At 34.7% G+C, this 115,343-nt stretch carries 100 protein-coding genes and 1 pseudogene (1 of these 101 running past the window's edge); 54 read left to right on the forward strand and 47 right to left on the reverse strand.

All coding sequences use genetic code 11. The features are described from left to right. The 4 genes and pseudogenes from WC622_RS00005 to WC622_RS00020 all read left to right on the forward strand — a co-directional run. A pseudogene (locus WC622_RS00005) lies at positions 1–364 on the forward strand (peptidase M28); the annotation flags it as partial. A gap of 320 nt (positions 365–684) precedes the next feature. Then, positions 685–2,685, forward strand: a complete 2,001-nt coding sequence (locus WC622_RS00010) for an AHH domain-containing protein (protein ID WP_372816054.1) — start codon at positions 685–687, stop codon at positions 2,683–2,685. A gap of 2 nt (positions 2,686–2,687) precedes the next feature. Then, positions 2,688–3,515 (forward strand): DUF1963 domain-containing protein, encoded by an 828-nt coding sequence (locus WC622_RS00015; protein ID WP_372816055.1) that lies wholly within the window; start codon positions 2,688–2,690, stop codon positions 3,513–3,515. Between the two features lie 160 nt (positions 3,516–3,675). After that, the gene (locus WC622_RS00020) at positions 3,676–4,068 is read left to right on the forward strand and encodes a hypothetical protein (RefSeq protein WP_372816057.1); all 393 of its coding nucleotides are present in this window, start codon (positions 3,676–3,678) and stop codon (positions 4,066–4,068) included. 476 nt (positions 4,069–4,544) lie between these two features. Here WC622_RS00020 and WC622_RS00025 read toward each other — a convergent pair whose 3' ends face one another. The 3 genes from WC622_RS00025 to WC622_RS00035 are packed head-to-tail and all read right to left on the reverse strand — an operon-like array spanning position 4,545 to position 6,425. Beyond that, a complete protein-coding gene (locus tag WC622_RS00025; protein ID WP_372816059.1) occupies positions 4,545–5,339 on the reverse strand; it encodes an ABC transporter permease in 795 nt (264 codons plus the stop codon). Position 5,340: 1 nt separating this feature from the next. Then, positions 5,341–6,249, reverse strand: coding sequence for an ABC transporter ATP-binding protein (locus WC622_RS00030; protein ID WP_372816061.1), 909 nt, complete (start codon positions 6,247–6,249; stop codon positions 5,341–5,343). 2 nt (positions 6,250–6,251) lie between these two features. Then, entirely contained in the window at positions 6,252–6,425 is a 174-nt protein-coding gene (locus tag WC622_RS00035; protein ID WP_372816063.1) for a hypothetical protein, read from the reverse strand. A 251-nt stretch (positions 6,426–6,676) separates the two neighbouring features. On the opposite strand from WC622_RS00035, the gene WC622_RS00040 reads away from it, so the two are divergent. Continuing rightward, entirely contained in the window at positions 6,677–7,708 is a 1,032-nt protein-coding gene (locus WC622_RS00040) for a sensor histidine kinase (protein ID WP_372816064.1), read from the forward strand. Beyond that, a complete protein-coding gene (locus tag WC622_RS00045) occupies positions 7,705–8,454 on the forward strand; it encodes a LytR/AlgR family response regulator transcription factor (RefSeq protein ID WP_372816065.1) in 750 nt (249 codons plus the stop codon). The genes WC622_RS00040 and WC622_RS00045 overlap by 4 nt, the downstream gene beginning before the upstream one ends. A gap of 1 nt (position 8,455) precedes the next feature. On the opposite strand, the gene WC622_RS00050 is transcribed toward WC622_RS00045, so the two are convergent. Genes WC622_RS00050 through WC622_RS00065 form a run of 4 tightly spaced genes read right to left on the reverse strand, consistent with a single transcriptional unit; the run spans position 8,456 to position 13,095 of the window. After that, positions 8,456–9,334 (reverse strand): TraB/GumN family protein, encoded by an 879-nt coding sequence (locus tag WC622_RS00050; protein ID WP_372816067.1) that lies wholly within the window; start codon positions 9,332–9,334, stop codon positions 8,456–8,458. Further along, the gene (locus tag WC622_RS00055) at positions 9,334–10,077 is read right to left on the reverse strand and encodes a lysophospholipid acyltransferase family protein (protein ID WP_372816068.1); all 744 of its coding nucleotides are present in this window, start codon (positions 10,075–10,077) and stop codon (positions 9,334–9,336) included. Before WC622_RS00055 ends, WC622_RS00050 begins: the two co-directional genes overlap by 1 nt. Positions 10,078–10,083: 6 nt before the next feature. Beyond that, positions 10,084–10,638, reverse strand: a complete 555-nt coding sequence (locus WC622_RS00060) for an NUDIX domain-containing protein (RefSeq protein ID WP_372816069.1) — start codon at positions 10,636–10,638, stop codon at positions 10,084–10,086. Positions 10,639–10,680: 42 nt separating this feature from the next. Beyond that, on the reverse strand, positions 10,681–13,095 hold the full coding sequence (locus WC622_RS00065; protein WP_372816071.1) for an outer membrane beta-barrel protein: 2,415 nt from the start codon (positions 13,093–13,095) through the stop codon (positions 10,681–10,683). Between the two features lie 210 nt (positions 13,096–13,305). Here WC622_RS00065 and WC622_RS00070 point away from each other — a divergent pair, with 210 nt between their 5' ends. After that, complete coding sequence (locus WC622_RS00070) at positions 13,306–13,905, forward strand: thioredoxin family protein (RefSeq protein ID WP_372816073.1); 600 nt, start codon at positions 13,306–13,308, stop codon at positions 13,903–13,905. A gap of 2 nt (positions 13,906–13,907) precedes the next feature. On the opposite strand, the gene WC622_RS00075 is transcribed toward WC622_RS00070, so the two are convergent. Next, positions 13,908–14,189, reverse strand: coding sequence for an ATP-dependent Clp protease adaptor ClpS (locus WC622_RS00075; RefSeq protein WP_372816074.1), 282 nt, complete (start codon positions 14,187–14,189; stop codon positions 13,908–13,910). 106 nt (positions 14,190–14,295) lie between these two features. Here WC622_RS00075 and WC622_RS00080 point away from each other — a divergent pair, with 106 nt between their 5' ends. Both WC622_RS00080 and WC622_RS00085 read left to right on the forward strand, forming a co-directional pair. Next, complete coding sequence (locus tag WC622_RS00080; protein WP_372816075.1) at positions 14,296–15,342, forward strand: 3-oxoacyl-ACP synthase III family protein; 1,047 nt, start codon at positions 14,296–14,298, stop codon at positions 15,340–15,342. Positions 15,343–15,447: 105 nt separating this feature from the next. Then, the gene (locus WC622_RS00085) at positions 15,448–16,392 is read left to right on the forward strand and encodes a Smr/MutS family protein (protein WP_372816077.1); all 945 of its coding nucleotides are present in this window, start codon (positions 15,448–15,450) and stop codon (positions 16,390–16,392) included. Here WC622_RS00085 and WC622_RS00090 read toward each other — a convergent pair. From WC622_RS00090 to dcd, 6 genes are all read right to left on the reverse strand, one after another. After that, complete coding sequence (locus WC622_RS00090; RefSeq protein WP_372816078.1) at positions 16,389–16,832, reverse strand: DUF1569 domain-containing protein; 444 nt, start codon at positions 16,830–16,832, stop codon at positions 16,389–16,391. The genes WC622_RS00085 and WC622_RS00090 overlap by 4 nt on opposite strands. 20 nt (positions 16,833–16,852) lie before the next feature. Further along, positions 16,853–17,728, reverse strand: coding sequence for an SDR family oxidoreductase (locus tag WC622_RS00095; RefSeq protein ID WP_372816080.1), 876 nt, complete (start codon positions 17,726–17,728; stop codon positions 16,853–16,855). A 101-nt stretch (positions 17,729–17,829) separates the two neighbouring features. Beyond that, positions 17,830–18,603 (reverse strand): enoyl-CoA hydratase/isomerase family protein, encoded by a 774-nt coding sequence (locus tag WC622_RS00100; RefSeq protein ID WP_372816081.1) that lies wholly within the window; start codon positions 18,601–18,603, stop codon positions 17,830–17,832. Between the two features lie 8 nt (positions 18,604–18,611). Further along, the gene (locus tag WC622_RS00105; RefSeq protein ID WP_372816082.1) at positions 18,612–21,332 is read right to left on the reverse strand and encodes a TonB-dependent receptor; all 2,721 of its coding nucleotides are present in this window, start codon (positions 21,330–21,332) and stop codon (positions 18,612–18,614) included. Positions 21,333–21,334: 2 nt separating this feature from the next. After that, positions 21,335–24,028, reverse strand: a complete 2,694-nt coding sequence (locus WC622_RS00110; RefSeq protein ID WP_372816084.1) for a TonB-dependent receptor plug domain-containing protein — start codon at positions 24,026–24,028, stop codon at positions 21,335–21,337. Positions 24,029–24,108: 80 nt separating this feature from the next. After that, positions 24,109–24,645 carry a dCTP deaminase gene (gene dcd / locus WC622_RS00115; protein ID WP_173271397.1) on the reverse strand — a complete coding sequence of 179 codons (537 nt, stop codon included), beginning with the start codon at positions 24,643–24,645 and terminating at the stop codon, positions 24,109–24,111. A 69-nt stretch (positions 24,646–24,714) separates the two neighbouring features. Here dcd and WC622_RS00120 point away from each other — a divergent pair, with 69 nt between their 5' ends. The 3 genes from WC622_RS00120 to WC622_RS00130 are packed head-to-tail and all read left to right on the forward strand — an operon-like array spanning position 24,715 to position 26,838. Further along, positions 24,715–25,356, forward strand: coding sequence for a 4'-phosphopantetheinyl transferase superfamily protein (locus WC622_RS00120; protein ID WP_372816086.1), 642 nt, complete (start codon positions 24,715–24,717; stop codon positions 25,354–25,356). Positions 25,357–25,368: 12 nt separating this feature from the next. Further along, positions 25,369–26,088 carry a lipoyl(octanoyl) transferase LipB gene (gene lipB / locus WC622_RS00125; RefSeq protein WP_372816088.1) on the forward strand — a complete coding sequence of 240 codons (720 nt, stop codon included), beginning with the start codon at positions 25,369–25,371 and terminating at the stop codon, positions 26,086–26,088. Positions 26,089–26,130: 42 nt separating this feature from the next. Continuing rightward, entirely contained in the window at positions 26,131–26,838 is a 708-nt protein-coding gene (locus WC622_RS00130; protein WP_372816089.1) for an SGNH/GDSL hydrolase family protein, read from the forward strand. On the opposite strand, the gene WC622_RS00135 is transcribed toward WC622_RS00130, so the two are convergent. After that, on the reverse strand, positions 26,839–27,570 hold the full coding sequence (locus WC622_RS00135; RefSeq protein WP_372816091.1) for an RDD family protein: 732 nt from the start codon (positions 27,568–27,570) through the stop codon (positions 26,839–26,841). A gap of 91 nt (positions 27,571–27,661) precedes the next feature. On the opposite strand from WC622_RS00135, the gene WC622_RS00140 reads away from it, so the two are divergent. Genes WC622_RS00140 through WC622_RS00165 form a run of 6 tightly spaced genes read left to right on the forward strand, consistent with a single transcriptional unit; the run spans position 27,662 to position 33,741 of the window. Continuing rightward, positions 27,662–28,624, forward strand: a complete 963-nt coding sequence (locus WC622_RS00140) for a stage II sporulation protein M (protein ID WP_372816092.1) — start codon at positions 27,662–27,664, stop codon at positions 28,622–28,624. After that, complete coding sequence (locus WC622_RS00145; protein ID WP_372816094.1) at positions 28,611–29,492, forward strand: hypothetical protein; 882 nt, start codon at positions 28,611–28,613, stop codon at positions 29,490–29,492. The genes WC622_RS00140 and WC622_RS00145 overlap by 14 nt, the downstream gene beginning before the upstream one ends. Next, the gene (locus WC622_RS00150; RefSeq protein ID WP_372816095.1) at positions 29,493–30,230 is read left to right on the forward strand and encodes a hypothetical protein; all 738 of its coding nucleotides are present in this window, start codon (positions 29,493–29,495) and stop codon (positions 30,228–30,230) included. It abuts the gene before it with no gap. Beyond that, positions 30,227–31,411, forward strand: coding sequence for a DUF4350 domain-containing protein (locus tag WC622_RS00155; protein WP_372816097.1), 1,185 nt, complete (start codon positions 30,227–30,229; stop codon positions 31,409–31,411). Before WC622_RS00150 ends, WC622_RS00155 begins: the two co-directional genes overlap by 4 nt. A gap of 2 nt (positions 31,412–31,413) precedes the next feature. After that, positions 31,414–32,391, forward strand: coding sequence for an AAA family ATPase (locus tag WC622_RS00160; protein ID WP_372816099.1), 978 nt, complete (start codon positions 31,414–31,416; stop codon positions 32,389–32,391). A 3-nt stretch (positions 32,392–32,394) separates the two neighbouring features. Further along, positions 32,395–33,741 carry a DUF58 domain-containing protein gene (locus tag WC622_RS00165; protein ID WP_372816101.1) on the forward strand — a complete coding sequence of 449 codons (1,347 nt, stop codon included), beginning with the start codon at positions 32,395–32,397 and terminating at the stop codon, positions 33,739–33,741. A 2-nt stretch (positions 33,742–33,743) separates the two neighbouring features. Here WC622_RS00165 and WC622_RS00170 read toward each other — a convergent pair whose 3' ends face one another. Both WC622_RS00170 and WC622_RS00175 read right to left on the reverse strand, forming a co-directional pair. Next, entirely contained in the window at positions 33,744–34,907 is a 1,164-nt protein-coding gene (locus tag WC622_RS00170; RefSeq protein ID WP_372816103.1) for an exo-beta-N-acetylmuramidase NamZ domain-containing protein, read from the reverse strand. Positions 34,908–34,916: 9 nt separating this feature from the next. Next, entirely contained in the window at positions 34,917–36,344 is a 1,428-nt protein-coding gene (locus WC622_RS00175; protein WP_372816105.1) for an L-serine ammonia-lyase, read from the reverse strand. 67 nt (positions 36,345–36,411) lie between these two features. Here WC622_RS00175 and WC622_RS00180 point away from each other — a divergent pair, with 67 nt between their 5' ends. Beyond that, a complete protein-coding gene (locus WC622_RS00180) occupies positions 36,412–37,812 on the forward strand; it encodes an alpha-L-fucosidase (RefSeq protein WP_372816107.1) in 1,401 nt (466 codons plus the stop codon). A 54-nt stretch (positions 37,813–37,866) separates the two neighbouring features. After that, positions 37,867–38,358, forward strand: a complete 492-nt coding sequence (locus WC622_RS00185) for an RDD family protein (protein ID WP_372816109.1) — start codon at positions 37,867–37,869, stop codon at positions 38,356–38,358. Between the two features lie 14 nt (positions 38,359–38,372). On the opposite strand, the gene WC622_RS00190 is transcribed toward WC622_RS00185, so the two are convergent. Further along, positions 38,373–38,780, reverse strand: a complete 408-nt coding sequence (locus tag WC622_RS00190) for a helix-turn-helix domain-containing protein (RefSeq protein WP_372816111.1) — start codon at positions 38,778–38,780, stop codon at positions 38,373–38,375. A 121-nt stretch (positions 38,781–38,901) separates the two neighbouring features. On the opposite strand from WC622_RS00190, the gene WC622_RS00195 reads away from it, so the two are divergent. Beyond that, a complete protein-coding gene (locus tag WC622_RS00195; protein WP_372816113.1) occupies positions 38,902–39,156 on the forward strand; it encodes a hypothetical protein in 255 nt (84 codons plus the stop codon). Here the strand turns inward: WC622_RS00195 and WC622_RS00200 are convergent. From WC622_RS00200 to WC622_RS00255, 12 genes are all read right to left on the reverse strand, one after another. Further along, entirely contained in the window at positions 39,153–39,809 is a 657-nt protein-coding gene (locus WC622_RS00200) for an MgtC/SapB family protein (RefSeq protein WP_372816115.1), read from the reverse strand. The genes WC622_RS00195 and WC622_RS00200 overlap by 4 nt on opposite strands. Positions 39,810–39,873: 64 nt before the next feature. Continuing rightward, positions 39,874–40,902: a PorP/SprF family type IX secretion system membrane protein gene (locus tag WC622_RS00205; RefSeq protein ID WP_372816117.1), complete on the reverse strand. Its 1,029-nt coding sequence runs from the start codon at positions 40,900–40,902 to the stop codon at positions 39,874–39,876. Next, positions 40,899–46,820: a PKD domain-containing protein gene (locus WC622_RS00210; RefSeq protein WP_372816119.1), complete on the reverse strand. Its 5,922-nt coding sequence runs from the start codon at positions 46,818–46,820 to the stop codon at positions 40,899–40,901. Before WC622_RS00210 ends, WC622_RS00205 begins: the two co-directional genes overlap by 4 nt. A 124-nt stretch (positions 46,821–46,944) precedes the next feature. Next, positions 46,945–48,585: a chaperonin GroEL gene (gene groL / locus WC622_RS00215; RefSeq protein ID WP_372816121.1), complete on the reverse strand. Its 1,641-nt coding sequence runs from the start codon at positions 48,583–48,585 to the stop codon at positions 46,945–46,947. 122 nt (positions 48,586–48,707) lie between these two features. After that, positions 48,708–49,001: a co-chaperone GroES gene (groES, locus tag WC622_RS00220; RefSeq protein ID WP_048907794.1), complete on the reverse strand. Its 294-nt coding sequence runs from the start codon at positions 48,999–49,001 to the stop codon at positions 48,708–48,710. A 282-nt stretch (positions 49,002–49,283) separates the two neighbouring features. Beyond that, positions 49,284–49,769 carry a hypothetical protein gene (locus tag WC622_RS00225; RefSeq protein ID WP_372816123.1) on the reverse strand — a complete coding sequence of 162 codons (486 nt, stop codon included), beginning with the start codon at positions 49,767–49,769 and terminating at the stop codon, positions 49,284–49,286. Between the two features lie 5 nt (positions 49,770–49,774). Then, the gene (locus tag WC622_RS00230) at positions 49,775–50,923 is read right to left on the reverse strand and encodes a DUF6973 domain-containing protein (protein WP_372816125.1); all 1,149 of its coding nucleotides are present in this window, start codon (positions 50,921–50,923) and stop codon (positions 49,775–49,777) included. Between the two features lie 153 nt (positions 50,924–51,076). Continuing rightward, positions 51,077–51,442: a preprotein translocase subunit SecG gene (gene secG, locus WC622_RS00235; RefSeq protein WP_372816127.1), complete on the reverse strand. Its 366-nt coding sequence runs from the start codon at positions 51,440–51,442 to the stop codon at positions 51,077–51,079. Between the two features lie 14 nt (positions 51,443–51,456). After that, positions 51,457–52,650: a hypothetical protein gene (locus tag WC622_RS00240; RefSeq protein ID WP_372816129.1), complete on the reverse strand. Its 1,194-nt coding sequence runs from the start codon at positions 52,648–52,650 to the stop codon at positions 51,457–51,459. Between the two features lie 33 nt (positions 52,651–52,683). Continuing rightward, a complete protein-coding gene (locus WC622_RS00245) occupies positions 52,684–53,193 on the reverse strand; it encodes an LptE family protein (RefSeq protein WP_372816131.1) in 510 nt (169 codons plus the stop codon). A gap of 91 nt (positions 53,194–53,284) precedes the next feature. After that, positions 53,285–54,514 (reverse strand): sigma-54 interaction domain-containing protein, encoded by a 1,230-nt coding sequence (locus WC622_RS00250; protein WP_372816133.1) that lies wholly within the window; start codon positions 54,512–54,514, stop codon positions 53,285–53,287. Positions 54,515–54,607: 93 nt separating this feature from the next. Then, positions 54,608–56,152 (reverse strand): MiaB/RimO family radical SAM methylthiotransferase, encoded by a 1,545-nt coding sequence (locus WC622_RS00255; RefSeq protein WP_372816356.1) that lies wholly within the window; start codon positions 56,150–56,152, stop codon positions 54,608–54,610. Between the two features lie 135 nt (positions 56,153–56,287). On the opposite strand from WC622_RS00255, the gene WC622_RS00260 reads away from it, so the two are divergent. Together WC622_RS00260 and WC622_RS00265 are read left to right on the forward strand one after the other, a co-directional pair. Then, positions 56,288–58,051: a hypothetical protein gene (locus WC622_RS00260; protein WP_372816135.1), complete on the forward strand. Its 1,764-nt coding sequence runs from the start codon at positions 56,288–56,290 to the stop codon at positions 58,049–58,051. A 341-nt stretch (positions 58,052–58,392) separates the two neighbouring features. Then, on the forward strand, positions 58,393–60,195 hold the full coding sequence (locus tag WC622_RS00265) for a hypothetical protein (protein ID WP_372816137.1): 1,803 nt from the start codon (positions 58,393–58,395) through the stop codon (positions 60,193–60,195). A gap of 98 nt (positions 60,196–60,293) precedes the next feature. Here the strand turns inward: WC622_RS00265 and WC622_RS00270 are convergent, their stop codons facing one another. The 6 genes from WC622_RS00270 to WC622_RS00295 form a co-directional block, all read right to left on the reverse strand. Then, entirely contained in the window at positions 60,294–61,358 is a 1,065-nt protein-coding gene (locus WC622_RS00270) for a branched-chain amino acid aminotransferase (RefSeq protein WP_372816139.1), read from the reverse strand. A gap of 54 nt (positions 61,359–61,412) precedes the next feature. Continuing rightward, complete coding sequence (locus WC622_RS00275) at positions 61,413–62,378, reverse strand: tryptophan 2,3-dioxygenase family protein (protein WP_372816141.1); 966 nt, start codon at positions 62,376–62,378, stop codon at positions 61,413–61,415. A 320-nt stretch (positions 62,379–62,698) separates the two neighbouring features. Continuing rightward, positions 62,699–62,971, reverse strand: a complete 273-nt coding sequence (locus WC622_RS00280; RefSeq protein WP_372816143.1) for a hypothetical protein — start codon at positions 62,969–62,971, stop codon at positions 62,699–62,701. A gap of 4 nt (positions 62,972–62,975) precedes the next feature. After that, on the reverse strand, positions 62,976–63,188 hold the full coding sequence (locus WC622_RS00285; RefSeq protein ID WP_372816145.1) for a hypothetical protein: 213 nt from the start codon (positions 63,186–63,188) through the stop codon (positions 62,976–62,978). A 121-nt stretch (positions 63,189–63,309) separates the two neighbouring features. Further along, complete coding sequence (locus WC622_RS00290) at positions 63,310–64,608, reverse strand: HAD-IB family phosphatase (RefSeq protein WP_372816147.1); 1,299 nt, start codon at positions 64,606–64,608, stop codon at positions 63,310–63,312. Positions 64,609–64,613: 5 nt separating this feature from the next. Next, positions 64,614–65,576, reverse strand: coding sequence for an NAD-dependent epimerase/dehydratase family protein (locus WC622_RS00295; RefSeq protein ID WP_372816149.1), 963 nt, complete (start codon positions 65,574–65,576; stop codon positions 64,614–64,616). Between the two features lie 76 nt (positions 65,577–65,652). Between WC622_RS00295 and WC622_RS00300 the strand changes: the two genes are divergently transcribed. Beyond that, positions 65,653–66,834: a formimidoylglutamase gene (locus WC622_RS00300; RefSeq protein ID WP_372816358.1), complete on the forward strand. Its 1,182-nt coding sequence runs from the start codon at positions 65,653–65,655 to the stop codon at positions 66,832–66,834. A gap of 77 nt (positions 66,835–66,911) precedes the next feature. Next, entirely contained in the window at positions 66,912–68,078 is a 1,167-nt protein-coding gene (locus WC622_RS00305) for a redoxin domain-containing protein (RefSeq protein ID WP_372816151.1), read from the forward strand. Positions 68,079–68,267: 189 nt separating this feature from the next. On the opposite strand, the gene purD is transcribed toward WC622_RS00305, so the two are convergent. Then, a complete protein-coding gene (gene purD, locus WC622_RS00310) occupies positions 68,268–69,539 on the reverse strand; it encodes a phosphoribosylamine--glycine ligase (protein WP_372816153.1) in 1,272 nt (423 codons plus the stop codon). Positions 69,540–69,661: 122 nt separating this feature from the next. Here purD and WC622_RS00315 point away from each other — a divergent pair, with 122 nt between their 5' ends. From WC622_RS00315 to WC622_RS00360, 10 genes are all read left to right on the forward strand, one after another. Continuing rightward, complete coding sequence (locus tag WC622_RS00315) at positions 69,662–69,964, forward strand: hypothetical protein (protein ID WP_372816155.1); 303 nt, start codon at positions 69,662–69,664, stop codon at positions 69,962–69,964. Positions 69,965–70,115: 151 nt separating this feature from the next. Further along, positions 70,116–73,418, forward strand: coding sequence for a preprotein translocase subunit SecA (secA, locus tag WC622_RS00320; protein WP_372816157.1), 3,303 nt, complete (start codon positions 70,116–70,118; stop codon positions 73,416–73,418). A 104-nt stretch (positions 73,419–73,522) separates the two neighbouring features. Then, entirely contained in the window at positions 73,523–73,963 is a 441-nt protein-coding gene (locus tag WC622_RS00325; protein ID WP_372816159.1) for an SPOR domain-containing protein, read from the forward strand. A 20-nt stretch (positions 73,964–73,983) separates the two neighbouring features. Then, positions 73,984–75,165 (forward strand): M20 family metallopeptidase, encoded by a 1,182-nt coding sequence (locus WC622_RS00330; RefSeq protein ID WP_372816161.1) that lies wholly within the window; start codon positions 73,984–73,986, stop codon positions 75,163–75,165. 61 nt (positions 75,166–75,226) lie between these two features. Beyond that, on the forward strand, positions 75,227–76,171 hold the full coding sequence (locus WC622_RS00335) for a hypothetical protein (RefSeq protein ID WP_372816163.1): 945 nt from the start codon (positions 75,227–75,229) through the stop codon (positions 76,169–76,171). A 101-nt stretch (positions 76,172–76,272) separates the two neighbouring features. Continuing rightward, the gene (locus tag WC622_RS00340; RefSeq protein WP_372816165.1) at positions 76,273–77,841 is read left to right on the forward strand and encodes a serine hydrolase; all 1,569 of its coding nucleotides are present in this window, start codon (positions 76,273–76,275) and stop codon (positions 77,839–77,841) included. Positions 77,842–77,843: 2 nt separating this feature from the next. Beyond that, positions 77,844–78,512 (forward strand): SGNH/GDSL hydrolase family protein, encoded by a 669-nt coding sequence (locus tag WC622_RS00345; RefSeq protein ID WP_372816167.1) that lies wholly within the window; start codon positions 77,844–77,846, stop codon positions 78,510–78,512. A gap of 47 nt (positions 78,513–78,559) precedes the next feature. After that, positions 78,560–80,500, forward strand: coding sequence for a DNA primase (gene dnaG / locus WC622_RS00350; protein WP_372816169.1), 1,941 nt, complete (start codon positions 78,560–78,562; stop codon positions 80,498–80,500). After that, positions 80,500–80,865, forward strand: coding sequence for a YraN family protein (locus tag WC622_RS00355; RefSeq protein WP_372816170.1), 366 nt, complete (start codon positions 80,500–80,502; stop codon positions 80,863–80,865). Before dnaG ends, WC622_RS00355 begins: the two co-directional genes overlap by 1 nt. Beyond that, positions 80,843–81,943: a glutaminyl-peptide cyclotransferase gene (locus WC622_RS00360; RefSeq protein WP_372816172.1), complete on the forward strand. Its 1,101-nt coding sequence runs from the start codon at positions 80,843–80,845 to the stop codon at positions 81,941–81,943. Before WC622_RS00355 ends, WC622_RS00360 begins: the two co-directional genes overlap by 23 nt. Here WC622_RS00360 and WC622_RS00365 read toward each other — a convergent pair. The 7 genes from WC622_RS00365 to pgi form a co-directional block, all read right to left on the reverse strand. Beyond that, on the reverse strand, positions 81,940–82,305 hold the full coding sequence (locus WC622_RS00365; protein ID WP_372816174.1) for a DUF4251 domain-containing protein: 366 nt from the start codon (positions 82,303–82,305) through the stop codon (positions 81,940–81,942). The genes WC622_RS00360 and WC622_RS00365 overlap by 4 nt on opposite strands. 297 nt (positions 82,306–82,602) lie before the next feature. Continuing rightward, positions 82,603–83,067 carry a ubiquinol-cytochrome c reductase iron-sulfur subunit gene (locus WC622_RS00370; protein WP_372816175.1) on the reverse strand — a complete coding sequence of 155 codons (465 nt, stop codon included), beginning with the start codon at positions 83,065–83,067 and terminating at the stop codon, positions 82,603–82,605. A 12-nt stretch (positions 83,068–83,079) separates the two neighbouring features. After that, the gene (locus tag WC622_RS00375) at positions 83,080–84,021 is read right to left on the reverse strand and encodes a DUF5777 family beta-barrel protein (RefSeq protein WP_372816176.1); all 942 of its coding nucleotides are present in this window, start codon (positions 84,019–84,021) and stop codon (positions 83,080–83,082) included. Positions 84,022–84,023: 2 nt separating this feature from the next. Then, a complete protein-coding gene (locus WC622_RS00380) occupies positions 84,024–84,587 on the reverse strand; it encodes a YceI family protein (protein WP_372816178.1) in 564 nt (187 codons plus the stop codon). Further along, on the reverse strand, positions 84,565–85,782 hold the full coding sequence (locus tag WC622_RS00385; protein WP_372816180.1) for an outer membrane beta-barrel protein: 1,218 nt from the start codon (positions 85,780–85,782) through the stop codon (positions 84,565–84,567). Before WC622_RS00385 ends, WC622_RS00380 begins: the two co-directional genes overlap by 23 nt. A 3-nt stretch (positions 85,783–85,785) precedes the next feature. Continuing rightward, positions 85,786–86,250, reverse strand: coding sequence for an RNA polymerase sigma factor (locus WC622_RS00390; RefSeq protein ID WP_372816182.1), 465 nt, complete (start codon positions 86,248–86,250; stop codon positions 85,786–85,788). Between the two features lie 398 nt (positions 86,251–86,648). Next, positions 86,649–88,295 (reverse strand): glucose-6-phosphate isomerase, encoded by a 1,647-nt coding sequence (pgi, locus tag WC622_RS00395; protein WP_372816184.1) that lies wholly within the window; start codon positions 88,293–88,295, stop codon positions 86,649–86,651. Between the two features lie 186 nt (positions 88,296–88,481). On the opposite strand from pgi, the gene WC622_RS00400 reads away from it, so the two are divergent. The 4 genes from WC622_RS00400 to WC622_RS00415 all read left to right on the forward strand — a co-directional run bounded on the left by WC622_RS00400 (position 88,482) and on the right by WC622_RS00415 (position 92,430). After that, positions 88,482–89,687: a hypothetical protein gene (locus tag WC622_RS00400; RefSeq protein ID WP_372816186.1), complete on the forward strand. Its 1,206-nt coding sequence runs from the start codon at positions 88,482–88,484 to the stop codon at positions 89,685–89,687. A gap of 157 nt (positions 89,688–89,844) precedes the next feature. Then, positions 89,845–90,919, forward strand: a protein-coding gene (gene prfB, locus WC622_RS00405; protein WP_372816188.1) for a peptide chain release factor 2 whose coding sequence is annotated in 2 segments (ribosomal slippage) — positions 89,845–89,904 and positions 89,906–90,919 — 1,074 coding nt in all. Because the reading frame shifts where the segments join, the coding sequence is not laid out codon by codon here. 56 nt (positions 90,920–90,975) lie between these two features. Then, the gene (locus tag WC622_RS00410) at positions 90,976–91,890 is read left to right on the forward strand and encodes an alpha/beta hydrolase (protein ID WP_372816190.1); all 915 of its coding nucleotides are present in this window, start codon (positions 90,976–90,978) and stop codon (positions 91,888–91,890) included. 3 nt (positions 91,891–91,893) lie between these two features. Further along, the gene (locus tag WC622_RS00415) at positions 91,894–92,430 is read left to right on the forward strand and encodes an NADPH-dependent FMN reductase (RefSeq protein WP_372816192.1); all 537 of its coding nucleotides are present in this window, start codon (positions 91,894–91,896) and stop codon (positions 92,428–92,430) included. A gap of 1 nt (position 92,431) precedes the next feature. On the opposite strand, the gene WC622_RS00420 is transcribed toward WC622_RS00415, so the two are convergent. Then, positions 92,432–93,289: a transglutaminase-like domain-containing protein gene (locus tag WC622_RS00420; RefSeq protein WP_372816194.1), complete on the reverse strand. Its 858-nt coding sequence runs from the start codon at positions 93,287–93,289 to the stop codon at positions 92,432–92,434. Between the two features lie 44 nt (positions 93,290–93,333). Between WC622_RS00420 and WC622_RS00425 the strand changes: the two genes are divergently transcribed. The 4 genes from WC622_RS00425 (at position 93,334) to WC622_RS00440 (ending at position 98,624) form a co-directional block, all read left to right on the forward strand. Next, positions 93,334–94,116, forward strand: a complete 783-nt coding sequence (locus WC622_RS00425; protein WP_372816196.1) for an O-methyltransferase — start codon at positions 93,334–93,336, stop codon at positions 94,114–94,116. Positions 94,117–94,421: 305 nt separating this feature from the next. Then, on the forward strand, positions 94,422–94,784 hold the full coding sequence (locus tag WC622_RS00430; RefSeq protein ID WP_372816198.1) for a BlaI/MecI/CopY family transcriptional regulator: 363 nt from the start codon (positions 94,422–94,424) through the stop codon (positions 94,782–94,784). Between the two features lie 2 nt (positions 94,785–94,786). Then, positions 94,787–96,427, forward strand: a complete 1,641-nt coding sequence (locus tag WC622_RS00435) for a M56 family metallopeptidase (protein WP_372816200.1) — start codon at positions 94,787–94,789, stop codon at positions 96,425–96,427. 10 nt (positions 96,428–96,437) lie between these two features. Next, entirely contained in the window at positions 96,438–98,624 is a 2,187-nt protein-coding gene (locus WC622_RS00440; protein WP_372816202.1) for an N-acetylmuramoyl-L-alanine amidase, read from the forward strand. Between the two features lie 136 nt (positions 98,625–98,760). Here WC622_RS00440 and WC622_RS00445 read toward each other — a convergent pair whose 3' ends face one another. Continuing rightward, the gene (locus WC622_RS00445) at positions 98,761–100,935 is read right to left on the reverse strand and encodes a penicillin acylase family protein (protein WP_372816204.1); all 2,175 of its coding nucleotides are present in this window, start codon (positions 100,933–100,935) and stop codon (positions 98,761–98,763) included. 164 nt (positions 100,936–101,099) lie between these two features. On the opposite strand from WC622_RS00445, the gene WC622_RS00450 reads away from it, so the two are divergent. Both WC622_RS00450 and WC622_RS00455 read left to right on the forward strand, forming a co-directional pair. Next, positions 101,100–101,966, forward strand: a complete 867-nt coding sequence (locus WC622_RS00450; protein WP_372816206.1) for a DUF3667 domain-containing protein — start codon at positions 101,100–101,102, stop codon at positions 101,964–101,966. A 123-nt stretch (positions 101,967–102,089) separates the two neighbouring features. Then, positions 102,090–102,437 (forward strand): hypothetical protein, encoded by a 348-nt coding sequence (locus WC622_RS00455; RefSeq protein ID WP_372816208.1) that lies wholly within the window; start codon positions 102,090–102,092, stop codon positions 102,435–102,437. A 28-nt stretch (positions 102,438–102,465) separates the two neighbouring features. On the opposite strand, the gene WC622_RS00460 is transcribed toward WC622_RS00455, so the two are convergent. Beyond that, positions 102,466–103,596, reverse strand: a complete 1,131-nt coding sequence (locus tag WC622_RS00460) for a BamA/TamA family outer membrane protein (RefSeq protein ID WP_372816210.1) — start codon at positions 103,594–103,596, stop codon at positions 102,466–102,468. A gap of 319 nt (positions 103,597–103,915) precedes the next feature. Between WC622_RS00460 and WC622_RS00465 the strand changes: the two genes are divergently transcribed. The 9 genes from WC622_RS00465 to WC622_RS00505 form a co-directional block, all read left to right on the forward strand. Next, positions 103,916–104,896, forward strand: a complete 981-nt coding sequence (locus WC622_RS00465) for a deoxyhypusine synthase family protein (RefSeq protein ID WP_372816212.1) — start codon at positions 103,916–103,918, stop codon at positions 104,894–104,896. 568 nt (positions 104,897–105,464) lie between these two features. Continuing rightward, positions 105,465–106,754: a c-type cytochrome gene (locus WC622_RS00470; protein WP_372816214.1), complete on the forward strand. Its 1,290-nt coding sequence runs from the start codon at positions 105,465–105,467 to the stop codon at positions 106,752–106,754. A gap of 48 nt (positions 106,755–106,802) precedes the next feature. Then, complete coding sequence (locus WC622_RS00475; protein WP_372816216.1) at positions 106,803–109,862, forward strand: TAT-variant-translocated molybdopterin oxidoreductase; 3,060 nt, start codon at positions 106,803–106,805, stop codon at positions 109,860–109,862. A 25-nt stretch (positions 109,863–109,887) separates the two neighbouring features. After that, complete coding sequence (gene nrfD, locus WC622_RS00480; RefSeq protein WP_372816218.1) at positions 109,888–111,360, forward strand: NrfD/PsrC family molybdoenzyme membrane anchor subunit; 1,473 nt, start codon at positions 109,888–109,890, stop codon at positions 111,358–111,360. 2 nt (positions 111,361–111,362) lie between these two features. Then, entirely contained in the window at positions 111,363–111,899 is a 537-nt protein-coding gene (locus WC622_RS00485) for a DUF3341 domain-containing protein (RefSeq protein WP_372816220.1), read from the forward strand. Continuing rightward, positions 111,883–112,479, forward strand: a complete 597-nt coding sequence (locus WC622_RS00490; RefSeq protein WP_372816359.1) for a cytochrome c — start codon at positions 111,883–111,885, stop codon at positions 112,477–112,479. The genes WC622_RS00485 and WC622_RS00490 overlap by 17 nt, the downstream gene beginning before the upstream one ends. Positions 112,480–112,494: 15 nt before the next feature. Next, positions 112,495–113,733: a quinol:cytochrome C oxidoreductase gene (locus WC622_RS00495; RefSeq protein ID WP_372816222.1), complete on the forward strand. Its 1,239-nt coding sequence runs from the start codon at positions 112,495–112,497 to the stop codon at positions 113,731–113,733. A gap of 63 nt (positions 113,734–113,796) precedes the next feature. Continuing rightward, entirely contained in the window at positions 113,797–115,029 is a 1,233-nt protein-coding gene (locus tag WC622_RS00500; RefSeq protein WP_372816224.1) for a cytochrome c oxidase subunit II, read from the forward strand. A 21-nt stretch (positions 115,030–115,050) separates the two neighbouring features. Beyond that, on the forward strand, positions 115,051–115,343 hold the 5' portion of the coding sequence (locus WC622_RS00505) for a cbb3-type cytochrome c oxidase subunit I (RefSeq protein ID WP_372816226.1). 1,597 nt of this gene lie beyond the right edge of the window; the window shows 293 of its 1,890 coding nt (coding positions 1–293); it begins with the start codon at positions 115,051–115,053; the stop codon falls past the right edge of the window.

The following is a 115,343-nucleotide window of genomic DNA, read 5'->3' on the forward strand; positions in this document are numbered from 1 at the left end:
ATTTAAATATGGTGACTTACCTGAATATGTAGATTATAATTATCTGCAAAAAGTAACACGAATGAATTTATCAACCATGGCAAATTTAGGTTTATCAACTCAAGAACCTGAAAATGTTATTGTACTTACTTCAGGATTAACGAATAAAACTTCTTTAAAATGGGATGCGCCGAAAGGAAAAACTCCAGCAGGCTATTATGTTTTAATGCGTGAAACGACAAGCCCATTTTGGGAGAAAAAATTCTTTGTAAAAGAAAACTCAGCAGTATTATCGTACTCTAAAGACAACTATTATTTTGGTGTTCAATCTGTAGATGAAAATGGACATGAAAGTTTAGTAATTATTCCAAAAGCAGGGAGATGATATACTTTGACAAACTTATTGGCTCCTTGCAAATAGTTTGTCAAAGTTTTTAAATAAGACTTGCGAAGTTTCTTTTCATCAAGCTATTTAAACTTCGGAAGTTTGAAAGATTAGTTTGTCAAAGTTTATAAAGCAAATAACTTCGATAGAAATGGATTTGAGTTAAGTATTAAATGGATGGGAATGTATAAAATTTAACTCATAATTAATTTTATATAGTAATACTATATTTTCGTGTAGAAAATCGACCTTTCTGCATAGATATTTGCAAATAGGCATTGTTAAGTTTATCTTCATTTTGGAAACTAAAAATTATCAAAATGAAAAACAAAAAACGCTTCTCTATGGCAGAGCTATATCTTAGTTATTCTGCCAGAAAAAACTACCGATTCTTTTTAATTTTATTGCTTATAGGCATAGGCTTTAACTCCTGTAAGAAAGATTTATTAGTGCCTAGAGCATCCCCTATTGATGTCAATAAGAGTAAAATCAAAACCATTTCATACACTGAATTTTTAAGTTCTATTAACCTTAATAACACAGGAACTTTAAAAACTACCTTATCTAATGCCGCCAAGAGCAGTCAAGGAGCTATAATGAATGTTAATTCGGCATTTAATGGTTTTAATATCAATACTGACAGTATAAAAAAACTTACCCTTGGAGATACTATTAGTTATGTGATAAGCTTAAAGCCAGAGACACGACATGCAATTCAGTTTCGTAATTTAACTATTCAAGTTATTAACAATAAAACTACTGCATTCTTAACAACCTACGTACCTACTCAAGAATGGGTAAAAGATTGGAAAAGCAATAAACATTTAGGTTTTAAAGGGGAGATTTATGCAAATAAAATTAATTTGTACAATACCCCTAGTATTAATGGACTAAATAATTCAAGCCAAGGTTCAAAAGGAAGCATAATGTCTCAGAAGAATGCTACCAGCGAAATCTTGATAAACCATAATAAAATTAGTTTGGCACCAGGCGAATGCGAAATTTATGATGTTTATGAATTAGTACCATATACTTGCTCAACAGGAGATTGGCCAGGGCACTGTATTTGGGAAACCAACATAACATCAATGAGTGAGTTAGATCATTTGCCTGGCTATAGAATGGACAGAACCACTGTTATAAATTGCGCAGCTCCATCTTTTCCTGTACCACCAACTGGAGGCGGGGGTGGTGGTGGAGGTACAACTCCTAACCCTCCTGGTGGATATGATCCTTGCGATTGTGATACACCAACACCTGTTTCTGTTGTTGGAGGTAATATAGATGGGCTAAAACTAGCAGTGGTAGCTCCGAATTGTTGTGATGAAGGTGGTGATTTGCCTCCTTTGATAGAGAATGAAATATATTCTTTTAAAATTCAATCATTAATAGATAACCTTAATTTACAAGGTAATAACTTAAATTATGTTATAAATAATCAAGATATTGGATCTCAACTATATGATGTATTAGAAGCTGATGGTTTTTCTTACGAGGGGAAAATAGCATCCAACATGACAATAAGCATGTTGGCGTTAGGCACACTCACTACTTCAGATAATAATTTACTATACAACTCTGTCAGCAGTTATCTTCCAAATGCTCAGAATTACGATCATCAAATGTATGCTGCCTATTGGATTATGCAGTGTGCAATTATAAAAGCAGAACACCCAGAATATGGTGAATGGAGACTTGCTTGGGAGGCATCTAAGGAGATGGTTCATTTAGCTTTAGATGGTTTAGGCTTAGTGCCTGGGGTAGGTGAAGTTGCAGATTTAGCAAATGGATTAATTTATACTATAGAGGGAGATGGTGTTAATGCTACCTTTAGTTATGCATCTGCAGTTCCATTTGTAGGTTGGTTCTCTTTTGGTGCTAAAATGGCTAAGAAAACTCTTAATTTAGCTAATGGGGCAAAAACAACCTTAAAATGGACAAAAAAGGTTGGAGATATTGTCAACTTTGGTGATAGGGCTCAACTACGTAAAGTTTTAAACCTGTTGCCAGGAGACGTAAGGCAAGCTCATCACATTATACCTTGGGATAAACAAACTCATGACATAATTCAAAAAGCAGCAAAGAAAAATGGGACAAATCCTTTTCATATGAATGATGCATTAAATGGTGTGCCTGTTGCTTCATGGCGGAATCAGCCGAATCATAATGTCTATAATAATTTAATAAAAGGTAAGCTTGATGCAATTCCTTCTAATTTGACTCCAGACCAAGCATATTCTCGATTATTAGACATTGTAAATGAAGCGAAACAAGCAATTATCAATAATCCAAATACTCATTTAAATGATTTAATTTTTTAGTTATGTTAAAAGAAGAAATTATCAAATTAATCGACACTCAAAACAGTATAAATAAAGACAAAATTAAGTCATTATTGTTACCCAGTTTAAAATTTAAATTAGATGATTCAGTTCTAGCAAAATTTTCTTCTTCAAAGATTGGAGGCTATCCTCCAATCTTTGAAGAAGGCTATCCTTCATATAACGGAATACCTTTAACATTCTTAGGACAAATTTCGTTAGATCAGATTAGCTCTACAATAAATAGTTTATTACCTAAAAGTGGTTTGCTGTATTTTTTTCTTCTCATAAATCATGTGAATAACAGATATCCCGATAGAAAAAATGAATATAAAGTTTTATATAAAAAAAATGCAGAGAAAGAGAATATTGATAAGAAATTTCCAAAGATTTTAGAATTTCCCATCTCATTTTTTGAACATTATACTTTTCCATCATATCAAGAAAATGTAATAGTTGAAAATAAATTAACTGACGAAGATTTAAATTTTATCGAAGATATTGAATCTGAAATTCAATATATCGAGTCTGAAAATTTCGATGTTGGGCATCAAGTATTAGGGCATCCAAAAGCTATTCAAGGTACATTGCGGTTTTGGTGGGCTGCTAAATATTTAGGATTTGAAAATATCGATACACTTACAAACGAAGAAATAAAAAAAATTAAACAGATAGAAGATAAATTTATACTACTACTTCAGTTAGATTTTAGTGATCCAAAGATAATAATTGATGATTTTGGTAGCAGCATTGCTTATTTTGGAATTCATAAAAAAGATTTGGAAAATGAAGACTTTGACAATGTCATTTTGGTAATGCAAAATACATAAGGCCCTTCACTAGTACATATCCTTATAGTACTCTTTATTGGCGGCGAAAGAGAAAAAAATTATAGGTAACCAGTATAAAGATAGGTTGCATAAGTAGATCAAATATAAATTCAAAAGGAGGCATTGAAAAAATAGAAATTTGGGAACTAAATTAATTTATATGAAACGTTTTTTTCTTGTTGGCTTTTTATTATTGCTTACAAAGTTTTCGGTTGCACAGAAACTTGATAAAAAGCAATGGACTGATTTTTATAAAGAATATGCAACATATAGATGTTTGTGCGAACTTACAGATAACAAATTAGAACAGTATTTATCGAATAAAAAAGATATTTCATTCTCAGTACATTCGGAATTCTTAGGTATATATTTTGAAAAGGCAGATTTGATTGGTCGTAATTTTGCAAAAAGTATGCAACCAATACAGGTGGATAAAGAAAACGATTTATTTGGAATGAATACAAATTTTAAGGGGTGCTTATTATTCTATAAGAGTAAATATCTAGATGGTATTGCTAAAAAATCTTTTCTAGAATTTAGGAAGGAAAGATAGATTACGTATATATAGAATTTTAGTATAACCCTGCTGTTTGAGATGTTCTGTGATGCTCTTCGCTAACATCTTAAATATCTTTGTAGGTCTACAATTGCTCTCTGTAGGTTTACAATAGCCCATTGCTGTTTTACAATAGCCCATTGTTGTTTTACAATGGCTCATTGTTGTTTTACAATAGTCCATTGTTGTTTTACAATAGTCCATTGTTGTTTTACAATAGTCCATTGTTGTTTTACAATGGTTCATTGTTGTTTTACAATGGCTCATTGTTGTTTTACAATAGTCCATTGTTGTTTTACAATAATTCATTGTTGGTTTACAATAGCCCATTGTTGGTTTACAATAGCCCATTGTTGGTTTACAATGCTCTTTGTCGCTCAACAATAGCTATGCTATAAACTAAAAAAGGGTAGCATCCACCACCCTTAACTAAACTAAAAACTAAACTAAATTCTTTCTAAAAACTAAAAACTTTATTTGATATTTCTTTTAGACAAAATGAAATATCCTATGATAAACATTACTGCTGCAAAAATTACACTTACCCAAATTTCTTGCGTAAATATTGGGAAGTCTTCAATTTTTGCGCCTTTTGCTCTAGTAACTCTCAATGCCAAAGTAGGGTCGCTATATGGAATAAGGTAAGCGTGTTTCCAACCTACATTCGCAGTTATAATACCCGCAATAGTGCCAACAAAACCAATCCCCATTGGTTTAAGAAAATCAGACCATATTAAGCTTAAAATAAATTGTAGTGATAAAATACCTAATGATGCTAAAAATAACTTTGTGTAGAATTTAGTTAAAATCAATACAGGGTTATAATCATTAAAAGTATATTTCGGAACTAACACTTGGATTAAATGGCCTGTTGCAAAGGTTAAGGCTGCGAATAAAAAAAGACAAATAAACAATAGCGTTAAAGCATACAGATACTTAGCTGCATAAATAGAAAACTTGTTTAAGGGTTGGGAGAAAAGTGTTTTCCAAGTGTCGTTTTTATGCTCTATGTTGTTTACAGAAAAAGCCATAAACATTACATAAAATGGTAAAATTAGCATTCCCATTACATTTAGCGCAGCACCACTATATTGTGCCCAAAGTGCTAAACCAGGATAATTATATTTTAATACCTTGTCAGATCCAGAATAAAAGCCAAATGCAATAAGGCCGCAGATAAGTATTGGTAAAATGATAGCCGCCCAAAAAGCAAGTGTTTTGCGAGATTTATAAAACTCTGAAAAATAGGAAATGTATAATGAGCGCATATTAATTTTTTGAAGTAATGTCTAAGAATAAATTTTCAAGGTCTTTTCTTTCTTTACCGATAGAAAAAACGGTGACGCCATTTTGAACTAACAACGTATTCATGTTTCCCATATCAGCTTTTGTTTTGAAAGTTACCGATACTGTTTGCTCATCTTGTTGAACAATTTCTGCTCCTGCATTTACTAAAGTAGCAATAGCTTTTTCTTGATTATCAGTTTCAATTTTTACTGAAGGTTTGCTCAGGTCATGCAATTCGCTTATTGTTCCTTGAAATAATAGCTGACCTTTATTGATGATACCAACATGAGTTGCAGTTCTTTCAATCTCAGCTAATAAATGGCTTGATACTAAAATGGTTTTACCATGTTTAGCGGTCAAATCAATCATCAAGTTTCTTATTTCAATAATTCCATTGGGATCTAAACCATTAGTGGGTTCATCTAACAATAATAATTCAGGGTCTGATATTAAAGCCAAAGCTATACCTAAGCGTTGTTTCATTCCTAAAGAATACTTTCCAGCTTTTTTATTAGCAGCATCTGTTAAACCAACTATGTCTAACATTTCGACGTATTTGCTTTTCTTAATTCCTAAAAGGATGCAACGATTAACCAAGTTTTCTTTTCCTGTTAAGTGCCCGTAAATTGCAGGTTGCTCTACTAAAGCACCCATGCGTTTTAAACTCGCAATGCGATTAGCATTAATTTCTTTTCCGAAAATAAATACCTGATCTGCAGGAGATTTTAATAGGTTTAATAAAATTTTTATGGTTGTAGTCTTTCCAGCGCCATTTGGCCCAAGGAAGCCATAAATACTACCTTTTGGCACTTGTAGTGATAAATCTTTAACAACCGCTTGTGAGCCGAAGTTATAGTTTAACCCTACAGTTTCTATAGCAAAATTGCCCATGCTTATTTTAAAATTGCAGTAGTAGCTTTAACAATCGTGTTTGTTGGAGTAGTGTTTTTTAAAGCAACTTCCTCATCTTGGTTAGTAGTTGTGCTTGTTGCAAAAGCTAATACCATCATGATAAATACTGGAAATAATAAAAGTAAGAATGGTGATACGTTTGATAACTTTTTCATGGTTCTTCTATTTTAAGTTGTGTTGTTTCGTTTTGTTGAAACAAATAGAATAATTAAAAAAGTACTGCTAAAATGTTTTAGACCAAGTGCATATTATTCTAGATAAACGGTTAAAATGAATAGTTTTGTAACTGGTTGTTTGATTTAGCCTTTTGGTAGAAAAAAAATGCCAGTTCGTCGAAAGTGATAGCTTAAAATAAAGGAAATATTTACTTTGGATATAAATAGAGCCATATTAAAATAATATACGCATGAGAAGTAAAGGCGCAATAATTGTAAATCTTATTTTTTGGATGCTAATCATTACCATGATTACCTTTGGAATTATAAATAGTTCACACAAAGCAACTTGGTTCGAGTTATTGGTAGAATATGGTTATTATGGTGTTATAAATGTTTCTTTATTTTATATCAATGCTCTTATTTTAATTCCAGATATTATAAAGAAACGCCAAAAAACATGGCTGTATTTATTTTTATTGGTAGGGCTTATTGTTGTTGCTGTGGTTATAAAATTAGGGATTGCAGTAATGTATCCTGAAATTATTTTGGAACACATGGGGCCAAATAAGAAGAAGTCAATGCAATCTTATGATGGTTATCTTATTCAAGCACTTTTCATAACAGGGTTTTTTGTAGTTATAAGTTCTCTATTAAAGTTTGCTACAGATTGGTTTTCTAATGAACGCATACAACGCAATTTAGAAAGTGAGAAAAAAGACATGGAATTGCAGTTCTTAAAATCTCAACTTAATCCACACTTTTTATTTAACTCCTTAAATAATATTTATTCACTAGCGTATCAAAAATCAGAAAAAACAGCAGATGCTATTTTAAAACTATCTGAAATTATGCGCTACATGATTTATGAAAGTAACGATAGCTGGGTAGATTTAAATAAAGAAGTTGAATACGTTAAAAGCTTTGTAGAATTACAAAAATTGCGATTTAAGGATGGCGCTGCGGTAGAAATTACCATCAACGGTGAAATAGATGGGCAGCATATTGTACCCTTAATTTTAATTTCTTTTGTAGAAAATGCATTTAAACATGGTGTTGCAAATGACCATGAAGATCCCATTAAAATAAATATTATTGCAAACCAAAAGATACTTCATTTTAGTGTAAGCAATAAAAAAAGTAAAACCAATAAAGACGCCATGGGTGGTGTTGGATTAAATAATGTAGAACGAAGATTACAATTACTTTATCCCGATAGGTATAAATTAAATATTGTAAATTCGGCTACACATTACACCACAGAATTGATGCTAGACTTATGATATTAAAATGTATTGCTGTTGATGATGAGCCATTAGCGCTCGATATTATTGAAGATTATATATCTAAAGTGCCTTTTTTAGAACTCGTAAAACGCACTGAAAATGCTATTGAAGCATTACAGTTAGTACAGGCAGGAGGTATAGATTTGGTGTTTTTAGACATCCAAATGCCAGATTTAACTGGAATACAGTTTTTGAAAATTGCCAGTGGTAAAGCAAATTATATTTTAACAACTGCGTATTCGCAATATGCTTTAGAAAGTTATGATTTAAATGTGTCAGACTATTTATTAAAGCCAATTGCTTTTGATCGTTTTTATAAAGCTGTAGAAAAAGTTCACAATCAATTATTGAAATCTGAACCTGTTGCAGTTGCTGCTCCAGAACCTGTTGCTCCTCAAAATAACAATCATAATAATGCTCCAATTCAAGATTTTATCTTCGTAAAAACAGAGCATAAAATTCAAAAAATTCAATTGGATGATATTTTGTACATCGAGGGACTAAAAGACTACATTTCTATTTTCACCAAAACTGAACGAATAATTACGCTTCAGAACATGAAAAAAATGGAAGAAACGTTACCTAAAGGAGAATTTATCCGAGTACATAAATCGTACATTATTGCATTAGATAAAATTGAAAGTATTGAACGTAGTCGAATTTTAATTGCAGGTAAAATCATCCCGATAGGAGATACGTACAGAGATGAATTCTTTAAATTAATTGACGGTAAGAATATTTAAATTAATTGGTTGCAATTGGTTTAACCGTATATCCCAAATTTAATAAACCTTTAATTAAGCCATCGTCGCCAACTAAATGCCCTGCGCCCACAGCAATAAATAGAGATTGTTGTTTCATTAATGCTGGTAGTTGGCTAAGCCATCTGTTGTTCCTGTTTTTTAGCAATAGATCCATTTCTTCTGGAGTGAAATCTTTTGAATCTGTAAACATTTTTTCTAATTCCTTTAGGTTTTGAGTAATATAAGAATGATATAGTTTTAAAGTCGCTTTCTTTGTCTTTTCTGCTTCTTTAACACTTTTAACCAACATTTCTTTTTGTCTAACTAAACTACTTCCAAAAAGCACTTTAGCCTGGTCTTCAACTGTTTCTAAACCAAATACTTTCTTTTGGTTTGCTTTTCCATAATCTTGAATATACTGATCAATTGCTGGATTAGTTGCAGTAAAAGTTTTAGGAGCCGTAGTTTGAAGAATTAGGGTTTGTATAACCAATGGCTTTAACTTATTCATTTTGGTAAGGTCATACTTGCCTAATGTTTTCAAATAGCCATCCACTAATTTAAACTCTTTTGGAGTTAACAAACCATCTAAAGTATTGTCCTTCATCATCATGTAAGGCATTAGCTTTATAGCCACATCTTTATCCATTACCAATTCCCCCACAACTGCTTCAGCCAGACTTAATTTCTCATTTAGCACTTTCATTGTATCTATAAAACCTTTGTCTGCAAAATGGTAGGTGCCGAATAAATAAGATGATTTTTTCAAATCTTTACCTGAAATTTCCCATAATAAGGTGTTCTCTGCTTTTTTGGTTTGCGCATTTACGGTAAAACCGATGCTTAAAAAACAGATTAAAAAGTAGTTGATTAATCTCATCAATTTATAGGTTGATTTAACTTTTCTCGTATAGAATTTTCTGCAGCGAAAGTTATTTCTTCTGCATTTTTATCAGTTTGATCTATTGGTTTTAAAACCGTCCATTTAATCGGATTTGCAATACTTAAGGGAAACTTACCAAACCGAACAATTTTCCATGAATTTTCAATAGCAACGGGAACTACTATAGCATTTGACGCTACTTTTAAAAGTGTAGCAATACCGCCAACTTGAAATGTTTTTAACTTCCCATCTTTCGCTCTTGTTCCTTCTGCAAATATTACTGTCGACCAATTATTTTCTTTCATCCTGCGGCCTAATTTTATAATTTCAGAGATAGCTTGTTTGCTGTCTTTTCGATCGATATTTGCGCCACCCCCATATTTTAAATTAAACGAAATAGAAGGAATCCCTTTCGTCAATTCGATTTTCGAAATAAATTTAGGTTGATACTTGCGTAGATACCAGATTAAACCTGGGATATCGTACATGCTTTGATGATTTGCCACAAAAATAATTGGTCTATCTGTAGGCAAATTTTGATGATTAGTAAATTTAACGGAGTTTAATAAAAACCAGTTGCAGTAGGTTAAGAAGAAGTTCATAATATCTACAGAAACTTTATGCGCTTTATACCCAAAAAAACGATAGCAAATCCATTGTACAGGATGGAAAATACAGAGCATAAAAAAAAAGAAAAAGTAAAATATGGGTGTAAAAATATATCCTAGTAATTTTTTCATATCGACTTAAATTTTACCTTCCTGTATTAATATTTTGGTTTTTAAGATAGCTGCTACACTTATGCTATCCGTAATTTTGCCGTTCATCACCATAGTATAGGCTTCTTCAAAAGGCATTTTGCGAATAATTAATTCTTCAGTTTCTTCTGGAGATGAATCTCCTAACTGTAAATCTTGTGCCAAATAAATGATGGCTAGTTCGTCGCTTACAGAATTTGATAAATGCATGCGCTGTATTTCGGTATAGCGTTTTGCAATTAGGCCAGTTTCTTCAGCGAGTTCTCTTTTAGCACTTTCTATAGGATCTGCATGTAATGCTCCGCCGCCTTCTACAATTTCCCAACTATACTCTTTTATCGGAAAACGATATTGTCCGACTAACCATGTGTTTAAATCAGCATCTAAAGGTAAAATGCCAATGGCGATGTTTTTGAAATTCACTTCACCATAAATTCCTGCACCACCAGATGGGTTTAATACTTGATGTTCTGTTAAAGAAATCCAGTTATTATCGTAAATTTTTTGACTTTCTAAAACTTTCCAAGGGTTGCCGGTACTCATAGGCGCAAGATACGGAGCTTTTAATAGGAATGCAAAGTCCAACTATTGTTTAGCAGGTGGCGGTGGTGGAACTACAACTTTATTCACCTTTACTTTAGTAAAACGATAATTTAAACTGAAGGTAACGTTGCTCGAATTGTTGGTAGAATAACTTTGAGCTGTAAAATTTGTACCCTGATTAAATGAATTGTTGTTTTTTCTTCCAAAAGGATCGTTGGTGCTTATTCGAGCACTCAATGTATTTTTAAAAAATGATTTTCGAGCACCAAAACTACTATTAATAGACCCTTTGTTTCGCCCTTGAGCATTAATATTATTGGCATAATTCAAATTAGATTCGAATGCAGTTTTATAAGGTAATTGCATCGAAAAACCTAACGACGCTCTTAAACTTAATCCATCTCTATTTAAAGCAGTGTTTAATTTTGAACTGTATTTGCTTTGGATCACACTAAAGTTTCCATTTGCAGAAATTTTGTTAGTTGGTCGAAAATTTCCAATTAACATCAATGCAAAAGAGTTATTTGTTCCAACATTATCGAACGTGCTTTCTGAAACACCATTCTTTTTAACGGTACGATATCTTTCAATAACACCACGACTAGTAGAGTAAGAGATGCGTGGTGTAAATGACCACTTTTGTCCAAATGCACCGAAGCTAAAATCCATTTGATGTGTATACGCTGGCGATAAATCTGGATTACCGAAAGAAATATTCAACGTATCTGAATTATTTACTTGTGGATTTAGTGCATTTTCTCTTGGCCTATTGATACGCACACTATACGTTGCTCCAAAATTATATCGCTTTTTGAAAAAATGATTTAAAGATATGTTTGGAAATAAACTTAAATAAGGATTAACATGGTAGCTTGTTCCAGTAGATAAATCGAAATTTACGTCCGTATATTCTGCTCTTAAACCTCCTTTTAAGCCCCATCCATTTTTACGGTAATTATAAGAACCATAACCAGAAAGTATGTTTTCATTATAAAAGAACTTGTTCGTCAGGTTTTTATTGGTGATAAATTGTTCTGTTTGATAATTGAAATTCTGCACTAATAAATCATTGTCATTTTTACGATAATTGTAAGCAATACCAAATTCTAACTGATCTCTTTTATTAAAAACCGGCTTATCATAATCTAAGTTAAAATTCAATCCACGATTACTAATTTCATTATCGTTTTGCTGTAAACTAGGATTTAAATTAACTGGAAATGCATAGGTTCGATTATACGAACGTAAATCGTTGTTAGCATTCGTGTTTAATGTAACGCCCATGGTAAGTTTACCACCAGTGGTATCTGTTTGTAAATTATAGTCCGCATTAAACACAAAGTTATTGCTGTTTCCATCTCCAAGGTTAACTTGATTGCGCAAACGCGTTGGTACTAAAGCTTCATCTATATAATAAAAGTTGTTGCCCGAATTACTATTGCTGTTATTGATGTTGTAATTGGTAGAAAGACGTAAATTTTGTTTTGGTGTAATGTCCCAAGTTAAACCTAATCGAAAATTACCACCATTGTTTTCATTACGGTACTTGTTAAACTGATTGTAATAAAATGTAGTATCTGGGAAAAAGTTGGTACGATAACTTTCGCTTGTCCCTGTGCCAATATTTTGTCGGTAGGCGACGCTACCATTTAAGTTGTAATTTTTACCGCGATAAGATGCGTTTGCATTAGTGTTTTTGTTGCCTTGTATACCTGCGGTTACACCAATATTGCCATTAAAGCCAACCTTAAATCCTTTTTTCATCACGATATTAAGAATACCCTCTCCATCGCCTGAATATTTAGATGGTGGATTAGTCATTACTTCGATTTTTTCAATCGCGTCAGAAGGTAATACATTTAGCAAATCTGCAATGTTTGATGTCATGTAATCAGAAGGTTTTCCATCTATAAAAACTCGTGTACTTCTTTTGCCAGATATTGTTGCATTTCCATCGATATCAACTTGTACCATTGGTACGTTTTTAAGTACATCGGTAGCAGTACTTCCTTCTGCCAAAACAGATGAACCAACATTGTAAGTAATTACATCTGCGCCAAATTCTACCAAAGGTTTTTGAGCTGATATTACAACTTCATTCAGATTACTTTGCTCGCTACTTAATTTTAGATTGCCTAAATTTTTATCAAAATCTTTATCTGTAATACTAATTTCGTTTACAAAAAGACTAGCAAAACCAACATAGCTAACTTTTACTTTGTACGTGCCAGTTTTAAGATTGTTAAACCTAAAATAACCATTTTCATCAGTTTGTATAGTTAATAAAGGTTGTTCCGCGGTTATCTCAAAAATAGAAACTACTGCATAAGGAATTGGTAATGCACCAACTTCTTCAATAACCTTGCCTCTAATAACACCATTTTCAGCAGCTTTAGCGTCGAAAAAAAATAAACTCAGGAATGTAACAGCAAAAAAATAGGGGAACAGTCTTTTCAAGATTGAGTTATAATAAAATAGTTAAATAAAATTAGTTTAGTAAAGCGACAATATTTACAGTTAAAATACAAATAACAACTATTAATAATAGAACTTTAAGTTATTATTATCCTCTTAATCTTTAGTAAATTCGTTTTCCTTATTAGGAAGACAAAGGTCGGGGTTGAAGGTTTAAAAAACGAGGAGTAACTATTTTATTACAGCTATATTATGCTCAATTACAACGCTATTTTTAATGACGGTATGACTTATTCTAATTACCGTGAAGTGGTTTATTTGCGAATGCAAGATGGTAAAACTACAGGCGATAATCATTCGCCAGAGATGCTGCATTATACAAAAATGAACAATCACAGAATGAATAGGATTGAAAAGGAAATGGTCTTAAGTAAAGATTTATCACAAGTAATTTCAACTATAAAGGGAAAGTATAATTTTTTAGTGATTAGTGAAGGATGGTGTGGAGATGCAGCTCAAATTTTACCGGTATTTGATAGAATAGTTGAGGAATCAAGGCGAAAATTTGAGATGAAAATTGTTTTGAGAGATGAAAATCTAGAATTAATGGATAATTATCTCACTAATGGTGGAAGAGCAATTCCTGTTGTATTAATATTGGATGAAAATAAAAATCCAGTTTTACCAAAATGGGGACCTAGACCACAAGTAGTGCAAAAATTACTTAAGCAATGGAAAGAAGAAAGCGATGATATGGGTTTAATTGCAGAGCAATTACATGGCTGGTATGCGAAAGATAAAACGCAAACTACTCAAGCAGAATTAGTAGAATTATTAAAGCAGTTAGAATAAATTTAGTCTACAGTAACAGTCAATCCTTCTTGTTGTAAAATTTTACGGTAAACTTCCATTTCGGTAAAGGAACCTTCTAATACCGCACATTTACCTTTATTATGCACTTCCCAAGCAATTTTCTCGCCTTGCGCTTCGGTGTAATCTAAATATTTCATCATACACCAAATTACATGCTCAAAGGTATTTACATCATCGTTCCATAAAATTAGGCGATGAACGGTTTTTAAAGAAGTAAGGATCTCCTCTAATGTAAATGTTTCTTCCTTTGTTTCTGTTGACATGATGCAAAAATAAGGAATTTTTAGTAGTTTATGATGAATAGCCTATAGGTTATTGGTCATCGACTATTCATCAATTTAATTACATTTGTTCTTCAAACCAGATTTTATGCAAAGTTCGAAAATCGCCGGCATCGGTTATTATGTGCCTAAAAATATATATACCAATACCGATTTATCCCGTTTTATGGATACCAATGATGAATGGATACAAGAACGTACGGGAATAAAAGAACGTCGCTTTGCGGATAGATTAGAAGAAACTACGACAACGATGGGCGTTGAAGCAGCAAAAATTGCAATAGAACGAGCTGGTATTACCGCTCAAGATGTCGACTTTATTATTTTCGCTACGCTTAGTCCAGATTATTATTTTCCAGGTTGTGGAGTTTTATTACAACGTGAAATGAAAATGAAAGAAGTTGGTGCACTCGATGTTCGTAATCAATGCTCTGGTTTTTTATATGCATTATCTATTGCCGATCAGTATATTAAAACAGGCATGTACAAAAACATTTTAGTTGTTGGTAGCGAAAAACATTCTTTTGCAATGGATTTTGAAACCCGTAGTCGCAATGTTTCGGTAATCTTTGGTGATGGTGCAGGAGCTGTAGTTTTACAACCAGCAACAAAAGAAGGGCAAGGCATTTTAAGCACACACTTGCACAGCGATGGGGCAGATGCAGAAATTTTAGCCATGTTTTATCCGGGTTCGCATGCTAATAAATGGATGAAAGATAAACCAGGTTATCCTGAGCAAGAGCTGGGCGGTTTATTTATGACAACCGAACAATTAGAAAGTGGTGCAGCATTACCGTATATGGATGGCCCTGCGGTGTTTAAAAAAGCAGTCGTAAAATTTCCAGAGGTGATTAGAGAAGCACTTAAAGCAAATAATTTAACTGAAAAGGATATTGATTTATTGGTGCCACATCAAGCGAATTTGCGCATTAGCCAGTATGTACAGCAATTGTTAGGCTTAAGCGACGATAAAGTATTTAATAATATCCAAAAATACGGTAATACTACAGCTGCATCAGTACCAATTGCATTGTGTGAAGCTTGGGAAGCTGGAAAAATTAAAGATGGCGATTTAGTTTGTTTAGCTGCTTTTGGATCTGGTTTTACATGGGCAAGTGCTTTAATTAGATGGTAAATCAGTTGCAAGTTACAAGTGGTGAGTTGCAGGTCGGGGAAACTAGACTAAACATCCAATCCCGCAACTCATAACATATAACCCACAACAACAATAAAACAATTTATGTTCAAACTAGGTGATTTTGTTCGTTTTGTAGACGAAAAGAGAGAAGGATATGTAACGCGAGTTATCGATGCGCAAACATTAGGCGTAACAGATACAGATGGATTTGAAATACCTGTTGCGATTAGTAATTTAACGCATGTTCATGGACATAGTGCCAATACAATAGCGCAAAGCGATGACAAAAAAGTAATAGTTGTTGACGAAGAATTTAAAGAGACTGGGGTTTTTCTAGCAGTTGCTGAAGATTCTAAAGCTAGTGCTGTCGCACATTTCACCTTGATCAATAATACTTCTTATCAACTCTTGTTAAGTTTAAAAACCGATAAAAAAGCAATTTATAAAGGTGAATTTGCAAGTGTGGTACAAGCTAAAACAAGTACACAAATTTATAGTGCAAATTTGGGCGATTTAGAAATTTGGCCAGAATTTATTTTTCAAGTATTGTACTTTACTACGGCAAATGTTAAACCTGTTGCACCCTTAAATTTAACAAAGAAGTTTAAGGCTAAAGATTTCAGCGGAGCGAAAAAACAAGTTCCAGAAATCAATAAATACGCATGGCTGATCCAATTAGATGAACCAGTGCAATTAATTGATGCACAAAAGTTAAAGGAAAGTTTTTTTAGGGCAGAAACTGAGAAGCCAAAAGTTCTAAAACCTGCTACCGAAATAGATTTACATATCGAAAAGTTGAGAGACGATTATCAGTTTTTAAATCAATCTGAAATTATCGATATTCAATTAGCTTATTTTCAGCAAATGCTGGATGCAGCCATTGTTCATCAACTCCCATCAATTGTATTTATTCATGGTGTGGGCAATGGAACATTAAGACATCATATTCATAAAACAATCAGCAAACATCCGCAGGTGCGTACTTTTATGGATGCTCGTAAAGAAAAATTTGGTTTTGGTGCTACGGAAGTAATATTTAAAGTTTAAGCTCCAAATTGTCGTAAGTGATGATCGGTATGTTTCCACAGTAAGACATCCCACTGTTGTGTACTCATTTTACCAAAAATTGGATGTTTTATGGCAAGGTTATCTTTTTGAGCATTGAACTTATTAATCAAATTAATAAGATTTTGTTTTTCTGCTTCCAAATTCGGGTCAAAGTTCACAACAAAACTTTTGTGAGTTGGTAGGTTTTTCTCGAAGGGTTCTTCTTTCATCAACTTCTTTTTGATGATTGGGCCTAAGATCATAAAAATTAAGTTCCTGTGTAATTTCAATTCGCCAATGCTAACTTTAATTGGCGCTTGTGCATGCAATAACATTTGCGATGGTAACATTTTGCCCCATTGTCTTTCACTATTTTCATTAATGGATTGAATGCGTTTGATAATCTCCTCTCGTTCTTGAGTGTTAAATAAGGATTTCATTTGAGTAGCACTATTTAAAATTAACTCCCTTTTGCAGATCTTGTCATTTGCTCTAACATATCCCACATTTCCGATGGGATAGCTTCTAATCCGTTCATCTGTCCGGCACCTTGTAGCCATTCCCCACCATCAATTGTAATTACTTCACCGTTAATATAACCTGCAAAATCGCTGATTAGGAATGCCGCTAAATTGGCTAGTTCTTGGTTTTCGCCAACACGCTTTAAAGGCACACGTTTTTTGAAATCGAATTTTTCTGCTAAATCTCCTGGTAATAATCTATCCCATGCGCCTTTTGTAGGGAAAGGGCCAGGGGCGATAGCATTAGTACGAATACCATATTTGCCCCATTCTACCGCTAATGATCTGGTCATGGCGAGTACACCACCTTTTGCACAAGCCGAAGGGACAACATAAGCCGAGCCGGTAAAAGCATAGGTGGTAACAATGTTTAAAATGCTAGCAGGTTGTTTTGCTGCAATCCAATGTTTGCCAAAGGCTAGGGTGCAGTTTACGGTTCCTTTTAAAACAATATCAATAATGCTGGAGAAAGCATTGGCTGATAAGCGTTCTGTTGGTGAGATAAAATTACCTGCTGCATTGTTTAATAAACCATCTACCTTGCCAAATTTTTCGAGGGTTTTAGCTAATACCGCTTCAACTTGTTCGTAATCTCTTACATCGCATTGCACCGCTAAAACTTGCCCGCCTGTTTCTGCAGCCATTTCATCAGCAGCTTTTTGCAATACTTCTAACTTGCGGCTAGTAATTACCAAATTGGCTCCCAATTTCAAGAAATAGGTTCCCATAGCACGACCTAATCCTGTGCCACCACCTGTTACTACTATAGTTTTGCCTTTTAAAGCATCGTCTTTTAACATTGGTTGATTATACATTTTGTTAGTTGGTTTTTGGATTATTGGTTGGTTAGTTTTTTGGTCGATAGTCCATAAGCTGAATTGTATAGGTATAATGTACAACCCATTTAGGCTATTAACTATGGTCTATCAACTTTCTTTTGTAGGCTATCGATAATTGTTTTTAAGATTGCTCTGGTACTTGGCGACCACCATTGTTTTAGCATAACTTCTAAGTCTGCACTTTGATCGGCGCTTGTGCTTTCTATTAATTCTTTTCGGATATTCAATTTGCTTTGCGACCACGTATTTCTTTCGTAAGCCATGTATTTTCTTGCTCTACGTTCTGCCGCAGTTAAAATACTTTCTGGTTTTACCAATTCATCTACTAAACCGATGGCTAAGGCTTCCTCTGGATTAAAAAGTTTCCCTTCTAATAAGCTTCGTGTTGCATCAGCTTTGCCTAACCAAAATGAGTATAAACTAAAAATGCTATTTGGTACAATAATCCCAACAGGAACCTCATTTAAACCTATAATATATTTTCCTTCAGCCATTACACGTGCATCACAAGCTAGGGCAATTACACACCCTCCAGCTGGACTATGCCCATTTATTGCCGCTATTAAGGGTTTCTTAAAGGAAGTAATTTTGGCAACGAAGTTTAAAAATAGGTGCCAAAAACTTTTAGCTTCTTCTTCGTTATAATTGTACAGTTCTATTAAATCTAAACCTGCAGAAAAGAAGTGTTCTTTACCGGTGATTATTGCGCCACCAATATTTGAATCTGATTCTATGTTGTTTAGCATGTCCGTTAATTCAATAACCATTTCCCGGTTTAACGAATTTGATTTTGGCCTGTGCAGGCTAATAATTGCTAAACGATCTTTTATGGTAACTTCTATTGTTTTCATGGGGTTAGTTATTTTACTTCGTAAGTATAGACCTTTCTAGCCAAATTGCCGTCGGCGTCTATACCTTCTATTACAATTCTATAATTTCCTAGTTGATCTGTATTAAAATAGTTTAGCTTCGCTTTACCATTTGCATCTGATACTAAATTAGGGTTCCAATAAACGGTTGGTCTAAAATCTGGTTTGTCATCTTGTTTTACGTCGTATTTAGGCGAATAGAATTGTCGAACTGAATAGAAACCTTTTGGCGTATAAGTAAGCATGCCTGGCGCCCGAGTATTGAAGGTGGTTCTTCCTTTTCCTGTTTTAGTAGTAATAACAATTACTCCATTTTGGCCAGCATGTCCATATATTGTTGTGTTGGCAACGTTTTTTAATATTTCAATGCTTTCAATATCTAAAATGTTTAGGTCATCTAGTGAAACAGGGGTTGCGGCGAGTGCATCGCCTCCTTGCCCATCAATATACGTTACACCATCAACAATTACAGTTGTTACGCCATCGGTTCTAGTAGATCTAACATAACCATTTTCGACCCTCATCCCTACTAATCTACCTGAGAGAAAATGGGATAATGAAGTAGAGTTTTTCAATTCATCTGCGCTAAATACCGCATCTGCCATGCCTGGGCCATTTAGGTTTGATGAAGATGGCGCTGCCTTATTGGCTTTTGCTACAATTTCTACTGCTTTAAGTTGGTTTACTCGAGTTAAAAATCCTTTGCTTTCTTGTTCGTTAAAGTAAGCTGCACTTTGCTTTAAATAATCTTTTATGGCGTTGTTTACATTGATTTCTACGTCTGCAGTATTTTTGTTTATGGTAATAAGTTGAGCTGGAATATCGTCCATTATAATTTTTACGCCTTTGTGATCGGTATTTGTAACTGCTTTTATAGCGAATTTTGTACTGTCGTTAAATGCGATTTGATCAAAAATGAATCGACCGTTGGCATCTGTTTCTGTATCTGTCGCAAAAATTCCTTTTGATGAGGAAAGTAAAGAAACTTTTCCCTTAACAACTGGTTTGCCATTATTGGTAACAAGACCACTAATTTTCATGTTTTTTTCTGCTGGATAATTAATTGTAGGGAGTTGCGAACTACTAATAGTATCCCAATTAATTTTTCTCCAACCTTGAGTGAGCAATAACTGATCTAATTCTATTTTTGTTGTAATATCATTTTTTAGGAAGTAATGATTTGGCTTTTCTACATAACCGACTAGATCTGAGGTAAGTAGCAAACTTGTTAGGATATTACTCTCGTTTTCTGGATCGGGGTCTACCACATTTGTATTGGTTATGGCAACTGAAAAGCTTCCTTGTACAGGTTTTTCGTTATTTGTGGCAGTAATTGATAAATCCACTACAGCTTTTTTGCTATAAGTTGGTTTTAGATTTTCAAAATCTAAATTAATTTTGTCGTTTACATTGTTTACGAATGTTAAACGCTCACTAACAGGCATATTCTGAGGATTAAAAAGTGTAATTTGTACAATGCCTGAAGGGAAATTGATTTTTGGTACTACTACAGATGCGATTTGTTTTGCAGTTGGTACTTTGCCTGAAAAAAGTACATTTCCATTGTGTTGAGCTACAAGATTGAGTTCGCCTTTATTGAGTAGATCTGGGGTTAGCATTACCTTAATACTCATTTTAGCAGAATCTAAGTTGTTAACTGAAAGTACATATCCACTGGTTTCTGCTTTAGGTAATGTGAAATTATTTTCTTTACCGTTGACAAATTTTATTTTTGCTGTATAAGTTTTTCCTGACATAGGGTTTAAAGAAAAGGAACTCATTCCTAAATAGTTGGTTTCGAAAGTGAGTACTTCTACACCTTCATTATCGATAACTGCTCCACTTACGTTTTCGCCTAAGCCATTGGAGTTGGTTGCTTTAATTGCAACTTTGCAAGGTAACCCTTCAATTAGATTTCCTCCCTCTGGAAAAAATTGTACATCAACAGAACTAGAGGTCGATTTAATTGGAATACTTTTAACCACTTTACTGCCATCTGGTAATGTAATGGTGGCAATTATTTTGCCTGATTTGAAAGAATTTGCTGCAGTGTTAATTATATTGATATTTATTTCTCCATTTGCATTGGTTACCGTTTTAGCTATTGAAGTTTTTTTTGAACCTAGTACAATCTGATAGATTACTTCTGCATTGCTAAAAGGTGTAGCTGAAGCGCTTACAAATTGAATGGTAGTTTTAAGTCGTTCTTCATTATTTTCTGTACTATATTGATAATCTGTTTTGGTAAAAACCTTGTTTGTCCAGCCGTTACCAATTTTTATTGTTTTATCGAAAAAGAATGCTGGTCCAGCATTTCGCATCCACTGCGTGTAAGCTCTAATGCGATAGTTGCCCTCTCTTAAGGAATCAGAAAGTTTAAAATCGCCCCAAGTAATGCCACTTTGCATTGGTAGTTTGATTTGTTTGGTAATAGAATCTCTATCGTTAATTAATTCTACATAGAGTATGTTACTAATTGTTGTGGGTTGTGATGTTTTACTATCTATTACATAAGCTTTAAACCAAATGTCATCGCCAATGGCGTAATAAGGTTTATCCAAATGGAGATAAATTTTTTCTTGTGGAAGTTTCTTTGTGAACTCTTCTAGTTTTTTTAGCAACTCTGCAAATGGATCTTCATCTACAATAAATGCAGAGAAACTAAAGAGAGATAGTAGGCCAATAAAACAAACAATTAGTCTTTTTTTCATAATTAATTTACTTGGTAAGTAACGACTTTTCTGGCAAGGTTGCCATCTACATCTATGCCTTCTATTACAATTCTGTAGGTTCCGGCTTGGTCTGTATTAAAATAATTGAGCACTGCTTTTCCTGTTGGATCAGATACTAAATGTGGGTTCCAATACACAGTTGTCCTTAAATCTGGTTTAGGATCTGGAGTTGCATCGTATTTTGGTGAATAGAATTGTCTGATTTGAAAATATCCTTTTGGCGCATAGGTAACTATTCCTGGGGCGTATCTATTGTAATTACTTTCTGTACCTGCACCCCTTTTTGTGGTAATTATGATAACACCACTAGAACCACCGCTACCATAAATTGCAGTATTAGCTATGCTTTTTAACACTTCAACACTTTCTATATCTTGCACAACAATTTCATCCAAATGGAATTCGCTGCCCATGTTCATTCCATCTAAAACTATGCTCATTGCGCCTCCATTCGCACGCATGGAATAAGCTTTGCCATCACGAATGGTTATGCCTGCAACTCGACCTTGTAAATACATGGAGAGTGAGAAAGCAGTTTCTAAATCTTTGGCTGTGGCCACAAAATCTGCTCGGCCAGCGCCATTTAAATTCGATGAATTAGGAGTGGGGTTTTTCTTTTCTACAATGTTAACTGTTTTTAGCGTAATCGTTCTATCGAGTAACCCTCTTTTAGTTTGTTCATCAAAATACTTAGTGCTTTGGGTTAAATAAGGCATTAAGGTTTCGTTCACATTCACTTCAACATCGCCTGTGTTTTTATTTGCAGTAACTATTTGCCCAGGCACCATATCTAAGTCTATTTGTACGTTTTTATTGTTTTTGTCTGTGCGTGCTTGCACCACAAATTTGATATTCTCAGTAAAATCAATTTGATCAAAGTTGAAATGCCCATTGGCATCACTTAAGGTATCAACAGCAAAAAAGCCATTAGAATTAGAGAACAACGAAACTTTTCCTTTAGCTACCGGTTTGCCACCTTTGGTAATTGTGCCACTTATTTTTAGATTTTTTTCTGGCTGATAGGTAATAGCTGGGAACTGGTTGTTGATGATGTTTTTCCAGTTTATTTTTCTCCACCCCTGTGTAAGTAGTAGATTGTCTAATTCGATGCGGGTTTTTAAATCATTATTTAAGAAATAGTGATTTGGTTTTTCTACATAACCAGTTAAATCTGATGTCAACAAAAGACTTGTTAAAATGTTGCTCTCGTTTTCTAGATCTGGCGCAACTGCGGCTGTATTTGTGATGGCTACGGAAAAACTTCCCTGTATTGGTTTTGCATTATTGGTTGTGGTCAGTGTTAAATCTACATTGCCTCTTTTGGCATAATTTGGTTTTAAATTCTGAACGTTTATGTCGATTTTATCGTTACTATTATTTATAAAGGCTAAACGTTCTGCAATTGGCAAATTATCAGCAGAAAAAAGAGTGAGTTGAATAATGCCTGATGGAAATTCGGATTTAGGAACACCAATTGAAATTAACTGTTTTTCTGTTGAGAGTTTAGTTACAAAATACACATTGCCATTATGTTGCCCAACTAATTTAAGCTCTCCTTTATTCATTATATCGGCAGTTAATAACACCTTGATGCTCATTTTGGCACTGTCCGCATTATTCACAGAAAGTACATAACCACTGGCTTGTGGCTTAGGTAAGGTAATAGTTTTTTCAGAGCCATTGGTAAGTTTAACTTTTGCAGTATAGGTTTTTCCTTGCAGCGGATTTAAAATAAAAGTTCCCATACCTAAATAAGCAGTCTCAAACTTTAATACTTCGCTACCTTCATTATCTAAAATTCTGCCGCTTATATTTTCTCCTAAACCATTTGCATTAATTGCTTTGATGGCAACTTTGCTTGGTAACCCTTCTACTAAATTTCCACCTTCTGGGAAAAACTGAACATCAACTTCGGCAGATGTAGTTTTTACGGGTATAACTTTAACAACGGTTTGTTTATCAGTCATTGTAATTGTTGCAGTAATTTTACCCGATTTGTATACATTAGGTTGATTATTAAGGATTTCAACATTAATTTCACCATTTTCATTCGTAGTTGCTTTGCCTTTAGTAATGTTTCTCGAATTTAATTGCACCTCATAACTGACTAAGTTATTTGAATATGGCTTGCCATTTTTATCTGTAAATTGAATAGTACTATTTACTTTTTCTGCATTATTTTCGGTACTATATTGATTGTTAGTTTTGGTGAAAACTTTATTCGCCCAAGAATTCCCAATTTTTATTGTTTTATCAAAAAAGAATTCTGGTCCAGCATTTCTCATCCACTGTGTGTACGCTCTAATTCTGTAATTTCCTTCGTTTAAAGAATCGGTCAGCTTAAAATCTCCCCACGTAATTCCGCTTTGCATTGGCAATTTGATTTGTCTTTTAACGGAATCCTTTTCATTAATTAATTCTACATATAAGATTTTGCTTAGTGTTGAGGGTTCGGAAGTTCGGCTATCGACCACATACGCTTTAAACCAAATGTTATCGCCTACGGCATAATAAGGTTTATCCAAATGGAGATAAACTTTTTCTTGTGGATACTTCTTAGTAAATTCTTCAAGCTTTTTGAGTAATTCGGTAAATGGATCATCATCAGTTATAAAGGCAGAAAAACTGAACACAGAGAGGAGCGCAATGGATAGGATTAGAAGTTTTCGTTTCATTGTGTGAAAATAATAAAGCCTTAAGTTACAAAAACCTAAGGCTTAATTGAAATATTGTAATTAAAAAGTTAGTTGATTAACTAAAATGTGTTTTTCCACATCATGCTTTCTACAGGTTTGGTGGTTTTATTATTGTATTTAGCATCGTTTTTAGTGTTATACATATTTTCTATACTACCATCAACCAAAAAATAAATAAGTTGACCAATTGGCATGCCTGCGTAAATACGAACAGGTTGTGCGCAAGAAATTTCTAAGGTCCAAGTGTTACAAAAACCAACATCACCCTTGCCGGCTGTAGCATGTATGTCTATACCCAAACGACCTGTACTACTTTTACCTTCTAAAAATGGAACATGTGCATGAGTTTCTGTATATTCTAAAGTTACACCTAAGTATAAAGTGCCAGGTTGTAATACAAAACCTTCTTTTGGTATTTCGAAATGATCTATTTTATTGTGTGCTTTGGCATCTAAAACACGATCTTTATAGGTGGCAAGATATTTACCCAAATGCACATCGTAAGAATTGGTGCCGAGACAATTTAAATTAAAAGGTTCTATGATGATGGTACCTTTATCTATTTCTTCGAGTATGCGTTTATCTGAGAGTATCATTTTATGAAGTATTTTGGACTAAATTATGATTAATTTAAGATACTTTTGCATTGATTTTCTAAATAAGAGATGCCAATAGTTTTTAATAAAAAAATTGATGATCAAACCATACTTGCCGTATGGAAAATTGAGGAAACGGAAGAACAGTTACTCTCTGGTTTACAACTTAAACAACATGAGCTAGATGTTATCGCTTCTTTAAGTAATGGGAAAAGAGCGTTGCATTGGCTAAGTACCCGTTTATTGCTGCGAACTATGTTAAACACCGCAGATTATATAGATTGCCGAATGGATGATCATGGCAAACCTTACCTAGTTAATTCTGAAGCTTATATTTCTTTAAGTCATTCGTATGATTATGCTGCGGTTATCATTAGTAAAGAAAAACAAGTTGGTGTTGATATCGAATTGATTAAAATGAAAATCAAAAGCATAAAGCATAAATTTTTATCCGATGTTGAGCTTGCTCAAAAACAAATTGGGGATAATACTAACGGCTTATATGTGGCTTGGTGTGCTAAGGAAGCAATTTATAAATGGCATGGCAAAAAAGGGTTAGAGTTTAAACAACACATACACATTAAACCATTTAAACTGAAAGACGAAGGTTCTTTACAAGCTCTTGTAGAATTGCCGACAGGAACAACGGAACTAACTGTAAACTACTTTAAAACTAAAGATGGCTATATGTTAGGCTATGTTGTTGCTTAATTTTAAACTAAAATGAACAAGAAAGTTAAGTTTATAGATTGGGGTTTAACTGATTATCAAAATGCTTGGACAAAGCAGGAAGAAATATTTGATGAAACTGTTGCTTTAAAAGGGAAAAACAGAGAACTGTGCCAAGGGCATCCCCTTGGGAAAAATCTTACACTTGAAACACCGAATCATCTTGTTTTTTGCGAACACCCACATGTATACACTTTAGGTAAAAGCGGGCATCCAGAAAATTTATTATTGGATGAAGATGGCTTGAAGAATAAACAAGCTACTTATTATAAAATTAATCGCGGGGGCGATATTACTTATCACGGTCCTGGTCAAATTGTGGGTTATCCAATTTTAGATTTAGATAATTTTTTTACGGATATCCATTTATACCTCAGAACACTCGAAGAAGCAGTGATTTTAACGCTTGCAGATTACGGAATTACCGCTGGTCGTTATCCAGGTTATACAGGTGTTTGGCTAGATGCAGATAACGAAAAGGCCCGAAAAATTTGCGCTTTAGGAGTGCGTTGTAGTAGATGGGTAACCATGCATGGCTTCGCATTTAATGTAAATACCGATTTAGATTATTTTAAAAACATTGTTCCGTGTGGGATAGATGATAAAGATGTGACCTCTTTAGAAAGAGAACTGGGCAGAAAATTAAATATAGAAGACGTAAAGGAAAAACTAAAAAACCATATTGCTCAATTATTTAAAATGGAGTTAATTTAACTAATTTAAATCTTCAGCCTAAAAAATTACGTAAATTAAAAGATGAAATTTAGCCTTGGTTTTCTGTCTTTATGTTTATTATTGGCCTGTAATAAAAATGTAGAAAAGGCAATGATACAAACTCCAATTACCACAAATAAATCATCCTTAACTTATCTCGCTCTAGGCGATTCTTATACCATTGGGGAGGCTGTTCCTCAAAAAGAAAGCTTCCCATATCAGGTAAGCTCGATGTTAAATGATCAAGGATTGAAGTTTTCTGCCCCAAAAATTATAGCGAAAACTGGTTGGACAACGGATGAACTGCAAGCTGCTATCAAAGCGGAAAAAATTACTGAAACTTATGATGTGGTTACCTTGCTTATAGGAGTGAACAACCAGTACCGAGGAAATTCTCAAGCTACTTATCGTAAAGAATTTAAGGAATTGCTGCAAACTGCTATCGGCTTTGCTGGCGGAGATAAAAAACATGTTTTTGTAGTTTCAATTCCTGATTGGGGCGTAACTCCTTTTGGAAAAGGAAGTGGTAGAAATACCACTACTATTGCGGAAGAAATTGATGCGTTTAATGCCATTTGTAAAGAAGAAACTTTAGCAATAGCTGTAAGTTATATTGATATTACACCGGGTTCTAGAAATGCAGCAACAGATGCTTCTTTAATAGCTAGTGATGGTTTACATCCTTCTGGTAAAATGTACAGCGAATGGGCGGTAAAAGTTTCGAATTCAGTTGCAGCTACGTTTAAATAACTAAACTGCTCTAGAAGTAAGCTGATTATAATCCATTATTAACGTTTTTAAAAACTCAAGTTCATTCATCCCACTAGGTACTACAATACCCAAATGATTAGAAACTCTAGCTGCCATGTGATAAATTAAATCGTGATTTCGGGTTTTGTAATAAGTATTTAAAACTTCGTGAATGAGTTCTATATCTCGATCGGTCATCTGATTTGCACTAGCAAAAACTGGATTATATTCTTCGGCAACGGGATGAAAAGCAATGTGTTGAAATTGTGTACGCGGAACTGTTTTAATTAACGTAGTGCCTGCAACAATATCACCAATGCGCTGCTTGTTATCTGTAACGGCTACACAAATTAATCCGCCTACCCAAGCTGTTAAAGGGAAATCGACAATTCTAAAAACCCATCGTATAAAATATTGACCAAGACTTGCTTGTGCACCATTCAAGCTGATGACTTTAATTTTTAATATTCTTTTTCCTATGCTCTGTCCATTCATAAAAACCTCACAAAGCAAATCATAAAATACGTAACCAGCACCATAAATAATAAGCATTATGGTGTCAAATAAGCCAGAACCTGAAAGGCCTGTCATGGAAAACACAATCAGAAAAACAAAAAAGACAGCGATAAATAAACCGATATCAATTAACCAACCAGCAACCCGTTCGCCTAAACCCGCAACGGGATAATCAATATCAATATGTTGACTAGTATTTACTTTAACGGTTTCCATGGTCTCAAATATAATAGGGATTTTTATTTTTTATTGACTAATTGAAATTTTGTTTTATTTTAACAGAAATTTAACCGGGGAAATTAATTTTATGAGAGAGGCGCTGTTTGTGAAGCAGAATTCTGATAAATGGAAGAGCTACGAAGTTTTACAAACAGATAACCCCGATGAATTAGCCCATCGTTTCATAGATATTACAAACGATTTAGCTTACTCAAAAACTTTCTACCCAAAATCTCAAACTACCGCATATTTGAATGGCATTGCATCCGTTTTACACCAAGCTATTTATAAAAATAAAAAAGAAGAAAAAGGTCGTTTTGTTCGCTACTGGAAATACGAATTGCCTCTATTGTTTTATCAATATCGTAAGCAAATAATTTACTCGTTTATTTTTTTCATTATCGCCGCTAGTATTGGGGCATTATCTGCAAAGTACGATGATCGTTTTGTTCGTTTAATTATGGGCGAAAGTTATGTGAACATGACAAATGAAAACATTGCAAAGGGAGATCCGTTTGGCGTTTATAAGAAAACAGGAGAACTTCAAATGTTCTTTCAAATTGCTGCAAATAACGTTTGGGTTTCGTTAGTGATGTTTGTAAGCGGCGTACTTTTTTCTATTGGGCCAGTATTTTTTCTATTAAAAAATGGAATAATGCTTGGTGCATTTGAATATTATTTTTTTAGCAAAGGCCTAGGTATACAATCTATTTTAGTGATTTGGATTCATGGAACTTTAGAAATATTAGCAATTATTATTGCTGGCGGCGCTGGATTAGTTCTAGGTCATGGCCTACTTTTTCCAAAAACACATACACGTTTAGTTGCTTTTAAAAACAGTGCTAAAGATGCCACAAAAATAGCTTTAGGCATTATCCCCATCATTTTAATGGCGGCATTTTTCGAAAGCTTTATTACTCGCCACACCGAAATGCCAATTTGGCTAAGCATTAGTATTTTAGCAGGTTCCTTAATTTTTATGATTTGGTATGTAATCATTTATCCAATACAATTATATAAACGCACTCAAACTAATAATGATGAAAGATAAAATAGAATTTAAAAAAATAAGAGAATTTGGAGATATTATAGGAGATACTTTTGTCTTTATTAAACAAAATTTTAAGCCGTTAATGGCAGCGTTCTTCTCGCTAACAGGTATTTTTATTTTAGGAGGGATGTTAAGTTCAATAATGGCTCAATTACAAGTAGTAGATCTAACCGAAAGTGGGGGTTATACTGGTAGTGGTCCTTTCGCAAAAATATATAGCATGGGATTTAGTTATGTGTTGATGATTATTTTCTTGATTTTAAGTTACACCTCCATGTATGTATCCGTTTTAAGTTTCATCGCACTCTATGTAGAAAAAGGAAATTTACCACCAACCGTTGCAGAAGTATGGGCTTATTTTAAATATTACTATTTTAGAATGTTGGGTAGTGGTCTCTTAATGACAATCTTTTTAATGCTTTGTTTTGCATGTTGTCTACTTCCTGGTATTTACGTTTTTCCTGCGGTAACATTATTTTATGCAGTTATGATTTTAGAGAACGGAAACTTCTCCCACGCTTTTGAGCGCTCATTCAAATTATTAAAAGACGAATGGTGGATTACTGCGGCAACTTTATTGGTTATCTATGTTATATTTTACGCTTGCAGTATGATTGTTCAATTACCTGCCATAATTGTTGCAATGGTAGGTGCATTTACACATGCGGAGCAACCGATTACAAGAACTTATGTTTTTATTTCTTCAATATCGCAACAGATAGCCTATATATTTATGGTTATTCCAATCGTTTGTTCAACCCTAATTTATTATAATTTGGTAGAAAGAAAAGAAAGCCTCGGTTTATTAAATAGAATTGATGGATTGGGTCAAAATTCAAATCAAGCCGAAACTCCAGAAGAATATTAAATGCGCTTACTGCTGGTTTTCTTTATCTTTTTTATCTGGACAGGTACTGGACAAGCAACAGCTGTACAAACACCAGTTGCTAAGCCTGTAGTTAAAAAAGGTATTGTTTTAAAATCAGATAGTAGTGCAATAGATCTCCGAAAATTTGATGAAATAGCTATTAAAAAATATAGTCAACAAAAAGAATTTATTTACGATGATGTTGCGCCACAAAGTTTAAGCTTATGGGATCGTTTTTGGAGATGGGTTTGGCGCTTAATTAATAAAGTTTTTAGTGGAGGGATTACTGGTAGCATTATAAAATACATTTTAATAGCCGTTGTAATTGCTATTGTTGTGTTTGTGGTTATTAAATTAATAGGCATAGATTATAAATTCCTAGCGGGAAAATCTAAAACAGTTGCTGTGCCATTTGAAGAAAGTTTAGAAAATATCCATGAAATTGATTTTGATGAGCAAATTGATTTTGCATTACAAAATGGAAATTATCGCCTTGCGGTACGACTTTTATATTTAAAAACATTAAAACAATTGAGCGATAAACAACTCATCAATTGGCAGCCGGAAAAAACAAATCAGGCTTATGTTTTAGAGCTTGAAAATGAAAACTACAAGCAAGAATTTAATACACTCACTAACCAATTCGAATACATCTGGTACGGCGAATTTTTTATAGATAAACACAGTTTCGAGCCAATTAATCAATCCTTTTTACAGTTTGATCAAAAAATGATATGAACAGCGGATTGAGAAGATATTTGATAATTGGTAGCATTTTAATAGTGGGTTATTTGGTAGCACAATATTTTAAGCCAAAACCAACTAATTGGGCACCCACTTATCTTTCTGAGGATAAAATTCCATTTGGAACTTACATTTTACGCCAAAGAATTAACGATATTTTACCAAATACTACCATAAAAACAGTTCAATCTGCCGTTTATAATAACCTAAAGGAAAGTCCAAAAGGAAAATCAAATTATTTTATTATAGCTTCAAACTTAAAAGTAGATAAACTCGATTACCGAGAAATGGTAAAGTATATGCAAAATGGAAACAATATTTTTATTGCTGCTTTCCAAATTCAAGGTATTTTATTAGACAGCTTAAAACTGCAAATTACATCCGATTTCAACTTTCAAAACAAACGTAAATATCCTATCAACTTTGTTAATTCCTCCTTAAAAAGAGATTTGGATTATTATTTTGATAAAGGAATAAGCGGCCAATATTTTTCAAAAGCAGATACAGTAAAAGCTATTGTTTTAGGCAAAAAGCAAGATGAATTTGCAAATTTCATTCAATATAAATTTGGTAAAGGCTCTTTATTTATTCTGCCAAATCCACAATTATTAACCAATTATAGTTTGCTAAGAGAAGATGGTTTGGATTATGCAGCTAAAGCACTTTCTTATTTGCCGAAGGCCGAAACTTTAATTTGGGATGAGCATTTTACCCGACCTGATAAACAGGATGGATCTGTTTTAAGAGTACTTTTTAAATACGATGAATTAAGATGGGCTTATTACATTGCGCTGCTTAGTTTAGTGGTGTTCATTTTATTTGAAATTAAACGAAGACAGCGAATAATTCCAGTAATAGAAAGATTAAAAAATACATCTGTAGAATTTGCTGAAGTAGTTGGGCGAGTGTATTATCAGCAGCGTAATAATAGAGATATTGCAGAGAAAAAAGTAAGCTATTTGTTAGAATACATCCGCACTAAATACCGTCTAAAGACTTTGGATTTAGATCAAGAATTTAAAGCGTCGCTGATTAAAATTTCCAGTGTATCGGCAGATATAATCGATGAGCTTTTAGAAGAAATAACATATCTTAAAGCGGGGCAAATGGTGAAAGACCAACAGCTAATCCATCTAAATAAATTAATTGAACAATTTTATAAACAAGACCAATAAATATGGAACAGGAAATGTTTAATCAACGAACCGATTTAAGCCAATTAAGTGCTGCAGTAGATCAAATTAGGCAATCTTTAGGCCAGGTAATTATTGGTCAAAAAGATACGATAGATCTTTTAATTGCGGGTTTATTGGCAGATGGGCATCTTTTATTGGAGGGTGTGCCTGGTGTAGCAAAAACCTTAAGCGCTAAATTGGTAGCCAAGTGTATTTCGGCAACATTTTCTAGAATACAATTCACACCAGATTTAATGCCATCTGATGTACTAGGAACAGCAGTATTTAGTCCAAAAACAGCAGAATTTCAATTTAGACAAGGGCCTATTTTCGGCAATATCATTTTGGTAGATGAAATTAATCGTGCGCCTGCAAAAACCCAATCTGCGTTATTCGAAGCGATGGAAGAACGCCAAATCACAGTGGACGGAAACACTTATAAATTGGAGGAACCTTTTATGGTTTTGGCAACTCAAAATCCAATAGAACAAGAAGGAACATATCGCTTGCCAGAAGCACAATTAGACCGTTTCTTATTTAAGATCGAAGTTAAATATCCTTCGTTAGCAGAAGAAATAGAAATATTAACTAGCCAACATCAACAAAGAACAGAAGATCAATTAAAAGAAATTAAATCTGTTTTATCTGTTGAACAAATTATAGCGTTAAGAGCAACTATCAAATCGTTGTTTGTTGAACCTAAGTTATTAGCCTACGTTGCGCAAATTACGCATGAAACCCGCCATAGTAAATCAGTGTATTTAGGCGCATCACCAAGAGCATCTTTAGCTATGGTAAATGGAGCAAAAGCTATTGCTGCAATGGCTGGTCGTGATTTTGTAACGCCAGATGATATTGTAAAAGTAGCTGCACCAGTGTTAGCACATCGCATTATGCTCAGCCCAGAAAAGGAAATGGAAGGGTTAACTACTGCTGATGTGGTTGCGCAAATTATTAAAAAGATAGAAGTGCCGAGATAGTAAATGAAGAACCTGTTCAGAAAATATTACACAGACCTATTTTTAAGTAAACGATTATTCATCGCTCTTGGCGTATGCGTAACTCTGTTTTTATTTTCCTTCTTCATCCCATTTTTGGGAGATTTACCTTACATCCTTTTTGGTGTATTAATGATTCTAGTTGTACTGGATATTTTTTTATTGTTCAGAAATGAAAGAGGTGTTTTCCTTCGAAGAGATGTGCCTGAACGATTAAGTAATGGAGATGATAACGAACTTAAAATTTACCTCGAAAACTTTTATCCTTTTCAAATTAGTGTAGGAATTATCGATGAAATTCCATTTCAATTCCAAAAACGTGATTTATGGTTTACGGCTAATTTATCATCGCGAGAGCAAAAAATAATCACCTATACTTTGCGACCCACTAAACGTGGTGAATATCATTTTGGATTGACACGATTATATGTGCAATCGCCTTTGGCATTAATAAGCCGCCGATTTAATATTGGAGCTGATAAGATTGTGCCTGTTTATCCCTCGTTTTTAAAGTTGAGGCAATACGAATTAATGGCTGTTTCAAATCGTTTAACTGATATCGGCATAAAGAAGATGAGGCGAATTGGTCATAGTATGGAATTTGATCAGGTTAAAAGTTATGTTGCTGGCGATGATTATAGAACAGTAAACTGGAAGGCAACAGCCCGTAAAGGCGATTTAATGGTCAACTCTTTTACCGATGAAAAAGCACAACATATTTATTGTGTAATTGATAAATCAAGAGCAATGAAAATGCCTTTCGAAGGTTTAAGTTTACTCGATTATGCCATTAACGCCAGCTTGATTTTAAGTAGCGTAGCTTTAGTAAAACAAGATAAAGCAGGACTGATTACCATTGCTGAAAAAACAGGAAGTTTAGTGCCAGCCGATCGTCGACCAACGCAGCTCAACAAAATTATGGAGGTGCTGTATAAAGAGAAAACTCGTTATCTAGAAACGGATATGGAAGCTTTATATATCAGTGTTAGAGCAGTTTTGAAACAGCGAAGTTTGGTGGTGTTCTTTACCAATTTCGAAAGCATGTCGGCATTAGAAAGGCAATTGCCCTTTTTAAAGCGCATTGCTAAATTTCATTTGTTATTGGTGGTGTTTTTTGAGAATACCACATTAAAATCTTTAAGTGAAGAACCTGCACAAGATATAGAAGGTATTTACATTAAAACTATTGCAGAGAAATTTGCTTTCGAAAAGAAATTAATGGTTAAGGAATTAGCCAAACATGGTATTTTAAGTTTGCTAACTCCACCTCAAAAATTAACTGTTAATGTGGTAAATAGATATTTAGCAATCAAGGCAAAACAACAAATCTAGTTTTATTCGTAAAGTAAGTAAGGCTTAATTTTTTCTCGAAATTCATATACAGTACACAAATTATTTATAGTACTTTCAAAAGTTGATAAGTGTAGCTCAAATAAATCTTCACTATTTGCAATGCCCAAAAGTTTATCAAGGTGTTTGGTTCCATCAGGATTAACATTAGTTAAGTAGGGTTGCCATTTAAAATGTAAAGGATAGCTATCTTTAATGAGCTTAATTAGTAATAGACCGGTTTTAACAGCATTAAATTCACTATAATTTTTTGGAGAAATATAGAGTCCATTACAGGTTTCACCAGCATATTTTGCTTCTTTAGGAATGGTGCTAATGGCTTCTATCTGTAAAATTGTTTGTAGCTTTTTTTGTATATGGCAGGTATGTATTAACCAGGGTGCAGCAACCATTTGAAATGACAGATTTGTTCCTCTTCCTTCGGTTAGATTTGTAGCTTCGAGCATTCCTAGTCCGGGATATAAAATTGCGGCATTAAAGCTGTTAATGGCTGGAGATGTAGGTGTAAAATTTATCCCCCAGTTGGGGAAAAAGTCACTTCTGCTTAATTGCTCACACTTAACAACTGTAACTGCAGCATTAATATTTTTTATATCATTAAAGTACAACGCTAATTCACCCAAAGTACAACTGTGGCGTAAAGGGATGTTCCACCGGCCAATAAATGATGAACAATTTAGTTCATCTAACATTGGGCCTTCAATTTTAGCTAAATCTAAGCTAATAGGATTGGGTCTGTCTAAAATGACAAGTGGCTTATTGTATTCTTTGCAAGCTTCAACTAAGTAGGTTAAAGTCCACAAATAAGTATAAAATCTGGCGCCAATATCTGGAATATCAAATAGAACAAGGTCTACATCTTCAAGATCAGTAGCATTTGGTTTTAATTTTTCGCTGTATAAACTGATAATAGGTAATTTAGTTGAATCATCAAAACCATTGGGCATTTTCTCTCCATCGGCACCTCTAGTGGTAAAACCATGCTCCGGAGAGAATAGTTTAACAATATTAAAACCCGCATTTATCAAAGCTAAATGCGATGAAATACCATTTTCAGTTGTAGCAGCATTATTGGTAACAAGTGCAATTTTTTGTTTCCGCCAATTGGGACGTTGAGCAAGTAAAACGCTTATTCCGAATTTAATCATTGCTTTTGGTTAACATTCTGGCAAACTCAATGGAATATTCGTTGCTAAACCGCCATCAGAAGTTTCTTTGTACTTAGAATTCATATCTAAGGCAGTTTCCCACATGGTATTCACTACCGCATCTAAACTTACTTTTGCCTTATCAGGATTACTTTGTAACGCCAACTGACTTGCAGTTATCGCCTTGATGGCACCCATTGTATTACGTTCTATACACGGAATTTGCACTAAACCACCAATCGGATCGCAGGTTAAACCTAAATGATGTTCCATTGCTATTTCAGCAGCCATTAAAACTTGTCGTTGCGAACCACCCAAGCATTCTGTTAATGCAGCAGCAGCCATAGCAGATGATACTCCAATTTCTGCCTGACAACCGCCCATAGCTGCAGAGATTGTTGCTCCCTTTTTAAAAATACTTCCAATCTCAGATGCACAAGCAATAAAATGAATTATTTTCTCCTCATCATATCCATCGCAAAAAGCAATAAAATATTGTAAAACAGCAGGTATAACGCCAGCTGCACCATTTGTTGGCGCTGTAACCACTCTGCCAAAAGCAGCATTTTCTTCGTTAACAGCTAAAGCAAAACAACTTACCCAGTCTAAAATATAGTTAAAACCATTGCCGCCATTTCTAATTGCCGCTAGCCAACTATCGTAATCTGTGTAGGTTTGCCCGTTAATTAATCGTTTATTTAAGGCCGAAGCTCTACGAGCAACATTTAATCCGCCAGGTAAAAAACCACCAGTGTGACAACCGCGATAAATACATTCCTTAATGACTTGGAAGTGTTGTAAAATACCTTTTTTGGTTTCAGATTCTGGTCGCCAAGCTGCTTCGTTTTCTAGTACCACTTCGCTTACTTTTAAACCTGTAGACAAACACCAATGCAAAAGTTCACTTGCTTTTTCTACTGGAAAAGGAAGATCAACCTGTTCTTTTTCGCTACCGTTTTCTCCATCCTTAACTACAAAACCCCCACCAATAGAATAGTATGTTTCAGAAAGAGCTTTGCCTGTATTTAGGAATGCCTGGAAAGTAACTGCATTGGGATGGAAGGGTAGACTTTCTGTAAATAGGAAGATCAAGTCATCGGTATAAGAGAAATCGATGTTTTTTTCTCCTCCTAAAAGTAACTGCTGACTAGTTTTAATTTCTTCAACAGTGCTATCAATTGCGTTTACATCAAAAGTTACAGGGTCACCACCAGCTAAACCCAATAAAATAGCGATATCAGTTCCGTGCCCTTTGCCTGTTTTGGCCAAAGATCCATATAAAAGTATTTTTACTTGCTCAACATCGTTCAATAAACCTTGTTTTTTTAAGGAAGTTGTAAATTGTTGAGCAGCTCGCCAAGGACCTAACGTGTGTGAACTAGAGGGGCCAATACCTATTTTAAATATGTCGAAAACTGAAATTTGTTCGTTTTGCATTGCTAACAAAGCTATGTACTTTTACTGATATTTGTGTATTTTGTGGTACGAAGTTTAAAATCATTTTATGAAAAAAATAGCAACTGTAATTTATTTCCTTTTCATTAGTTTTTTAACTTTTGCTCAAACTTACCAAACCCCAACAGATACAAAAGTTGCCGCTAAATTATTCCAATGGGGAGATAAGAAATTCGGGCTCTTTATGCATTGGGGAATTTATAGTATTCCTGGAATTGTAGAATCGTGGAGTATTAATTCTGAAGATGCATCTTGGATACCTCGCGATAGTACCCGTAATTACGAAGAATATAAAAAGTGGTATTTCGATCTCAATAAACAATTTAATCCTATAAAATTTGATCCAACTATTTGGGCTAACTATGCTAAGAAAGCTGGAATGCAGTATGTAGTTTTTACTACTAAACACCACGATGGCTTTGCTATGTTCGATACTAAACAAAGTGAATATAAAGTAACTAATACGGCTGTTCCTTTTTCTTCTAATCCAAAAGCAAATATTGTTAAAGAAGTTTTCTCTGCTTTTAGGAATGAAGGATTTATGATTGGCGCCTATTTTTCTAAACCAGATTGGCATAGTGAATATTATTGGTGGCCGCGTTATGCTACTCCAGATCGTAACAACAATTATGATATTCGTTTACATCCTCAGCGTTGGCAAAACTTTAAACAGTATACGTACAATCAAATTGAAGAGTTGATGAGCGATTATGGTACAGTAGATATTTTATGGTTGGATGGAGGCTGGGTTAGACCAAAAGCAACAGTTAATGAAGAGGTTTTGTCTTGGGGCGCACCTATTCCAGCTTGGGACCAGGATATTGATATGCCAAAAATCGCTAAGATGGCGAGAGCTAAACAACCGGGTTTAATTATGGTAGATAGAACGGTACATGGCGAATATGAAAACTACCAAACACCTGAGCAAAAAATTCCTGAAAAACCATTAAACTACCCTTGGGAAACGTGTATGACCATGGGCGACGCTTGGGGTTATGTGCCAAATGATAACTATAAAAGCACCAATACACTTGTACATTTATTAGTAGATATTGTTGCCAAAGGCGGAAACTTTTTATTAGATGTTGGCCCGAAACCTGATGGAACTTTTCCAGATATTGTGTTGCAACGCTTAACTGAGATTGGGCAATGGATGGATATTAATAAGGAAGCTATTTATGCAACGGAACCAATTGCACCTTATAAAACGGCGAATGTTTGCTTTACTAAAAGTAAAAATGGAAGTATTTATGCACTCTATTTGGTTGATGAAAAGAGTGTAGTTCCTGCAAAAATTACGATTAAATCCCCACCAAAAATGCCAAAGAAAATTTCTTTATTGGGTGTTAAAAGTGCAGTAAAATGGAAACAGAATGGCAATGATTTGGAGATTGTTTTGCCGAAGGATGCAAAGGGTTTGAGGAATGCTTTGGTTTTTAAATTTAATTAACATGAAATAATCAGTAGCTTAAAGGCGATATTTTAACTTAGTAACGAATCTCAAATGGAATTTCAAAGTAGTAATATTAATCTAGAATATTGTAGAGCAAATTCTGGGAAGCGATTGGCAAACTATCTTATTGATGGGACTGTTTATTACATCATTATTGTTTTTATAGGTTTTATTATAGAGATGTTAATTCCGGATAGTGTTTCTGAGATGAATATCAATAAGCTAGAAGAGAGATTGATTGGGATGGTTCTTTATGGTTTGGTTATGTTTTTAATTGAAGCTGCTTTTCAAGGGAAATCGTTAGGTAAATTAATTACTGGAACCAAAGCAGTTAAGAAAGATGGTAGTACGTTAAATATGAAAGATGCATTTATTAGAAACTTTATTAGAGCAATACCTTTTAATGCACTGAGTGCTTTGGGTACACCCTGCAGACCATGGCATGATACTTTATCAAATACGATAGTTGTAGATGAAAAAGTGTTAAATCTTCAACTAAGGAAAGAAGAGTTTTTTGATAACCTAAAAAATCAAAAGCCATAATTGAAGCTGGGTTATTATTTATCCTTAGCATTAATTAGTTTGTTCATTACCTCTATGGTTTTGGCTTGTGCTGCAATTGTTCCTTCTTGTAGGGTAATGATTTGATGTAACCTTTCTATTTCGGTAATTTGATTGTATTCGGTTGGATTTTTTACAGCATCGTCTTTAATAATTGAGGAAGCTCCATCTTCTGGATTGCTATATCCTTTTGTAGCCCTGCCTTCTCCTGTTATAATCCAATTGGGATTTAGCTCTTCGCATTTTGTGAATATTAAATCATAGTTAATGGTGTTTCTCGTGTACCAATTGGCGAGCGTGTTTGTTCCAAGCCCTAAAAATCTAGCTAATTGCGCATCAGATTTGAATTTATAATAAAATTTTATTCTACTTAAAATCAGTGATTTATCTATTTTATCTTTCATTTTGTGAATTTACAACTCTTTTGTTGTTGTATTGCTCGTTTATTGTGAGTACACTTGTATTATTGTTATAAATGTAGCAGAAAAAATCAAATTGATAAATAGAATTTAAACAAACTAGGATATGGATGAGAAAATTAAACCACGATTAAATGCGTCGATAGACACTGAAATCTCTGAAAATATCTTAAACGAGTTTAAAGTTTTTATTAAAACAGTACCTGCAAATAGGTTAAATAGAAATTTGAGGAAGATGCTATCTGATTATCTTTTTTACAATATGGATGCTTTGCCCATTGATTTTAAAGATTTGCTAAAGGATTTGTATTGGCTGCATGAGTTGCTTGATGAAATTGAGGGTAGTAATGTGGTTTCTTAAAAATCGAATGCAATGATTTTATCGTCTATTAGCATTTTATCTACAAATTTTTTATGGCTCTTAGGGCTGCCTACTGCTATCCATGTACCACTAATAATGCCATTTGCTAGTTCTTGTTTGCCTCTGTGGAGTTTAAGTTTTGAGGTTCTAATGTATTCTTCGTAAGCATCTAGGCTTTCGTTTTCATATCTTTTAACTATACGATATGTCCTTTTTGTAAAGCGTCTTTCTACAAAATTTTCTACGTAAGGAAAAATGAGTAAGGCGAGTAATACGACTAAGGTTACACCTATTGCTTGTTCGTGATAACCAGATCCCACGGCCATGCCTATTGCTGCAACAATCCAAATTACACAGGCAGTTGTTAATCCTTTTACCTGATTATCTTCTTTGAATATTACGCCTGCACCTAAAAAACCAATCCCAGTTACAATGTTAGATGCTATACGATCTTGGCTGTTTAGGCCTATTTTAATTGATAAAATGGTAAATAAGGTAGAACCTAAACCAATCATAATCATGGTTTTTAGCCCTGCCTGTTTGCTTCTGAACTCACGTTCTACGCCAATTAGTCCACAAAGTAATGTTGCTAATAAAAATTTATTGACTTCACTTTGTGTTAGGAAATGACTGCTATCAAAAAAGCTTTGCATATAGACTGGGTTTCGAAATTAATATTTAAATAACGTTGATTAGGAATGTAAAGTTTTGCGAACGTTAGTAAAAGTTAGAACAACGTAAGCCATTGTATTTTTTTGTACGCGTACTATTTGGCCAATATTTCTCGTAGCCAATACTTGCCTCTGTTGTGCCGCTTGTGTTGGTGTAATTTAATTTAGAGGTGGTTGCATCGTGACTTAAACCTACCCTTACTTTTTCGCTATCACTACGTTTTATAAAGACATCTATAATTAAAGAAAATACTAGTGCATCTGAACCACCTTCTTGATTGGTGCGGTACCAAACGCCAGTGTTGAAGCCTTTATATTTAAATTGAGCGCCTGCACTTATGGAGCTTACATTGCCTTGTTTGTAGTATACAACTGATGGGATTAGAAAAGCACCTTCATCTTCGGTATAATCGTAATTATAACTTAGCGGCATTTTAAAGCTGGCATTTATAGTCATACGCATGGGTAGTTTGGCTTGTGTACCACTAAAGGATTCGTCGGGTTTATTAATATGATATACTGCTGCTCCTAACATCGCATTGCGATAGACAAAGTTTACTCCAGCTGCTGGATCGAAGAAAAAGCGGTTAGAAACATCTGGTAATTGTGCGGATGATATACTGCCAGGGATGTAGCCTAATCTTCTATCAATCTGATCTCCAAAAACTAATTTACTCCAATCAATTGAACGGTTGGTAAAGCCAGCTTGTATACCAAAGGATGCTAGGAAATCATCACCACCCACACTATATGAATAGGTTGCAGCAATATTGTTTTTAGTTAAATAGGCTGTGCCTTCGCTGCTTCTGTTAAAGGATAAGCCAACACCGCCAGCTAATTTTGGAACGGCTACATCTACAGAAGCATTGATGTAAGATAAATCTCCGCCAAGTGAACTCCATTGATTTCTGTAAATCATATTTAATCTAAAATCTCCATCAAACTGACCTGTTAACGATGGGTTTAGATAAATGGGTGCGTTAAAAAACTGAGAAAATAGATGATCTTGAGCCTTAGTTTTTAATACACTACAGCTTGTTATAAGTAAAATCCCTATGGCAATCCTTTTCATCATCTTATTAAATATATTGAGCCAGTTCGTTTTGGTGGCGAGCTATCGTATGTCATTCCTTTCCACTCTGTGCCGTTTATAAATTCTATATCTATTTTCCAGAAATAAATTCCTTGTGGCTGCGGTGTGTTTTTGTAGGTTCCATCCCAACCTTCTACTGGTTTACCATCATTTAACTGCGTAGTTTCCCATAGCACTTGTCCCCATTTATTAAATACCGACATGTGCCATGATTTAATGCCAGAACCTATTGCTGTGAACTTTTGCAATTGTGTACTTGTACCTCCTGGGATAAATGAATTTGGTACATACATATATCCTGGTACACCAATAATTTGCACCTGTTTCTGAATGCTATCTACACACCCATATTCATTGTATGTTCTCATGGTTACTATGTATTTTCCAGTGTCTGCGTAGGTATGCGTTGGGTCTCTTTGTAAGGAAGCGTCTCCATCACCAAAAGTCCATTTATAGGTTTTAGGCGAATTTGTACTTTCATCTGTAAACTTAAATGTATAGGTTGGAATGCTAATTACTGGAGCAGGTGATATTGAGAAATCTGCACGAGGTGGTCCAACAATTCTGATATAATCTGTAAGCGTTGCTGTGTTTGGACAACCTAAGTTATTATAGGTAGTTAGCCTTACAGTATATGAACCAGCTGGGCCACTGTATATATGACTTGGTTCCACATCTCGAGAAGTTGCTCCATCACCAAATTCCCAAAGGTAACTTACGCCATCTGTACTAGTATTTGTGAATTTAACATTTAGTCCAGCACATCCCACCAGTGTATCTCCATGAAATTCTGCTTTTGGCTGTGGAAGCACTGTAATCGTTTCTGTAGTGCTAGCGTTAGAACAACCATTAGTAGCATCGAGCCTAACGGTATAAGTTCCAGGTTGTGTAAAGATATGGGTAACGGTTTCTGGCGCTGATAGTGTCGTTGCAGTTGCTCCATCACCAAAGGTGTAGGTAAAGGAATTTGCTCCAGAAGTATTGTTAAAGAAATGGACTGTTAAAGGAGCGCAACCACGTAATTCGTTACTATTTACCACTAACTCAGGTGTAATTGTATTTGGAGAAACCTGTATCGAATACTGAGATTGATTGGTGCCACAATCGTTTTCGGCAGTCATAGTTACGATATAAGTTCTAATGGTATTGCCTGTAGTATAGGTGTGTGAAACAGAGTTTTTATTTGTGGTGGTAAAGGTTGGGCTACCATCGCCAAAATCATACGTGTAGGTATTTGTGCCACCGGGCGAGGTGTTGCTAAAGTTTACTGTAAATGGAGAGCAGCCTACAGTTTTATCTGGAGAAAAGACTGAAATTGGATTTGCTTTTATAAACACAGTTGAAGTTGCCGTACTAGAACCGCAAGGTGTTGTAGCGGTTAATGTAACGGTGTAAGTAATATCTTTTCCTGTTGGGTCTGTTAAAAATGTTATTGGTGGTGGGCTTGCTAAGTTAGATGTTGTACCATTGCCAAAATCCCATAAAAATGTTACCCCTGTTAACGAAGTTGAAGTATTGGTAAAAGTAACATCTAATGGTCCGCAACCTTCTGTAGCCGTTTGTGTGTAAGAAGCTGCGATGGTTTGGCGAGTACTAAAGGTATGACTCATTTCGTCTTGTAAACAACCTAGGCTACTTGTAACTACTAATTTTATAACTACATCTGTGTTATCTGTATTGATGGTATATCCTGGAAAATTAATGCCTGTACCGATTTGTGTTCCGTTTGCAAACCAGGTATAGGTTGCATTTCTAGTTGGGTATTGTACGGCTTTAATGTTATTTCCATCTAGTTGGAAAGGAACGCAGCCTATATCATTTGTATAGGTAAATTCTGCTTTAGCATTAAGGTTAACCGTAATTTTCACCACATTGCTTATGCTTTGCTGACTTCCTGTGCAAGCACCACTACTTACTAAACGGCGGTATAGTGTGGTTTGTGTAATTGCTGGTGGAGCATAATTACGAGCATTAGCAGATGCTATTAAACTCCATGTTGCTCCATTGTCTATACTTTGTTCCCATTGGTAGGTATAATTTGTACCATCTCCACCGGTTGGTTGTGAACCTGTAAGTTGATTCGGGGTTGTTGTTATACAAATGGTTTGATCTGTAGCAATTGTATTTGTTGCAATTGGAGGTAGAACTGTTACGGCGATTGGAGCACTTGTTGATGAGCATGTACCGCTATTTACGATACGACGATACGATAAACTTGTGGAAACAGTTAGGGTAAGATCGCGATTAGTTTGGCCATTGATGGGATTCCAAGTTGTTCCTCCATCAGAGCTACTTTGCCAAGTGTAGGTGTAAACATTATTTCCACCAGTTGGTGTACTGCCAACTAACGTTATGGTTTGCCCAGTACAAACAGTAGTTGGTGTTGTAGTAATGCTGTTATTTTGTAGGGCTGGTAAATTAGTAATAACAATATCGTCACTCGTTGCAGGGCATGGAGCTAAACCAGAAACAGTCCAACGGAAAATGTAGGTTTGTCCGCCAACTAAACCACTAACAGATGTATTAAATTGGTTTGCCGTAAATGTTACTCCAGTCTGCCCAGAGATTAAAGTCCATAATCCGGTATTTGGAGCAGGATCATTTCCCGCAAGAATAGTAGTAGATTCATTACAAAGATTTTGATCTTGACCAGCATTTGCTGCCACTGCTCCCTGATTTACAGTTATTGTGGAAATGCTAGAGTTAGCAGGTGCGCAAACACCACTTTGTACCACTGCTCTATATTGTGTGGTGGTAGTTAAGTTGGTATAGGTTAATGTTGTGGTGGTATTTGTTATGGGTAACCAAGTAGTGCCGCCATCTGTAGAACTTTCCCATCGTATCACATTTCCAATATGACCGCTTAACGTAATTGTGCCTGTATTGTTTCCTGCGCAAACAGGTGCATCTCCAGCAGTTGTGCCACCAACAGATACAGGATTTACAGTTATGGAAACATCATCAGTTTTTGGTGTGCAACTTGCTGCTCCAGTAATTGTCCACCTAAAAGTATAGACATTGCTAGGTTGCAACCCACGAACAGTTGTATTGTATACAGTTTCGTCATCAAAAGTAACACCACTAATCCCAGAAATCTCTGTCCATTTACCAGTTCCAACAACTGGCTGATTTCCTTTTAGGGTATAATTTGTAGTATTACAAATACTTTCATCTGGCCCTGCATTTGGTTGCGTAGGTTGTGGTTCAACTGTTATTGTAATTGGTACTGGCGTTCCAGGACACCCATTAGCAGAAATAGGAGTAATGGTAAAGGTTACTGTGCCTGCTGAAGTACCAGAGTTTAACAAAACATCATTAATTGTTAACGTTGCCGTAGGTGCTGGTTGGTTAGTATTTCCAGTTACACCTCCCGTTGCAACACTTGTCCATGTATATTTTGTAGTAGGACCTAAATTAGAAGTTAAAGTAATTCCAGTGCTTTGCCCACTACAAATAGTTGTATTTGCGGCGGTTGGTGTAACGATTGGATTTGGAGTTACAGTAACTGTAAATGTAAAAGGGTTGCCCGTACATCCGTTTGCGGAAGGGGTAATGGTGTAAACAACTACAGCATTAGCAGTTGGATTTGTATTAATAATATCATCACTAATGATGCCGGTGCCAGAAGCACTAAAACTCGTCGCATTTCCATCTGCATTTGTTGCAGTCCAAATAAAAGTGCTCCCTGTTACGCTAGATGTTGGTGTATATGTAGCAGTTCCGCCAGTACAAATAGTTTGTGTAGCATTTGTACCTGTATTATTAGGTAATATATTTAATGTAATATTATCCGTAACTGTAGCACAAGTTCCTGTTAAACCAGTAATTACTCTCAATGTAATTATAGCAGAACCAGCATTTCGTTCCGCTGTAGTTGGAGTGTACGTTGTAATTAAATTTGTTGGATCAGAGAAGCCTACACTTGTTCCGGCGCTATTTACCCATTGAATGGAATTGTATGTTCCTGTTACATTTCCTGTTAAATTTGCAATTTCATTATAGCAAATAGGATTTTTTGTTAAAGTGATATCAGGAACTGGAGATTGCGTAAAAGTTATTACTTGCGTATCGCTTGTGGTACCACATACATTAGTAACGGTTGATGTTATTGTATATACATCAAAATTATTAAATCTAATGGTTGGATATTTAGATGTTGCTGGAGTTAAAAATGTATAAGTACCTCCATTGTTACTTGTGACAGTCCATGAATAAACATCGTCTAAAACAGTTTCATTACCGCTATATACTGTTCTTGTTGGTCCTGCAGCTGTAGAAAAATTGAACGTTGTTGGATTGCAAAGTGTAGTTGAAGGAGATAAATCAACAGTTCTAAGATTGTTTACTGTTACCGTTCGCGTAAAGGCAGTTGTTGTACCACAATTTGGCGTGGTTATAATTAAACTAATAGTATATATGCCAGGTTGAGAAAAATTAAATGCTGGTGGTGTTGGAGAGTTTGAAGAAAAAGAAGTAGGGATTACTCCAGTTGTTGGTGACACAGACCAAACATAGGTTATATTATTATTGCATGAAATATCAACAACAGAAGTGTTGGTAGGTGTAATATTAAATGGAGCACAGCCTGTAGTAGAAGGAAGTGTAAAAGAAGGTATGGGTGGGTTTTGGATGCAAACAAAAAAATCTACTGGAGGTCCTTGACAATTTGTTTCGCTAGTTGATTCAAGCGTAATCCTATAGTTTCCAGGGGTATTAAATACTCGAGAATAAGCAGTAGAATAAGGTACGTCAGCCAGTACTATTTGCCCATTGACATACCAGTTAAACCGTACATTGTTGTCTGTGCAATTAGGGCTATTACTTGATGGATTTTGTCCTAAGATAGACGTATTTGTAAAAGTAACATTTGAATTTGTACAACCATTTAACGGACCATTTATTCGATTTTCTGTAATGGTTACTACTTTAGCAATAGTTGAAACTGGAGTTCCCACAGTACCACAAAAAACATTAGATGCTTGTATGTTTACACTAAAAGCATTATTAATTTGCCCACATGAAGATTGAGTATAACTATGACTTACAGTGCCACCTTGTAAATCGCAAAAGGTATATGTATTGGATGGGCTTCCATCTCCCCAGTTGATAGTATAAATATTGCCTGGAAAATTATTTTGAATTCCAGTCGGAGAGCTTACATCTATAAAATATTGTAACGCTCCGCCTGGTAAACATACAATAGGCTGATTACTAGTGGTAAAAGATGTGTTGACATTGTTGTTTATAATAAAATAGGTTCTAGTAGAAACTGTGCCATCTGGCATCACAGCCTTTACAAAAGCAGTATAATGTGCTAATTGAGGGGTAAATTGTTTAATGGATGTATCAAATGGGATTATTGTCGGGGCACCTCCATTAAGTTTGTTCTCAATAGTTACCGTTACATTACTAGTTGGAGTTGATTGATTGGTAAGATTAATAGTGTTATTAGTTGTTCTACCAGAGCAAAATCCAAAAGCTTCGGGTGAAAGCGCTGCCCCCGAAGATAATGCAGCACTACTTGCTACTCCAGCTTTAATTTCGAATGTAGAGGATTCTAATGATACAATTGCTGGAGGAATAGTAGACTTAATCCTAAGCTTATATCCTGTGCCTGGTACAGTGCCATTTGGTATTGTGCCATTTACAAAAGCGCTGTAAAAACCATTGTATGTGCCAATTAGTACCTCACTTCCAAAATTGCCCGAAGCATCTGATAAATAAAGTTGAAAAACATTCCCTGGCCTCACACAAGTTGCCGGATCAAGAGTAAAAGTAGCAGAAATTGTTGATCCCGGCACATAAGGACCAGGGTCTACTGTAGCTATATTTAACTGTGCAAACGTAGGAAACGTAAGCGCACAAAAAAAGCTTAAGAACAGTATACGGGCTAATTTCACAATAAAACAAATAGGTATCGTAAATATATAGAATTAACTATAATTTTTGGACACAAAAAAATCCCTCAAAACTTATAGCTCTGAGGGATTTAAATTATAATAAATCGTTTTGTGAATAGGGGAATTACATCATTCCACCCATACCGCCACCACCCATTGGTGGATGACCGCCAGCTGCACCAGCTTCTTCTGGTTCATCAGCTAAAACAACTTCTGTTGTTAATAACATTGCCGCAATAGATGCTGCGTTTTCTAACGCTACACGTCCAACTTTAGTAGGATCGATTACACCAGCGCCAATTAAGTTTTCGTAAACATCAGTACGAGCATTGTAACCGAAATCGGCTTTGCCTTCTTTTACTTTTTGTACTACGATAGAACCTTCAATACCTGCGTTTTCGCAAATTTGACGTAATGGTTCTTCAATAGCACGACGAATGATTTGGATACCTGTGTTTTCATCATCGTTAACACCTTTTAAGCCAGCTAATGCTTCTACCGCACGAATGAATGCTACACCACCACCAGCAACGATACCTTCTTCTACAGCTGCACGAGTTGCATGTAAAGCATCATCAACACGGTCTTTTTTCTCTTTCATTTCTACTTCACTAGCAGCACCAACATAAAGTACAGCAACACCACCAGAAAGTTTAGCTAAACGCTCTTGTAATTTTTCTTTATCGTAATCTGAAGTAGTAGTTTCTACTTGCGCTTTGATTTGACCAACACGAGCTTTAATATCTTCAGATTTACCAGCCCCGTTAATTACAGTTGTATTGTCTTTATCAACAACAACTTTTTCTGCAGAACCTAAATAAGTTAAATCAGCATTTTCTAGTTTATAACCTCTTTCTTCAGAAATTACGATACCGCCAGTTAAAATTGCAATATCTTCTAACATTGCTTTTCTTCTATCACCAAAACCTGGAGCTTTAACAGCAACTACTTTCAGAGAACCACGAATTTTATTTACTACCAATGTAGCTAAAGCTTCGCCATCTAAATCTTCAGCAATAATTACTAAAGGTTTACCAGTTTGAACAGTTTTTTCTAAAACAGGCAACAATTCTTTCATGTTGCTGATTTTTTTGTCGTAGATTAAAATGTAAGGGCTTTCTAATTCCGCTTCCATTTTATCCGCGTTAGTTACAAAGTATGGAGATAAATAACCTCTATCAAATTGCATACCTTCTACTGTTTTTACTTCAGTTTCAGTACCTTTTGCTTCTTCAACAGTAATTACACCATCTTTACCTACTTTTTTCATTGCCTCAGCAATTAAAGCACCAATAACTTCGTCGTTATTTGCAGAGATAGATGCAACTTGTTTAATTTTATTGTTATCATCGCCTACAGCTTGAGATTGTTTTTTCAAGTTCTCAACTACAGCAGTAACCGCTTTATCAATACCACGTTTTAAATCCATTGGATTTGCACCAGCAGCTACGTTTTTAATACCTGCAGTTACAATTGCTTGCGCTAAAACAGTAGCAGTTGTAGTTCCATCACCCGCAATATCTGCAGTTTTAGAAGCTACTTCTTTCACCATTTGAGCACCCATGTTTTCGATTGGGTCTTTTAATTCGATTTCTTTAGCAACAGTTACACCATCTTTAGTAATTGCTGGTGAACCAAATTTCTTATCGATAATTACATTACGACCTTTAGGGCCTAAAGTTACTTTTACTGCATTCGCTAAAATGTCAACACCTCTTTTCAGAGCGTCTCTTGCTTCAACGTTATATTTTACTTGCTTTGCCATTTTAATTATTGTTTTAATGTTTTGATGTTGGAAAGTTGAAATGTTGACTTTCTAACGTTTAATCTAAATCCAGAACTTTACAACTTCCGATAGCGATCGGGAACGATGCAATGTTTAAACTCTTATAGTGTTCCTAAAATATCAGAATCTCTCATGATTAAATACTCGGTACCTTCGATAGTAACTTCTGTACCACCATATTTACTGTACAAAACTTGATCACCAACTTTAACACTTAAAGGGATTAAATTTCCAGTTTGATCAGCATATTTGCCTGGTCCAACAGCAACAACAATACCTTGCTGAGGTTTTTCTTTAGCAGTATCAGGGATATAGATACCAGAAGCTGTTTTTTCTTCTGCAGCAGCAGCTTCAACAACTACTCTGTCTGCATTAGGTTTAAAGTTTAAAGCCATAAATACTTTTATTTTTTAGTTTTCTGTAATTGAATTAATTCGTAAATGTAATACGATGAAATGGAATAAACAGTTTTTATGCCAAGACTGTTTTACTTGTCAAATTTACATTTGATGGCAGTTAATAAATTTTGAGGTATAATTTCAGGTGTCAGACTGGCAGAAAAACAAAAGACTCTTTAGCGAAAGCTTAAGAGTCTTTTGTTTTTCTGCTCGGAATCGAAGAATTTGATTTTTCGGATTTAAACTCTAATTAATAGTTGATTAGAATAGTATTGTCTATCAAGGAATATCCAATAGTGAAAAAGTATTATTGTTCTTTTTAATATAAAATTGTTCACACCCAATTTTCCTTGATATTTTTGTGATTGGCTCATCCAGCTTTTTAATATTGTTAAAATCTATTGGTACTCGTGGTACATAACTGTATTTTATAACAGTATTGTTCTCAATAAACAACAAAACACATTTTCCTTCATCTAAAGTTAATTCAGGCAACATTTCTTCAATTGCTTTAGAATTAACTAAGCCTTGCTTTCTGACAACTTTAGCATTGCTGTAAGGTGGTAATATTAAAATGCTATCCCAGTTAAATGTAATTTCATCGCAAAGATTAAGTTTAATTGGCTGAGATGATTTACCCGCCAACATAATTTTCGCTTTTAAGATTGTATTAAAATCATATTCTTTGATCTTATGTTTTGTAGTGCAACTAAGGTGGAATGTACATAATAACAACACCCCCCAAAAAAACCTTTTAGTTTCCATACCTTTTATTGATTTGTTGGTTTTAATTGACCATTATTTATATAGACCAAGTTACCATTAGTAACCAAATTATAAACAGTATTACTATAAATAGACCAATAAGCTGCTTCAGCAGGCAAATTACTATATGCATTCCTACCGACATTATTATTAAAAAGATCCATCTGCTTTGCTAATGCAGATTGATCAGGCTTTTCTTCATGTGCATTACCTAATCTAGTTGCTAATGTTAGACCTAGTTCTTTAACATTAAGTAAACTGAAATAAGCATGTCTAAATGCGTCAGCCTTTGTATCTGTTTGATCCATATCAGGAAATCTAGTAAAAGCCAAATCTAACGCTGTTTTAGCATTAATTAAATAAGAAAGCTGATTAACTCTATTCATATTATTATAGATAGCTAATTCAGTAGTAGACATATGAGTTTTGTAATCTATTTCAAATTCCCTAATTTCATCAGTATCTGCTGCTGTAGTAGTATCCCCACCACTTCCGCCCCCACCATATGTTATTCCTCCTGAGCATGTGCTATAAAGATAAACTTCAGAGACAACCTCACCAGTATTTCCATTCCATGTTGTCCAGTACCAATCTGTACATTGGTTTTCTATTGGTACAGTTGGTGCTCCTTGTAATGTCATTACTTTTCCCTTAGGGGTTATAGTGATGGAAGCTGCTTTATGTAGCACATTTGCTTTAATTACTCCATCATGTATCTTTTTAACTTCAGCGGCATCTATATTGCCGTTAAAGTAGTTTTGATCTTTGTTAAAGACAATAAGTTGTTCGTATGCTTCGGTTGTTTTTGTAATTATTAATAAGTAGCTGCCTTTAGCTAGGGTACCAGTAGCAAGTTTAACATTAACTGGTATACCAATCATTTCGCTACCATCGTCTTGTCTATAAAATTTGGCATTGTTCCATATTATTTCGGGAATAACAATTTGTGCACTACTGGCAGTGCCAAGTGTACTCTTACTGTTTGCCATAGTTTCTTGGTACCAGTTTTTTGCATTGATAATGCGTTGTGCATCGGTTAGGCTTTTATCAGTGCCATCCTTTTTACAAGAATTAATGATTGTCAAAATCGTTAAAGAAAATAAAATTAATCTAAAATTAACTTTATTAAGCGAAAGTTTAAATAGTTTTTTCATAGTTAATATTCTGATTTACAGAACACTAATGATACGTAAAATCTCAATCGGAACAATAAATTCCGTCTAGTCTTTTAGGGGGGTAGTGATAAAAAGTACATAAAAAAACTCCTTAGCGATTAACTAAGGAGTTTACTATTTCGGTTAAGAAAATTATTTTTTAGTGCTATCTCCAGTTTTAGGAGTTGCAGCTGGTGTAGTAGTTGAAGGTGCAGGTGCGCCGCCACCTAATATAGTTGGAGTTGCTGCTTTGTTAATTTGCTCATCTATTTTAGAACCAGTTCCAGTAGAACCGTTACCAGATTTACCTACAGTTGTAATAGCTAATGACACAACTACAATTAAAGTTAATAATACCCAAGTTCCTTTTTCTAAAACATCGCCTGTGCGTTGTACGCCAAACATGTTACTGCCAGATCCGCCAGTAGCTAAACCACCACCTTTTGGGTTTTGTATTAAAACGAAAAAGCCTATTGCGATGCAAAAAATAATTAATAAAATGATTAATAAGGTTACCATACTATGTTATGTTGTTAAATTTTCTTTTCTAAAGACTGAATAAGGTCGGCAAAGTAACGGCTTTTTTCTGGAAACTTCAAACTTAATTTTTCATAAGTGTCTATCGCCTTGTGATAAAGCATTTGCTCAATATAAATAGCGGCCAAAGTTTCAGAAACTAAATCGTAATTATCTTCAGCGCTTTTCTTCGCTTTATTTTCATTATTGATTTGCTCTGGTTTTGGTGCTCTAATTTGTGGTTCGTTTTTAATAAATGAATCAATAATTTCTATCCCTTTATGTGCGACTTGTCGGTTTTGTGAACCTTTGTTTGTTTCTTCCGCTACGTTAAACGGAGTTTGAATATGGAAAATATGCTCTACATATTGTTGTTGTAATTCACCAGAAGCAGTGGGAGTTGGATTATCGTTCTTTTTAGGCGTAACATAAGGTTGAAATATTTGCTCATGTTCTTTACGTGTTTTTGCCAACCACCATAAAAAAGTATATGGAAGCTTATCATCATCATATTTACTCACCGTTTGCGCTTCTGCTTCTTGATTATATTCTTCAGGTAGTGTAAACGCTATAGGCTCTGCTTTTTGATTTTCTACAGCTTGCTCTGTGCTAAAACTTTTTTCAAATGCGAAGAAATCTGTGGCAACAATACTTTCAATTGCTAATTCATCAGGTACTGTTTCTTCAATAGGTTCTTCGTTTTCAATTTCCTTTTCTGGGGAAGGAGCGACAAATGCCGAAGAATCTACCTCGACAATTTCATCAAAAACTTCTTGATCATCAGTTTTGTTTTCTGCTGTAGGAGTTGACTTGATCTCGGCAATTTCTTCAAAAGTTTCCTGCTCATCAGTTAAATTATCTTCAAATGGTGCAGGTTCTATAAACTCAATATCTTCTGCAGGTTCAATCTGCTCGGTGTCAAAATCTTCATCTGCCTTGATAGCTGGAGATGAAAAAATAGTGGCTAATGTTTCAGGTTGATAAATTACGCGATGCACTAAACCACCACCATTGTATAATGCTGCAGTAGCTACACTATTGGTATGATTAGATTCGTTTACGGTGGCTTTTGCAAGCAATAAATGTAATGGCTGGTAATATGGATATTTTTTAACAAACGCAGTCAACATACCAGCATGATCTTCCATTACCATTGCTGGTTTTGCAAGTAAATCTGCTAGTCGCTCTTTCGTGTTTAAATCGATCTCCATGCCGCTAAGTTAATAATTGAAAGTTCAATTTCTTTACCATTGTGCAAAAGCACGATTAAAAATATTGTCTGTCAGTTTTGCATTTACTTTTTTAATGAGTGCCTGCTCTTGTGATTGTAAGGATTGACCAGCTAAAGAAAAATCTTCAAAAGCAGTAAAACTCTCCTCAAAACTTTTGCTTAAAGTACCTTCTGTTTTAGTATTGTTAGTGTATTTTACCGCAACAGTGATGGTTAAACGATTTGCTCCAGCAATTGGCCGAGCATTATCTTGTATAGCGATAGGTTTAATATCGTAACCAGTAATTCTGCCTTCAAAAGTAGCATCTGCTTCATTTTGTGTAATGCTCAACTTACTTTGCGTACGAATTCTTTCTTTTAAATCCTCTGTAAACGTTTGACTTAAATTTGGAACGACTAATGGTGCATTGTTTTCGAAAAATTCAACTCTAACTGTTTTTAATCCTTCAGTAGAAGCTCCGCTAAATTTATAACCACAACCGCTGAGAGCGATAACTACTAAAATAAATAGTGCTTTTTTCATCTATATATAATTTGTTTTTAATGCATGATGAAGCTATCATATTTTTTTCATGCCACAGTGTGCTTTTAAAAAATTATGATGGTTTCATAGGTTATAGATTTAATTCTTTGATTTTACGGTACAGTGTACGTTCAGAAATTCCTAATTCTTGTGCAGCAAATTTGCGCTTACCTTTGTGTTTTTTGAGTGCTTTTTTAATTAAATCAGACTCTTTATCAATTAAGGATAATGATTCTTCTACTTCTTCCGCATCATGCGCATAATTGTATTCTGTTGGTACATTTTGTGTCGGATGTTTAATCGTCAGCGTAGCATCGTTATGACTTGGTAAATCTACTTCTTGATATAATTGATTGATATATTGAGGATTATCTGCCATAATATGCGAAGTATTGCCGCCATTTTGAATAATCTCCGCAACCAATTTCTTCAATTCCATCATGTCCTTTTTCATGTCAAAAAGAACTTTGTACAAAATATCTCTTTCCGAAAAATCTTCTTTACTACTTCCATTTATGGTCATTGGCAAGTTATTAGCCTGCTCATTGGGAATATAGTTCAACAAAGCTTGTGCACTTACATTTCTATCTTTCTCTAAAACGCAAATCTGCTCTGCAATATTTTTTAATTGGCGAACATTTCCAGGCCAACTGTAGTTGCTTAATATTTGAATAGCTTCGGGTTCTAATTGAATACCTGGGCTTCTGTACTTGTCACTAAAATCTGCTGCAAACTTGCGGAAAAGTAAATAGATATCTTCTTTACGCTCATGCAAAGCAGGAATACGTAATGGAACGGTATTTAAACGATAATATAAATCTTCACGGAATTTGCCCGATTTTACACGATTGTAAACATCCACATTCGTGGCTGCAATAATACGCACATCTGTTTTTTGAACTTTAGACGAACCCACACGCAAATACTCACCACTTTCTAAAATACGCAATAAACGAGCTTGAGTTCCTAATGGTAATTCGGCAACTTCATCTAAAAATATAGTGCCACCATTGGCAACTTCAAAATAACCTTTACGAGCTTCATGAGCACCTGTAAACGAACCTTTTTCGTGTCCAAACAACTCTGAATCGATAGTTCCTTCTGGAATAGCACCACAGTTAACTGCAATAAAAGCACCGTGCTTACGCGTACTCATTTGGTGGATAATGTGAGAGAAAACTTCTTTACCACTACCACTTTCACCCGTAATTAATACCGACATATCAGTTGGTGCAACTTGTCTGGCTGTATCTATAGCACGGTTTAACAGTGGTGAACCACCAATTATTCCGAACCTATTTTTAATATCTTGTATATCCATTTTATCGTGTTATGGGTTATGTGTTGTGTGTTGCAGGTTTAGGCGTACAACTTTATGCACCCAAGCTCATAACCCGCAACAGGTAACTTGCAACTAATTTTTTATCCTGCCAAGTAAAGTAGCTGATGTGCAACGTTCTATATAAACATTTGCATAATCACCAGGCTTAACAGAATCTGTAACTGGGAAAACCACCATTGCATTTTCGTCATTACGACCTCTATATTCTTTATCTGATTTTTTAGAAAAACCTTCGATTAAAACTTTAACCGTTTTACCTACAAAATCTTCTAAACACGCTAATGAATCTTCTTGTTGTTTTTTAAATATCTCTGCCAAACGACGAGCTTTCACCTCTTCAGGAACGTCATCCTCATATTTACGAGCGGCTAAAGTTCCAGGTCGTTCTGAATAAGAGAACGTGTACGCGAAATTGTATCTCGCATAATCCATAATGCTCAATGTATCTTGGTGTTCTTCTTCCGTTTCTGTGCAGAAACCTGCGATAATATCTGCCGAGATGGCGCATCCAGGAATAATACGACGAATAGCATCAATTCTATTCATGTACCATTCGCGAGTATAGGTACGGTTCATTAATGCCAAAATTCTCGAATTTCCTGACTGAACTGGCAAGTGAATGTAATTGCAAATGTTATCGTATTTAGCGATGGTGTATAAAACTTCATCGGTAATATCTTTTGGATGAGATGTAGAAAAACGCACCCTTAATTCTGGACTAATTTCTGCAACTAAAGCTAATAATTGCGCAAAATTCATTGATCCTTCTTCGGTTAGTTCATTTTCGTTTCTACGTGTTGCAGGTAAATCAGTTTTATTCGTTAAAGCCTCTAATAATGCATCGCCAGTTAAGGTGTTCATTTCATCCGTTAAATCATCAATGGCAATTTTTTCAGCTTTAGGCTTATTCCAATGGTATGAATCTACGTTTTGGCCTAATAAAGTAACTTCGCGATAGCCGTTTTCAAATAATTCTCTTGCTTCTTTGATGATAGAAAAAGGATCTCTACTCCGCTCACGGCCTCGAGTAAATGGCACAACGCAGAACGAACACATGTTATCGCAACCACGCATAATGGTAACAAAAGCAGTAATTCCGTTGCTGTTTAAACGAACTGGACTTACATCTGCATAAGTCTCCTCACGAGATAAAATTACGTTTACAGCTTTGTGCCCATCTTCCACCTGACTAATTAAGCCTGGCAAATCTCGGTACGCATCTGGACCAACTACAACGTCAACTAACTTTTCTTCTTCTAAAAATTTAGCCTTTAAACGTTCAGCCATACAGCCTAAAACACCTACAATTAATTTCGGATTTCTTCTTTTTTCTACACCAAATTGCGATAAACGATTACGCACACGATGTTCTGCATTTTCGCGAATAGAGCAGGTGTTTATAAAAATTACATCGGCTTGGTGATAATCTCCAGTCGTTTCAAAACCATTATCAGCTAAAATAGAAGCCACAATTTCGCTATCTGCAAAATTCATTTGGCAACCATAACTTTCAATGTACAGTTTTCTTCCATCACCTTTTTTTGGAGCGCCTAGTACTAAAGCCTCTCCTTGGCGTTCTTCATCATGTTTCTTATCCGTAAGCTGTAAATCAATCATCAAATATTCAAATTTTATGGGTTTCAAAAATACTAAATTTAATTTGTAAATGACAAATTGTCAGCATCAAAAATATCTCTCCTTACAAATTTCAAACAAAACAACCACATTGTAGGTTATTACGTAAATCTTTTTATGCCAGCTAAAAAACGCAATACAAAAAAAATATTAGGATGGACTGGAGGCATTTTGCTAACGCTCATTCTTTTAATTGGAGGAGTGGCTATTTATTTGAGTGCCAAGTGGAAACCTTTGTTAACGGAAAAAATTAAGGAAGGAGTATATAGTGGCTCGAATCATTTATACCAAGTAAATTTTAAAGACATTCATTTAAACTTGATTACAGGCAATCTGGTGCTAGATAGTGTTTTTCTAACGCCAGATACAAATGTCTTTAATCAACTTAAAGCCATAAAGAAGGCCCCTACACATTTATTTAGAATTAAGTTGGCGCACTTGAAGTTGAGTAGAATTGGAATTTTAACTGCTTATTTTGATAAAAAGATAAAAATAAATTCTATCCAATTGGACCATCCATCAATTGATATGATTTACCATAAAGTGCCTAAGAAAATAGATACAACCGAAGTAGAACAAACGCTTTATCAACAGATTTCAAAATCCATTAAATCGATTAGAATTGGAGGCATTAATGTTGTAGATGCTGATTTCGATTATTATAGTGGATTGAAAAAATTAAATGGAGTAAAACATTTAACCCTTAATGCAAAAGATATTTTAGTTGATTCACTTTCTCAGTATGACACTACACGTGTTTTTCACGCCAAAAACATTGGATTCGAATTAAGCGGCTACAAGAGTACTACAAAAGATAAAATGTACACCATTACCGTAGATACAGTTCGTGGTTCGTTTAGTAAAAAAACACTGCATGTAAGAGGCGTAAAGCTTACTCCATTATATCCTGATTTAACGTTTAGCCGTAAATATAATGCACAAAAGGACCGTTATGATTTAAGCTTTAAAGAAATTAATTTGACAGGGGTAGATTTTATATCCTTAAATAATGATGGAAATTTACATGCTAAACGATTAGAGATTGGGCCGGCAAAAGTTGCTGTGTTTTTGAACAGAGAATTACCACCGCCAAATTTTGACAAAGGAAAAAATTACCCTCACAATGCTTTAAAAAGATTGCCAATTGAAACCTTAATTGATACGTTAAGTATAAACAAAATTGATATTGATTATACAGAGTATAATGTTAAAACCAAAGAAAGAGGAACCTTACACTTAACAAATTTAGGTGGAAAAATTTTAAATATTACCAATGATTCCTTAAGGTTAGTGAAGAAGAATCATGCTTATGCGGATTTAACTACTCATGTTATGGGAACTGGGAAATTGAATGTTAAAATCGATTTTAATTTAACAGACAAAGCTGCATCATTTAGTTATGTTGGTCATGTAAGTCCATTTAATTTAAAAGTATTAAATCCACTTTCTAAGTCGTTGGGATTAGTAACTATTGATGATGGCAATGTAAAAAGTGTAGATTTTAACATCTCTGCCAATGAAAGAGGGAGTTCTGGAACGGTTAAGTTTGCTTATAATGATTTGAAAATTAATTTGCTGAAAGAAGATGAAAATGGGGTAAAAGAGAAGAAAGGATTATTATCTTTTTTAGCAAATACCATTTTAATTAAAAATGATAATCCAACTAAAGGCGAAGCCCTAAGAGTAAGCAATATTACTTTTGTCCGCGTGCCACAAGCCTCGTTTTTTAATTTAATGTGGAAGAGTGTTTTTATAGGAATTAGAGAAACTGTTGGTATTGGAGTTGTTCCTGTAAAACCTATGAAAGAACCTATCTCAAGTAAAAAAGCAGAGCGGATTAAAAAGCGAGCGGAACGAAAAGCAGAACGGGAAAAAAATTAATAAAGTTTTGAAATTTAGCAGAAAGGAAGCACTACTTAGTACATTTTCTTTAAAGTATAATTTTCATGCGCAGTATTTGTTTAATTATTTGAATATAATAGGGAAATAACAAGAACTATACATAGTCAATAACACTATTTTCACCCTGTTACCACCCTGTTATCACCCTGTTAATACCCTGTAATTTAGGATGCGGTAGCAAGGCTTCAATAAGTTGTTATGCTAAGACCTGAATATTAACTACAACGATAATCCTGATGCATTTTTCATAAGCTTAGGCGGCACCATTTCTTAAATGGCTATATTTTACTATATTGGATCACAAAAAATTGAACTCCAATATGGCTGAAAAAGCACCACGAAAATTTAAAATTTTAAAATGGATAATAAGCATTGTGCTATTCATTTCATTAGTTTTAGTTGGTGCATCTTGGTATATCAGTGTAAAGTTTAAACCCTTAATTAGGAAAGAAATTACTGAACTGGTACAGAGATCAACACATGGTTTGTACCATATAGAATTTTCGCAAATACACACCAACTTTATTACAGGTTCTGCCACAATTAATGATGTAAATATTATACCAGACACAAACGTGTTTAAATTGCTCATTGCAGCTAAAAAGGCACCAAACAATCTGTATTACATTCGTCTTAAAAAACTTTCTATTAAAAAATTCCATCCCTATGATATCTATTTCAATAAAAAGGTAGATATCAGTTTGCTTTTGTTCGATAATCCGGATATCACAATGGTGAACAAGCATTTTGATTTTAATGATAATCGACCTCCTAGACCACGTAAATCGCCTTATGATTACATCAAAAACTTATTTAAATCTTTAAGAATTCAGGTAGTAGATTTTAAAAATGTGCGATTTAAATACGTCAATAATAATGAACTCTTACCCGATATAGATTCTGTTGCTAATCTTAACGTGACCTTAAATGATTGGTTAATTGATTCGCTTTCTGCACAAGATACGACTAGGCTATATTTGCTAAAAGATGTGAATATAAATTTAAGTAATTATAGTTATGCTACGCCTGATAGCATGTATCACATCAACATAAATCAATTGGATTTTAACGCATCTAGCGGAAAAGTAAACATTAAACAATTCGGATTAATACCTCGTTACAGTGAAGCTAATTTTGCTAAAATTGCAGGCTATGCCAGAGATCGTTTTACCATTCAACTTAATAATATCAGCCTTGATGGCATTGATTTACCCGCTTATATCCAGAAAAGAGAATTAATTGCTAAGCAGATGAGTATAGCTGATGGCGGAGTTGCGGTTTTCAATAATAACACTTTTCCAAAATTGGAGAAAATTAAAACAGGAAGATTTCCCCATCAACTTTTGCAACAATTAAAGGCGCAATTGACCATAAAAAAAATAAAACTGAGCAATATTGATGTCAGTTATACAGAATTTGATAAAACAAGCCAGCAACGAGGTAAAATAAGTTTTGAAAATACCTCTGGAGCTATAACGAATGTGACCAATGCTATAAAAGTGAAAACTGTAAATCCGATTATGCAAGCCGATTTGTTGAGTTATGTAATGGGGCAGGGGAAATTAGCCATCAATTTTAAATTTAATCTCAACTCGCCAACTGGAGAATTTGCATATAAAGGCGCAATTACTAATTTGGATGGACGCAAATTAAATCAGATTACTAAACCTTTGGGCATGGTTCAAGTAAATAAAGGGATGATTAAAAGTTTAGCGTTTGATATTAAGGCTAATCAAAATGTGGCTAAAGGGAAAGTTGATTTTGCTTTTAATGATTTATCGGTGGCCTTGTTAAAAAAAGAAGAAGGAAAGGCTAGATTAGTTAAAAAAGGACTGTTATCTATTTTGGCAAATGCATTGGTTATTTACTCAGATAACCCCAGTAAAGATGGGAAATTCACCTCAGCTCCAATTAGTTTTACGAGACAACCTACTGGGTCTTTCTTCAGTTTTATTTGGAAAACACTTTACCAAGGCGTAAAATATAGCGTGGGTGTTACACCCCAAAAAGAAGCGGAAATTAAAGCGCAGGTTGCCAAATTTGAAAAGATGAAAGATGATAGAGATGACCGGAGAAGACGTAGGCAAATACGCATAGAGAAAAAGGAGAGAGAGCAGCGTTAAATAAAAAATCCCTTACATGTTTTAAGATGTAAGGGATTTTTATTTATAGATCCTTCACTTCTGCTACGCTCAGTGCAAGATAGCTCAGGATGACAAAATTATACGATCCAGTTCCAGCCAAATCTATCTTCAGCTAAACCATTTCTAATATCATTTAATTCTTTTGCAAGGCTAATAGAAACAGTACGAGTGCTTGCATCACTTAATTTATAAAGCTCGCCTTCGTAACCAATTTCGCCAATTTGAGTAACTGTAGCTGCGGTACCAACAGCAAATGCCTCGGTTAATTTTCCGTTTTTAGCACCTTCAATAATTTCAGCAATGGTTACTTTTCTTTCTTCAACTGTAATTCCTTTATCTTTTGCTAAAGTGATAATCGTATCACGAGTTACGCCATTTAAAATGGTTTCACTTACTGCAGCAGTAATTAATTTACCATCTAAAACAAACATTACGTTAGCTGCACCAGACTCTTCTACTAAAGTATGTGTAGCAGAATCTGTCCAGATCAATTGGTCGAAACCTTCTTTTTGTGCTTCTGCAAATGGGTATAATGAACGAGCATAATTTCCAGCGGTTTTGGCGTAACCAACACCACCTTCATTTGCACGAGTATATTTTGTTTCGATTTTAACTTTTAACGCTTTGGTGTAATAAGGGCCAGTCGGAGTTGCCAATAAAACGAATTTATAGGTATCACTTGCTTTTACACCTAAGGAAGAATCGGTGGCAAACATTACTGGTCTTAAATACAACGAGTAATTTTCTTGTGTTGGCACCCAACCTTTATCAATGTTAATTAAAGCAGAAATAGCTTGCATAAAAATCTCTTCCGGAATAGTAGGCATCGCAATACGATCTGCAGAAATATTAAAACGTTCAAAGTTTTTGTTCGCTCTAAATACACTGATTTCGCCATTTGGTAAGCGATACGCTTTCATTCCTTCAAAAATTGCTTGTCCGTAATGTAAAGCAGAAATTGCAGGGCTCATTGGAATTGGTCCATAGGGTAAAATCTGCAAATTCTTCCATTCTCCACCTTCAAAATCTGCCATAAACATATGGTCTGTGAAAATTTTTCCGAATGGGATGTCTTTAAATTCTGTACTAGCTAATCTCGGATTGCTAGTTTCGGTAACCTTAATTTGTAAAGTATCTATCACTGCCTTAGGTATTAATTTGATGCAAAAGTACGAAAAAACACGTTTGAACGCAATTTATTTTTCTTTTCGAAGTGTTTGCAATACACTAAGCACCCATCCTTTTCCCCATTCTTCTAGTTGTTCGGAGGTCCATAAAAACGGATAAAAAATGCGCTTTTGAAAACGCGGAGGCAAATATTTTTGCCAGTTTGTTCCACCAGTTGCAGCAATATCAACAGGATCTTTCTCTAAATAGCGTACAGCAGATTTATAATGCGATAATGGCCATTCTACGTTAACATACAAATCTAATTTTCGCAATTCTTCCCCCAGCTCATTTACATCTTCTCCCTTTTCTTTTAGTTGATGATATAAAGCGGAGAAATTGCTGTGCTCACGCTCTTTTGCTAAAGCTAAAAACTGATCTGCATATTTTTTTATGAACTGTTTTAAGGTTAAAGTTTGTTTCCCACTAGATAATTCAGTTGCTCCAAATTTCCAATAAATGTGTTCGAATTTTTGTTCGATTGTGCAATTTCTTAAAGCCTCACGCTGACTTTTATCTACTAATTGGGTAAAATCTGTAGCACTAATTTCAATCATTCGGTATTGCCCTGATTGAAATCCGCTAGCGGGCAGCAATGACATACGGAATTTTAAGAACTGTTCTTTTTCCATGCCATTTACCATTACCTCGAAAGATGAGGTTAACGCATTAAAGTAAGCATTTATCCGTTTTACACGTTCCGTGAAAAATTTAGCAGTTAACTGTTGGTGTGTCGAAATTTGCTGGCATTCGTGTAAACAAAGTTTAAAGTACAATTCCGTAATTTGATGGTACATGATGAAAATTTCCTCATCAGGGAATGGCGTTTTTGGGCTTTGTAAACTTAATAAAGTGTCTAAGTGGATATAATCCCAATAGGTTAAAAAATCGGCGTACAATAAACCATCAAGATAGGAGGCCATATCTTGCCCCATCGCTTCGTATTTTTCTTGAAGCTTGTTTATTTTGTCTTTTATTTCTGGTGTAAAATCCATGAATTGTTGTAATTAGTGTGCATAAAAATATAGGCTGCAATTTGTTTGCAGCAATAAATTATTGACTAATTAATTAACTCGGTCTCGCAATAATTAAACTAATGAAAGAAGTCCATTTCCAAGTTTTAAAACCCATGAGTATGTTTGTTGCTTTGTCAATCTACAAAAGATTGACAAAGTTCTAATTAAAAATCGTCAATTATGAAATTATCATTTAATAAATATTTTCCGCTATGATGAAAGTTTAAATATTCTTGTTCACCTCCAAACCACTTAATTACTTCATCTTTCATTAGCTTGCTAGGTTTAATGCTAATTATTCATTTATACGAGCTCCATTTCCAATTTCTAAAATCACCAATAAGATTATGTTTTTGAGGATTAGAGTGGATATAATAAATTAAATGCGTGAAGTAGTCATCATCATTCACTAACGCTCTTTTAAAAGGAGTTTGAAAAAGTGTACCAAATCTATTTTGCTGTTTATTAAATGCTAAGGCATAACTCTGAAAAAATATTCGAAACTGTTTACTTATAATTATATGAGTGTCAATGGTATCTTCAATTTGATTTGCCAATCTATAATTGCTCATATTTTCATTTACCCGAATTAAAATATGGAAAATGATTATCTAGTAAACAGTAAGCGTAAACATCGGCAACGCCTAAAAGATAAATTCGCAGTTTTTGCAGAAAAAATTCATTATTTCCATCATTAGCAAACATGTTTTTTTTATCAACTGTACGATTGTAAATATGATAAAATTTTCCATCTTCAAACTTGGTGTAATAATGTTCCTCCTTTGCCATATCGGAATGTTTGGTTTTGTTTTACTTTGTCAATCTTTTATAGATTGACAAAGTTTATTAGTGCAGTTTGCTTAGTTTTTCAAACTTTGACAATCTAGGAAGAAAGATTGTCAAAGTAGAGTTAATACAACACCCTAAACTTAATCGTATTTTCAATCTTTTTTAAAGATTTGAATAATTGCTTATCGTACTCTGCATTAATATCAGTTATGGCATAGCCCAAAGTTGGGTTTGTCATTAAAAATTGTCCAACAATGTTGATGTTGTGCTTAGCAAAAATAGTATTAATCTGCGCCATAATTCCAGGAACATTTTTGTGAATGTGAATTAAACGATGCGATTTATCAATAGCTGGCAATTGCAAATTCGGGAAATTAGTGCTCATATATGTCGTTCCCTTATTCATAAAATCGATTACTCGTTTTGGAATAAACGAAGCACTTCTCGGATTACTTTTTGGATCATCAAAAACTACAATTCCCATATTGGTACAGGTTTGAAAGGAGAATTTGTTTTTAGCATTTCCTAAATAACCAATTGTTTTTAGCTTAACCGCACGCTCCAGTTTTTCATTCTCTATCTTTTCGCCATCAGCTAATAAAATCATGCCCACATCGGCCACATATTTTTCTTCAAAAGAAGTTTTATGACGAATAGAAAAGCCATCCTTTTTAAGCAGAGCAATGCTTTCTGGAGAAACATCGCCAATTACCAAGCACAGAATTCTGTTTTTAGGATATGAAATCGCCCTTGGCAAGTTATTTACATATAGAAATTCATCAAAACTTGGGGTAACATGGTCGGCTTTTGAGACAATACTTTCGCGAGCAATATTTTCAGTAAAGGCAAAAAACTTCTTAATTAATCCACTTTCACGAAGTTGAAAATCTGAATAACCATCACCAATTCCATACAGATCTCCTTTTAAGTCCATTTGGCGCATCAGTTTTACTTTCCCGCCTTCTTCACTTAATGGATTTGCATGGTCGTAATCTATAATCTTTCCATCACCTGTGGTTACAAAAGTGTTGGCGTAAATATTTTCTTTTTTAATGTGATACTGACTTACAACGGGCGTAATAAACTCTTTAAATCCACCAGAAACAATTAAAACTTCATCCGCATGTTTCTTAAAAAACGCTGCGTTGCGAGAAAATGAGGCAGAAACTTTCTTCTTTAAACGCGTAATTAATTGCTTTAAATGATCTTCATTGGCTTCTAATAATTGTACACGTTTTGCTAAACTTTCAGAAAAAGAAAGTTTTCCTTCCATGGCTAAATTGGTGTAATCTTCAATTTTCTTAAAAATTGCTTCCTTATCTGGATGTTTGTTTAATGAGATACGGGCCAGCTCGTCTAATGCTTCTACTTGCGTAAAAGTGCTGTCAAAATCGATAATGTAATAGTTTTGTGCTTTCATTTAAGTTATTTCAAAGCTTGGCAAACTTCCAGAATGCTCTCTTTTAAAGGTTTAAAATTAATATTAATCGCGTTTTTAACTTTTGCATTGTTATAATAACTTAAGTTAAAACTACTTCTAGCGGCATCTCGGGTTAAAGCTGGTGCTTTTTGAGTAAATAAGGAAGCTAGTTTTGCTGCTCTCCAAGCAATGCCCAACATCCAAGGTTTTGCTTCCATTTTTGGAGCTCTAATTCCAAATCCTGTTGCAATTTCAGTAAAAAAATCCTTGTAATTTAAATTATCTGCGGACAGTGTATATCGTTCTGCGGTAATATCACTGTTCATTAAAAGTATCATTGCTTTTGCAACATCTTCTACATCAACAATTCCTGTTGCACCATCTGTGTAAAATTTCAAACCATCTTTAACGAGTTTAAAAATTGCTCCACTACCTTCAAAACCAGCGTTTTTTCCAATAATTACTGCCGGATTAACAATTACCGCATCTAATCCTTCTGCTACTCCACGCCAAACTTCCATTTCACCTTCGTATTTAGAAATAGCATATGCGTGAACTTTAGAATCGTATTCCCAAAAATCTTTCTCGGTAATTTGTTCTCCTTTTTTTGCATTTCCTAAAGCAGCAATAGAACTTACATGAACTAATCTAGCTTGATGCTCAGCGCAAAGATTTACAATATTTGAAGTTCCTTCGATGTTTATTTTTAGCAATTTAGCCTTGTCTTTGGGGTCGAAAGAAATAAAAGCAGCACAATGATAAACTTGAGTAACGTTTTCAAACGCATCTGCTAAACTTTCTGGCTCATTAATATCAGCAACAAACCACTCCACCAGTTTATTTTCTTTCAGTAAATCTGGAATAATTGAAGTTGTTCTTTTTAAAGCCCGAACCTTTAAATTTTGAGCCGTTAACTGTGTAATTAATTCTGCTCCTAAAAACCCTGTAGCGCCAGTTACCAGTATCATATCATTTTTTTTAGATAGCTCATTAATATATGCGCTCAAAAATAGATATTTGATGCCAAACATTTATATCGCTTTTATGTCTTTATCAGATTTTTTTTCGCCTATTAACCCCGATAAATTTAGCCCCAAGCAAGGATTTTTAACCAGTCAACTGGGATTAAAGGCTAGTTTTTACACCGATCGTTTTCCCGATTTGGAAGAAAATACCTATGATATTGCCATTTTTGGAGTAAAAGATGACAGAGGAGCGGTAAATAATAACGGTTGTGCTTTAGGGGCAGATCATTTTAGATCGCAATTTTATGCACTGAACGAAGGTGCTTTTACAAGTAGAATAATCGATTTAGGAAATATCATTGCAGGTAAAGAAATTTCAGACACCTATTTTGCGGTAAAAACTGTGGTAGCAGAGCTGATAAAATTAAATGTTTTGCCTGTAATTATTGGGGGTGGTCAGGATATTACCTATGCTCAATACATGGCGTATGAGAGCTTAGAGCAAAAGGTAGATTTAGTAGTCATCGATTCTAAATTTGATTTAGATGAAGACAATAATGATGGAATTGCAACTGATTCTAACTCGTATTTGAGCAAAATATTTTTACACCAACCTAATTATTTATTCAACTTTAGTAATGTGGGTTATCAAACCTATTTTGTAAATCAGGATAGCTTAAAAGTAATGGATAAGTTGTATTTTGATGTACATCGTTTAGGTGAGTTTTTGCAAGATATTTCATTAACAGAACCAATTATCCGCAATGCGAATATGATGAGCTTTGATATTGGTGCTGTTCGTTCTGCAGATGCTGGAGCAAATATAAATGCTGGGCCAAATGGTTTTTATGGTGAAGATATTTGTAGAATTACCAGGTATGCGGGGATGAATGATAAGCTGACTTCGATTGGTTTTTATGAGTTTAATCCGGCGTATGATCGTAATGGACAAACCGCAATGCTTCTTGCTCAAATGGTATGGTATTTTATCGATGGATTTTATAATCGAAAAAAAGACTTCCCATTAACACCAAAATCTCAATACATTATCTACAGAACAAGTTTAAAAGATGGTTCTGGCGAAATGAATTTCGTTAAAAGTAAACGCTCAGATCGTTGGTGGATGCAAGTTCCGTATCCTACTGGAATTTCTAAAAATGAAAGATATCATCTTGTTCCTTGCCGATATGAAGACTATAATACTGCAGTTAATGGAGAAATGCCAGATTTATGGTGGAGAACCTACCAAAAGCTAGGATAATTTTACAATAGAATTTCGCTAAAAAAAATTACGTTTACTATTTTTGATAAATCACTCCCCCTAAAACCCTATTGACAATGAAAAAAATAATTTTATCTGCTCTTTGCCTATTGCCACTAGGCTTAATGGCGCAAGACTTTACTGTAAAAGGTAAAGTTGGTAATTTAAACGAACCAGCTAAAGCATTTTTGGTGTATCGTGTTGGCTCAAATAGCATTACAGATTCTGCAACTTTAGTAAATGGAACGTTCGAATTTAAAGGTGCTATAGATGGTCCTACATCAGCATCTATCCGAGTTAAGCATGATGCAGCACCGGTTGACCCTAAAAAAAGAGTTCCTTCTGATGTGATTTCTCTTTATTTAGAAAAAGCAACGATTAATGTTGATGCAACTGATTCGATTAAATATGCTAAAATAACTGGATCAAAAGTAAACGATGACAATGCAAGGTTTAAGTCTTTATTTAAAAAGATGGATGCTGATGTAGCTGTTTTAATGAAAGAATACAACGGTTATACAACCGAGCAGAAGAAAGATACCGTGTTTATGAAACCTTTTATGGCTAAGTATAATGCTGCAAATAAAGAAAGAGATCCATTGACAAAGAAATTCGCATCAGAAAATTTAGATTCATATATAGGTTTAGTTGCGTTTAGAAGTTCAATGGGATATGATATTGATCCAAAGGTTGTTGAGCCAGAATTTTTAAAATATTCTGCAGCGGTAAGAGCAACTCAATATGGTAAAGACATTCAAACTGCTATTGATGGAGCTAAGAAAACTCAAATTGGAATTACTGCAGTTAATTTTACTCAAAACGACAGACACGGTATGCCAGTTCATCTATCCGATTTTAAAGGAAGTTATGTATTGGTAGATTTCTGGGCATCTTGGTGTGGCCCATGTAGGGGAGAAAACCCGAATGTGGTTGCTGCTTATAATAAATATAGACATAATGGATTTACCGTTTTAGGTGTTTCTTTAGATGGCGGGAATACTCGTACTACAAAAGAAGCTTGGTTAAAAGCAGTTAAAGATGATGGCTTAGCGTGGACACATGTTACTGATTTAAAAGGATGGGATAATACTGTATCAAAAAGCTTTGGTGTACAAGCAATTCCATTTAACTTTTTAGTAGATCCGAACGGAAAAATTATTGCTCGTAACATTAGAGGCGAAGAATTACAAACTAAATTAGCCGAAATTCTTGGCAAGAAAGAAGGAAAAACATTATCTAAATAAAACAATTGATATTAAACAGAAAAGGCTTGATAATTTATCGAGCCTTTTCTGTTATTGGTATTTTAACTCGCTCCGTCATTCCCATGAAAATGGGAATCGTAAAGCAATAAAAAAGAGTTTATATCAATGCATCATATACTATCGCATTACGATGCCCAGTCAAGCTGAGCATGATGATTTACAGATTAATTACATCAAATCGAAACCTATATCTTCTCTAAAGTATTTGCCATCAAAGTAAATGCGACCAGCATCTGCAGTAGCTCTTTGTAAGGCATTAAACTGGTCATCTTGTAAACTGGTAATGGCAATAACTCTACCGCCATTTGTTTTAACAATACCGCCTTCTAAACTAGTTCCAGCATGGAAAGCCAAAGAATCACGTAGGTTTTCAATTCCAGAAATTGCTTTCCCTTTTTCATAGTCACCTGGATAACCACCTGCAACAATCATTATAGTTGCTGCATTTTTCTTACTGATTTTTAATTGGTAATCAGCTAATTTTTTATCGGCACACGCAATGAATAATTCGACTAAGTCACTTTCTATTCGAGGAATAACACTTTCCGTTTCTGGATCGCCCATGCGGCAATTGTATTCAATTACATAAGGTTTATCGCCAACTTTAATTAATCCAAAGAAAATAAAACCTGTATACTCAATGTTATCTTTTATTAAACCATCAATTGTTGGTTGAATAATCTCTTGTTTTACTTGAGCCATAAATGCTTCATCAGCAAATGGAACTGGAGAAACAGAACCCATTCCGCCAGTATTTAAACCCGTATCGCCCTGACCAATTCTTTTGTAATCTTTCGCCTCTGGTAAAATCACATAGTTTTTCCCATCGCTCAATACAAAAACTGAAAGTTCAATTCCTGTTAAAAATTCTTCAATTACAACGGTACTTCCGGCATTGCCGAACTTTCCACCTAGCATTAATTTTAATTCTTCTTGCGCTTCTGCAACGTTGTCTAAAATTAAAACTCCCTTTCCAGCTGCTAAACCATCAGCTTTTAATACAATTGGCGTAGCATGATTTTGCAGATACGCTAATCCATCAGCTAAGTTTTCATTCGTAAAAGATTTAGATGCAGCAGTAGGAATGCCATGGCGTTCCATAAATTGCTTAGAAAAATCTTTACTTCCTTCTAAAATTGCGCCTTCTTTTTTTGGCCCGATAACGGGGATGTGAGTTAATTCCTCGTCGTTAGCAAAAAAATCATGAATACCATTTACTAAAGGTTCTTCTGGTCCAACTACTAAAAGATTAATATTTTCTTTTAGAGCAAAGGTTTTTACAGCTTCAAAATCATTTGGATTTAGAGTTACATTTTTGCCGTAAGCGCCAGTGCCGGCATTACCAGGGGCGATAAATAATTTTGAGCAGTGAGTAGATTGGCTCATTTTCCAAGCAAAAGCACATTCTCTTCCGCCAGAACCTAACAATAAAATATTCATGCAAGCAAAGATATTGCTTTCAGTTAAAAAGAGCGGTAAATAAATTAGCTAATTCCTAAATACTTATAATTAACTAATTAGATTTCTGTATGTAAAAGATTAAAATTAGATTTGCCGCACGAATGAAACACGTTGTTGCCATATCACTTGTATTTTTTAGCCTTACTCATCTCGCAAAAGCGGAAGATGTAGGGAGGTTAAAACTATTAACAGAGCGGTATTGTAATAAAACTCAAAACGATTCTCAAGTTGTTAATACAGCTATTAATCAGCCTAACGACCAAAGAAATCCATTCTTACTATCTTATAGTGAATTAACTTTAATTGGTTTATTGCCAGAAGTTAAGGTTGCAAAACACGTTACATATAATCACATCGTTGCTGATTTAACGATACGGAAAAAACCAAAAAATAATAGCCCCTAGTTATTTTCCTCTTTAATATATAAATCCCAGTCTAATCAGATTAGGGAAGGAATTTATTATGCCGCAACTGCCAAGTTGACTTAGTTTAAGCAATGGCTTGGTTGTTGCAAATTGAACATTTTAAGAATAATATAAAACACAATCATAAAACATGTTAGGATTTTTAGCCAAGATATTTGGGAGCAAATCAGAAAGAGATATTAAAGCATTACAGCCTTTAGTAGACCAAATTAACGAAGAATACGCAAAACTTTCGTCATTAAGCAACGACGAATTACGCCATAAAACTGTTGAGTTTAAAGCAACTATTGCTGCGGCATTGGCCGATATTGATGCGAAAATTGCAGAGACTAAACTTAAAGCAGAAGCACAAGATTTAGCATTACATGAAAAAACCGCTTTATACGATGAGGTTGATGCGCTTATTAAAGAACGCGATGTAGAATTAGAAAAGGTGCTATTGCAAATTTTACCATCTGCCTTTGCAGTTGTAAAAGATACTTCACGCCGTTTAAGTGAAAATGAACAGTTAGAAGTTACCGCTACACAATTTGATAGAGATTATGCAGCTCGCAAAAGCAATGTGAAAATTGTTGGGGATAAAGCATATTGGGCTAACAGATGGGATGCATCGGGTACGGAGGTAGTTTGGAACATGGTTCACTACGATGTACAGTTGATAGGTGGTATGGTTTTAAATAGCGGTAAAATCGCCGAGATGGCTACTGGTGAGGGTAAAACCTTAGTAAGTACATTGCCAGCGTATTTAAATGCATTGGCTGGTCAAGGTGTGCACATTGTAACGGTGAATGATTATTTAGCTCGTCGTGATAGTGAGTGGAATGGTCCGTTATTCGAGTTTCATGGCTTGAGTGTAGATTGTATTGATAAGCACGAACCGAACTCACAAGAACGTAGAAACGCTTATTTAGCAGATATTACTTACGGAACAAATAACGAATTTGGTTTCGATTATTTGCGTGACAATATGTCTCAAACACCAGATCAATTGGTACAACGTAAATTGCACTTTGCAATGGTAGATGAGGTCGATTCAGTGTTAATTGATGATGCTCGTACACCATTGATTATTTCTGGTCCTGTTCCTTTTGGAGATCAACATGAATTTCATGAGTTAAAACCACGTATCGAACGTTTGGTAAATGCACAAAAAACGTATGTTTCATCAGCATTAAACGAAGCGAAAAAATTAATTAATGATGGTAAAACTGGAACTGAAGAAGGTGAAGGTGGTTTAGCGTTATTACGTGCTCATCGTGGTTTGCCAAAAAGTAAAGCCTTAATCAAGTTTTTAAGTGAAGGAAGTGTTAGACAGACCTTATTGAAAACTGAAAATCATTACATGGCAGATCAATCTAAGAATATGCCTAAGGTAGATTCAGAATTGTTCTTCTACATTGATGAGAAAAATAATCAAGTTGAATTAACAGAAAAGGGGATTGAGTTAATTACGCAACAAGGTGAAGACCCTAACTTTTTTGTTTTACCGGATGTAGGTACTGCAATTGCTGAAATTGAAAAATCTGATTTAAGCAGCGAACAGAAGATAGCTCAAAAGGATGCTTTAATGCGTGATTATTCTGTGAAAGCAGAACGTATTCACTCTGTTAACCAGTTGTTAAAAGCCTATACTTTATTTGAAATTGATGTAGAATATATCATCGATGAAGGTAAAATTAAAATTGTAGATGAGCAGACTGGCCGTATTATGGATGGTCGTCGTTACTCTGATGGTTTGCACCAAGCAATTGAGGCGAAAGAGAATGTTAAAGTAGAAGACGCATCACAAACGTACGCAACGGTTACTTTGCAAAACTTCTTCCGTATGTACCACAAATTGTGCGGTATGACGGGTACAGCAACAACGGAAGCTGGCGAGTTTTGGTCAATCTATAAATTAGATGTGGTAGAAATTCCTACCAATCGTGTAATGGCTCGTAAAGATGAGCAAGATTATGTATACCGTACCATTCGTGAAAAATACAATGCAGTTGCGGAAGAAATCGTAAAATTAACTGAAGCTGGTCGACCAGTATTGGTAGGTACCACATCGGTTGAGATTTCTGAATTATTAAGTCGTATGCTTAAACTTCGTGGAATTAAACACAATGTGTTAAATGCGAAAATGCACCAAAAAGAGGCAGATATTGTTGCAGAAGCTGGTCAAGCTGGAACAGTAACCATTGCAACCAACATGGCTGGTCGTGGTACCGATATTAAGTTAGGCCCAGGCGTTAAAGAAGCTGGCGGTTTGGCAATTGTGGGTACAGAACGCCACGAATCTCGTCGTGTAGATAGACAGTTACGTGGTCGTGCTGGTCGTCAAGGAGATCCAGGAACTTCACAGTTCTTCGTGTCTTTAGAAGATAACTTGATGCGTTTATTTGGTTCAGAACGTATTTCTAACATCATGGTTAAAATGGGAATTGAAGATGGAGAAGTAATTCAACATTCAATGATTACCAACTCTATCGAGCGAGCTCAGAAAAAAGTAGAGGAAAACAACTTTGGTGTTCGTAAGCGTTTGTTAGAGTATGATGATGTAATGAACTCTCAACGTACGGTTATTTATGCTAAACGTCGTAACGCTTTATTTGGCGATCGTTTGGACGTAGATATGAACAATATGGTGTTTGATGTTGCAGAAGATATTGTAACTGAATACAAAGAAGAAGGTAATTACGAAGGTTTTAGATTAGAAGTAATTAAAAATTTCTCGGCAGATACTGCAATTTCAGAACAAGATTTTAACTCGAAAAACATTCATGCTTTAACAGATACCTTGTTTGAAGAAGTTACTGCTTTTTATGCTCGTAAATCTGAAGGCATTATCAATCAGTCTATGCAAGTGCTAAAACAAGTTTATGCAGAGCGAGGACAACAAATTGAGCAAGTTGTAGTGCCATTTACGGATGGGATTAGGCATATTCAAGTCCCTGTTAACTTGCAAAAAGCAATTGATAATAATGGTCGTGAGGTAACCAAAGCGTTCGAAAAAACTATTATTCTTGCCTTAATTGACGATAGTTGGAAAGAGCATTTGCGTGAAATGGATGAGTTAAAACAATCTGTACAAAACGCAGTGTATGAGCAAAAAGATCCATTAATTATTTATAAAATGGAAGCATTCAACTTGTTTAAAAGCATGTTAAATGTAGTAAATAAAGAAGTTGTAAGTTTCTTATATAAAGGTGGTATTCCTGTTCAGCAAGATGCAGATGAGGTAAGAGAAGCACCTGTGGCTACAAAACAACCAAAATTAAAAACCACTAAACAAGAATTCGGTTCAGAGCAACCAGGTGTTGAGTTTGGCGATACACGTGAGGCTGTTCCACAACAACCCATCCGTAAAGAAGCTACGGTTGGTAGAAATGAACCTTGTCCTTGTGGTAGTGGCAAAAAATATAAAAATTGCCACGGTATAAACGGATAATTTGTAATACCAGATAAGAATGCCGAATTTTGTGAAAAGTTCGGCATTCTTTTTTAACTCCCTAGTCATCGGAGTAAAAACGACGGCAATCTATCTTAATAACTATGAAGAAAATCTATCTGTCTATTATTTTTTTACTGTGCATTCAGTTTTCTTTTGCTCAAACCAAGGGTGAAGTTACGGTTGTTAAAGATCCGTTAATAGATAGCCTAATTGCAAAGCGCATAGAGTTAAATAGAATAAAACCAACAACTACGAACCCAGCAAGTAAGGCAATAGTCTCTGATATGGGTTATAGGGTGCAAGTTTTTTATGGTTCTGATAGACGAGAAGCGTTTAATGAGCAAAGCAGATTTAAAGCACTTTATCCACAATTTCGAACGTATATTACCTATAAAGAACCTAATTATTATTTACGCGTAGGTGATTTTAGAACCAGATTGGACGCTCAACGCTTATTAAATGAATTGAAAGCAAATTTCCCAACACTATTTATTTTCAGAGAAAAGATAAATGCGCCAGATTTAGATGATGTAAATAAGTAGAGCTCCTAACAAATAGATTTATGAAACAGAAGATACAAGAATTATCTGCTAAAATATATAACGACGTTGTTGGCTATCGCCATCATATTCATGCTAATCCTGAACTTTCTTTTAAAGAATTTCAAACCTCTTTGTTTATCAAGGATAAGTTGAAAAAATGGGGAATTGAATTTACGGACATGGCAAATACGGGTATTGTAGGCTTGATTAAAGGCAAAATTCCATCAGAAAATATCATCGCTTTGCGTGCCGATATGGACGCTTTGCCTATTCATGAAGCAAACGACAAACCCTATCGTTCAAAAAATCAAGGGGTAATGCATGCGTGTGGACATGATGTACACAGTTCATCACTTTTGGGAACTGCTTACATTTTAAATCAATTAAAAGATGAATTTGCAGGGACGATTAAACTAGTTTTTCAGCCTGCAGAAGAGGTTTTGCCAGGTGGTGCAAGCATTATGATTAAAGAAGGAGTGCTCGAAAATCCAAAACCACAAGCTATAGTTGGTCAACATGTAATGCCCTTAATTGAAACTGGCAAGGTAGGTTTTCGCTCAGGTATTTATATGGCATCAACCGATGAATTATACGTAACTGTTCATGGAAAAGGTGGTCATGGTGCACAACCGCACCAAAATATAGATCCAGTTTTAATTACTGCACACATCATCGTAGCATTACAGCAAATCGTTAGTCGCAATGCAGACCCGCGTTTGCCTTCAGTTCTTTCTTTTGGTAAAGTGAATGCGAATGGCGCAACTAATATTATTCCTAACGAAGTAAAACTAGAAGGAACGTTTAGAACACTGAACGAAGATTGGAGAAATGAAGCACATAAGCTGATGAAGAAAATGGCGGAAGGCATTGCAGAAAGCATGGGTGGAAGTTGCGAATTTACAATTATGCGTGGGTACCCATTTTTAATAAACGAAGAAAAATTAACAGATAGCGCCCGCACATTTGCCGAAGATTACTTAGGAAAAGAAAACGTTGTCGATTTAGATATTTGGATGGCGGCAGAAGATTTTGCATATTATTCGCAAGTAACAGATGCTTGTTTTTACCGTTTAGGAACTGGGAATGCCGAAAAAGGAACAACGTATTCTGTTCATACACCAAATTTCGATATTGATGAAGACGCTTTAAAAACTTCAACAGGATTGATGGCCTATATCGCTTTAAAACAGCTGGGGAATTAATTAAGAACTTCCAATATTAACAATCATTTTAAAAGGGCAAGATTTTTGCATTTAACAAAACATGAAAAAAATAGTTCTATTATTAGCATTGTCTATTTTCTTTTTAAAAGCTAATAGTCAAGAAATTCCGCGTTTTAATCCAGATACGATCAAAACTATCCAACTAGATTCTGTAGTAGTTATCAAAGCGCAGCGTTTAAATGTAGAACGATTTATCAATGCCATTATTAACGATACTAGTTTTTATCAGGCATTTCGCAACATGAAAAAATACTCTTTCATAGCCGAAAACCGAATTTATACCTACGATAAAAATAACAAAGTTGATGGAAAAGTGTATCGAAAAATCAGGCATAATAACGATGGCCCTTATAAAATGGAATATTTGGTGAAGGAAGATAACGGTAAAATTTACAAGAAGAATGGTAAATACCAGTTGTACACTGTAGAAATGTTCGATTACATTTTCATGAATGCCTATAACACAGATTTTGTTCCAAATGCACCTTCAAGTGATGGTAAAGGAGGCACGAATGAAAGTTATAAGGATAAATTGAAAACCTTAATTTTTAATCCTGGTAGACCAATTAAAGGATTGCCATTTATTGGTAGTAAAACGCAAATATTTACCGCAAATATGCGCCAGTATTACGATTATACTTTTTATAGCGGTACCTATTTAGATTCAATTCCTGTATATCGATTTAAAATTTCTGTAAAACCAGATTTAAGTAGTTGGACAAAAGATGGTTTAATGATTAAAGAATTAGTTACGATTTTTGACAAGAGAAATTTCGAAATTCTTGGTCGTTATGTCGATATGAAATACAGCAATATATTGTTTGATTTTGATGTACAAATGAATATAGAAATGAGTTATTTTGATGAAGTTAAGCTACCTACTAAAATCACTTATCAAGGTAATTGGGATTATCCTTTTAAGAAAGAAGAAAGAGCAAGTTTCTTGGTAGTGCATAAAGATTATAAGTTGGCTAGAGGAAAATAAGTCTTCATCAACACCCACAAAACGCTCTGTAACGACCTAGCTATTAGCCTCGCAAAAACGTAAAAGATTATTATCTTTAAACGTTTAAACAAAATTCCATTATGCAATCACTTTATCGTACTAAAACAAAGTTGTTATTGGCAATTGTGCTGTTTTCAACTGGTAGCTTGCAGGCTCAAATCTTAACTTCTAAACAAATAGATAGCGTAGCAGAAAAAACGTTAAGCACGTTTAATGTGCCTGGTATTGCCGTGGCTGTTATTAAAGATGGCAAGGTTATACATGCTAAAGGCTATGGCGTTCGTTCCATTAAAACAAATTTAAAAGTTGATGAAAATACACTTTTTGGAGTAGCATCAAATACAAAAGCATTTACAGCTGCGGCTTTAGGTATGTTGGTTGATGAGAAAAAATTAACATGGGATACCAAAGTAATAGATGTAATTCCAGAATTTAAAATGTACGATCCGTATGTAACGAGCGAATTTACAGTAAGGGATTTGTTAACGCACCGTAGTGGTTTGGGTTTAGGCGCTGGTGATTTAATGATATGGCCAGATTCATCAACTGTAGATAAAAAACAACTCATTCACAACCTAAGATATTTAAAACCGGTTTCTTCTTTCCGTACAAAATACGACTACGATAATTTAATGTATATCGTAGCTGGAGATATAGTAGCGAGAGTTTCTGGAATGACTTATGAAGATTTTATAGAAAGCAGAATTATAAAACCTTTGGGCATGTCGAAAACTGCGGCATCGTGGTATCGTTTAAAAGATAAATCTAATGTAATTGATGGACATGCACCTTATGAAGACAAATTATTGCCTGTTGGTTTAAGTTTTGGCGAAATTGCAAATTCTGCTGGCGGAATTTACTCTAGCGTAACTGACATGAGCAAATGGGTTATCGCAATGATTAATGGAGGAAAATACGGAGATAATTTAGATAAAAAATTATTCAGCCCTGCTGTAGCTAGAGAACTTTGGACTCCACAAACCATTATTGCAGGTGGTAATCCAAGTAGTTTTAGTAGTTACGGATTGGGGTGGTTTTTAAGCTCTGTAAATGGAAAATTCCAAGCAACACATACGGGTGGTTTATCTGGAATCGTAACGCAGGTTACTATATTGCCAGAACTAAAACTAGGTATTATCGTTTTGACCAATCAACAATCTGGCGCTGCATTTAATTCCATAACTAATTCTATTAAAGATGGTTATTTAGATATTAAAGGCATGGATAGAATTAAAACGTATAACGATAATAGACTAAGAAACGAGAAACAAGCAAAAGAAATTGTTGATAAAATATGGGCAGATATCGCGGCAGCACAGAAATCTAGCAACGTAAAACCTGATATCAAAAATTACTTGGGAATATTTAAAGATGCTTGGTTTGGAGACGTTACCATTAGTGAGTTAAATGGTAAAATGCATTTTCAAGCAAAAAATTCACCAAAATTAAGAGGCGATATGACTTATTATAAAGGCAATACTTTTATAGTAAAATGGTACGATAGAAGTTTGGATGCAGATGCTTTTGTGAATTTTAGTTTAAACAATAATGCATCAGCAGATGGGTTTAAATTGGAGGCAATTTCTCCATTAACAGATTTTAGTTTCGATTTTCAGGATTTGGACTTTAAGATAACCAACAAAAAATAGCAATGATGAAAAATTATATCAAATTAGGCAGACTAGTAGCGTTTTTTGCTATTTTGTCTTTATGCATGGCAATGAAAGCAAAACCTAAAAAAGTCATTTTCTTTGGCGATTCAATAACACAAGCCGGTGTTCAAGGTAATGGTTACATCAATCTTTTAAAAAAGACATTAGATCCAGCTCAATATGAGTTAATTGGAGCAGGTGTCGGTGGGAATAAAGTATATGATCTTTATTTAAGATTAGAAGAAGATGTGTTAAACAAAAAACCAGATTTAGTAATCATATATGTAGGGATAAACGATGTTTGGCATAAATTAGGTGCACATACAGGAACTGATTACGATAAATATTTAAAGTTTTATCAAGCATTGATTAATAAAATTCAGGCTAACGGAAGTAAGGTTGTAATGTGTACACCTTCAGTTATTGGCGAAAAGAAAAATAATGCAAATGAGGTGGATGCAGATTTAAATAAATATGCTGCTGGTATTAGAGAATTGGCTGCAAAGAATAATCTTCCGCTTTGCGATTTAAGAAATGCTTTTACAGCGTACGAGGAAAAAAACAATACTGCAGATATCGAGAAAGGTGTTTTAACAGTTGATAAAGTGCATTTAAACGATGTAGGTAATCAATTGGTTGCCGATACCATGTTACCTTTTATTAAGTAAAGGTAACTTACCTCATTGCAGTATCTCTGAGATCACCAACACTAATTATGATAAATCGCGAAACAATAGACAAAATAATGGATACTGCCCGAATAGAAGAGGTAGTAGGAGATTTTGTACATTTAAAAAAACGCGGTACCAGTTTAATTGGTAATTGTCCTTTTCACGGAGAAAAAACTCCATCATTTCATGTTTCGGTAACTAAGGGGATTTATAAGTGCTTTGGTTGTGGTAAAGGTGGGGATTCGGTTCGCTTTATTATGGAGCATGAGAAATATTCTTATCCAGAAGCGCTTAAATTTTTAGCCCAAAAATATAATATCGAGGTTGAAGAAACAGTTGAAACCGTACAAGACCTAGAAGCACAAAACGCCAAAGAAAGTTTATACATCGTTTCGCAATTCGCGGCTACTTTTTTTGAAGATCAATTATGGAATAATTCAGAAGGCAAAGCAATTGGTTTAAGTTATTTTAAAGAACGTGGCTTTAGAGAAGATATCATCAAAAAATTTAACCTTGGTTATTCGCCAGATGTTTGGGATGCGCTAACTCAAGATGCAGTTAAAAATAAACATGCAGAAGAATACTTAGAAAAAACAGGTTTATCTATCAGAAATGATAAGGGTAAATTGTACGATAGGTTTAGAGGAAGAGTGATGTTCCCGATTCATAATTTTACGGGTAGGGTAATCGGTTTTGGTGGACGAACGCTAAAAACGGACAAAAACGTTCCAAAATATGTGAACTCTCCTGAAAGTGAGATCTATCATAAATCTAGTGTACTTTATGGTCTTTTTCATGCTAAAAAAGCAATTAGAGATTTAGATAATTGTTATTTGGTAGAAGGCTATGCAGATGTACTTTCAGTTCACCAAGCCTATATAGAAAATGTAGTTGCATCTTCAGGTACATCTTTAACCATAGAGCAAATACGTTTAATTGGTCGTTTTACACAAAATGTAACCATACTTTACGATGGAGATGCAGCAGGTATAAAGGCATCTTTACGTGGATTGGATATGATTTTGGAGGAAGGGTTAAACGTAAAAGTGGTTTCTTTCCCGGCAGGAGATGACCCCGATTCGTATATGCATAAAGTTGGTGCGGGAGAATTTAAAACTTATATTGAAGATAATCGTCAGGATTTTATTCTCTATAAAGCAAACATCCTTCTAGCGGAAGCTGGAACAGATCCAATAAAAAGAGCTGGAATTATTAGGGATATCGTAGAAAGTATCGCCAAAATCCCAGACAATATTAAAGCATCAGTTTTTATCCGCGAATGTAGTAGCTTGCTTCAAATTGAAGAGAGAGTTTTGCTGAGTGAGTTAAACACGATGCGAGCTTCGAAATTTAAAAAAGCATCTGCTCCACAAGCAAGAGCATCACAATATCAAGATATGCCACCAGCCGATTTGTTGGCTGATGATGAACCCAAAGTAGCAACTGCTATAGCTTCGAATGATGAGTTGCAAGAACAAGAAATTGTACGGTTATTATTGGCTTTCGGACATGAATTGGTGAGTTGGGATAAGATTGATAACATGTACATCGGTTCTTTTATCATGCAAAATTTAACCGATGTTACGTTTGAGAATGCACTTTGTAAAAGAATTATCGATCACTATAGAACTGAAATAGAAAACGGGCAGTTACCAACAGCGAATCAATTTATAAAAAGCGAGGATAGAGAAATTGCAGATTTAGCCATCACACTTTCTACCTCGCCGTATACGCTAAGTGAAAACTGGTATAATAAGCATAATATTTATGTTCGTGATGAAACCATAAACTTAAAGGCAACTATTTTAGGCGGATTATATCATCTTAAGAAGAGAAAAGTAGATCGGATTTTATTGGATTTACTAAAAGAAATTAAAACGGAAAACGACGCTACTAATCAAGAAATTTTGATGCAACGTTATGCTTTTATAAAAAATGTAGAGAAAGAAATTTCTAGATTTCTAGGTTCTGTAATCGTTAAATAATGGCAATTCATAACGATTTAGGTGTAAAGGGAGAAACTATCGCAAAAGAACATTTAGAAAAAAATGGCTATGAAATATTAGACGAGAATTGGGTGCATGGCAAAGCAGAAGTTGATTTAATAGCATATTTGAATAGACAAATCATTTTTGTTGAAGTAAAAACTCGCAGTTCCATAACTTTTGGTTTGCCCGAAGATTTTGTAAGTGATGCCAAACAAAAACAAATGGAGTTAGCTGCAACTGAATATATAGAATTGATGAATCATCAAGGTGAAATCCGCTTTGATATTATTTCTGTTCTTTTTGATAAACAAAATAATCACACTTTAAAACACATTGAAGATGCGTTCTGGCCTGAAGATTAATCAAATCAAAACCTTATTATTTATTGGAATTCTTGTGGCTTTTTTAGACGCTTGTAAAAACTCATCTATTACCTATCGAAGTTTTCTTTCTCCAGAAGTTGGACAAAATGTTTCTTCTGGAAGTGAATTTGTAGTTAAAATCCTATTTGGAAATGAGAAAAAAGTAGACTCTGTAGTTTATTTACTGGATACTATTAAAGTTGTCTCAAAAACAGATACAACAGCAATTAAATTAAAAACAGAAGGATTAAAGTTAGGTAGTCATTTGCTAACTGCAAAAATCTATGGCGAAGGGGATCCTGAAGAGCTGACTGCAAATATTAATGTTTTAGCTGCAAAAGCCCCAGTAGAATATACCTACAAAGTAATTAAAACCTTACCACACGATACTTCATCTTATGTAGAAGGCTTAGAATATCACAACGATTTTTTTTACGAAAGTGCTGGAGATTATGGACATTCTAGTTTGCGTAAAGTAGAACCATCAACTGGGAAAATAATGCAATCTACACCAGTAGATAAAAAATATTTTGCGGAAGGAATAACTGTTATAGGCGATAAAATTATCCAACTTACGTATCAAGAAAAAATGGGCTTTGTTTACGATAAAGCAACATTAAAAAAGCTTTCAGAGTTCTCGTATACTACGGGAAAAGAAGGTTGGGGTTTAGCTTTTGACGGGCAAAGGATATTAAATACAGATGGTACAGATACCATTTTCTTTTTAGATAAGAATAATTACAGAAGAATTGGATCAATCACTGTCTACGATAATAAAGGGCCAATCGAAAATCTAAATGAACTTGAATTTATTGATGGTAAGATTTATGCGAACGTTTATACTACCGACACTATATTAATCATTAATCCTGAAAATGGTGCTGTTGAAGGTCGAGTAAATCTCAAAGGTATTTTTCCAGTACATGATTACTTTAAAACTGATGTTGAACGAGGAAATAATGTATTAAATGGGATTGCTTGGGATGCTAAAGGGAAACGCCTTTTCGTTACAGGTAAAAAATGGCCAAAAATATTTGAGATAAAATTAATCGAAAGCCCTGTAAATAAACAGCATTAGTCTTTCTTTTTGTTCTCGCTTAAATAACCATTATACATGATCGACTGCTTATTATTGCTAATTATAGTTAGAGTTGCATAACCGGTAGCACTTATACTAAAGCTCATCCTTGCATTGTCTCTTACATCCTTTGTACTAATATTTACATTCCAACCACCTTTTTTGGTTTTTTCAGCATTATAAGTGAAATTTTTGGTTTTAAACTTATATCCATTATCATCTGGATTCATTGAAGCAGAATATGATCTGCCATAGTAAGGCAAATAAGCAACTACACTATCTTTAGTAATACGTACATCATAAGAACTACCGCTAAGATTAATATTTCCACCACCAACATTGCCTGGCATTTTTCGTAACACATCATTAATATCTGTGCTATTGCACTAGTTGCAACAAAAACATAATTTTTTTCTTCAACAATTCTTAAAGTTGTTGCTTTATCAGTTTGCGCATTAGCATTAAGGCCAATAACTGCTAAAATTAGAAGAGCTAGTGTTTTAAGCGTTTTCATAAGAATAAATCTATATATCAATTAAACAAAATAATTGATCCAAAGTTTAATTGAAAACGACAAGCAAATGGGATTAGTATAAATTTATAAGGAATAAGATTGATCAAGGAGAGAAAAATAGCTCCCTCCCTGACCAACCTTAAAACTATGATATAGTAGCAGTTAGTACAGTTCCTGTAATAGAAGTGGCATAAATTTTTAATGCAGTTGTTGCGCCTCCGTCGTTAGGTTGCGCAAGTACAGCTCCTGATGAATTGTATTGAGAACTATGTAAACTACATTGAATAAGATTGCTCGCTTGCACCCAATTTAATGTGCCTCCTTGATGAGGACAAACAGCCTGTGTAGCTACAAAAGATGAAGTTGAGTTTCCTGCAGCTAGGCGAACAAATAATACACCTCCTGTAGAAACAAAAGAACCCACATATGTTAATTGTGAGTTTAAATCCACATTAACTTTAGTTCCAACAGTGCCGCCACCTCCACCTCCACCACCTGGCGTTGGACTTGGGTCATCTGATTTACTTCCGCCGCAGCCAGAAAGGCAACTTCCTGTGCATATCAGAGCCACACCAAGCCCTAAGGATTTGATAAATTCATTACGTTCCATAATTTTCTTTTTTTAGTAAATGGTTGATTTAGTATCTGGGTTTTTGTTTTTGAATAAACTAAAATTTCGAGAGATGGTAAACCCAAAACGTACACCGCCCTCGGTCCATGATTTTTTGGTATTTCCGATATAATTATTTTCTACTATGTATTCTGAATTCATAAAATTGAGTGAGAAAATATGCCCACCAGTTTCAATTTCTAATCCTACACCAAGTGGATTATAAAATACAATAGGTAAATCTTTAGGTCTTGATAAACCATTAACAAATGAATAGTCTGCAACAAATGAGAGCCGTTTTGTTAATTTTATTCTTCCAGCAAAGCCAAGCGAAAATAAATTTTCAGGATCATCTGCGCCAGTTGTTACCGAACGAATTAATAAAGTAGGCATAACTTGAAGCGAAAGTCTTGATGAAAATTTGCGAGAAAAAATAGGCTGAATGAGATAACTTAACCGATCAGAATAGTTATCAAATTCATTTGTAGCAAAAGGCTCTCTAGCTACTAATCCAACTTGTGCCAAAAAGGTTAAATTTATTGGCATACTTCCATCGCTTTTTTGCTGAAGGAATTTTTGTTTTACATATAAATCGTAAAGTTCATCGTGTTTACTTCTACCAAATCCAACTGTTAATTTATCGGTAAAACCATAATCCAGACCAATAAATAAGTCTGTGGCAACATCTAAACCGTACAATGTATGTGCACTACCAAATTGCCCCCCAATGTCTCCAAAATGATGTCGAATTCTAAGATCTAAATCATGTTTTTTCTGTGTTTCTGTAGAATGAGATAAAACAACATGTGTTGATTTAAATGTCGATTTAATTTTATTAAACTTAGCTGTGCTGTCTAATGTATTAAGTAACGAATCTGCTTTTTGTGCAGTCGCCCTTAATGCAATTACAAGTAAGATTAAAAATAAATAAATAAATAGTTTAGGCTTGTTCATAATTACTTATTTAGAAGGTTTAATGTGCCTTGAATGGTTACTTTGATTATTTCAGCAATTTTGGTAAAAACTAGACTCGGAATTTTAATTTCATGTGCAGCACAGGCTACATCGAAGGTTGAGCTCAATGTTGGAGTTCCATTCTTAATGCTAATTCTTCCAGCAATTGTTCTAGGTTTGTCTACACCATGAACAGTAAGTACACCTTTGGCAAAAACAGGATATTCACCATCTTTTTTCCAGTCTATTTTTGGCTCGATTGTTCCTTTAAATTTGGCCACAGGATATTTTTCACTTTCCATGTAGTTTTCATTAAAGTGTTCCTGCATCATTTTTTTATCAAATTCCAAACTTTTAATGGGAACTTGAACAGCTAATTCTTGAGTTTGCACTACTATTACTGCCGTTCCGGTAGTACTAGCTGCTTTGATATCTTCCACAGGGGTGGATGAAAAAATGTTTGTTTTAATATTTTTTCCAACATAAGTTTGTGCGCTTGCAGAAATTATAAATGCGAAATAAAGTAGCAACAATAAAATTAGACTACTGTTTTTTATTGAAATCATAACTCAGTTTTAAGGATACACCACTAGATTTTAAAGGCACGTCACCTTCTCCAATTCCACTTAAAGGAATTTTAACATAAGGCTCGATACCGAAACCCAATTTTTTATTTAATTTGATATTATACGTAGCAGATAAATCTATCACACTTAAAAAGTGCTGATTAGCATTTGTTTTCTCGGTAATTCTATCTTTTCGGCCAGATGCAACAGTATATTTGAAAACATAATTTTCTTTTAGCATCAAATAACTTGATAAACCTGCATTAAGGTTAATACTGCGTTTTTGATTGTCCCATATGTTATATGAAGCTCTTAAAGGAATCTCTAAAACCTTACATGCGGCATTAATTTGTGCAATAGTAGCAGCAGTTGCAGGGTTATTAAACGTGTAATTGTATCCACTAGCTGTATAGTTTTTTGAACCATAAACTAAGCCAGTCTGTACGCTTAGTTTTTTTGTTAAACCCACGCCAACTCCAATACCAAGTGATAAACCACTTTTGCCACCAACAAGAGCATTGGTAGAACTAAAATCTGGACCAGCACTTATGGCTAAACTAAATGGGATTTTGCGTTTAACTTTAATTGACTTTTTAACCTTGGTATCAGTATTATCGCTTGCATCTAAATTGTTAACTTCAGGAGTAACTTGTGCAATAACTGATTCTTCAACTTTGTTGGTCATTTGTTGCTGAGGTATGTTAACAGCTTCTTTTGCTTTTACAATTGCTAGTGTTTTTTGTGCAGTAGAACTATCAATGGGTTTGGCAATAGCATTTTGCGCATTTGTTTGCATAAATGCGCTGTTGAAATGTAAAGCCGTTGCAGCATTGGCATATTTTACAGATTTATCAGTTGCATTAACGACTTCATTATTTTCATTTTTAGCAATTTTTATTTCTTCTTGTCCTGCTGGAACTGATTTTCCTTCTAAATCTTCAACTTTTTTAGTTTCTTGTTTCTTTACTGCAATAACATCATTTTTATCATTGTCTTTGCGGTTAGTTAAATAAAATCCTAACCCAAATGAAAGAAAAAGCAATATGATGCTGGCATTTCTATAAAAAACCAGTCGTTCTCTTTTTCGCAACTTCTTCTCCATCTTCAACCATGATTCTTCCTCAAACTCAAGATACTCTTCAGTTATCCTAGTTTTAAAGGCTTGATCAAAGTCTTCATCATTCAACTCTTTCATTTCTTAATAATTAATTTTTTGTTTGCTGTGCTCAGGTGTTTCGGCTATCATCTTTTTTAAATTTTCTCTAGCTTTAAATAAGTTAGATTTTGAAGTGCCCACTGAAATGGATAGCATACTCGAAATTTCTTCATGCGAATAGCCATCTATGGCAAATAAATTGAAAACTGTTCTATAAGCGTGAGATAGTTTTTGAACTAACTTTATAAGATCATTATAATTTAAATGGGAGAGAATGTTTTCACTATCTTCCACTTCGTGTTTATCATTTAGTTCTTCCATTTCTATTTTTTTTATGCGACTTCTGTAATAGTCAATAGATGTATTAATCATTAGTGTACTTAACCAAGTTTTAAAGGAACGCTCTCTATCGTATCGATGGATATTCATAAAAACCTTCATAAAACCATCATTTACCATTTCAACAGCTTCATCTTTATTTTTTGCATAACGTAAACAAATCCTCATGGCATAACCATAGTAAAGCCGATAAAGTCCTTTCTGACTTCGTCGGTCTTTTTTTATACAGCCATTAATTAGTTCAGGTGTCAACAAAATGAATTCAATCTAGATTAGTTCAGTTATTAGCAATTACGGTAGATAATTAATAAAGGTTGCCTGCGCTTAAGAAATTTATGTATAAATTATTGTATAAAGAAAAATCGCCACTTAATTGATTTATTTTCAACTAAATGGCGATTTGAAAAAGTTAGTCCGTAGTAGTTTCCATTATGCTCGTCATTCCCGTGAAAACGGGAACCGTAATGTATAAAAAAGCCTCCTATTGCATTACGATTCCCAATCGAGTTGGGAATGACGACAGTATAGAAAAGCCTATTTATCGAATAGAGGTTAATGAACCATCTTTATCTCCAGCTTTTATACAAATTTATTAATCCATTTGTAGATGAATCATGCGTAGTAACAGATTGATTATCTTTTAATTCTGGTTGTATTTTCTGTGCCAATTGTTTGCCTAATTCAACTCCCCATTGGTCAAAGCTGAAAATGTTCCAAATAATGCCTTGTACAAATATCTTGTGTTCGTACAACGCAATTAAACTCCCTAAACTATATGGGGTTACTTTTTTTAATAAAATTGAATTAGTAGGTCTGTTGCCATCAAATACTTTAAATGGCGCTAATTCTTTTATTTGACTTTCGGACTTTCCGGACTCTTTCAATTCTTTTATCACTTCTTCTTCACTTTTGCCGTTCATTAAAGCTTCAGTTTGGGCGAAGAAATTAGATAATAAAATAGCATGATGATCGCCCAATGGATTTAAGCTATGCGCTGGTGCAATGAAATCGCAAGGAATTAAACGAGTACCTTGGTGGATTAATTGATAAAAAGCATGCTGACCATTTGTTCCTGGTTCACCCCAAATTACCGGACCTGTTTCATAATCTACTGCGTTTCCATTCCTATCTACATGCTTGCCATTGCTTTCCATATCTCCTTGTTGAAAATAAGCCGCAAAGCGATGCAAATATTGATCATATGGTAAAATGGCATGCGTTTCTGCATTGAAAAAGTTAATATACCAAACTCCTAATAAGCCTAAAATTACAGGAATGTTTTGCTCAAATGGTGTAGTTTCAAAATGTTGATCGCTAGCATGTGCACCAGCTAATAACTGCTTAAAATTATCGAAACCTATACCTAACGAAATAGAAAGTCCAATGGCGCTCCATAATGAATAACGACCACCAACCCAATCCCAAAACTCGAACATGTTTTCAGTGTCAATTCCAAAAGCAGCAACATCCTTCGCATTTGTACTAAGTGCAGCAAAATGCTTAGCAATATCTTCAGTTTTAGCGCCACTGTTTAAAAACCATTCTCTTGCACTATGCGCATTAGTCATGGTTTCTTGTGTGGTAAAAGTTTTAGATGCCACTAAAAATAAAGTCGTTTCAGGATTTACGCTTTTTAAAGTTTCTGCCAAATGAGTTCCATCAATATTAGAAACAAAATGCAAATTTAAACGTGTTTTGTAAGCCTTTAATGCTTCGGTAACCATTACTGGACCTAAATCTGAGCCACCTATCCCAATGTTTACAATGTCTGTAATTGCTTTGCCAGTATAGCCTTTCCATTCCTCAGAAATAATGGCATTGCTGAATTTTTCCATTTTGGTTAAAACGGCATTTACATCAGGCATTACATCTTTACCATCCACCAAAATAGGTTTATTACTTTGGTTGCGCAGGGCGATATGTAAAACTGGTCTACCCTCAGTTTCATTAATTTTATCACCACTAAACATCGCTTTTATCGCATCATCTAATTTGCATTCGCGAGCTAATTGAATGAGTAAGGTTAATGTGGTATCGTTAATTCTATTCTTAGAAAAATCAACTAAAATATCCTCTAATAAAATGGAAAACTTTTTAAACCGTTCTTCATCTCCAGTAAATAAACTTTTTAAGTTGGTTTCGTTGATGTCTATAAAGTGATCTGCTAAATATTTATAGGCAGAAGTAGTAGTAAAATCTATTTTTGGAAGCATAACTGAATATTTATTAATGTAAATCTACAAATACAAAACATTAATCTTGATGATAAGTTCAAAGTTGTTGTAGTATTTAATTTAAAAATAAATACTACTGACTATATAAAAATTCACACCATCAATAATTCAACTAGTTTTTAAAAGAAATTATTATTTAAACTTATATTGCAAAAAAATCGCTTAATGTCTAAAACGCTTTCACTCGCAGGCCTATGTTGCCTTGTCATCTATTTATTTACTTTGAGTTCTTGTGCTAAGGAAATTCAAAAGGACATAGAAACTAAGACACTTAGGGATACAGTCAAGATAATAGACACATTAGATGTTGACAGGCCAATAAATTTCAAAGCTACCAAAGGGTTATTTGGCACTAAAATCAATGTTTCTTGGACGCCTATGCCACTTGCTCAAAAGTATCAACTCTACAAATTCAATGAGACAACGCAGAAATACGTTTTATTAAAAGAACTGTCTGATACTACTTTTGATGATGCAGCAATTGCTAAGCCCTTAACTAAAAACTTTTATAAAGTAAGAACATTTAATGGTGCAACTTCCTTTAGTAGGTTTAGTGATGCAGATTTTGGTTATACCTCTGGGTTAAACTATTACAAATATTTGGCTTTTGGATCAGAAGGCTCTGGGGCATCACAGTTTAATTTTGCAATGCACATTACTTCAGATGCTAATGGTAATATATATGTGAGTGACGAAGGCGCAAATAGAGTTTTGAAATTTAGTTCTACAGGAGCTTTTTTAGAACAGTTTTATAGTGGCTCTGGAGCGAGAGCAATGGCGTTTTTTACCAATGGAAATTATGTTGCAACCAGAACACAAAGCCAAACGTATGTTCAATTATTCAATTCCAATAAGCAGCTCATTAGAGAATGGGGTACTTATGGTACTGGAGACAGTAACTTCGGCAATATAGAAGAGCTAACTATAGATGATGAACAAAATATTTGGATTGTTGACGGGGTAAATCACCGAATCAAAAAATATGACCAGAACGGAAATCTGTTATTGAAATTTGGGAAACAGGGAACGGCTGCCGGAGACTTTGATGCTCCTTTTGGAATTTGTTATTTCAAGAATAAAATTTATGTTAGTGACACCAGAAATAGTAGGATACAAGTTTTTGATAAAACAGGAAAATATTTAAGCACGTTTACAAATAAGAATTCTTATTATGCCATTAAGGCCAAAGGCGACAATTTATATATCGCAACTTCAAGTTACATTATTAAAACAGATGAAAATGGTGATGTACAAGAAAAAATTGGAGAAGGGCAGTTTCAACTTGCCGTCGGAGTAACAATTGGTCCGAATGATGAAGTGATAGTTTGTGATGTTTATGGAAGAAAAATCGTCGTTTTTAGAAAGGGATAACTAATTTATGAAAGTGAATTTACGCGAGGAGTAAAAGCTTGTGTGACATGACATTTGATTTGACGATCAAGAAAAAATAGCACTTTATAACGTAAGTTTATTTTGTTATTGGCTTGCAGCTTTAGTCTTTGAGCATCAGTTTTTCTATATTTGCTATATGACTAAAGAATTAATTCAGGATTTAAGGGACAGAGTAACGTCGCTGAGGAGGTATCTTTGACGTTGAAAACCGACTAGAAGATATTCGTATTGAGCAAGAACTAACCTTGCAACCCAATTTTTGGGACGACCCTAAAAAAGCAGAAAAACATATTGCGGAAATTAATGCAAAGAAAATCTGGACAGATGGTTGGCAAAAAGCCAATGCTGCTGTAGAAGATGTGGAAGTGCTGTATGAATTTTTTCAAAGTGGCGATGCTACTGAACAAGAACTTCAAGAGCAATTTGATATAAGTTTAAAAGCTGTTGAAGATTTGGAGTTGAAGAACATGCTCAAAACCAAACAAGATTCATTAAATGCTGTAGTTCAAATTACAGCAGGGGCAGGCGGCACAGAAAGTTGCGATTGGGCATACATGCTCATGCGGATGTATTTAATGTGGGCGGAGAAAAACGGCTATAAAGTGAAAGAGCAAGATTATCAAGAAGGAGAGGTTGCAGGTATTAAGTCGGTAACGATTGAAATTGAAGGCGAGTTTGCCTACGGTTACCTAAAAGGAGAAAACGGAGTACACCGTTTGGTACGAATTTCTCCATTTGATTCAAATGCTCGTCGTCATACTTCATTTGCGTCCGTTTATGTGTATCCATTAGTGGATGATACGATACAAATTGACATCAATCCTGCAGATGTAGAATTCGAAACGTTTAGGGCCGGTGGTGCAGGTGGACAAAACGTAAATAAAGTAGAAACCGCGGTTCGTTTATACCATAAGCCTTCTGGTATCATCATTAAAAATCAAGAATCTAGATCTCAATTACAGAACAAGGAAAATGCGTTGCGTTTGCTAAAATCACAATTGTATGAAATAGAGCAACGCAAACGTGATGAAGAAACAGCTTTAATTGAAGGTTCTAAAAAGAAAATTGAATGGGGTTCGCAAATTAGAAGCTATGTGTTGGATGATAGACGTGTAAAAGATCATCGAACTAATTATCAAACATCAAATCCCCAAGCAGTGCTTGATGGAGACATAAACGAATTTTTGAAAGCATATTTAATGGAGTTTTAAATTATAAGGGCAATTAAACAATTTTTGATACTTTTAAACTGTAATAAAATCATCCGATGAAACGACTATTCATTTTTGTATTTTCTCTTTTTATAGTAATGGAAGTAAACGCTCAACAAGTTATTCCACTTTATAACGGTGCAATTCCAGGAGCAAAGACTCCACCTGCGGAATATAAAGAAACCTCAGTAACAGGTGCAGATGGCGTAACGAGAGTTAGTAAAGTCACAGATCCATCGTTAATAGCCTATATTCCTGCTAAACCAAATGGTACGGCAGTAATTATTTGTCCAGGCGGTGGATATGGAATATTAGCCATTGATAAAGAAGGGAATAAAGTCGCTAAAAAATTCAACGAAGTAGGAATAACAGCTTTTGTGTTAAAATACCGTTTGCCCAATGATTTAATTATGGATGATAAATCGATGGGGCCATTACAAGATGCGATGCAAGCTATTTATTTAGTGCGTAAAAATGCAAATGTATGGGGCATAAACCCCGCTAAAATAGGCGTAATGGGTTTTTCTGCTGGTGGACATTTAGCGGCTAGTTTAAGTGTTCATTACAACGACATGAAAGTTCAAAATCAAGAGAATATCAGTTTAAAACCAAATTTCTCTTTGTTAATCTATCCTGTAATTAATTTTGGAAGTTATACTCACGCTGGCTCAGTTAAAAATTTATTAGGTGATCAACCTACAGATGCTCAAAGACGTTATTTCTCTGCCGAACTTCATGTCAATGCACAAACTCCACCAACATTTTTAGTGCACGCTAATAACGATGGTTCAGTACCAGTTAAAAATAGTTTAGCGTATGATGAAGCTTTAGCAAAAAATAAAGTTTCATCAGAAATGCACATTTACCAAGCAGGCGGACATGGTTTTGGTTTAAATAATACCACAACAAAAGAAAATTGGTTTGAAACAATGAAAAATTGGATGCGGAGCAATAACCTATTGTCGGAGTAAACTGTGACTGCTAAAAAGAAAATATTAGCAATTATTGGAAGTACAAGAGCAAATTCATCCAACCTTAAGTTAGTTGCTAAAATAGAAGCACTATCCAAAGAGATTTTCGATTTTACCATTTTTGATGAGATTTCAAGTCTACCACATTTTAATCCAGACCTTGACAATGACCATCCACCAGAAAGTGTAGTCAGCTTTCGGGAAAAAATTGCTGGAGCAGACGGCATATTGATTTGCACACCTGAATACGTTTTTAGCTTACCAGGAAGTTTAAAGAATGCAATTGAATGGTGTGTTTCTACAACGGTCTTTTCTCAAAAACCAGTCGGCTTAATTACGGCATCAGCTTCTGGGGATAAGGCAAGTGAAGAATTGCAATTAATTATGCAAACACTCGAAACCAGATTTAATGAGGATACAACTTTGCTTATCAAAGGAATAAAAGGGAAGATTAACGATCAATTAGAAATTGCGGATCCAGATACATTATCCAACGTGTTAACATTTATTACTGCTTTTCAGGACTTATTAAAGCAATAGCCTACTCCGATAAAATATCCTGCAATTCTTTTAATTCTTCTACTTTTTCTGCAGCACCCAAATTTTCGTATGCCGAAATAAGATTACGAATAATGCGACGGATGATTTCAGTGTTGCTACAAGGCGAATAAAATCCAGGTTGCGGCTCTAAATTCAGTTGACGTAAAAACTGATCTACATCGTGTTTCCCAAAAATGGCACCTTTATTAAATGCATTAATATAAAAAAGCACCCCATATTCTTTTTCAGCATTGCTCTCATCAATGTAACCTAAAATAAAATGCTGAGGTAAATTCACTCCATAAACCGGAATATCTAATTTTTGAGCTAACGTAGCATAAATAATGGCTAAGGATATTTGATTTCCTTTTTTACTTTCTAAAACCTGATTTAAGTACGAATTTTGTGGATCGTGATGATTTTTGGTATTGCCACCAAATCCATACTGATTATAAAAAACATGATTAATGAGTTTAATCTTTTCAATAGAACTCATTTCATATTGTAAACCCACCCAAATTTCTCGCTTAATTTCTTCAATCTGATTAATAATAGCTTGCTCATCTAAATCTGGATACTGATAGCGATTGATAATTAAAGCACCCTGCAATAAATCAAATGCACCACTTTGATACCATAAATTAAGATCTTCTTTAACGTTATTAAACTGGATGGTGTGGACAATATTTTCAATTCGTTCTTGCAATAAAGTGTCTAAAGATTGCTCCCAAGCACTTTCTAAATACGTAATTACCTCATTGCCGTAGCTTAAGAGGCGCTGTTGCACATGCTGATAGATTTCCTCATCAGGATCATCTAATAATTTAACTAAAGCATCTATTTCCGCAAGATTTTCCATTAAAAATGCAAATTACAATTTTCTGTTTGCTTATTTTTGCGCTTATGGTTTTTCAATTCTTTGTCGATTATCTTCAACATCGTTTTACCGCTAAAAGTAGACACGGTACGCATTCGCCCTTTGTTTATAAGCTTACTGATGAGGTAATTTACGACTTTTCTGCAAAAAAAGTATACAACAGCATTGAAGACCAGCGAAAAAAACTTTTAAATGACGATAGATTAATCACCGTAACTGATTTGGGCGCAGGCTCACACCTGAATAAAAATCGCACAAAGAAAGTAAGCCAAATAGCAAAGAATGCACTAAAAAACCCACGTTTAGCACAGTTGATTTACCGTTTAGTTGTAAATCAACACCCACAAAACGTGATTGAGTTGGGCACTTGTCTAGGAATTACAACTGCATATTTAGCGAAAGCAGTACCAGATGCAGCTATATTAACTATAGAAGGTTGTCCAGAAACTGCTGCAGTAGCGTATCAAAACTTTAACGAGCTAGGTTTAAACAACATCGAATTACAAGTTGGTAATTTTAATGATCTCTTGCCAAAGGCGATAAACGAAGCTGAAAAATTAGACTTTGTGTATATAGACGGTAACCATACCAAAGAAGCAACGCTGAATTACTTTAACTGGTGTTTGCCAAAAATCCATGAAAATTCACTGCTCATTTTTGATGATATTTATTGGAGTAAAGGCATGAAAGAAGCCTGGGAAGAAATTAAAAATCATCCTCAAGTTGCCATTACCATCGATTTATTTTGGATAGGCTTAGTTTACTTCAAAAAAGGACAAGCCAAAGAACACTTCAAGATTAAGTTTTAATCCTTTTACCACATAGGAACATAGAAAGCATAGGAAGGTTTACTTAATTTATTTATCGTTTAGTGTCTCATCGACCGAAATTTTAGGCGCTGATACGCAGATTATTTCTTTAGATCATTTTAATCTGCGCATCTGCGGCTAAGGCAATTATCGCATCTTATTTATCGGATATCATCTCCCATTTATCATTGAGAGCGTAAGCGAATAACCTTAGGTTTAAAATTATTATGCTAATAATCAATTCTTTAGCTGTTATAACGTATTTTTTAGTTGTATAACTGAAAATTAAGTTATAGCTTTAGTCTATGGAAGAATTAACTAAGGCAGAAGAACGCATTATGCAAGTTTTATGGAAACTGCAAACTGCATTTGTAAAAGATATCATCGACGAATTGGAGGAGGAACCCAAACCACCATACAATACCATTTCGTCAATTGTTAGGCTTTTAGAAAAGAAAGGGTATGTAAGCTATAAAGCGTATGGCAAAACCTATGAGTATTTTCCAGCTATCAGTAAAGAAGACTATACCAAAACTACTTTCTCCAAACTATTTTCGGGTTATTTCGATAATTCGCCAACAAGTCTATTATCATTTATGGTAAAAGAAGAAAAATTGAGCCAAAGTGATATCGAAGAATTAAAAGCTTTAATTAATAAAAAATCATAAGTATGGAATGGCTCATCTATCTTTTTAAAGTAAGCGTATGCTCTGGGTTGTTCTTTGCATTTTACCTGCTGTTTTTACGCAAATTAACCTTTTTTAAAGCCAATCGTTTTTATTTGCTTTCAGCATTATTGTTAAGCTTTATTATTCCAACGTTAAATTTTAAAGTAGAACGAGCAGCTCCTGAAATCGTTAACCGTGTGATTTTCCAACAGGAAACTCCAATTGCGGGCGGTACTCAAGTTGCCACTCCAATAGTAACTCAACGTTTAGATTGGCAATTCTTATTAATTTCAACCTATAAAATACTTGTGATAGGTTTATTACTAATCACTGCATGGCGCTTGTTTCAATTGCTAAGCTTTACAAGACGACCAACTCGTGAAATCAATGGGCTAAAATTAGTATCCAAAACGAATGGATTTACCAACTGCTCTTTTTTCAACTATGTTTTTATAGATCAAAATAGCTTAACAGATAAAGAATTAGAGCTTTTATTGAAACATGAAGAAGTACATGCCAAACAATACCACTCATTTGATAAGCTTTTGCTGATGATTACAAAAGCCATATTATGGTTTAACCCGATCATCTACTTATATGATAAAGCATTAGAGCAAACACACGAATATGAAGCGGATGAGGTGACGTCTCAAGATTTTGGGACGGCACCTTATGCTACCCTTTTATTAAAGCTAGCAGTAGCTAGGGGGAATATGCCACTCATTCACAACTTCGTGAAAAGTCCATTAAAAGAAAGAATAAAAATGTTATACAATTCAAAATCAAAAGACATGAAAAAATTTAGGTATGTATTGGCAATGCCAATAGGTTTAGTATTAGTTTGGGGCTTCGCAGTAAATGTGGTTTATGCTCAATCGAAAGAAACCGAAGTAAAAGAAGTAAAAATAGTAGGTAGAACCGTACCTCTAGAAGTAAAAGAAGTACCAATTAAAGTTAGCGGTGTGCAGATAAAAGCTAGAGAAAATGCTGTTGTGGCCGGTAATGTGGTAAGAGTTACTGAGAAAAGAGGTGATGTTGCTGTTACAGTAACCGGAGTACAAGCGATAAATGGAAGAGTAGCTGGTGTTGAAAGATTAAATGCTATCTCTGTTAATGGAGGAGTAATTACAGAGGTAAGACCAGCTGTTGATAGATTAACTGGTGTTACAGTTGCTGGCACTAATAATATGCAAATAAATTGGGATCATGGTGCGGTAACAACAACAGGTGTGCAAGGCATCACTTCAACGAATGCTAGAGTAACCGGAGTAAGAGGTACCCAAGTTTTAGCGGCAGTAACAGAGCAACCTATAGCTGTTAGAAGTAGAAAAGCAAGTACGGAAGAAGAAGTGTATTATGAAAGATATACAGAAATAGGAAGAAGTGGTGAAGCACATGATGTAGCAGTAATAAAAACGGCAAAAGGCAGTTCCGCTGCTATTGAACTTCCTAGAAATGGAAGAGTGATGATTTATGTAGACGGAGTTCCTTACACTGAAAGTCAAGCTGCAGGACTTAAAAAAGTAATGATTGAAAAGTATAACATGGTTTCAGCTTGTGAAAAAGGGAGTACTAAGTTTGCTACATTATATCCAGACCTTGTAGGTAAATACGATGGAGTTCTTGAATTAAAATCTAACTAAAACACTACCTATGGAATGGTTCACCTACCTCTTAAAAGTAAGCGCTTGCACAGCTTTATTCTTTGCATTTTATCTATTAGTTTTAAGGAAACTGACCTTTTTTAAGATTAATCGATTTTATTTGCTAGGCAGTTTAGTACTGAGTTTTATTATTCCTGCATTGCAGTTTACCATAGAAAGAGAAGTTGCACAAAGCACTGCAATTGAACAACCTACTGTTTTGCAAAATGTAGACTTAGGAGGAGCTGCTTTTACCACACCAATTGTTGTTGGCGCAGGAACTGGAGATGTAGAGGTTGAACCGTTCGATTGGTATGGTTTGCTACCATACCTATATACTGCTATTGTTGTTGGTTTGTTAGCGGTAGCTGCATGGCGCTTATTTCAATTGTACAAGCACACTAGAACAAAAGCACATGAAGTAAATGGACTAAAATTGGTAGCTAAAAGTGTAGGGTTTACCAATTGTTCCTTTTTTAATTATGTTTTTATCGATCAAAATAGTTTAACAGAAACTGAATTACAGGTTTTACTGCGGCACGAAGAGGTACACGCTAAGCAACTTCACTCGATAGATAAAATTCTGTTAATGCTAGCTAAAGCAGTGTTATGGTTTAATCCGATAATTTATTTATACGATAAAGCATTAGAACAGACACATGAGTACGAGGCAGATGAGGCCACATCCTTAAACGTTGGAACAGAACACTATGCTCATCTATTATTAAAATTAGCTGTCAGCAAAAATACAATGCCGCTCATTCACAACTTTGTGAAAAGCCCTATTAAAGAAAGAATAAAAATGTTGTTTAATTCAAAATCTAAAAACATGAAAAAATTTATGTACTTGTTAGCATTGCCAATTGGATTGGGATTGTTATGGGGCTTTACGGTAGATGTTGTTGATGTATTTCCTAAAGTTAAAACAGCAACTGGAAATGAATTTACTTTAATATTGGATGCCGGCCATGGAGGTAAAGAAAGCGGTGCCGAAATGAAGGGATATAAAGAAAAAGATATCACCTTAACATTTACAAAAAAGATTAAAGCTTTGGCAGAAGCTAAAGGGATTAAAGTGGTAACTACTCGTAATAGCGATGAAAAAATAAGCTTAGCCGACAGATTAAAACCACAAGGAGATTTCTTGCTTTCTATTCATGTAAATAGCGAACCGATTAAGACGAATGGCTCAAGGAATGGAATAGAAATGTATACGCCAACTTCAGATAAAAAGCTAAATTGGTTTAAATCAACTAGCATGACTTATGGTTTATATCAAAATCTAAAAACTGTAGATGGTATTAAAACAGGCAATAAACCAATTCAAAAGAAATTATTTCTATTACAAAATTCTAATGCAGCAGGGTTGGTATTGGAGATGGGCTATTTAACGAATGAACAAGATTTAAAAACCATTACCAATGAAGCTAAGCAAAATGAATTGGCTGAAGCAATAGTTAATGGAATACTGCATTATAAAGAATTTCTAAAAACAGATAAAGAAATAGAATCGCAGTTGAATGGTGAAACATTACAATCGCCTCCTAAACCAAATCAAAACCAGCCATTGAATAAAAAAGCGAGTACAACGTCTAAAGATGGCCAAAAAGGAGAAAGTGTAGCTGCCACAGTTTACCCCAAACCAGTAATCATCTCTTCATCAAATATAAGCGTTGATACAAAATACGATGTTTCTTATCTTAAGAATGCGGTAATCTCAATAGGAGAAAATAGGTTAAAGGGCGAAGAAATTGCATTTGATAAAAGAAATGAAAGGTTAACAGCAAAGAACGCCCAACTTAAATTAAAAGGGGGAATTGAGGTTGCAGAAAAGTATATCATTTATGATGTGAAAAAAGGGACATACATCACTAATAAAACCCCAGGCAGTACTATCCAAGTAAATTCTGATGCATACGAGTTAGTCACTAAATTAAAGGCAGATAATGATTCTTTACAAATGTATACGATAATGGATAAAACCTTGGTCGTAAGTGGTAAAGTGAAATCAAATATTGGTAAGTTTTCATATATTGCCAAAGTAGTTACCGTAGATAAAAGTTCTAATATAATGACTATTCATGCAGGAACTTTAACAACTCCAGAAGGGTATAAAATAAGTGGTGACAAGATTGAATATAATGCCCTCCTCAAAACATTTACAGTAACTGAACCTTTGGGTAGCGTTTATAAATAATATTTCTTTTGTCATTCATAGCATAGCGAATAACTTCTTACTTATTAAGAGATTCCTTCGAAGTCGGATCCGATAGCTATCGGATGACAAATAAATTAGAAAAACATAAATCTGCGCCTCTGCGGCTAAAAACCACTTATTCACCAGGTTGGTAACTCCGCTCTATATGTTTTAGCACATCTTCCTTATAAAACAACACATCTTTAAATTGTCCTTTACTATACATTAAAGCCTGATCGTTAAAATGTTTTGACGTTGGATCTCCACTATTCCCACCAGCTAAAATAGATTTTGCTTTAATTCTTTTACCAAACTCAACAGCACAAACAAAGCTATTGCCACTATAACCATAACGTTTGTTGGTTCTAAAAGTAGTACTTACAAAAGAACCCAATTGACCCCACATCGCTGAACCAAAACCTACTGGGATGCTAGGCGAATTATCATCATATTTTTCGGTAACAGCACCAGTTAACCGCTGAAAGCGATTCACTTCTCCCCATGCAATTTGCCATTTACCAAAGCGTTTGGTTAAATCGGCGAGCGTAGCTTTTAACGGATCTAATAATTCATTTGGTCTGGCTACTTTGGCAAATTCTTTAGTAGCCTCTACCTGATCCATATCTCCTGGATTAATGTACACTTTACGTATGGACGAATTTAATCGTGGAGCCCATTCACTTGCTAAAGTAGTAGCTTCAGAATTTTCTCCCGATCTATAATCCCATTCTTTTAAAATGGAAATTGGCGCTTTCAATTCTTCTAATAGCGGATCACTTTGTGGTAATTGGGCATACGCTTTTAATAAAGCCGGAATTAGCACTTCAAAACCAGGCATATAACTATCGTAGCCAGTAGCAATCACTTTGTCCAAAGTGTACTTTATAGGTCTACTCAACAATTTAACTGCTGCAACTCCTCTAAAATTCTCTCCATCTGGAGCCATGTAAGTTGGGTAATTTGCTTTAATCGGACTATTTTTCCCTGCCGAACTAAATGGTGTAGAATTACAGTTTTGCAACCAACCATTAGGCGGATTGTACACATGAACCATATCTTTCACTTGGTGTAAACCTTTCCAAGCAGTGGCGGATGTAGAACCATCTACTACCTCACTCCAATTGTATGTTGCGTCTCGTATTGGAATAAAATTCCCATGCCAATAGGCGATGTTTCCTTGTGCATCTGCATAAACCGTATTGTTAGAAGCATTCGCTTTTAAGTCCATGGCTTTCTGATAATCACTAAAGCTTTTGGCTTTGGTACGCACCCAACTTTGTACTAAACTTTGGGTGTTTCTATTCTTAGATTTTAAACTAATCCATTTACCGTCTCTTATCGCCATAACAGGACCATTATTAGTGAAATAAGTAGTAAAGCTTTTGGTTTTTAAAGTAGCCCCGTCGCGGTAGCGGATAGTTATTTTTTTCTCCACAACTGGGACTTTCTTTTTATTGTATTCGTAAACTAATCCTTTATCCGTTTTACTTATTTTTTCGGCATACATATCGGCAATATCTACATTGTTAGACGTGTGCATCCAACCGCAATGCTCGTTAAAACCTTGGTATACGAAAAACTGACCCCACGTTACAGCACCATATGCATTCAAACCCTCTTCACTTTGCATTTGCACTTCCGGTCTAAAATAAAATGTAGTATGTGGGTTGATATACAAAATTGCATTCCCAGATTCAGTCATGGATGGTGCAAAAGCAAATCCATTTGATCCACTATGTTGGTCTTTTATAACCGGAACATAAGCAGTTGGAGAATGGTCGCCAGTATAAAATTTCTTAAGTTCTTCTAGTGTTAAATCAGCCGTGTTTATTGCACCAATACTGCCATCAGTCCATAATAAGGCATACCAAGGTTTAAACCGTTGCAATAATGCAGGTCTAACTTGTGGGTTTTTATACAAATAATAATTAACGCCAGCGGCATAGGCATCCAATAATTTCTTAAGCCAAGGTTGTGCTTTTTGATAATCAGCTATAGCCTCAGTCGAATCTATTAATAAACGAATTTGCAGGTCATTAAAAAGACTTCTTTCTCCATTAATTTCAGCTAACCTGCCTAATTTTTCTACATAATTAAGCTCAACTCTTTTAAAATCATCTTCACATTGTGCATACAATAAACCGAAAACAGCATCGGCATCTGTTTTACCATATACATGTGGAATTCCCCAATTATCTCGTATAATAGTTACTTTTTTAGCTTGTGCTTGATAAGCGGCAATTTCTGTAGCAGTAAATTTTTGAGCGAAAACAGAAAAGGGAAGTAAGAGAAGCAACACTAATTTTTTCATAAACCAAGTATTAAAGGCACAGTATGATGCGAAGACCTAAATTGAGAAATATTTTTGATTTATAGAGTAGTATGATATAACCGACTTTAAATTAATAGATTACACATGGAATTTCATTTGCTTTAGTATAGATAAATATCGAAATTAGTTATAAATCTAAACTCATGCGCCACAAAACAACAGTTAACCCTACTGTCGAAAATAAAACCGAATGCATTTCTTGCGGATCAGTATTAACTGGAAATTATTGTAGCGTTTGTGGCGAGAAAAGATTTGAGCTTCATGATTTAGCGTTGAAACACTATGCTGAAGAATCGATTGAAGGGATTACCCATTTCGATAATAAGTTCTTTAAATCGGTTGAACTTTTAATTACTAAACCAGGTTTGCTGGCATTAGACTTTTGTCGAGGTAAAAGAGTGCCTTTTATGCGCCCATTTGCTTTGTTCTTTGTCTGTAATATCTTTTATTTCTTGCTAATTGGGCAAAATAACCTTTTTTCTACTCCATTAACTAGCTTTTATAATTTTTATCCATTTACTGAATTTCATACTAAAGAAATTATAAATCAGGTTGCTCCTACAAACGAAAAGTTTAAAGTTGTTGCCACAATCTTTAACCAAAAGATGGGGATAGAATCGAAAGCCTTTTTAGCGCTTTTCATCCCTTTACTTGCAATTGGTGGTGTTTTGGTATACAAAAGGAGGTATCTATCAGAGCATTTAATCTTTAGTACATATCTGTTCGCCTTCTTATTGTTGTTCTACACTTTTATTGGTTCCTGCATCACAAATCCCTATTACTATTTCTTTGTAAAAGGTAATTACGATAGCACCTATGATTTGGTCAGTGCATTAACAGCTTGGATCATTTTTGGAGTGTATTGTTTTTTTGCATCAAGGAGATTTTATAAAGCGTCTATAATTCGATCAGTTATTGGATCTTTAGTAATCATGCTGTTGTTCTTGGTGTGTTTATATGGGTATAGAATGTTGCTTTTCTTTAAAATTATTGATTCAATTGGTATATAGATTTCATTTAAAACAATATCTTCAATTTAATCAAAAAATCCAAGTCATTTAAATATGGTAAAAATACTTTTCCAATGCATAATAGTGGTTTTTTTTGTTGCACTAATCATAATAACTATAAATTTGTTTCCTAAGTATAAGTATACATATTTTAAGTCGCCTGATAAACAACATATTGTAACTCGCGTGGATTATGATGGCAAAACATATTTTACATATGGGAAATATGAATCTAAAAAAATCCCGCAAAATTATATTTCACCAGACTATTCAGGTTTTAATTCAGGATTTGAACTTTTTCTTTTTTTTGAAGGAGATACAGCTACTTTATATGCTCAATACGGAACATTTACAAGTATCGGAGAAAATAGCAGATTAAAATCAGAAGTTTTTAAGGGATATGGTAATGATCCAGTTTTCTTCAATATGAAAAATGACAATACGGGTAAATATTACTTTTTGACTAATTAAGGACACTTTCTTTTATATAAATACCATATTAAAATGCCTCTGCTAAACTAATATAAAAACCACTCTGACGCTTTTCATTTGCTTTTTTCTCTCCAACACCATAATCTAAGCGAACACTTAATCCTTTAGCAGTATCAAAGAAATACCGTCCACCCACACCATAATTAGGTTTTAAATCATCGAGAGATAAATTGCCATTGGAGAAAACTTTTCCTCCGCCAGCAAAGGCAACGATGCCAAACCTGTTCATAAAGCGGTAGCGCAATTCTGCTTGGGCTGTCAGTAAGTTTTCATCACGATAGCGCCCAGTATAATAACCACGCATAATTTCGTCGTTACCCAACTGCGGCAACAAGTAAAAAGGTGTTTGTGTACCCTGCACAGTATGGTACAAGCCCTGTACGCCTAAAACTACTTTTTGGGCCAACGACCAAAAATTACGCACATTTACTTTTATTTGACTACCTGTAAAATGGCTGCCACCAAAAACATCAGGCGCATATTGATAGGTTATTCTACCAAAAAAGCCCCTTGTTGGATAATTATTAGAATTTCTAGTATCGTAACTTTGAGATAAACCAACATAAACGACCGAACCACCAGCTCTATCGTATAAAATAGGTGATGAACTGTAAATTCCACCTGTCATTTTATCAGTAAAACTATAATTTTCAAACCCTAAAGAAAGTCCGGTATAGGCATTTTTAATAAACGTTTTTTCCGCATCTAATAAGATTTTTATTTGTTGTTGCACCAACTTGTCTTCATCACTTTTTTGAGTGTCATTCCCTATGCCGTAAAAATTGAAAGGTGTTTTTTTAAACCTTACTTCGCCAATAAAATGATAGCGATTGCCTTTTGTCCAAGCATCACCTTTTAGTGTTAAGTTATATGTCTTTTTAGTAGAGTAAGAAGCCGTGCCCGAGAAATTAGAGCTCCGGTTTGTGGTATCTTTTCTATCCATATAAAAAGAATAAAGTGCACCTAAGCCAAATTCAAACCCTGTTTCTTGTGCATAGCCCAATACGGGTATAGGCATAAAACTAGCTTTACGAGTGGTGTCTTTTTCGTTGGATAATAATTTTTGTATTAGTTTTTTTTGCGCAAAAAGTGATTGAGTAGTTAGCGCCAAAAGCAAAAAGAGGCAGATTTTTTTCATCGGTACAAAGTAAAGGATTTATTGTTTAATAAGTATCTAGCCATCTCCATATTAACTAATAGTTAAATGACTAAAATTAAGTTCTTCTTCGGAGCTTCTTCGGAGTTCGTTCGGAGTTCGTTCGGAGTTTGTTCGGAGTTTTGGTGATATATCCGAACAAACTCCGACTAAATACCGAATTAGAAGGGTATTAAAGCTGACATAAAATATCATAATCTAACTATTAGTTAAACTGAATGTTTGTGAACGAGTAAGCAATAGTCCATTTTACAGTTAACCTAAAATATGTACTTTTGCAGCAAACAATAAAAATATACAGATGAGTACGACAAGAGGACCGATATCGAAATTTATGGAGACTAACTATCTTCATTTTAACGCTGCGGCAATGATGGATGCAGCTAAAGGTTACGAAACCCATTTAGATGAAGGTGGAAAAATGATGATTACCCTTGCAGGTGCAATGAGTACAGCAGAATTGGGTATTTCTTTGGCAGAAATGATTAGACAAGATAAAGTGGCTATTATTTCTTGTACAGGTGCAAACTTAGAGGAAGATATTATGAACCTTGTTGCGCACTCGCATTATAAACGCGTTCCTAACTACCGTGATTTAAGTGCACAAGATGAATGGGATTTATTAGAAAACCATTATAACCGTGTAACCGATACTTGTATTCCAGAAGAGGAAGCATTTCGTCGTTTACAAAAACACATTCACAAAATTTGGAAAGATGCTGAGGCTTCAGGCGAGCGCTATTTTCCACATGAGTTTATGTACAAAATGTTGTTGAGTGGAGATTTAGAGCAATACTATGAAATTGATCCTAAAAATTCATGGATGTTGGCAGCTGCCGAAAAGAATTTACCAATCGTGGTTCCAGGATGGGAAGACTCAACGATGGGAAATATCTTCGCATCTTATGTGATGAAAAATGAATTAAAAGCAACTACCATGAAAAGTGGTATTGAATATATGGGTTATTTAGCAGATTGGTATATCGCAAACTCTGCTGGCAAAGGCATTGGCTTTTTCCAAATTGGTGGCGGTATAGCTGGAGATTTCCCGATTTGTGTAGTGCCTATGCTATATCAAGATATGGAAATGGAGAATATTCCCTTCTGGAGTTATTTCTGTCAGATATCTGATTCTACAACTTCGTATGGTTCTTATTCAGGTGCAGTGCCAAATGAGAAAATCACTTGGGGTAAATTAGATATCCATACACCTAAATTTATCGTAGAATCGGATGCTACAATTGTAGCGCCATTGATTTTTGCGTGGATATTGAAAATGTAAGTTTTTGCCGCTGATTAGCAGATTGAGAAAATATAATTTTTGAGCCACAAATGAACAGATTAGAAAAGGATGTTAAATAAATTCCATAAATGCATAATCTGTTAATCTGTGGCTATTTAATGGGTACATGAAAGGTGCAAACTTTTTTGCCGCTGATAAGGAGATGAGAATTTAAATTCATATTAGTTCGAGTTTGTGGAAGACCTTAGTGCAGATCCTTCGACAGGCTCAGGATGACAATCGATTATGTTTCATGTACATGAAAAAATAAAATCTGCGCATCTGCGGCTAGCAAATAAACAGGGTATTTACTTATTATCATATCTCCAAATTTTTTTCGAAAAGATAAGCTTAAGAGAATCAGCAGTATTTTAAAAATTGCTGATTTTTTATCTTTTAAAGCAGAAAATGCAATAATTTAGAATGATTATAAATTGTATTTCAGTGTCATTAATATGTCATTGGTATCTTAATAAATTTTACTTTTGTTCAAATCTTTCTGAATGGCTAAGTCAAATCATCATCTAGATTTAAAATTTATTTCAAAAAAAAGCATAAAATACTCATTATGAGGAATATCTCATTAATTTTTAAGAAAGTTTGGAAGTCGGCATTTGTTTTTGCGTCTTTATCTTTTTTAATTGTAACTGTAACACAGGCGCAAGATGTAGTAGCTGGTAGAACATTATTCAAAGCAAAGTGTGCTTCGTGCCATGCGCTAGATCATGATGTAACAGGTCCAGCACTTACTCCAAAAGTGAATGAACTTGATGAAACCTTTTTAATTGCGTGGATTAAAAACAACGTTGCTTTAAGGGCTTCTGGAAATGCACAAGCTATAGAGGCTGCAAAGTTTTCTCCTTCAGAGATGACTGCTTTCCCTACGTTAAAAGATGAAGAAATTAAAAACATCATCGCTTATGCAAAAGCAGGAGAGCCTAAAAAAGTTGCAGAAGTAGGTGCGGCTGTTAAAGACGAAGGCACTTCAAGTCTTTCAATCGTTGGTGTAATTGCCATCATTATCCTATCTATTATTGTATTGGTGGTTTTAGGCCGTGCAGTAAAAATGTTAGAGCGTTTAATTCTACAAAAACAAGGTATCGACATTGTTGAAGAAGAAAATGTATCTCTTGCTACAGGGGTTAGAACATTATTCAAAAACAAAAAATTTGTTGCCTTCTTTGTATTGTGCTTAATCATTGTATTAGGTTCATTCGGTTGGATGGGCATGTGGGAAACAGGTGTACACACAGGTTATCAACCTGTACAACCAATTAAATTCTCACACGAATTACATGCTGGTATCAATCAAATCGATTGTCAGTATTGTCACTCTGGTGCATTTAAATCAAAGAACTCTACTATTCCTTCGCTTAACGTTTGTATGAACTGTCATAAAAACGTACAAGCTAGAAAGGATGATGGCCAGATTTCTCCAGAAATTCAGAAAATATACAATGCTTTAGGTTACGATGCTGATAAACAGACTTACGATAAAACTAAGGAAAAACCAATCGAGTGGGTTCGTGTTCACAACTTGCCAGATTTTGCTTATTTCAATCACTCACAACACGTAGTAGTTGGAGAAGCAGCAATTCGTAAAGAAAAAGGCATTAATCCAAAAGACCCAGTATGTTTCGCTTGCCATGGTCCAGTTAATACAATGGAAGAAATTTATCAGTATTCTCCATTAACTATGAAATGGTGTATCAATTGCCATAAAGATGCAGATATCTCTGGTAAGAAAAATGATGCTTTCTATGCGAACATTATAGCAGCGCATGAGAAAATTAAAAAAGGCGAAAAAATTACTCCAGCCATGTTAGGTGGTTTAGAGTGTGGTAAATGCCATTATTAATTAATAGAGTTTAGTAAAGAACGTTCGATAAACAGTAATAGAGCTTAAATGGAAAGCAATAAAAAATACTGGAAAGGCTTAGAGGAGCTTAAAAACACTCCCGATTTTGTTGAAAACAACAAAAACGAATTTGCAGAGCCACTTCCAATAGAAGATGTTTTAAGTGAAGCAGGATTAAGTACCGTTACCCCACGCCGCGACTTTTTAAAAGCCTTAGGTTTTGGTTTAGGTGCGGTAACCTTAGCAGCTTGTCAAACAACACCTGTACATAAATCAATTCCGTATTTAATTAGACCGGAAGAAGTTGTGCCAGGTATCCCTAACTATTATGTTTCGACTTTTAAAGGTCAAAGCGTATTGGTTAAAACAGTAGTTGGTAGACCAATTAAAATAGAGGTTAATCCAAATGCTGGCATATTTAGTACAGGTACAGATGCACAAGCTCAGGCTTCTGTATTAGATTTGTACGATGTATCTAAATTAAAAGCACCTTTGCTTAAAAAAGCAGAAACAACTTGGAGTAAATTAGATGAGTTTGTAAAAGGTGAATTAAACAAAGCGCAAGCTTCAGGTAAAAAAATTCGCATTGTTTCATCTAGCTTAAATAGCCCATCGGCTAAAGCAGTTGTTACAGATTTTGCGGCTAAATACCCTACTACAAAACATGTACAATACGATGCGGTATCTTATACAGGTATCATCAAAGCAAATGAAAACAGCTTTGGTAAAGCAGTATTGCCAAAATATAACTTTGATAAAGCAGACTTAATTGTAAGTTTCGCTGCCGATTTCTTAGGAACTTGGATTAGCGGAGAAGAATTTACTGCTCAATATGTTTCTAACAGAAATCATAAATCGTTAGAAAAAGGTAAAATGTCTCGCCACTTTCAGTTTGAAACTGGTATGAGCTTAACAGGTACTAACGCTGATACACGTATTCCGATTAAATTATCTGAAGAAGGTCCAGCTTTAATTACCTTATATAATGCAATTACAGGAAGCAATTTGGCTGGCGGAACATTGGGTAATAACACCAATGCCGATAAAGCTTTAAAATTGGTTGCTAAAGAACTACTTCAGAACAAAGGAAAATCTCTAGTAGTTTCTGGTTCTAATGATGTTTCTACTCAAACGTTAGTAAATGCAATTAACTCCGCTATTGGTAGTTATGGTACTACTATCGATTTAGATAATGCGAATAAACGTTACGAAGGTAATGATTCAGAATTTGCAGAATTGATTAATGAAATGAACAGAGGCGAAGTTGCCGCGGTATTCTTCTTAAATTCAAACCCTGTTTACGATGCAACTAATTCAAAAGCATTTACAGATGCATTAGCTAAAGTAGCATTGAAAGTTTCTTTCTCAGACAGAGTTGATGAAACTTCAGATAACTGTGATGTTATTGCCATTACACCTAACTATTTAGAATCATGGGGTGATGCAAATACATACGAAGGTTTCTATTCTATAGTACAACCAACCATCAATCCTGTATTTAACTCACGTCAAGCAGAGCAAAGTTTATTAATCTGGTCTGATGGAGCTGTTCAAGATTACTACCAATATGTACGTAACAATTGGGAGAAAAACATTTTACCTACTGTAGGTAAAACTTGGAACGATGTATTGCAAAGCGGTGTAGTTATTGCCCCTGCAAAATCTGTTGGAGCTTATAATTTCGCTCTTTCTTTAGATGCAGTTGCTACTTCAATTGCAAATAGCAGCAAAGCTTTAGCTAAAGGAAACGGAAAAGATACGTTAGAATTACATGTATACGAAAGCATTCCGATGCGTGATGGAAAACATGCTAACAATGCATTCTTACAAGAATTACCTGATCCAGTTTCTAAAGTAACTTGGGATAACTATTTAGCGATTTCGCCTAAACAAGCTGAAGCATCTGGTTACAAAGAATTTGATGTAGTAACAATTAAGGATGAAAAAGGAACATCAATTGATTTGCCTGTATTAATTCAACCAGGTCAGGCAATGGGTACGGCTTCTGTAGCTTTAGGTTACGGACGTACTAAAGTTGGTAAGGCTGGTGATAATGTTGGTAAAAACGCTTTCCCTTTTGTAAGTTTTAACAACGGTACATTAAAATATGCTACTACTGTTAAATTAACAGGAACTGGAATGACAGATGAATTAGCGCAAACACAAACGCACTATTCATTTGAAGGTAGAAATATTATTCGCGAAGCGAGTTTAAAGGATTACTTAAAAGATCCAGCTGCTGGTTCTGGTAATCACCATAAACATAAAGTTTACGATTTATGGACAACAGATAAATACGAGAAATTAGGTAACGACTGGGTAATGGCAATCGATTTGAATGCGTGTACTGGTTGTGGTTCTTGTATTGTTGCATGTAACGTAGAAAATAACATTCCTGTTGTTGGTAAAGATGAAGTTCGTAGACGTAGAGAAATGCACTGGTTGCGTATCGATCGTTACTACAGCTTTAACGATGAGAAAACAGGTGAAAATGTAACTGAAGAAAAAGAAATCGCTCACATGAGCAATTTAGATAATGTTTCAGTTGTTCATCAACCAATGTTATGCCAACACTGTGATCACGCACCTTGCGAAACAGTTTGTCCGGTATTAGCAACTGTACACTCATCAGATGGTTTAAACCACATGGCTTACAACCGTTGCGTAGGTACACGTTATTGCGCAAACAACTGTCCATACAAAGTTCGTCGTTTCAACTGGTTTAACTACTGGAATGATTCACGTTTCGATAACTACTTAAACAATGAGTTTACACAATTAGTATTAAATCCAGATGTTACTACACGTTCTCGTGGGGTAATGGAGAAATGCTCTATGTGTATTCAACGTATCCAAGCTGGTAAATTAACAGCTAAAATGGAAAAACGTGCACTAAAAGACGGAGATATCAAAATGGCTTGTCAACAAGCTTGTTCAGCTAACGCGATTATCTTCGGTGATAAAAACGATCCAAATTCAGAAGTATCGAAATTATTGCGTAGTGAACGTACGTACTACGTTTTAGAAGAAATCAACGTACAACCAGGTATTGGTTATATGACGAAAATTAGAAATACAGATTCAGAAACTAAAGAAGTACACGCTTAAGCTCGTACTTACAGCAATATAAATTATGTCAGGACATAACGAATCAATTTTAAGAGAACCATTAATTACCGGTAAAGACATTACGTATGCTCAAATTACGAATGATATTTTACTACCGGTAGAAAACAAGCCGAACAGGGCTTGGTGGATTGGCTTTATCATCGCACTTTGTGGGGCTACACTTTGGGTAGTTGCCGTGAGTTACACTTTTTGGTTCGGTATCGGATCATGGGGTTTAAATAAAACAGTAGGATGGGCTTGGGATATCACCGGTTTCGTATGGTGGGTAGGTATTGGTCACGCAGGAACGCTAATTTCTGCTGTATTACTACTCTTCCGTCAAAATTGGCGTAACTCTATTAACCGTTCTGCAGAGGCGATGACTATTTTCGCCGTTATCTGCGCCGCAACATACGTAGTATCTCACATGGGTAGACCATGGTTAGCGTATTGGGTATTACCTTTACCAAATCAGTTTGGTTCACTTTGGGTAAACTTTAACTCGCCATTAGTATGGGATATGTTTGCGATTTCAACTTATTTCTCCGTATCATTATTGTTCTGGTATACAGGTTTATTGCCTGATATCGCGACGATTAGAGATAGAGCGGTAGGTATGCGTAAAAAAGTATATACTATCCTTTCTTTCGGTTGGACTGGTAACGTAAAAACTTGGCAACGTTTTGAGGCAGTATCTCTAATCTTAGCAGGTATTTCAACTCCACTAGTACTTTCGGTACACACAATTGTATCAATGGACTTTGCAACTTCGGTAATTCCGGGATGGCACACTACCATTTTCCCCCCATACTTTGTTGCTGGGGCGATTTTCTCAGGCTTTGCGATGGTGTTAACTTTATTATTGGTTGCACGTAAAGTATTAGGTTTAGAAAATTACATCACCATGTTCCACATCGAATCGATGAATAAGATTATCATCTTAACCGGTTCAATTGTAGGTGTGGCATACTTAACTGAGTTCTTTATCGCTTGGTATTCTGGTTCAGAATATGAGCAATATGCCTTCATTAACCGTTCTACTGGTCCTTACTGGTGGGCATATTGGATGATGATGACATGTAACGTAATCTCTCCACAGTTGTTATGGTTCAAAAAAATCCGTACCAGCATTGCAGCTACTTGGATTTTATCTATCGTAGTTAACATCGGTATGTGGTTTGAGCGTTTCGTAATTATTGTAACCTCTTTACACCGTGATTATTTACCATCAAGTTGGGCAATGTTCTATCCAACATGGGTTGATGTAAGTGTATTTGTAGGATCTATAGGTGTATTCTTTACTTTATTCCTATTGTTCTTAAGAGTATTGCCATCTATTGCGATAGCAGAGGTGAAATTATTGTTGAAGAGTGCTAGTGAGCAATCTAAAATGGAATTAATCAAAGACGGTCACTTGGATAAAGAACAAGTAGCTGAGTACATAGAGTCTTTAGATAAATTTGATAGTGTTAAACAAGAAGAATACGCAAAAATATAACAATGAGTAATATCAAATATATTTTAGGCAGTTTTGGCGATCCTGATGAAATGATGCATGGCATCGAAAAGTTGCAGGAAAATAACATCAAAATACATGATGTATATACGCCTATGCCTATCCACGGCATCGAAGCAAAATTAGGAGTTAAAAGATCTAGGTTAGATATAGCTGCATTCTTTTTCGGTATTACCGGAACGATAACTATGCTAACTGGAGTTTATTTAGCTACAACAGTAGATTGGCCAATTAACATTGGTGGTAAAACCCACTTCGCTTTACCAGATTTTATTCCAATAACTTTTGAGTTAACGATTTTATTTTGTGCTTTTGGCCTTGTAGGATCTTACTATGCTTCTACCCACTTGTTTCCGGGAAGAGCACCAAGAGTAATGGATTTACGTGCAACTGATGATCGTTTTATCATCGCAATAGATGCAAAACAAAATACTGAGCACACTAAAATTGACGAACTATTAAAAGGTGCTGGTGCTTTAGAAGTAAAGCATAATGAAAGGAAGTATGTTAGCTATGAATAAGAAGAATATAGTTTACGCCGCATTTATACTACTTGCTTCTGTGGCGATGCTTTCGGCTTGTAGAGATAAACGCAGTACAGGCTTAGAGTATGCAAGAAATATGTATGATCCAATTGCTTACAATCAGGATCAACCAAACAAAAACTTTGCAAATGGAGCAACTGCACAAACTCCACCAGCAAATACAGATCCAATTGGATTTGTAAGATATGAGTATGCTAATACAAAAGAAGGTTATGAAGCTTCTGCAGCATTAGTAAACCCTTTACCTTTAACCGAAAAGAATTTAGTAGAAGGTAAACACTTCTTCACTGTATTCTGTGCTCCATGCCATGGAGATAAAGGAGATGGTCAAGGTCATATCGTAAAACTAGATAAAGGTATCTCTGGAGTTCCAGCGTATCATGGAGCTGATGCAGTTTCATCACGTGGTGGATTAATGAAAGACATGCCAGCTGGTAAAATTTATCATACGATTATGTATGGTTTAAATGCAATGGGATCTCATGCTTCACAACTTACACCAACAGAAAGATGGAAAGTGGTGATGTATGTTCAACAATTACAAAAAATAAAATAAGAAAAGCAGATTTAAATGGGAACTCATCATTATAATTTAAGTGAACAATTTGAGTTTACAGGAAAAGTAAAAACGCTGAGCATTATCGGTATCGTAATTGGTATTGGTGCTATTGCTTACGGTTTTATGAGCGATGCTCACGAGCGTACATTCGCTAACCTGTTACTAATGGCATATTACTTTGCATGTGTATGTATGTCGGGGGCTTTCTTTTTAGCCGTTCAATATGTAGCTCAAGCAGGTTGGTCTGCATCTATTTTACGTGTACCGCAAGCAATGGCTAAGGTTTTACCTTTAGCTGTGATTATCTTATTGGTTGTTGTAGGATTAGGTTTATATACCCATAATCTATATCACCATTGGAATGCACCTGGTATTACAGATCCGAATTCTCCTAACTACGATAAATTAATTGACGGTAAATCGGCATTCTTAAATGTGCCTTTCTTCATGGCAAGACAAGTTATCTTTTTAGGAGTATATAGCATTTTTGCTATGCTTTTAGCAAAATGGTCTAACAATGAAGATTTAGAAGGTGGATTAAACTCATACCGTAAAAGCTTTAAATATTCATGTATATTTTTAGTTATCTATGGTTTTACTACACCAATATTTGCTTTTGATACCATCATGTCGTTAGAAGCACATTGGTTTTCAACAATGTTTGGTTGGTATAACTTCGCTGCAATGTGGGTAAGTAGTTTAGCTACTATTGCTGTAATCATTATCTTATTAAAGAAAGCTGGTTATATGAGTTGGGTTAACAATAGCCACTTACATAACTTAGGCCAATTTATCTTCGGTTTCTCTATTTTCTGGACTTATGTATGGTTTGCTCAATTCTTATTGATTTACTATGCGAATATGTCTGAAGAGACTGTATACTTCTACAAACGTTTCAATAACTATGAGGCTTGGTTCTACATCAATTTAATATTGAACTTCCTTTCTCCTTTATTATTGTTAATGGATCGTGATAACAAGAGAAGTGAAAATATATTATTAGCAGTTTCTATTGTGGTTCTTTGTGGACACTGGGTAGATTATTACCAAATGATTATGCCAGGTGTATTTGAATTTGGACCTAAAGTAGTTGATGGAAAACCAGGAAGTGGATTTGGAATTATAGAAATAGGAACAGCATTAGGTTTCTTAGGCTTGTTTACATTTACGGTGTTAAGCTCACTAAGTAAAAAGGCATTAATCCCTAAAAATCATCCGTTTTTACAAGAAAGTTTAAACCATCATCTATAATAGATTAGGTTTAGGAGTATATAAATTAATATTATAAAAGTACAGCGTACTACTTTTAAGAAAATGAGTTTAAAAAAATTAATAAGTAATAAAACTAGGGCAGCTTTAGCAGTAATTCTTACTGCGTTTGCAAGCACCAGTGCTTTTGCCCAAGAAGCAGCCGCAGGCGCTACAGCTAAACCTGTCGATATGGGTCCGGTTTATAAATCAACGTTATTCTATGTCTTGTTATTCTTGCTATTGTGCTTATTCATCGCGATAGTTGGTAAAGCAATGAAGGTTTATGAATTAACTCGTGAGAGCGAAGGTAAATCTGAAGGAATCAATTGGGATTTAGTAAATGGAATTATATTCGTTGCATTCCTGTTAGTAGGATTATATGGTGTATATTGGGAATATACAGTGCATGGTAATATGATTTTACCTGAAGCTGCATCTGAGCATGGTAAGAAAATTGATGAAATGTTTAATGTTACATTAATATTAACCACCATCGTATTTATTGCTACGCACATTGTATTATTTGGTTTTGCTTATTTATATAGACACCAAAAAGATAAGAAAGCGTATTACTATCCACATAACAACGTTTTAGAACGTATTTGGACTGTTATTCCTGCGTTTGTATTAACTATATTAGTATTAATGGGCTTTATTACTTGGAGATCGATTTTTTATAAAATTGAAGACCCTAAAAATAAACCTTTGAGCATTGAAGTAACTTCTTCTCAGTTTCAATGGGATGTTCGTTATCCAGGAGCTGATGGGATTGTTGGTTTAAAAAACTATAAGTTAATTACCTCTATCAATAATTTAGGTATCGATTTTAACGATAAGAACAACTTAGATGATCAAGTTGCTGATGAAATTGTACTTCCAGTAAACAAACCAGTTCGTTTTATTTTAACAAGTAAAGATGTTATCCATAGTTTTTATATGCCTCACTTTAGAGTACAATTAAATACTGTACCTGGTATGACGTCTTACTTTGAGTTTACGCCTACCATTACTACAGCTGAAATGAAGGCTAAAACGAACGATCCTAATTTCAACTATTTATTGCTTTGTGCAAAGATTTGCGGAACTAACCACTTTAACATGCAAAAACCAGTTAGAGTTGTTTCACAAAAGGAATATGATGAATGGGTGGTTAAACAAGCAACTTATTTAACTAACGATTTGAGAAAGACCTTTAAATTACCTTTACTTGCTGAACCGACTGCGACACCTGCAGCAACTGATTCTACAGCAAAAGATACGACTGCAAATACAAATCAATTAGCTTTAAAAAAATAATAATACTGGAGAGCCCTTATTATGTCAACTATATCACTACAAGATACACACCACCACGATAATCATGATGATCACGGTCATGAGCATCACCAAGATACGTTCTTAACTAAATACGTATTTAGTCAAGATCATAAAATGATTGCCAAACAGTTTTTAATAACTGGTATTATTATGGCTGTTATTGCTATGGGTTTATCTATTTTATTTAGATTACAATTAGCATGGCCGGATAAAAGCTTTCCTATTTTAGAAACATTTTTAGGTAAATGGGCTGAAGGTGGTAGAATTAGACCAGATTTTTACTTAGCGCTAGT

Origin of the sequence: Pedobacter sp. (assembly GCF_041662865.1) — a bacterium.
In the GTDB taxonomy this organism is placed as follows: domain Bacteria; phylum Bacteroidota; class Bacteroidia; order Sphingobacteriales; family Sphingobacteriaceae; genus Pedobacter.

Excerpts from the sequence above, each read along its gene's own strand:
- WC622_RS00020 (WP_372816057.1), top strand. The coding sequence starts at position 3,676 with ATGAAACGTTTTTTTCTTGTTGGCTTTTTATTATTGCTTACAAAGTTT.
- WC622_RS00380 (WP_372816178.1), bottom strand. The coding sequence starts at position 84,587 with ATGATTTCAATAAAAAACAGTAGTCTAATTTTATTGTTGCTACTTTAT.
- WC622_RS00240 (WP_372816129.1), bottom strand. The coding sequence starts at position 52,650 with ATGGAGATCGATTTAAACACGAAAGAGCGACTAGCAGATTTACTTGCA.
- WC622_RS00090 (WP_372816078.1), bottom strand. The coding sequence starts at position 16,832 with ATGAAATCCTTATTTAACACTCAAGAACGAGAGGAGATTATCAAACGC.
- WC622_RS00485 (WP_372816220.1), top strand. The coding sequence starts at position 111,363 with ATGAGTAATATCAAATATATTTTAGGCAGTTTTGGCGATCCTGATGAA.
- purD (WP_372816153.1), bottom strand. The coding sequence starts at position 69,539 with ATGAATATTTTATTGTTAGGTTCTGGCGGAAGAGAATGTGCTTTTGCT.
- WC622_RS00265 (WP_372816137.1), top strand. The coding sequence starts at position 58,393 with ATGGCTGAAAAAGCACCACGAAAATTTAAAATTTTAAAATGGATAATA.
- WC622_RS00225 (WP_372816123.1), bottom strand. The coding sequence starts at position 49,769 with ATGGAAACTAAAAGGTTTTTTTGGGGGGTGTTGTTATTATGTACATTC.
- WC622_RS00280 (WP_372816143.1), bottom strand. The coding sequence starts at position 62,971 with ATGAGCAATTATAGATTGGCAAATCAAATTGAAGATACCATTGACACT.
- WC622_RS00390 (WP_372816182.1), bottom strand. The coding sequence starts at position 86,250 with ATGAGGATTTGTTTACGTTATGCAAAAAATAAAGATGAAGCTGTTGAA.
- WC622_RS00200 (WP_372816115.1), bottom strand. The coding sequence starts at position 39,809 with ATGCAAAGCTTTTTTGATAGCAGTCATTTCCTAACACAAAGTGAAGTC.
- WC622_RS00465 (WP_372816212.1), top strand. The coding sequence starts at position 103,916 with ATGAGTACGACAAGAGGACCGATATCGAAATTTATGGAGACTAACTAT.
- WC622_RS00160 (WP_372816099.1), top strand. The coding sequence starts at position 31,414 with ATGGAACAGGAAATGTTTAATCAACGAACCGATTTAAGCCAATTAAGT.
- WC622_RS00155 (WP_372816097.1), top strand. The coding sequence starts at position 30,227 with ATGAACAGCGGATTGAGAAGATATTTGATAATTGGTAGCATTTTAATA.
- WC622_RS00185 (WP_372816109.1), top strand. The coding sequence starts at position 37,867 with ATGGAATTTCAAAGTAGTAATATTAATCTAGAATATTGTAGAGCAAAT.
- WC622_RS00300 (WP_372816358.1), top strand. The coding sequence starts at position 65,653 with ATGTCTTTATCAGATTTTTTTTCGCCTATTAACCCCGATAAATTTAGC.
- WC622_RS00460 (WP_372816210.1), bottom strand. The coding sequence starts at position 103,596 with ATGAAAAAAATCTGCCTCTTTTTGCTTTTGGCGCTAACTACTCAATCA.
- secA (WP_372816157.1), top strand. The coding sequence starts at position 70,116 with ATGTTAGGATTTTTAGCCAAGATATTTGGGAGCAAATCAGAAAGAGAT.
- WC622_RS00055 (WP_372816068.1), bottom strand. The coding sequence starts at position 10,077 with ATGAAAAAATTACTAGGATATATTTTTACACCCATATTTTACTTTTTC.
- WC622_RS00085 (WP_372816077.1), top strand. The coding sequence starts at position 15,448 with ATGTTCAAACTAGGTGATTTTGTTCGTTTTGTAGACGAAAAGAGAGAA.
- WC622_RS00420 (WP_372816194.1), bottom strand. The coding sequence starts at position 93,289 with ATGGAAAATCTTGCGGAAATAGATGCTTTAGTTAAATTATTAGATGAT.
- WC622_RS00255 (WP_372816356.1), bottom strand. The coding sequence starts at position 56,152 with ATGATTGATTTACAGCTTACGGATAAGAAACATGATGAAGAACGCCAA.
- pgi (WP_372816184.1), bottom strand. The coding sequence starts at position 88,295 with ATGCTTCCAAAAATAGATTTTACTACTACTTCTGCCTATAAATATTTA.
- WC622_RS00245 (WP_372816131.1), bottom strand. The coding sequence starts at position 53,193 with ATGAAAAAAGCACTATTTATTTTAGTAGTTATCGCTCTCAGCGGTTGT.
- WC622_RS00165 (WP_372816101.1), top strand. The coding sequence starts at position 32,395 with ATGAAGAACCTGTTCAGAAAATATTACACAGACCTATTTTTAAGTAAA.
- WC622_RS00330 (WP_372816161.1), top strand. The coding sequence starts at position 73,984 with ATGAAACAGAAGATACAAGAATTATCTGCTAAAATATATAACGACGTT.
- WC622_RS00230 (WP_372816125.1), bottom strand. The coding sequence starts at position 50,923 with ATGAAAAAACTATTTAAACTTTCGCTTAATAAAGTTAATTTTAGATTA.
- WC622_RS00290 (WP_372816147.1), bottom strand. The coding sequence starts at position 64,608 with ATGAAAGCACAAAACTATTACATTATCGATTTTGACAGCACTTTTACG.
- WC622_RS00015 (WP_372816055.1), top strand. The coding sequence starts at position 2,688 with ATGTTAAAAGAAGAAATTATCAAATTAATCGACACTCAAAACAGTATA.
- WC622_RS00150 (WP_372816095.1), top strand. The coding sequence starts at position 29,493 with ATGCGCTTACTGCTGGTTTTCTTTATCTTTTTTATCTGGACAGGTACT.
- WC622_RS00450 (WP_372816206.1), top strand. The coding sequence starts at position 101,100 with ATGCGCCACAAAACAACAGTTAACCCTACTGTCGAAAATAAAACCGAA.
- WC622_RS00170 (WP_372816103.1), bottom strand. The coding sequence starts at position 34,907 with ATGATTAAATTCGGAATAAGCGTTTTACTTGCTCAACGTCCCAATTGG.
- dcd (WP_173271397.1), bottom strand. The coding sequence starts at position 24,645 with ATGATACTCTCAGATAAACGCATACTCGAAGAAATAGATAAAGGTACC.
- secG (WP_372816127.1), bottom strand. The coding sequence starts at position 51,442 with ATGGTAACCTTATTAATCATTTTATTAATTATTTTTTGCATCGCAATA.
- WC622_RS00430 (WP_372816198.1), top strand. The coding sequence starts at position 94,422 with ATGGAAGAATTAACTAAGGCAGAAGAACGCATTATGCAAGTTTTATGG.
- WC622_RS00030 (WP_372816061.1), bottom strand. The coding sequence starts at position 6,249 with ATGGGCAATTTTGCTATAGAAACTGTAGGGTTAAACTATAACTTCGGC.
- WC622_RS00120 (WP_372816086.1), top strand. The coding sequence starts at position 24,715 with ATGCCAATAGTTTTTAATAAAAAAATTGATGATCAAACCATACTTGCC.
- WC622_RS00145 (WP_372816094.1), top strand. The coding sequence starts at position 28,611 with ATGATGAAAGATAAAATAGAATTTAAAAAAATAAGAGAATTTGGAGAT.
- WC622_RS00335 (WP_372816163.1), top strand. The coding sequence starts at position 75,227 with ATGAAAAAAATAGTTCTATTATTAGCATTGTCTATTTTCTTTTTAAAA.
- WC622_RS00095 (WP_372816080.1), bottom strand. The coding sequence starts at position 17,728 with ATGTATAATCAACCAATGTTAAAAGACGATGCTTTAAAAGGCAAAACT.
- WC622_RS00250 (WP_372816133.1), bottom strand. The coding sequence starts at position 54,514 with ATGGATATACAAGATATTAAAAATAGGTTCGGAATAATTGGTGGTTCA.
- WC622_RS00130 (WP_372816089.1), top strand. The coding sequence starts at position 26,131 with ATGAAATTTAGCCTTGGTTTTCTGTCTTTATGTTTATTATTGGCCTGT.
- WC622_RS00275 (WP_372816141.1), bottom strand. The coding sequence starts at position 62,378 with ATGGATTTTACACCAGAAATAAAAGACAAAATAAACAAGCTTCAAGAA.
- WC622_RS00140 (WP_372816092.1), top strand. The coding sequence starts at position 27,662 with ATGAGAGAGGCGCTGTTTGTGAAGCAGAATTCTGATAAATGGAAGAGC.
- WC622_RS00325 (WP_372816159.1), top strand. The coding sequence starts at position 73,523 with ATGAAGAAAATCTATCTGTCTATTATTTTTTTACTGTGCATTCAGTTT.
- WC622_RS00195 (WP_372816113.1), top strand. The coding sequence starts at position 38,902 with ATGGATGAGAAAATTAAACCACGATTAAATGCGTCGATAGACACTGAA.
- WC622_RS00175 (WP_372816105.1), bottom strand. The coding sequence starts at position 36,344 with ATGCAAAACGAACAAATTTCAGTTTTCGACATATTTAAAATAGGTATT.
- WC622_RS00040 (WP_372816064.1), top strand. The coding sequence starts at position 6,677 with ATGAGAAGTAAAGGCGCAATAATTGTAAATCTTATTTTTTGGATGCTA.
- WC622_RS00050 (WP_372816067.1), bottom strand. The coding sequence starts at position 9,334 with ATGAGATTAATCAACTACTTTTTAATCTGTTTTTTAAGCATCGGTTTT.
- groES (WP_048907794.1), bottom strand. The coding sequence starts at position 49,001 with ATGGCTTTAAACTTTAAACCTAATGCAGACAGAGTAGTTGTTGAAGCT.
- WC622_RS00205 (WP_372816117.1), bottom strand. The coding sequence starts at position 40,902 with ATGATGAAAAGGATTGCCATAGGGATTTTACTTATAACAAGCTGTAGT.
- WC622_RS00370 (WP_372816175.1), bottom strand. The coding sequence starts at position 83,067 with ATGGAACGTAATGAATTTATCAAATCCTTAGGGCTTGGTGTGGCTCTG.
- WC622_RS00445 (WP_372816204.1), bottom strand. The coding sequence starts at position 100,935 with ATGAAAAAATTAGTGTTGCTTCTCTTACTTCCCTTTTCTGTTTTCGCT.
- WC622_RS00490 (WP_372816359.1), top strand. The coding sequence starts at position 111,883 with ATGTTAGCTATGAATAAGAAGAATATAGTTTACGCCGCATTTATACTA.
- WC622_RS00305 (WP_372816151.1), top strand. The coding sequence starts at position 66,912 with ATGAAAAAAATAATTTTATCTGCTCTTTGCCTATTGCCACTAGGCTTA.
- WC622_RS00110 (WP_372816084.1), bottom strand. The coding sequence starts at position 24,028 with ATGAAACGAAAACTTCTAATCCTATCCATTGCGCTCCTCTCTGTGTTC.
- WC622_RS00355 (WP_372816170.1), top strand. The coding sequence starts at position 80,500 with ATGGCAATTCATAACGATTTAGGTGTAAAGGGAGAAACTATCGCAAAA.
- WC622_RS00340 (WP_372816165.1), top strand. The coding sequence starts at position 76,273 with ATGCAATCACTTTATCGTACTAAAACAAAGTTGTTATTGGCAATTGTG.
- WC622_RS00100 (WP_372816081.1), bottom strand. The coding sequence starts at position 18,603 with ATGAAAACAATAGAAGTTACCATAAAAGATCGTTTAGCAATTATTAGC.
- dnaG (WP_372816169.1), top strand. The coding sequence starts at position 78,560 with ATGATAAATCGCGAAACAATAGACAAAATAATGGATACTGCCCGAATA.
- nrfD (WP_372816218.1), top strand. The coding sequence starts at position 109,888 with ATGTCAGGACATAACGAATCAATTTTAAGAGAACCATTAATTACCGGT.
- WC622_RS00345 (WP_372816167.1), top strand. The coding sequence starts at position 77,844 with ATGATGAAAAATTATATCAAATTAGGCAGACTAGTAGCGTTTTTTGCT.
- WC622_RS00475 (WP_372816216.1), top strand. The coding sequence starts at position 106,803 with ATGGAAAGCAATAAAAAATACTGGAAAGGCTTAGAGGAGCTTAAAAAC.
- WC622_RS00180 (WP_372816107.1), top strand. The coding sequence starts at position 36,412 with ATGAAAAAAATAGCAACTGTAATTTATTTCCTTTTCATTAGTTTTTTA.
- WC622_RS00440 (WP_372816202.1), top strand. The coding sequence starts at position 96,438 with ATGGAATGGTTCACCTACCTCTTAAAAGTAAGCGCTTGCACAGCTTTA.
- WC622_RS00075 (WP_372816074.1), bottom strand. The coding sequence starts at position 14,189 with ATGTCAACAGAAACAAAGGAAGAAACATTTACATTAGAGGAGATCCTT.
- WC622_RS00060 (WP_372816069.1), bottom strand. The coding sequence starts at position 10,638 with ATGAGTACCGGCAACCCTTGGAAAGTTTTAGAAAGTCAAAAAATTTAC.
- WC622_RS00025 (WP_372816059.1), bottom strand. The coding sequence starts at position 5,339 with ATGCGCTCATTATACATTTCCTATTTTTCAGAGTTTTATAAATCTCGC.
- WC622_RS00285 (WP_372816145.1), bottom strand. The coding sequence starts at position 63,188 with ATGGCAAAGGAGGAACATTATTACACCAAGTTTGAAGATGGAAAATTT.
- WC622_RS00070 (WP_372816073.1), top strand. The coding sequence starts at position 13,306 with ATGCTCAATTACAACGCTATTTTTAATGACGGTATGACTTATTCTAAT.
- WC622_RS00190 (WP_372816111.1), bottom strand. The coding sequence starts at position 38,780 with ATGAAAGATAAAATAGATAAATCACTGATTTTAAGTAGAATAAAATTT.
- WC622_RS00295 (WP_372816149.1), bottom strand. The coding sequence starts at position 65,576 with ATGATACTGGTAACTGGCGCTACAGGGTTTTTAGGAGCAGAATTAATT.
- WC622_RS00375 (WP_372816176.1), bottom strand. The coding sequence starts at position 84,021 with ATGAACAAGCCTAAACTATTTATTTATTTATTTTTAATCTTACTTGTA.
- WC622_RS00470 (WP_372816214.1), top strand. The coding sequence starts at position 105,465 with ATGAGGAATATCTCATTAATTTTTAAGAAAGTTTGGAAGTCGGCATTT.
- WC622_RS00080 (WP_372816075.1), top strand. The coding sequence starts at position 14,296 with ATGCAAAGTTCGAAAATCGCCGGCATCGGTTATTATGTGCCTAAAAAT.
- WC622_RS00495 (WP_372816222.1), top strand. The coding sequence starts at position 112,495 with ATGGGAACTCATCATTATAATTTAAGTGAACAATTTGAGTTTACAGGA.
- WC622_RS00360 (WP_372816172.1), top strand. The coding sequence starts at position 80,843 with ATGCGTTCTGGCCTGAAGATTAATCAAATCAAAACCTTATTATTTATT.
- lipB (WP_372816088.1), top strand. The coding sequence starts at position 25,369 with ATGAACAAGAAAGTTAAGTTTATAGATTGGGGTTTAACTGATTATCAA.
- WC622_RS00315 (WP_372816155.1), top strand. The coding sequence starts at position 69,662 with ATGAAACACGTTGTTGCCATATCACTTGTATTTTTTAGCCTTACTCAT.
- WC622_RS00260 (WP_372816135.1), top strand. The coding sequence starts at position 56,288 with ATGCCAGCTAAAAAACGCAATACAAAAAAAATATTAGGATGGACTGGA.
- WC622_RS00035 (WP_372816063.1), bottom strand. The coding sequence starts at position 6,425 with ATGAAAAAGTTATCAAACGTATCACCATTCTTACTTTTATTATTTCCA.
- WC622_RS00105 (WP_372816082.1), bottom strand. The coding sequence starts at position 21,332 with ATGAAAAAAAGACTAATTGTTTGTTTTATTGGCCTACTATCTCTCTTT.
- WC622_RS00425 (WP_372816196.1), top strand. The coding sequence starts at position 93,334 with ATGGTTTTTCAATTCTTTGTCGATTATCTTCAACATCGTTTTACCGCT.
- WC622_RS00135 (WP_372816091.1), bottom strand. The coding sequence starts at position 27,570 with ATGGAAACCGTTAAAGTAAATACTAGTCAACATATTGATATTGATTAT.
- WC622_RS00010 (WP_372816054.1), top strand. The coding sequence starts at position 685 with ATGAAAAACAAAAAACGCTTCTCTATGGCAGAGCTATATCTTAGTTAT.
- WC622_RS00045 (WP_372816065.1), top strand. The coding sequence starts at position 7,705 with ATGATATTAAAATGTATTGCTGTTGATGATGAGCCATTAGCGCTCGAT.
- WC622_RS00400 (WP_372816186.1), top strand. The coding sequence starts at position 88,482 with ATGTCTAAAACGCTTTCACTCGCAGGCCTATGTTGCCTTGTCATCTAT.
- WC622_RS00410 (WP_372816190.1), top strand. The coding sequence starts at position 90,976 with ATGAAACGACTATTCATTTTTGTATTTTCTCTTTTTATAGTAATGGAA.
- WC622_RS00385 (WP_372816180.1), bottom strand. The coding sequence starts at position 85,782 with ATGAAAGAGTTGAATGATGAAGACTTTGATCAAGCCTTTAAAACTAGG.
- groL (WP_372816121.1), bottom strand. The coding sequence starts at position 48,585 with ATGGCAAAGCAAGTAAAATATAACGTTGAAGCAAGAGACGCTCTGAAA.
- WC622_RS00500 (WP_372816224.1), top strand. The coding sequence starts at position 113,797 with ATGAGTTTAAAAAAATTAATAAGTAATAAAACTAGGGCAGCTTTAGCA.
- WC622_RS00435 (WP_372816200.1), top strand. The coding sequence starts at position 94,787 with ATGGAATGGCTCATCTATCTTTTTAAAGTAAGCGTATGCTCTGGGTTG.